Genomic DNA, 112,920 nt, shown 5'->3' with positions numbered 1-112,920 from the left:
GACGCCCCCGCGGCCCAGCGAGATCCTGCCGTCATCGATACCGTGAGCAGGATGCTGCGCGAGATCGAGACCAGGGGACTCGACGCGGTACGCGATTACAGCCGCACACTCGACGACGACGACCGTCTCGACTTCGAACTCTCCTCGCAGGACGTCGCGACGAGTGGTGAGCGTCTCCCGCGGGATCTCCGTGAGGCGATCGAACTGGGTTCCGAGCGCACTCGAGCCTTCGCGCGCGAACAACGTTCCCACATAACCGGATTCGAGACCGAGCTGTGCCCAGGTCTCGTCACGGGCATTCGCTACGTTCCGGTGGCCCGAGTGGGGGCGTACCTACCCGCTGGGCGCTTCCCGCTGACGGCATCGGCGTTCATGACAGTGGGCGTAGCGAAGGCTGCCGGTGTGTCGACGGTCGTGGCCTGCACGCCGCCCCAGCCAAGCGGAGGCGCGAACGACGCCGTCCTGTATGCAGCTCACCTGTCGGGTGTCGACCGCGTCTTCGTGCTCGGGGGCGTTCAGGCCCTCGCCGCCATGGCATTCGGACTCCTGGGGGAACTTCCCGTCGACATGCTCGTCGGAGCGGGGAATGCCTACGTCGCCGAGGCGAAACGCCAACTGTTCGGCACAGTGGCCATCGACCTGCTCGCCGGCCCCTCGGAAGTGGCCGTGCTCTCCGACGAGACCGCCGACCCCGAGATCGTCGCCGCGGACCTGCTCGGCCAAGCCGAGCACGGCACGAACTCGCCAGCGGCGCTCGTCACCACCTCCGAGGAACATGGGCGCGCCGTCTTGGCTGCGGTGGAGCGTCAGCTGAAGAGTCTGGCGACCGAGCCGATCGCCGGCCCCGCGTGGCGTGACTACGGCGTCGTGACGGTCGCCGACGACAGGGAGACCGCCGCCCTGCTGATGGACGATCTCGCTCCGGAGCACCTGGAGATCATCACCGCCGACGACGATTGGTATCACGATCGATTGCAGAACTACGGCTCGGTATTCCTCGGTCCGTGGAGCACCGTCGCCTACTCCGACAAGGGCATGGCGGGCACCAATCACGTGCTCCCCACTGCCGGGGGTGCGAAGCACAGCGCCGGTCTGTCGGTGTCGCGGTACCTGAAGCCGCTCACCTACCAGCGCATCGGTCGAGAAGCCACACCCGACTTGGCGCATGCCGTTCAGGTCATCTCGGATTCCGAGGGCATGGCGGCACACAGCGCCACTGCCACGCGCCGACTCGCCCTGTACGGCACCGGAACCGCGGCCGCCGAATGACGCCTCAACCATGGGCTGCGGACGACTGATCGGAAGATGACACCATGATCGATTCGATACAAACGAAAGTCGTTGGCGCGGTGCAGATGGCTCCCGTGTACCTCGACCGAGAGGCGACGCTGGCCAAGGTCGAGGGGTACGTCGACGAGGCGGGGGCGAAGGAGTGCGACCTCGTCGCCTTCGGTGAGACGGTGGTACCCGGCTATCCGTTCTGGCTGGGCCGCACGGACGGGGCGACGTTCAACTCCGACCTGCAGAGGGACATCCATGCGCTCTACCTGAGGGAAGCCGTCGACATCGAGGCCGGTCACCTGGACGGGGTGCGTGACGCCGCGCGACGGAACGAGGTCTCGGTCGTGCTCGGTGTCGCCGAGCGCCCGGGGGACCGTGGGGGACACAGCATTTACTGCTCTGCCGTGACCATCGACGCGTCCGGCGAGATCGCCTCCGTCCATCGGAAGCTGACACCAACCTACGAGGAGCGGCTGAGTTGGGCCAACGGTGACGGGCATGGGCTGGTCACACACGAGCTGGGACCGTTCACCTACGGCACACTGAACTGCTGGGAGAACTGGATGCCGCTGTCGCGCACCGCGTTGTACGCCCAAGGCGAAGATCTGCACGTGGCGCTCTGGCCCGGAGACGTCTACGACACCGCGGACATAACCCGCTTCATCGCACTCGAGTCGCGTTCCTACGTGATCTCGGTGTCGGGACTGCTCCGCCGCGACGACATCCCGGACTCCATGCCGGGGTCGGAGATCATGAAGAGGGCCAGTGACGAGCAGATCAGCACCGGCGGAACGTGTATCGCCGCACCCGACGGAACGTGGGTCGTCGAACCGATCGACTCGGAGGAAGGCCTCACGGTCGCGACGATCGATCACGGTGAGGTTCGTCGTGAGCGTCAGAACTTCGACCCGGCTGGTCACTACGGTCGCCCCGACGTCACGAGGCTGGTCGTCGACCGCCGTCGGCAGGCTATCGCCACCTTCACCGACTGAGGATGTCGCGACCCCGCCGCGTCGGGTGTACGGGAGTCGGTCGGTGCTCAATCACCCGGCGAGTCGGTCCCGTTAGGGACCGCAGCCACGACGGCCGCTGACGTACGACGGCTTCGCGTATGCCACGCGACCCGTAGCGCGTAGGCCGTGGCGCTCGCGGCGAACATCGCGCCGACGAGGAGCAGCCATCGGCCGAGGAACGGTTCCTGCGTCAGCCCGGTGGCGTTGACGTAGAACTCGGCGCCCTGCTCGATGATGCCGGGGAAGAAGATAAGGAACGTCAATCCGGTGCCGAGCACGGGCAGACGGACGTAGTTGATCACCGGAACGTCCGAGACGTGGAAGTGACTCGAGCCCGCGCTGGCAGCGAGCCCGGTGCGCAGTGACCAGTCGGCGATCGCGTAGAGCGGGAAGAGCACCAGATCGTGCAAGATTGCGCCGCCGACGAACCAGACGACGATCGACTGCCACCAGACCGCGGTGTTCACGAACGTCATCGGGCCGGCGACGAGGACCACGCTTCCCCACAGGGCGAAGCAGGCCGCCATGGCCAACAGGTGCAGCGGGTGAGCCCCGTAGATCCGTCTGAACCGTTGCACGTCATGCCTCCCGGAAGTCGATCGTGGACACCCATTTGGTGGCGTGGACCCCAGGGATCGCTGGCATGATGATCCGTGCCGGGTAGCCGTGGTCGGGGCTCAGGTCGGCTCCATTGACCTGCAGCGCCAGCAGTGAATCCGGGTGCAGCGTCTGATCGGCGGTGAACTGGGCCGACCGGAAGGCGCCGAAGCGTTCGAACGAGTCGACCCGAGCCGAGGTCAGGCGCCGAACGCCGGCCGAGTCTGCGAGATCTCTCAGCCGGACGCCCGTCCACGTCTGCACGGTGGACCAGCCCTCGACACAGGCGATGGGGAGGTCGACCGTGTGTTGCGGCATGGCCAGGAGCTCCGCACGGCTCAGGGTGACGCCGCCGGCCGTCCCGGTGAGCGTCAAGCGCCAAGCGTCGCCGTATTGATGTGGGTCGATGGCGGCTGCCCGTGCCGTCCGGTTGATCTGGAAGTCGTTCGGGCCGTTGCCATATGAGCGTCCACGCGGCAGCAGCAGCGCAGCGTGGCGGAGGAAGCCACCCGTCGTCTGTCCCACGGTCAACACGGCGACGAAGGCGGAACCCGCGCCCACCAGTGCCAGCGCACCGCGTCGGCTGAGGGTGGCCGGAGCCGGGTCGGGCGCGACGAGCCCGGTGTCGTCGAGCGGCTCGGGAACCGTGCGTGCGCGGCTCGTCGTCAACACCGAACGCATCGATCGTGATCGCAGCGATCGCCACATGGTCGGCGACTTCACCGCGACGTGGACGACGAACCCGGCGATGAAGACCCATGCACCCCAGTAATGCGCGGTGTAGAAACTGAACCCGAAGACGTAGTCGTACTGGATGTTCAGGACGCCAGTGATGATCTCGAAGAGGATGCCGCCGACGAGGGCAAACAGCGAGATGCGCTCCAGCGCCTGGGCAATCGACGTCACCGGGGGCAACTGGAAGAACTTGGGGATCACCGACCAGAGCTTCGCCAGCACCCACGGGATCAGGATCAGCCCCAGCCCGACGTGGAGGCCTTGATTGAGCCGATACAGCCATGACGGTCGGGCAGGCCAGTCGAAGGCTGGTAGGTGAAGCCACCCGACGTCGGCCGGGATCGCCTGTCCGAAGTTCGGCCCGTAGGCAACCCAGGACAGCAGTCCGGTGATCGTGACGATCGGCAGGGAGGCCAGCAACACCGCACCCAGGATCGAGGTCAACCATGGACCGCGAAGCGGACTTCGAAACGGCAACTTGGGCCAGTCGCGGCCCCGCCACCGCCTTGCCGGCCCGGTGCTGCTCGAACGGCCGGTCACGCGCTGCCGCCGCGCCGGGCCCGGGGGGAGGTCGAGCCAGGGGGCACGTCCACGGCGGCAGTGAACGACTGGACGATTCGCTGCGATGGCTCGTTCGAAGTAGGCACGGTCAATGGTGCCGCGCGGCGGAGAAAGCGTTACACGGATCCCTAGAACGCACGGACGCTCGTCAACGCACGGACGCGGTGGACCGCCTCGGCCGTGCTGCGAAGCAGAGGGTGATTCGTGTCGACGTCGTGGGCGAGACTCGTCGGGGCAGAGCCGATCAGCGTCCGGTGTAGGTGGCGTTTCCCGGGCCGGCCTCGAGGAAGCTGACCACGGCGCGCTGCAGGTCATCGGTGTCGAACAGGGCGCCGGACACCTCTGGCGTCACCGAGTCGGCGTGCTGAACGCCACCGGAGCGCCACGCGCCGATGATCGCCTTGGTGGCGGCGTGAGCCTTCGTCGGCCCGTCCGCGAGACGGTGGGTCAACGCTCGGGCGGCGTCGTCGAGGTCGTCGTGCACGGCGTTGACGACGCCCCACTGGTGCAGTGTCGCGGCGTCGTACAGGTCACCGGTCATCACCAGTTCGCGTGCGCGGCCCGAGCCGGCACGCTCGGCGAGTCGCTGCGGCCCGCCCATGGACGGGGTGAGTCCGACGACGGTCTCCACCAGGCCGAACTTCGCCTTCGGCGCGGCGAGGATGACGTCGCACGCCAGCGAGATCTCGAACGCCGCGGTGAGCGTCAGCCCGTGTGCCGCGAACACCACCGGGCACGGTAGCGCCTCGAGCGGGTCGATGATCTCGGTGAACAGCCTGCGCCAGAGGTCGGCGCCCTGGGCGGCGGTGAGTCCCTGGAAGACGTGGACGTCGACGCCGGCGGAGACCACCTTGCCCTCGGCCCGCAGCAGCAGCGCGCGCGGCGGATTGGCGGCCAAGTTGGCGACGTCGTCGATCAGGGAGTCGAACATCGCCTGGTCGAAGAGGTTCAGGGGCCCGTTGTGAAAGGTGAGGACGGCGACGTCGGCTCCGGCTTCGGTGGTGGAATGCTCGACGGTGGTCGGTTCGGCTGGCACGAATCTCAGGGTGCCATAGCCCTCGACCGGCCGCGCCGGCCGTTGTTACCGGCCGGTATATATGCTGGGCGGTGAGCACGCCGGCATGGAGGAAGACGATGAAGCGCACCCTGTACGAAGCCGACCACGAGGCATTTCGCGAGTCGGTCCGCGAGTTCGTCACCCGCACGATCGAACCGGCCGAAGAGAAGATGATCGAGCAGCGGTTCGTCGACCGGGACAGCTGGCTCGAGGCAGGCCGCAACGGCTTCCTCGGTCTCGAGGTTCCCGAGGAGTACGGCGGCAGCGAAGCCGGGGACTATCGGTTCAACGCAATCTTCAACGAGGAGCTGTCCCGCTCCAGCGCCGCGATCGCCTCGGCGTTCAGCATCCAGTTCGACATCGTCGCCCCCTACCTGGTGAAGCTGACCACCGAGGAGCAGCGGCAACGGTGGTTGCCGAAATTCTGTGCGGGCGAACTGATCACGGCAATCGCGATGACCGAGCCGTCCGGTGGTTCCGATCTGGCAGCGCTGAAGACCACTGCGGTCAAGGACGGCGACGACTACGTCATCAACGGCTCGAAGACCTTCATCACCAACGGAACGCAGGCCGACCTGATCGTCGTCGCCACCCGGACGTCGCCGGAGAAGAAGGCCAGGGGCATCACGCTGTTCGCCGTGGAGGCCACCGACGAGGGATTCTCGCGCGGACGCAAGCTCGACAAGGTGGGGCAGCCCGAGGCCGACACGGCCGAGCTGTTCTTCGAGGACCTGCGGGTGCCGTCGTCGCGGATGATCGGTGAACTCGATGGTGGGTTCATCCACATGATGCAGCTGCTGCCGCAGGAACGGATCAGCGGTGCGGTGCAGAACATCGCCCACGCCCGCCGCAATCTCGAAGACACCCTGCAGTACGTCCAGGAGCGCAAGGCATTCGGCCAGCAGATCGGGTCGCTGCAGTACAACAAGTTCCTACTCGCCGAGCTGGTCACGAAACTCGATGTGGCACAGGCCTTCATCGACAACTGCGTGGTGGCGCACACCCACGGTGAGCTGTCCGCGATCGATGCCGCCAAGGCCAAGTGGTGGAGTTCGCAGGTGCAGAACGAGATCCTGGACCACTGCGTGCAGCTCTACGGCGGCTACGGGTTCATGAACGAGTACCGGGTGGCCCGGGCGTGGAAGGATGCCCGCGTCACCAAGATCTGGGCCGGCTCCAACGAGATCATGAAGGAACTGATCGGCCGCGATCTCGGCCTCTGACCGAGGCGCTCAGGCGGACGCGTCGCCCGAGCGTTCGTGGGCGTTCATGAAGCACCGGTCGTAGACCTCACGGGGCAGGGGTGCCGCGGCGCTCAGCCGCCGGAACTCCGCCACGACCTGCTCGGCGAGCACGCGCAGTTTGACGTTGCGATCCTGCGACCGCCAGCGCAGCAACTCGAACGCGGCGTCGGCATCGAGGTCGTGCAGCAGCATCAACATGCCCTTGGCCTGTTCGATCACGGCCCGGTGGTTCGAAACCGCTTGCACTGCTTCGGATAACTGATCTTGAAAGTCGCGATCGGCGGCGCGGTCCTCACCCCGAATGTCATCGCGCGCTTGCAGCATGACCCAGAAGTATACGAACCAACTGAACATTCTGTCCAACACTGGCATACTCGGCCAGCAAGGCACGTGTCTCGTTGTTGGGATCGGTAGCCGCCGCCACGCACTTTCATGAACGCATGCCGGTGCCGCAGGGGCAGCGCATCACGAGAGGAAGACCACGCATGAAGATCCTGCCGACCCCCGTCGAGGAATTCGTCAACCGCACCGACCGCAACCGCAGCCTGGCGTTCGGCATCTCGGGAGCCACGATCGCGTTCTGGAGCCTGTACCGGGTGTTCTGGGCGCTGTACGTCTCCGCGACGTTCTCGGGCATCGGCGGGTGGTCGCCGGTATCCCTGGTGGTTCCGATCGTCCTGTGGGGCGCCATCGGCGTGGTGTCGGCGGTCGCGGCGTTCGCCTTCCTCACGCGGTACGCCAAGCAGACCTGACCCCATGCGACGAACGGCTCCCGGAGTGTCTCCGGGAGCCGTTCGGTCGTCTGTCAGCCCTCCTTGCGGATCAACCGCTGCAGCGCCCTGCCATCGGAGGCCAGCAGCTCGTCGATCCGCTCGTGGTTCACGTCGGCCACGACGATCTCGCCCACGTCCTGGTGGACGTCGCGGAAGATGCCGTGGGACTTCATCTTCTGCGTTTGGTAGACGTTGTCCTCGGTCGGCGTCACGTAGTACACGGCGTCGGCCTTGAACCGGTGGATCAACCACAGGTGGATCAACGTCATGAGGCGCTTCTGGCGCAGCCGCTCGTCGAAGGTGTTCTGGTCGCGCACCGTGAGGATGCTGCGGCCGTTGCGATCCTTGATCGGGTCGACGAGCACGTTGGCGAGCTTCTCCTCGTCATCGCCCCGCTTGCCGTAGATGCCGAGTTCGAGCACCTCGCCGCCCGGCCGCAGCGGCCGGAACTGGATGCGGAACTTCTCGCCCAACTCGTAGTATTCGCCCCACATCGCCAGCCAATCCTGCAGCAGCTTCTTGGGCACCTCGGTCTGCACCAGGTGCTGATGCTGCGTCGACCCCTTGCCCATCGACTTCGTGGTCGCCGTCCGTCCCGACGACGCAGCCAGCGCCGCATCGCTGCGTGGGCCGCCGACGAGGGTCTGCGGCGTCCGGTAAGGCGATTCGACCAGCCGCATCTTGCGCTGCAGCCGGGCCAGGGCGAGCATGCCGTCCTGGCGCAGTGCGCCGGCGAACTCCTCGGCGGCGACGCCGTCGATTTGGTGCCCGCCGTAGGTCATGAAGTTGAAGACGAACCCCATCTTCCCGATCTCCTCGGGGAAGGCGCGCATCTGATCGTCGGTCATGCCGGTGGTGTCCCAGTTGAACGAGGGGGACAGGTTGTAGGCCAGCATCTTGTCGGGGTAGACGCTGTGGATGGCATCGGCGAACTGACGTGCGTCCTCGAGGTCTGCGGTCTTGGTCTCCATCCACAGGATGTCGGCGAAGGGCGCAGCCGCAAGCGATTTCGCGATGGCGTAGGGGATGCCGCCGCGGACCTGGTAGTAGCCCTCCGGCGTCTTCGCCCGTTCGCAGTCCCACGGGGCGTCGACGCCGAGCTCCCTTGCCTTCTCCCGGGCTGCGTACAGCGAGGCCCGCTCGGCGAACCGGCGCCACTCCTTCGCGGTCATGTCGTGTGGTTCGCCCTCGCGCTCACGGAACTCGAGGAGTTCGCCGACCGCCTCGCCGTAGGTCTGCAGCCCGGCGTCGACCTGCCACACGTCGACGAATTGCGACTCCACGTCGTCGAACAATTCGTCGACCGACCGCGCCGTTGGGTCGTTGCGCCACGACGCCACCGCGTCGGACACCGTCTGCGCGACACCGTGCCGCTGCAGCCACGCGTCCGCCGCGGCGTACTCGCCGTCGGGCAGCGCGTAGAGCAGGTGCCCGTTCAGCTCGGTGAGACCCGCGTCGTAGAAGGTGCGCACCATGGCCAGGAAGCACGACTTGTAGGGCGGGATCTTCAGATTGGTGACGCCCAGCAGGAAGGGCTGATCCCGCTCGTCGGCCCGGCTGTCGATCAGGCTGGCGGCCTCGGCATCGGTGCGCGCCACGATGATGCCGGGCACGCGCATGATGTCGAGCTGGAACCGGGCGGTGTTGAGCCGCTTGATCTGTTCGTCGGACGGCACCAGGACCTTGCCGCCCTGATGGCCGCACTTCTTGGTGCCCGGACGCTGGTCCTCGATGTGATAACCCGGCACGCCGGCCTCGACGAATCGTCGAATGAGGTTGCGCACGTGCGGATCTCCACCATGGCCGGTATCGGCGTCGGCGATGATGAACGGCCGGTAGTCGACTGCCGGGGTGACGGCCCGTTCGGCTTCGGTCATCTTCAGGCGCAGGTACTGCTGATTGCGGTCGGCGGTGAGCAGGGCGCGCACCAGACCTGCGGCCTCGTCGGGCACCTGGCTGAGTGGGTAGCTGGCCAGGTCGGGGCCGGGGTCCTCGTCGAGCGATCCCTTCGCCGACGTCGCCCAGCCGCCGAGGTAGATCCCCTCGATGCCCATGCGCTTGATCGTGACCGCCTGGCCCGGCGAGTACGGCCCGAACGTCGTGATGCTCTTCTTCGCGGCGAACAGCTCCCGGAGGCGGTCATAGAACGCCGCGGCCGCTTCGCGTGCCACGGTGTAGTCGACCGGGATGGTGCCGCGCTGCTCGGCGACCTGGCGTGCGGAGTACAGCCGGATGATGCCGTCGAAACGTGGTCCGTCGAAGTACTGCTGGGTGTCGTTCACGTCCTGCTCGATGGGGCCGTGAACCGGGGCGTCCGCTTCGGTGATCGACATGGTGCGCTCCTCGCTGAGCATGGTCGTCGCTGATGTGCCAAGTGGTTCGAGTGTATGACCGCAGCGGTGGGCGGAGGTTCGGATTGCCCCAAGGGTCGTGGTGGCGCGCTACCGCTCGCCGAGGCCCATCATCTCGGTGACGTGGTGGTCGCGGCCTGCGAGGTAGCCGCCGTCGACCGCGATGGCCTGACCGCTGACGAACGAGGCGTCCCCCGAGACGAGGAAGGCCGCGACGGCGGCGACCTCCTCGGCGCGGCCGAACCGGCGCAGCTTGTGTTCGTGACGCAGACCCTCTCGGGCCTGCTCCATCCCCGGCAGCCCGACCACCGAGTCGAACAGCGGGGTCTCGATGAACCCGGGACAGATGGCGTTGGCGCGGATGCCGCTGGGCCCGTAGTCGATGGCGGTGTTCTTGGTGAGCAGCACGACACCGCCCTTGGACGCGTTGTACGAGCTGCCACCCGCCGTGCCCTCGAGCCCTTCGATGCTCGAGAGGTTCACGATGGCGCCACGTTCGCCGTCGACGCGATCCTGCTCGAGCATCTGGAGCAGCGCGGCGCGGGTCACGACGAACGTGCCCTTGAGGTTGACGTCGACCACCCGGTCCCACTCCTCGTCGGGCAGCAGGTGTACGGGTCCGCCGCCGGCGACGCCCGCGGAGTGCACCACGCCGTCGAGTCGGCCTGCTGCGGCGACGACGTCGGCCACCGCGGCGGCGATGGCCGCGGCATCGAGCACGTCGGCACGCCGGTAGCCGAATCCCGCGCCGCCGAGTCCGGCGGGTGGGTCGTCGGCGAGGTCCACCCCGACGACCTTCGCTCCCTCGGTCAGTAGCCGCTGGACGGTGGCGGCGCCGATGCCCGAGGCCGCTCCGGTGACCAGGACGCCCTTGTCCCTCAACCCATTCATGTTCTGCTTCTCTCAGCCGCGATTTCGCGGAATCTAACACTGGCTATCGTCGATCCGTGCACCTCGAGGAACTGCAGTGGTTCGTCGTGCTCGCCGAGACCGAGCACGTCACCGACGCCGCTGCCGTGCTGGGCGTCAGTCAGCCGACGCTGTCGCGGGCGCTCGCCCGGTTCGAGGACGAGGCAGGCACGGAACTGTTCGACCGCGTCAACCGCCGGTTGCGGCTCAACGCCTACGGCCGGATCATGCTCGAGCACGCGCGGCGCAGCATCGCCGAGATGGATCTCGCGACGGAGCGCATCGGGTCGTTGCGCGACCCCGACTCAGGCCGGGTTCGTCTGGCGTTCCTGCACTCGCTCGCGAACTGGTATGTGCCAGAACAACTCCGACGCTTCCGCCAAGCCGCTCCCGCCATCGGCTTCGACCTCTTCCAGGGCCCGGCGCACGAGATCGCCGAGCGGGTGCGCACGGGCGGCTTCGACATCGGCGTCACCTCGCCGCGCCCCGACCCGGCGGACTTCTCCTGGCACCGGCTGTACGTCGAGCGACTGTGCCTGGCGGTGCCGCGCGGGCACCGCCTTGCCACGCGGGCGCGCATCCGCCTGTCCGCAGCGGCCGAGGAGCCGTTCGTGGCGCTCGAGGACCCGTTCGGGCTGCGGCAACTGACCAACGACCTGTGGGCCGAGGACGACATCGACCCCGACATCGTCTTCGAGGCCACCGAGATCCCCACGATGGAGGGCCTCGTCGCCGCGGGTTTCGGCGTCGCGGTGGTTCCGGTTCCGCGCGAGGGCACCGACGCGAAGGTGGTGCACGTCCCGCTGACGAACGGCCGGGCCAAGCGCGAGGTCGGTCTGATCTGGGACCGTCACCGGCCGCTGCCACCGCCGGCGCAGCGGTTCGCCGACTTCCTCGCCGATGGCGGCAATCTCATGCGCTAGACGAATGACGCAGCAGAACTTCATGCATTGGACACATTGAACTGACGCTCCTAGCGTCGTCGGGGTGTCGATCGACCAGTCCCATGCCGCCCCCTGGACGGGCCACGCGCGCGGGACGGCGGCCTATCGCAGGCTGCTCGCGGCCCTGTTCTGCGCCGGCGTCGCCACGTTCGCCCAGCTCTACTCACCGCAGGCGGTGCTGCCGCTGATCTCGGCCGACCTCGGCGTCGGCGCGGCGAGTGCGGCGCTTACGATCTCCGCGTCCACGGTCGGCCTGGCCATCGGCGTCATCCCGTGGTCGATGCTCGCCGACCGAATCGGCCGTGTGCAGGCCATCTCGCTGTCGGTCACCATCGCCACCTCCGTCGGACTGCTCGTCCCGTTCGCACCCACCTACGACGTCCTGCTGCTCGGGCGTTTCGTCGAAGGGCTGATGGTGGGCGGAGTGCCCGCGATCGCCGTCGCCTACCTGACCGAGGAGGTCGAGCCCACCCACGCTGCACGCGCAGCGGGGACGTTCGTTGCGGGCACGACAATCGGCGGTCTGCTCGGCAGGTTGGTCGCCAGCCCCGTCGCCGAGGCCGTCGGATGGCGGATCGGCGTCTTCACCGTCGCAGCAGTGTGCGGTATGGCTGCGCTGGCCTTCGTCAAACTGGCGCCTCGGCCCCGGGGCTTCACGCCGTCACGCCACCGCGGTGCCAACCCCGAGGGCAGCGTGGCCCACCGACTGGCGGCCAACCTGCGGTCACCCCGTCAGCTGACCCTGTTCGCCCAGGCATTCCTGCTCATGGGTGGCTTCGTCGCGCTCTACAACTTCCTGGGCTTCCGGCTCACGGGTGCGCCGTTCGACCTGGCGCCCTCGGTGGTCAGCCTGGTGTTCCTCGCCTACCTCGCCGGGACGTGGGCGTCATCGCGTGCGGGCGCGGAGACCACCCGCTTCGGCCGCAAGCCGGTGCTGCTGGCCGCGATCGTCGTGATGGCGGTCGGCGTCGCGATCACGTTGAGCGACAACGTCATCGCGGTGCTCGCCGGACTGGTGATTGCGACAGCAGGCTTCTTCGGTGCGCACTCCGTCGCGTCGGGGTGGACCGGGCAGTCCGCGCCGGCGGGCAAGGCCCAGGCGTCCTCGCTGTACAACCTCTTCTACTACGGGGGATCCAGCGCCGTCGGATGGTTCGGCGGCGTCGCGTTCGACGCCCACGGGTGGACGGCCGTCGCGGTGACGATCCTGTCGCTGACCGCGGTAGCCGCGGTGCTCGCGGCGCTGTTCCTGCGCAACGACCGCCGATCGGCTCGGGGTCAGCGGATCTTGACGACGACCTTGCCGCGCGCGGAGCGGTCCTCCAGCGAGGCGATCGCGTCCCCGGCCCGCTCCAGCGGGTAGACCACCGGCTCGGGCGGGACCACCAGGCCTGACGCGAGCAGCGGTTCCAGTTCGGCCCACTGCTCCTGCAGGTAGCCGGGATGGGTGGCCGCCCAGGCGCCCCAGCCGACGCCCACGGCGTCGACGTTGTTGAGCAGCAGGCGGTTCACCTTCACGGTCGGGATGTCGCCTCCGGTGAACCCGATGACGAGCAGGCGCCCCCCGGGTGCCAGCGAGCGTAGCGAGTCGGTGAAGCGGTCACCGCCGACGGGGTCGACGACGACGTCGACGCCCCGGCCGCCGGTCAGTTCCTTCACCGCGTCCTTGAAGCCCGCGGCGAGCACCACGTCGGTGGCCCCGGCGGCGCGCGCGACGGCGGCCTTGTCCTCGGTGCTCACGACGGCGATCGCGCGCGATGCTCCCCAGGCGGCGGCCAGGCGCAGGGTCGAGGTGCCAATACCGCCTGCGGCGCCGTGGACGAGCAACGTCTCGCCGGGGGCGAGCCTGCCGCGGGTCCGCAGCGCGCAGTGCACCGTCAGGTCGTTGAACAGCAGTCCCGCCCCGGCCTCGAACGACACGGAGTCGGGCAGGGTGAACACCCGATCAGCGGGCAGCGCAACGACTTCGGCCATCGCGCCGGACAGCATGGTCAGAGCGGCAACCCGGTCGCCCGTCTTCACGTGGGCGCCGGCGGGCGCGCTGCGCACCACGCCTGCCACCTCGGCACCGGGCACGTAGGGCAACTCCGGCTTGTGCTGGTACAGCCCGCGGGTCTGCAGGGCGTCGGGGAACGCCACGCCCGCGGCGTGGACGTCGATCACGACGCCGCCGTCGGTGGGCTCGTCGATCTCCACCAACTCCGCGGACTGCGGACCGTCGAGCCGGGCTACGTGAATGGCGCGCATCCGAACCATTTAACATCCCCGCGTGATCGATGCCCGTGCCGCGGTGCTGCTCGACGAGGGCTCCGCCCCCCGAGTGGTCGACGTCCAGATTCGGCCGCCGGTCGACGACGAGGTGCTGGTCCGCATCGAGGCGGTCGGCATCTGCCACACCGACGTGAGCGTCTCGCGGCGCTGGCGCGCCGCTCGGCTGCCGATGACGTTCGGGCACGAGGGCGTCGGGACGGTCGTCGCCGCCGGGCCCGCCGCCCGCGCCCGAGAGGGCGAACAGGTGGTGCTGACGTTCGACAGCTGCGAACGGTGCGCCGAGTGCGCGGCGGGCGCTCCGGCGTACTGCGTCCGCTCGACGGCGCTCAACCTGCGCGGTGACCGCGGTGACGACGCCAGCGCGCTGCGCCTCGACGGCCGACCGGTGGTCGGCGGATTCTTCGGCCAGTCCAGTTTCGCCACCCATGCGCTCGCCGGCTCGGCGAACGCCGTAGTGCTGCGTGAGCCGATCGACCCGGCGCTGGCCGCGCCACTCGGGTGCAGCGTGCAGACCGGGGTGGGCACGGTGCTCAACGCGCTGGCCGCCGGGCCCGGCGATGCACTCGTGGTGTTCGGCGTGGGCGGCGTCGGCTGCTCGGCGGTGATGGGCGGTCGGGTGGCCGGCTGCCGAGCCATCGTCGCCGTCGACCCGGTGCCCGAACGTCGTGCGCTGGCAACGGAACTGGGTGCCACCGCCGTGATCGACCCTGCCGACGGCGACGTCGCGGCGGCCGTCGTCGAGGCCACGGCCGGGGGAGCGACGATCGGCATCGACACCACCGCGGTCGCCGAGGTCATCGCTACGGCGCTCGCGTCGCTGCGCGCGCGGGGTACGCTCGCCCTGGTCGGGCTGGGCGCGATGACCGCCGACCTGCCCGTCGGTCTGATCATGGGCCGCGGCCTTCGCGTGGTGGGAGTGGTCGAGGGCGACAGCGACCCGCACGTGTTCATTCCACGCCTGGCCGAGCTGTACCGGCGGGGCGACCTAGCGCTCGAGAAACTCGTCACCCGCTTCGACTTCGAGGCCTTCGACGTGGCGTGGACGGCTGCGACGTCCGGCACGGCGATCAAACCCGTCGTGACGATGTTGACAGGCGTCAACCCCACCTAGTTAGATTTCTCCCGCTGCGGCAAGGGTGCCGTGGCGGATCGGAGTTGCCGTGCCCAGGCGTCTGCTGCCCTACGCGCCGGTCGAGACGCTGCCCAAGGGCATGCCCGTGCTGGTCCGCTCCTCGGACGGCACCCGGCTGCACACCGAGGTGTTCGGTCCCGCCGACGGCTACCCGATCGTGCTCGCCCACGGCATCACCTGCGCAATGCGCGTGTGGGCCAACCAGATCGCGGACCTGTCGACCGACTACCGCGTGATCGCCTACGACCACCGCGGCCACGGCCGCAGCGCCGTCCCGAAGCGCGGGCGGTACAGCCTCGACTTCCTCGCCGCCGACCTCGACGCCGTGCTCGACGCGACGCTGGCGCCGGGGGAGCGCGCGACCATCGCCGGCCATTCCATGGGCGGCATCGCCATCCAGGCGTGGTCGCAGCGCTATCCGGCCCGGGTGCGCCGCTGTGCCGATGCGGTCGCACTGATCAACACGACATCCGGCGAGATCCTGCACCACGTCAACTTCCTGCCCGTCCCCCGCGCACTCGCCGCCGGCCGCGTCAAGGCGGGCGGTCAGCTGCTCAAGCGGCTGGGATCCGCGCCGCTGCTCCCTGGTTCGGTCCAGCAGAGCCGACGGCTCGTCTCGACGCTGGCGGTCGGACCGAACGCCGATCCGGCCATCGCCGACTTCGTCTTCGACCTGTTCGCCAAGACGCCTCCCGCAGGCCGCGGTGCATGGGCCCGTGTGCTGGTCGACTCGATGAGTTCGCGACACCTGCGGCTGACCAACCTGACCGTGCCGACACTGGTCATCGGTAGCCGCCAGGACAGGCTGTTGCCGATTCGCGCGTCGCGCCGGATCGCCGCCGACGTCCCGAACCTGGCGTCCTTCGTCGAACTCGACGGCGGCCACTGTGCGATCCTCGAGCGCCCGGACGAGGTGAACGCCCACCTGCGCAACCTCATCGAAACGGCGCGTGAGACGCGCTTGAGTTCCTAGCCGGTTGAGTTCCTAGCCGGCCGCCAGGAAGTCGCCGACCTCGCTCGCCGCGCGGCGCCCCGAGCGCACCGCGCCGTCGAGGAAGCCGGTCCAGGTGTCGGCTGTCTCGGTGCCCGCCCAAAATACGCCGTCGACGGGTCTGCGCAGCCACTGCCCGAACTCGGTCCACGATCCCGGTGGCACCGCGGCCGTCGGTCCGCCCGGCGCGAATTCCTCGCTGCCCCAGCGGTAGTCGAGGTAATCGATCGGATGCAGCGCCTTGGCGCCGAACAGTTCGGCGAAGCAGGCCAGGACCCGTTCGCGGCGCTCCGCGGCGGGCAGCGGGTCGAAGGTGCGCGCGTCGGTGAAGCCGAGGAGCACGCCGGGGCCCTGCGCGGACCCCGACTCCGAAGGGCTCGTGTCGAAGGTGATGAACACCGGTCCCTCGTCGGACAGCGCCTCACCCGAATAGCCGTCCGCCCGCCAGAACGGCGTCTCGTAGGCGGCGTAGGCCTTGCTCAACCTGCCCTGGGGCCAGCGCTTGGTCAGCGCGGCGCAACCGGGCGGCAACGCGGGCTCGAACTCGATCGCGTCCCGGTGCTGCGGGGGGATCGCGACCACGGCCGCACGGGCCTGCATGGACGCGTCGCCGGCGTGGACCACGACGCCGTCCGCGGAGCGTTCGATGCGGGTGACCACCGTGCCCAGGCGCACTCTGTCGCCCAGATCGGCGGCCATCCGCTCGGCGATCTGCTGGGTGCCGCCGGGGAAGCGGTCCTGCTGGGCACCGCCCTCGACGTCGAGCATCGGGCCGATCCCACCCGCGGCCTTGACGTACCGCACGGCATGCAGCATCGACACCTCGTCGGGTTCACAACCCCACGTCACCCGCGACATGATCGCCATGAGATTCCGGGTCGACGCACCCGCATGCACCGAGCGCAGCCATCCGTCGAGCGACTGTGCGTCGAGTTGGTACGCGCCCGGCGCGGTCCACGGCTCGGCCAGCGGGACCTGCTTGGCGAGCCTCTCGAACCGCCACTGGATCCGCGACACGTCGACCAGTTCCAGCAGTGACAGCTTCGGGATCGTGCTGCGGTAGGACCGCACCCGTCCGCGCCACTGGATCAGGTTCTTGCCCTGGCTGTACGTCGGCACGGTCGGGCAACCCAGCTCGGCGGCCAGCGCGTTGACCTCGGTCTGGGTCGGGCCGACGAACGTGCCGCCCAGGTCGACCGGCACCCCGGCGATCGTGTCGGTCAGGGACCGCCCGCCCACCCGGTCGCGGCCCTCGAGCACCACCACGTCGAGGCCGCGCTGGGTCAGCAGCCGCGCCGTCGTCAAGCCCGAGAAGCCCGCCCCCACCACCACCACGTCCGTCATGCACTCAGTGTGGCGATTCGTGCACGCGCAGGAGCGTCTACCGCACCTTTTCGTGCACGAGTCGCGCCCGGGCCCCTAGGGTGTTGGTACGCGACAGGACCATGAAGCTCGACGCATGGTCATTGACAGCCAATGGAGGTTCGCCATGAGTGTCACCGAGCACGACGCCACCGGAGAAGACACCGAGATCACCGAGACCGTCGACGTCCTGATCATCGGCGCGGGGATCTCCGGCATCGGGGCGGCCTACCGGATCGCCGAACGCAACCCGCAGCTGCGCTACACCATCCTTGAGCGACGGTCCCGCATCGGCGGCACCTGGGACCTGTTCCGCTACCCCGGCATCCGCAGTGACAGCGACATCTTCACGCTGAGCTTCCCCTTCGAGCCGTGGACGCGGCGGGAGAACGTGGCCGACGGCGGCGACATCCGCGACTACCTCGACACCACGGCTCGCAAGCACGGCATCGACCAGCACATCCGGTTCGACACCCACGTCACCTCCGCCGAGTGGGACCCGGCCACCGACACCTGGACGGTTCGCGCCGAGCAGGACGGTCCCGACGGCCCGCGGGCCACGACCTACCGGGGCCGGTTCGTGTTCTTCGGCACCGGCTACTACAGCTACGACGAGCCGCACCGCCCCGACTTCCCGGGCATCGACCAGTTCGGCGGCGACGTCGTGCACCCGCAGTTCTGGCCCGAGGATCTCGACCACTCCGGCAAGCGCGTCGTGGTCATCGGCAGTGGCGCCACCGCCATCAGCCTCATCCCCGCGCTGGCGCGCACCGCGGCGCACGTGACGATGCTGCAACGCTCACCCACCTACATGATGTCGATGGCGCGCATCGACCCGATGGTCGAGGCCATCCGAAAGGTGCTGCCGCCCAAGCCATCGCATGCGGTCGTCCGGCTGCGCAACGCACTGTTCCACGTGCTGTCCTACTTCATGTTCCGCAAGGCGCCGCGGTTCGGGCGGTGGCTCATCCGCAATCGGACCATGGCCGCGCTTCCCAAGGGCTACGACGTGGACACCCACTTCAAGCCGCGCTACGACCCGTGGGATCAGCGCATGTGCCTGATCCTCGACCGGGACCTGTTCAACGAGATCGGTGCGGGGCGGGCGGCGGTGGTCACCGACCACGTCGACCACTTCGACGCCACCGGCATCGTGCTGAAGTCCGGCAAGCACCTCGACGCCGACGTCGTCGTCACCGCGACGGGGCTGCAACTGCAGGCGCTCGGCGGCATCCGAATCCTCATCGACGGTCAAGAGGTAAACCCCGCCGACCGGTTCGTCTACAAGGAGTACCTGCTGGAGGACGTCCCGAACATGGCGTGGTGCATCGGCTACACCAACGCGTCGTGGACGCTGCGCGCCGACATGACCGCCCGCGCCTTCGCGAAGTTGCTCGCCTACATGGACTCACACGGCTACACGCACGCCTACCCGCATCTCGGCGACGCCCCCATCGACGAGAAGCCGACCTTCGACCTGCAGGCCAACTACATCAAGCGCTCACCTCACGCACTGCCCCGATCCGGCACGAAGCGGCCGTGGCACGTCCGGCACAACTACCTGCTCGACGTCATCGACCACCGCTTCGACCGCATCGAGGAGTCGATGGTCTTCGGCCGGACGCACGGTCGAGCCGCCGCGCCGACCCCAGCCAACCGGGCGGCGCAGACGGCCTAGCCGCTCACTCGGTGAGTGGGATCCTGGCCACCTCGACCAGATCGCCCGCCTTGGAGGGTTGTTCGAACACGACCTCGGCCTTCCTGCCCGCGGTGTTGAGCGCCGCGATCGTGTTGCCGAACAACGGCCCGCTGAGGTTGCGCCACTCGATCGGCAGGTCCGGCGAGCCACTGTGACGCGCCAGCCGCCGGGTGATTCGAGCCGCCCTCGGTGACCAACTGAGCTTGAACACCGGTTTCACCGCCAGCGGCACGTAGTTGTGCACCGGTGAACACACCAACTGGTGCACCCGCGCCGAGGTCGACCCGGGCACCACTGCGCGTGCGGCGTAGCTGTGGTGGACGTCGCCGGAGAGCACCGACACGGTGGCGGGCCCGCCCTCGTCGGCCGACGCCCGCGACGCGGCCGCGACGATCAGGTTGGTGAGACGCAGGAACGACTGCAGGAACGCCGCCCAATGCTCCAAGTCCGCTGTCTGGCGGATCTTCTCGGCGAGTCGCCCGCGAATGCCCTTGCGGTTGGCGCCAATCTCGTTGATGGTCTGAATATCTCCGAGCGCCGGCGGCAACAGCCATGGCAGCGACGAGCCCAGCATCAGGTGGTCGAGGTCGTCGAGCCCCTCGTCGACCTGATCCTCCAGCCACGTGAACTCGCGGTCGCCCAGCATCTTCCGGTCCCCGCTGTCGAGGATCCGGGCGTTGCGGGAGTCCACCATGATGAGTCGGCTGCGGCCCAGATCCCACCGATAGCTGAACCGCAGGCCCTTGTCGCCGTCGACTTCGCTGTCCGCACGATCGGCGAGGTCGGACAGATGCGGCCACGTGTCGGACTCCGCGGTCAGCACCTTGCGGTAGTCGTCGTCGGCCGACAGTTCGGCCGGGCTCAGGTTGCCCAGGTGCTGATACACCCAGTAGGACGCCAGGCCGGCCCGGATGCGGTCGCGCCACCAGGGTTTGGCGTTCATCTCCTTGCGCCACACCGCGGAGGTGTTCCAGTCGTCGCGAATGTCGTGGTCGTCGAAGATCATCGCGGTCGGCAGCGTCGAGAGAATCCACCGGATCTCCGGGTCGCCCCAGGTGTGCCGGTAGAGCGACTCGTACTCGCCGAAGCTGACGACCTCGTCGGGCGGACGCTGACCCGACGTGCGGCGGCCGGACCGGCGGCCGGCGAGGTTGCGGCGCGCGTCGGGCGTCAGCTCGTCGGCGTAGACCTGATCGCCGAGCAGGATGAGCGCGTCCGGCCACTGGTCGACGGGCAGTTCGGTCAACCGCTGGGCGTAGCAGTCCAGTGCGTCGTGGCCCAGCTTGTCGTCGAGCTTCTCGTCGCCGGTCTTGGGATACCGGCAGGAACCGAACACTGCGCGCAGCCGGTAGGCGGACTCCGGCCCGCGGGTGCGGATGACGCTGGGCGGGAAGGCGGAGTCGGGTTCCGGCCACACCTTGACGCCGTCGATCCGGACCTCGTACTCGGTGGTCGAGTCCGGGGTGAGGCCCTGCACCGGGACGACGGCGTAGTGGAAGCCCTGCACCTCGAACGTCGGAGCGGAGCATCCGAGTATCTCGACGATCGCCGAATGCTCCGTCTGCACCCACACCTGGGCTGTGGTCGCGCCGACGTGGCGCAGGACGGGACCGAGTAAGAGGCTCACCAACCCAGCCTAGGGGTAGTGGATTCCTGCCACTCGGCGATCAATTGCTGCCACCGGAATTAAACCCCTGAGCTGCAGGTTCTACGTATCAGCCCGGCCGGAGAAGTTCCCAACGGCCACTGAGGACCAGAGCAGAAGAGGGATCTTCATGAAGAAGTTTGGATTCGCCAGCGTCATCGCGACCGGTTTCGCCGCTGCGTTGCTGGGCTTGGCAGGGCCTGCCGCCGCCGACAGCACCCACCACGGATGGATTCAGGACATCCAGCAGCAGGCCACCGTCGGCGTCGTCTCCTCGACCATCGGCAACGGCCGCTAGTAGTCCGACGAAGAGGGGCACCCGAGTGATCGGGTGCCCCTCTTCGCGTTCGGCCCTAGTCGGCGACGGTGAGCCAGTCGGCGAAGCCGGAGGGGTCGTGGCGACCGAGCGCGCCGTGTTCGAACAGACCCCACCCCTCGACCGGTGGCGCGTCGCCCTCGGTGCAGAGACCACGCCCGACGTGGTCGATGACGCCGAATCCGGCCCGCCCGACGATCGCCGGATCGGTCATGTCGTAGGTGAGTCGTTCGGTGAACTTCTCGCCCTTCCACAGCCCGTGCACCCAATCGGAGTCGCCGCCGTACCCGCCGCCGACGTGGATCGGCACCGGAAGCTTGCTCTCCACCTCGAACCGGACCGGGGAGCCGTCGTTTGCGGTCGCGTCGATGGTCGCCCCGGTGGGGATCCGGGTCCCCGAGCGGTAGTGGATCCTGATCCGCGGCCAGCCCAACTGCTCGATGCGGCCGTCCTTCCAGATGCGCGTGCAGTCGTTGAGCGACCGGAACCCCGTCGGCTCCTCCTGGATGATCAGCACGATCGAGAAGTCGTCGAACGCCATCGGCACGTACAACCACCACATGCCCTCGAACGGTGGATCGGCCGGTCGGCCCGCAGGCTCCGGCTCGCCGATCGGGCGGATGCCCCAGGATCGGTCCCGCGACCCGATCCACGTCTGCGGGTCGACGGCGACCTCCTGACCGTCGATCGCGAAATGACCGCTCCACGAACCCAGTTGAGCGAACCGCTGGGCGTCGAGCGTGACGCGGTTGCCCGCGCGCAGGACGTGACGTTGCTCCTGCACGACCGGGAACAAGCCGGTCCAGGTGAGGTCGGCAGCGACGCCCTCGGTCTCCTCGAGCACGATGCGCAGTCGGTGCAGGGGCTCGTCGACCTCGACGCGGTAGTTCACCACGTTCTGGTTGAGCCGGTCACCGTCGATCGCATCCGACAGGTGCACCGCCGTCTGTTCGTCGCCGCGTCTCAAGAGCACGAACGCGTCCTTGACGCCCAGGTTCGGGTAGTAGCCGATCCCGCTTATGAGGAAGACGTCGCCGGTGCGGTCGTGGGCGTTGAAGTACGACCGGTCGTAGAAGTTCCGGTCCGACGACCCGGGTGACGCAATCGGCTGCGGGAGTTGGTGAACGGGGAACTCGTCCATGGGGCCGAGCATCAGGCGTCTCCAATCAATCGCTTCAGCAGCGACAGGTGATAGAAGGTCGACTCGACGTCGTCGGGTGCGTCCATCTCGCCGAAGCGCACGCGCCGGGCGCTGGTGCGCATGAACACGCAGCACCAGATCACCCCGGAGTAGACGTAGAACCATCGCAGGTCGCCGAGCGTGACGCCGGTCAGTGCCTCGTAGGTGGCGCGCACGTCGTCCTCGCGCATCACCTCCGGCAGGCCCGGGAGCCCCGCCATGCCTGCCAGCTCTTGAAACACGTCGTGCGCGAACACCATCCACGCGACGTCGAGTTCGCGCGGCCCGACGGTGGCCATCTCCCAGTCGAGCACCGCGACGGGGCGGAAGTCCTCGTAGAGCACGTTGCCGATCCGCGAGTCGCCCCACGCCAGCACGGGCGGCTGCGCGGCCACGTCGTCGGGAAAGTTCTCGTCGAGCCAGGCCAGCGCCCGCTCGACGGTGGGGGAGCGGCCGATGTCGGGGACGGCGAACTCGTACCAATCCTTCAGCCAGCCGAAGTGCCTGCGCAGCGGGTTGTCGCCGGGCGGATCCAGTTCGGCGAGGAACCCGAAGCGCTGCTGCGGATCGGGGATCGAATGCAGGTCGGCCAGCACCCGAACGGTTGCGTCCTGTAGCTCGCGCTGGCGCTCCAACGGCGCGTCGGAGAACCAGTTGTCGCCGAACGTGTAGGGCATCACGTCGGGCGGCACCAGGCCGTCGACGTGGTCCATCAGGAAGAACGGGGTGCCGAGCACGGTGCCCTGGTCGTCGATCCAGCGGACGCGAGGGACCGGGACGTCGGTCAGTTCCCCGACCTGGCGGATCACCTCGAACTGGTGGTCCATCCGGTAGACCGGGAACACCGGCACGTCCTCGGCGGTCGGTGCCACCCGGGCCACCCACTTCTGCTCGACGGGTCGACCGTCCTGCTCCCATCGTCCGGTGAGGATGATCGTCTCCGACGACATGCCGTTGGAGTCGATGCCGCTCTCGACGGTGACGTCCGGCGCGATCCCGCCCGGCATGACCGTCGAGAGCCATTCCGACAGCACGGCGGGAAGGGTCGTGGTGTCGCGGGATGAGTGCTGCAGGCGGCTGACGTCTTCGACAGCCGGTTCGTTGGCCACGGTTCACCTTTCCGGAGAATAACGCTACGGTGAGTAGCGTTATGAAAGCAGACTCGGATGCCGATGTCGATACCCGCGATGATCAGGGGCGGAATTCGGGCGCCGGTCGGCCACGCGATCCGCGGATCGACGCTGCCATACTCGAGGCCACCGCGGACCTTCTCGTCGAAATCGGTTATGCCAACCTGACGATGGCCGCGGTCGCCGAGAAGGCGGGCACCACCAAGACCGCGCTCTACCGCCGCTGGTCCAGCAAGGCCGAACTCGTCCACGAAGCCGCGTTCCCTGCTGCGCCGACGGCGTTGAGCGCGCCCGAGGGAGACATCGCAGGCGACGTGCGGGCGATGATCGCCGCGACGCGCGACGTCTTCGTGACCCCGGTGGTGCGGTCGGCGCTACCCGGCCTGATCGCCGACATGGCCGGCGACCCCGAGTTGAACGCCCGCGTCCTGAACCGTTTCGTCGGACTGTTCGATCTGGTCCGCGAACGGCTCGAACACGCAATCTCCCAGGGTGCGGTGCACCCCGAGGTCGTCCCGGCGCGTCTCATCGAGATCGTCGGCGGCGCAACCCTTCTTCGCCTCCTGCTCGACCCCGGTGGCGGACTCGACGACACCTGGGTCGAGCAGACCGCTGCCATCGTCAGCCACGGCGTCAAGGTCTGACCAGTACCGTTTACGGCATGTACGTGCAGCTGACCGTGAACGACGAGGACGGGGTGCCCGAGGTGTACTCCACTCCGCCCTGGACAGACGATGCGGATGGTCGCGCCGAGACCGCCAGGGTGGTCGTCGACCCCGTCGGCAGGCCCGACGGTGACCGCGCCGGGGTGTTGTTGACCATGACCATCGGCGAAGCCCTCGTCCTGGGTCGCAGGATCACCGAGATCGCCGAGCTGGCCGCCGAGGGCCAGTTCTCCAGACGCGGCACCCAGTGGCGCAAGGAGGTCCAGGACCGCAAGCGGCGGGAGGCCTGGAACGTCCTGATGGCGGGCTCCGAGGACGAGACGCCCGACTAGGTGTACTGACCTGAGAGGTTAGGTACACGGTTGGCTGGTGGTTGACCGCCGAGTGCGGTGTGGCCGCGGTGATGATTGTAGGTATGCAGCCAGCGCGGGTACTCCTCGCAGCGCTCCGCGTCACTGGTGTAGAGCCGCGCGTAGGCCCATTCGTCGGCCAGGGTGCGGTGGAAGCGCTCGACCTTGCCGTTGGTCTGCGGCCGGTACGGACGGGTTCGCCGGTGCTCGATATCGCCCAATGCGTCGCGGAACGCGTGCGATCGATAACAAGATCCGTTGTCAGTCAATACCTTCCGCACATCTATGCCGTGCGTGACGAACCAGGCGTTGGCGCGCACCCAGAAGTCGGCTGCAGTGTCCTTGCGTTCATCGGTCAGCAGTTCGGAGTACGCCAGCCGTGAGTGCGCATCGATGGCGGTGTGGATGAAGTGATAACCGCGCACCGGATTGTGATACTTGGTCTGCACCCCCGAACTCTTGTCGGCCTGCTTGTTGCGTTTCCCGGCGGCCAGACCAAGCATCCGCCAGCCTCCGCCGGCGGGGATCTTGCCCAGCTTCTTGACGTCGACGTGCACGAGATCTCCACACGATGCGGATTCCATGCGGCGCACGACTCGGCCGGTAGCGCGGTCGAGCCACCGCAACCTCGCGATGCCGTAACGGCGCAGCACGTTGTGCACCGTGGAGACGTTGAGCCCCAGCAGGTAGGCGATCCTGGCCGGTCCCCAACGGCGGGTGACACGCACTCCGATGATGCGCCGCTCGGTGCGCGTCGGCGTGCGATTCGGGCTGTGATGCGGCCGCGAGCTGCGGTCGGACATTCCGGCCTCACCCTGCTCGCAGTAGCGGTCCCTCCAGCGTGCGGCGGTCGTCGCCGACACCTGGAAACGTTCGGCCGCACGTCGCAGCGGCCACCCGTCATCAACGACGCAACGAGCCAACCGCAGACGGCCGGTTTCGGACAAAGGGGCATTACGGTGAACCACGAAGACCTCCGAGATCGGTGAGCGTTCCTAGACAGCTCGCACTCCACTCGGAGGTCTTCGTCTTGTCACCTCACCACGCCGTCACCAACGTCCGTGGTCAGTACAACTAGGCCAGGGCGCCCAGCAGCTGGTTGAACGCCTCGGTCATCGAGGGGTGGGTGTAGATCTCGTCGCGCAGCGTCGAGGCCGTGATGCCGTGGCGCATGGCCAGGGCGACGGTGTTGATCACCTCGTGTGAGTCGTAGCTCAGCAGCGCGGCGCCGAGGATCTCGTCGGTGTCGGCGTCCACGACGGCCTTCATCATTCCCTTGGCCTGGTGCACGATGCGCGCCCGAGGCACGGTCGCCATCTTCGCCACCGGCAGCGCCGCGACCTTGACGCGGTGACCCGCGGCCTTCGCTTCGCGCTCGGTCAGACCCACCCGGGACAGCGGCGGCGTCATGAACAGCGAGAACGGCACCGCCCTGCGATCGGTGGTGCTGCGCGACCCGGCGCCGGTGAGTTGATCGGCGACGATGCGGTAGTCGTCGAGCGAGACGTAGGTGAACTGCGGGCCACCGTTGACGTCACCGACCGCGAACACGTGCGCCACGTTGGTGCGCAGGTGCTCGTCGACCTCGATCGAGCCGTCGGGACGGGTGGCCACGCCGGCGTTGGCCAGACCGAGATCCGCGGTGACGGGATGCCGACCCAGCGCCACCAGGATCAGGTCGGCGTCGACGCTCGTCGGCGCACCGCCCACCTCGTAGTGCACGGTCCCGCCATCGACCGCCGTCACCTGCGCCGACGTCACGACGTGGACACCGGCCTCGGCGAGTAGTTCGGTTGCGCACGAGGCGATGTCGTCGTCCTCGCGAGTCAGGACCGCGTCGTGACGTTCCAGCACGGTCACCTCGGCGCCGTATGCCGCGTACATCGCCGCGAACTCCAGACCCACGTAGCCGCCGCCGAGCACCACCAGGCGTGCGGGCAGGTCCTCGGTCGACAGCAGGTCGGTGCTCGTCACGGCACGCGGGTTGTCGCGCAGGCCGGGGACGTCGGGCCAGGTCGGCTCCGATCCCGTCCCGATCACGATGGTGCGACCGATTACGGTCACGATGCCGTCGGCGGTGTCGACGGTCACGGTGTGCGGATCGACGAACGATGCGGTGCCCGTGAGCACGTCGACGCTGGGAATGGTGTCCAGCATCGCGAAGTTCTCGCCGCGCATCCCGGAGGTCAGGTCGGCGGTGGCGCGGATCGCGTTGGTGTACACCGAGGGTTCCGGTGGGTGCACCGACACTTCCTCGGCCTGGAAGACCATCGACTTGGTGGGAACGCAGCCGATGTTGATGCACGTGCCGCCGTACATCGCGGCGGAGCGTTCGATCATCACGACGCGCTTGCCCTGCTTGCCGAGCGTGGCCGCGAGCGTCTTGCCGCCCTTGCCGAATCCGATGACGACGAGGTCTGCGTCGATGGTCACGGTGCCGCCTTCGGGTCGATCTGGGCCTTGTTGTTGGCGACGACGTCGCGGCGGCGTTGATCCAGTCCCGCGAGGTCGTAGTCGTGTGCACCGGCGATGTCGTCTTCGGCGGCCAGTGCGGGTTGCGTGACGGTGGCGGCGCCGCGGACGTAGATCTCCTTGAGCCCCAGCATGGTCGGACGTGGCACCTCGGCGATCCGGTTCGCGAGTTCGATCGCTCGAGCGAGCAATCGATCGTGCGGAACCACCTCGGTGACGAGCCCGATGTGCTCGGCGCGTGCGGCGTCGACCACCTCGCCGGTCATGGACAGCCGGCGTGCCATCGCCGCGCCGACCACCTGCGGGAGCCGGGCCGTCATGCCGCCACCGGGCAGGATGCCCACCCGCGCGTGGGTGTCGGCGAACACTGCGCGGTCGGAGGCGATCAGGAAGTCGCAGCCCAGCGCCAGCTCCAGGCCACCGGTGAAGGTCGCGCCGTTGACCGCACCGACGATGGGCGTCGTCATCTGGGCCACGGCCGCGATGCAACTCTGGGTCTTGAACTCCTCGAAGTACTCGAGGCCGTCGCGCGCGGCCTCCTTCAAGTCGATGCCCGCGCAGAATGCCGGATCGGTGCCGGTGAGCACGACGGCCCGCACGGCGTCGTCGGCGTCGGCGGTCCGAAGTGCGGCGTACAGCGCGCGAATCAGAGCGCGGTTCAGCGCGTTTCGCGACTCGGGCCGGTTGAGCGTCAGTACCCGGACGTGCTCGTGGTCGGCGACGAGCACCAGTTCGCTCATGGCGGGCACGCTAGCGCACGAACTGACTCGCGTCGTTGGCCAGGTCGAGCAGCGGCTGGGGGAGCGCGCCGAGGGCCAGGGTGATCGCCGCTGATACGACGACCGCGGCCATGCTCAGCGAACTCGGCACCACCACCGTCGGCGCGTCGTCGGGCGGGTCGGTGAAGAACATCAGCACGATCACGCGGACGTAGAAGTACGCGGCGACCGCGCTGGCGCACACGCCGACGATCACGAGTGCCGACGCGCCGCCCTCGGCCGCCGCCTTGAACACCGCGAACTTGCTGACGAAGCCACTGGTCAACGGGATGCCCGCGAACGCGAGCAGGAACAGTGCGAAGACCACGCCCACCAGCGGATGCCTGCGCCCCAGACCCGCCCACCGGGACATGTCGGTCTCCTCCTCACCGGCCGCGTTGCGCACCACGCTCACCACGGCGAATGCCCCCAGCGTGCTGAAACCGTATGCGGCGAGGTAGAACAGCGTCGCCGACAGCCCGCTCTCGTTGAGCGCGACGACGCCGGTGAGGATGAAGCCGGCGTGCGCGACCGACGAGTACGCCAGCATGCGCTTGACGTTGCTCTGCGACACCGCGGTGATGGTGCCCACCACCATCGTCAGGATCGCGACCGCCCACATCAGGGGGCGCCAGTCGTCGGCCAGCCCGGGCAGCGCCACGTAGAAGATGCGCAGCGTCGCGCCGAACGCGGCGATCTTGGTGGCCGCGGCCATGAAGGCGGTGACCGGCGTCGGCGCTCCCTGGTAGACGTCGGGGATCCACGAATGGAAGGGCACCGCACCGACTTTGAACAGGACGCCGACCGCAAGCAGCGCGACGCCGACGAGGGCCATCGTGGTGTCGCCCGTACCTGCCTCGACCGCGTCGCCGATCCCGGCGAGGCTCAGCTCGCCGGAGTAGCCGTAGAGCATGGCGATGCCGTACAGGAAGAACGCCGACGAGAATGCGCCGAGCAGGAAGTACTTGAGGGCGGCCTCCTGCGACAGCAGCCTGCGGTGCCGGGCCAGACCGCACATCAGGTAGAGCGGCAGCGACAGCACCTCGAGCGCGACGAACATGGTGAGGAGGTCTTCTGAGGCGCCGAAGAGCAGCATGCCGCCGAGGGCGAACATGGTCAGCGGGAAGATCTCGGTCTGTGCGACACCGGCTTTGGTGGCCTGAATCTCGGCGACGCTGCCCGGCACCGCCGATGCCTGCGGGGTGAACGCGTCGAGCCCGGCCGCGCCGTCGTCCGCGTCGACCTCGGAGGCGATGCGGCGCTCGGCGATCAGCAGCGTGCCGAGGATTCCGATCACCAGGAGGGTGCCCTGCAGGAACAGTGCGGGCCTGTCGATCGCGACCGAGCCCATCACCGCGGTCCTGCCGACCGAGTCGCCGAGGTCCAGCCACACCTTGACCACGGCGGCCAGTGCCGCCGCCTGGGCGGCCACCGCGACCGTCAGCTGCGCCGGGTAGCGGCCCCGGCGCGGTACGAAGGCTTCGATCAACACGCCGACGATCGCCGCGCCCAGCACGATCAGTAGCGGCGAGAGCAGTTCGTATTCGACCGTCGGCGGCACGAGGTTCATCGAGCGGGTCCTTCCTGCGCCACGCGCGGTGCCGGATCCTGCTGGCCGATGGTGGTCAGCGTATGGCCCACGGCCGGGTCGATCACGTCCAGCGCGGGCTTCGGATAGACCCCCAGCACCAACAGGATCGCGATCAAGGGCGTGATCACCAGCAGTTCCCGCGGCACCAGGTCGGGTATGGCCTCGTTGCCGACGGTGACCGGCCCCGTCATCATCCGCTGATAGGCCCACAGCACGTAGATCGCGGAGAGCACCAGGGCCAGTGCGGCGAACACCGCGAATACCGGGTAGACCGTGAACGTCCCGATCAGCACCAGGAATTCGCTGACGAACGGGGCGAGACCCGGTAGCGACAGCGTTGCGAGACCGGCGACGAGGAACGTGCCGGCCAGCACCGGCGCCACTTTCTGGACGCCGCCGTACGCCGCGATGGCGCGAGTGCCCCTGCGTGACACCAGGAAACCGGCGATGAGGAACAGCGCCGCGGTCGAGATGCCGTGGTTGACCATGTAGAGCGTCGAGCCCGACTGCCCCTGGCTGGTCATCACGAAGATGCCCAGGATGATGAACCCGAAGTGGGATATCGACGTGTACGCGATCAGCCGCATGACGTCGGTCTGCCCGATCGCCACGATCGCGCCGTAGACGATGCCGATCACCGCGAGCGTGATCACCAATGGACGGAACGTCATCGACGCGTCGGGGAACAACTGCAGGCAGTACCGCAGCATGCCGAATGTCCCGACCTTGTCGACCACCGCCATCATGAGCACCGCGGTCGCGGGTGTCGACTCCACCGCCGCGTCGGGCAGCCACCGGTGGAACGGCCACAGCGGCGCCTTGATCGCGAACGCGAACATGAACCCGAGGAACAGGGCGTTGAGCACCGCCGGATCGACGTCGAGCGCACCGCTGGACATCGCGTCGACGATGGCGCGGAAGTCGAACGTGCCAGAGGCGAACGCGTCGCTGCCCGCGGTGGCCACGTACAGCCCGATGACGGCGGCCAGCATGATCAGACCGCCGAAGAGGTTGTACAGCAGGAACTTCACCGCGGCCTTGCTCTTCTCCTGCCCGCCGAAGCCGCCGATGAGGAAGTACATCGGAATCAGCATCGCCTCGAAGAAGACGTAGAACAGCAGCACGTCCAGCGCCGTCAGCGAGATCAGCACCATGCCCTCGACCGCCAGCGTCAAGGCCATGTAGGCGTGTACCGAACGGGCGTGGTCGGTCGCGTCATTCCAGCCGGCGACGATCAGCACCGGGACCAGGACCGCGGTCAGCACCACCAGGGCCAGCGCGATGCCGTCGATGCCAAGGATGTACCCCGTGCCGAACGACGGGATCCAGTCGTGGTCCTCGACGAACTGGTACCGCGGGCCGCCGGGCTGGAAACTCATGGCCAGCAGCACGGTCACGGCCAGCACCACCAGTGACACCGCCAGCGCAGCGTACTTCGCGAGATGGCGTGCGCCCGACGGCAGCAGCATCACCAGGGCGGCACCGACCATCGGCACCGCCCACAGGATCGTCAACCACGGCATAGTCGTCACCAGACCCTCGCCGCCAGGACGGCCGCGACCACGACGGCAGCCCCGCCCAGCATGGACAGCGCGTAACTGCGGGCGAAGCCCGTCTGCAGTCGCCCGAGGCCCAGCGAGGAACCGCCGACGACGGCGCCCACGCCGCGGGACACCCCGTCGATGCCCTCGTCGTCGATCTCGACGAGACCGGCGGTGAGCATCTGGCCGGGCCGCATCAGGAATTCCTCGTTGGCGGCGTCGCCGTACAGATCCCGACGGGCGGCCACGGTCAGGGCGGAGACGTCGTCGGGGGCTGTCTCGAGCACCGGTCGCCTGCCGTACATCCGGTAGGCGACGAGGACCCCGACGGCGATGACCGACATGGTGATCACCGTCATCACCCATGCGGGGACGACGTGGTGCGCCTCGTGCGCGCCGACGACCGGCTCGAGCCAGTGCTCGAGCGTGCCGCCGATCGCCAGCAGCGCGCCGGCGCCGACCGAGCCCACCGCGAGCACGATCATCGGCAACGTCATCGTGGCCGGCGACTCGTGGGGGTGACTGTTGGGTTGCCAACGCCTTTCGCCGAAGAACGTCATCAGCATGACCCGCGTCATGTAGAACGCCGTGATGCCCGCGCCGAGTAGCGCGGCACCGCCGAGCAGGATGCCCTTGAGACCGCCTCCACCGAAGGCGGTCTCGATGATGGGGTCCTTGGAGAAGAAGCCCGACAGCGGTGGCACTCCGATGATCGCGAGGTAGCCGAGTCCGAACGTCACGAACGTGATTGGCATGTACTTGCGGAGCCCGCCATAGCGGCGCATGTCGGTCTCGTCGTTCATGCCGTGCATGACCGAGCCCGCGCCGAGGAACAGCCCGGCCTTGAAGAAGCCGTGGGTGAGCAGGTGCATGATCGCGATCGCATAGCCGGCCGGGCCGAGGCCCGCGGCGAGCACCATGTACCCGATCTGCGACATCGTCGACGCGGCGAGCGCCTTCTTGATGTCGTCCTTCGCGCACCCGATGATCGCACCGAACAGCAGTGTGACCGCGCCGACCACCACGACGCCGGTGCGGGCCGCGGGCGCCAGGTCGTACACCGGCCCGGACCGCACGATCAGGTACACGCCCGCCGTGACCATGGTGGCGGCGTGGATCAGCGCGGAGACGGGTGTCGGGCCCTCCATCGCGTCGCCCAGCCACGACTGCAGCGGCACCTGCGCGGACTTGCCGCATGCCGCGAGCAGCAGGAGCAGTCCGATGGCATTGAGTGCGCCCGGGGACAACTGCCCGGCGGCGTCGAACACGCCTGCGTAGGAAACGGTTCCGAGTTGGGCGAACATCACCATGAGCGCCAGCGCGAGGCCGATGTCGCCGACGCGGTTGACCACGAACGCCTTCTTGGCGGCAGTCGCCGCCGATGGCTTGTGCGACCAGAACCCGATCAGCAGGTACGACGCCAGGCCGACGCCCTCCCACCCGACGTAGAGGCCGAGGTAGTTGTCGGCGAGCACGAGCAGCAACATGGCCGCCACGAACAGGTTCAGGTAGGCGAAGAAGCGCCTGCGCTCCGGGTCGTGGGCCATGTAGCCGATGGAGTACACGTGGATGAGCGAGCCGACGCCGGTGATCAGCAACACGAAGCAGATCGACAGCTGATCCAGTTGCAGCCCGAAGTCCACCCGGAGTTCGCCGACCGGGAGCCAGGAGAACAGGGTCTGGTGCATCGCGCGGTCCTCGGCGCCGCGGCCCAGCAGGTCGACGAACAGCACCACCCCCACCGCGAACGACGCGACGGCGGTGGCCGTGCCCAGCAGATGCCCCCAGGCGTTGGTCGCCCGCCCGCCGAGCAACAACACCACCGCACCGGCCAGCGGTAGCGCGATCAGCAGCCACACCGGAAGTGTCACTAGTGCCTCAACAGGTTCGCGGAGTCGACCTCGGCCGACCGTCTGGCGCGGAAGATGGCCATGATGATCGCCAGCCCGACGACGACCTCGCAGGCGGCGACCACCATCGTGAAGAACGCGACCACCTGGCCGTCGAGGTGGCCGTGCATGCGGCTGAACGTCACGAACGCCAGGTTCGCGGCGTTCAGCATCAGCTCGACGCACATGAACATGACGATCGCGTTGCGGCGCAACAGCACTCCGGCCGCCCCGATGGTGAACAACAGCACCGACAGGTACAGGTAGTTGGTGGGATTCACGTCCCGCTCCTGGGCGTCAGGATGGCGCTGACGGACAGTTCGGAGTCGGACCCGTCGGGCAGCCGGGCCGAGATGTCGACGGCGTTGTGCCTGGCGTAGACCCCCGGGTTGGGCATGGGCGTCGGGTGACTGCCCGCGGAGAACCGTTCGATGGCCATCTCGCGCTGCGTCTTCCGGCGGCCGATCCGTTCCCGGTGCGCGAGCACCATCGCGCCGAGTGCCGCCGTGATGAGCAGCGCGCTAGTGAGTTCGAACGCCCACAGGTAGCGGACGAAGATCAGCGCGGCGAGGCCCTCGACGTTCCCGCCGGCATTGGCCTCGGCCAGGCCGGTGAATCCGCCCGCCGACGCGTTGCCGACACCGGCGATCAGCAGCAGTCCGAACGCGACGCCCGAGACGATCGCGGCCACCCGCTGGCCGCGGATGGTCTCGGCGAGTGAGTCCGCCGAGTCGACCCCGATGAGCATGAGGACGAACAGGAACAGCATCATCACCGCGCCGGTGTACACCACGATCTGCACCACGCCGAGGAAGATCGCGCCCTGGGCGATGTACAGCACTGCCAGGATGATCATGGTGCACGCGAGGAAGATCGCCGAGTACACGGCCCGCGGCGCGGCGACCATCGCGACCGCGGCTATGACGGCCAGTGTGCCGAAGGCGTAGAACAGCACCGCCTCACCGGTGGACGTGCGGAACGCGGCGTCGGCGGCGAGGACGAGTTCCGCCGTCACAGCACGGGTTCCCTCGGTGTGGCGAGCCCGTCGGCGGTGACGTTGCCGCGGTAGTAGTCCTCGTCGGTGCTGCCCTCGGCCATCCCGTGCGGCGGTGGTGTCATGTCCGGCTGCAGCGGGGCCAGCAGCTTGTCCTTGCCGTAGATGAGGTCGGACCGGTTGTCGTCGGCCATCTCGTAGTCGTTGGTCATCGTCAGCGCCCGGGTGGGGCAGGCCTCGATGCACAGGCCGCAGCCGATGCACCGCAGGTAGTTGATCTGATAGACGCGGCCGTACCGCTCACCCGGGGAGAAGCGTTCCGCCTCGGTGTTGTCGGCGCCCTCGACGAAGATCGCGTCGGCCGGGCAGGCCCAAGCACACAGCTCGCAGCCGATGCACTTCTCCAACCCGTCCTCGTATCGGTTGAGTTGGTGGCGACCGTGATAGTGCGTTGCGGTCGGACCCGGCTTCTCCGGATACTCCTCGGTGATCGGCTTTTGGAACATCGCCTTGAACGTGACGCCGAAACCGGCGACCGCGTCGATGAAGTTCGGTTTGCTAGGCACGGGTGACCTCCTTGCTGGGGATCGGGGGAGTCGGGAACGAACCCGAGTCGGGAGCGGGGCCGGGGTCGAGCCGGATCCGCCTGCGGCGCATGCGCTTTCCGAGGTAGGCGAGCAGGCCGACGCCCACCACCGCGCTCGCGATGACGAGGAAGACCGCGAGCCCGTCGTACCCCTCGGCGCGCAACGTGCGCACGATCGCGACGGTCATGATCCACACCAGCGAGATGGGGATCAGGACCTTCCAGCCCAGATTCATGAACTGGTCGTAGCGCATCCGTGGCAGCGTGGCCCGCAGCCACATGAAGAAGAACAGGAACATCCAGACCTTCGCCACGAACCACAGCAGCGGCCACCAGCCGGTGTTCGCGCCGTCGATCAGGCTGATCGGCCACGGTGCCTGCCATCCGCCGAGGAACAACGTGGCGGCCAGCGCCGACACCGTCGTCATGTTGACGTACTCGGCCAGCATGAACATCGCGAACTTCAGCGACGAGTACTCGGTGTGGAAGCCGCCGACCAGCTCGCCCTCGGCCTCGGGCAGGTCGAACGGCGCGCGGTTCGTCTCGCCGACCATCGAAGTCACGTAGATCAGGAACGACGGCAGCAGCAGGAAGACGTACCACAGGTCGCGCTGCCCGGCGACGATCTCCGAGGTCGACATCGTGCCTGAGTAGAGGAACACCGCGGCGAACGACAGCGCCATGGCGATCTCGTAGGACACCACCTGAGCGCTGGAGCGGAGCCCGCCGAGCAGGGGGTAGGTCGAACCGGATGCCCATCCGGCCAACACGATTCCGTAGACCCCGATCGACGTGACCGCCAGCACGTAGAGCACGGCGACGGGCAGGTCCGTCAGCTGCAGTGGGGTCTGGTGACCGAAGACGCTGACCATGCCGCCCATCGGGATGACCGCGAACGCCATGATCGCCGGGACCACCGAGATGACGGGTGCCAGCAGGTAGATCGGCTTGTCGACGCCGGCTGGGACCAGCCCCTCCTTGAGGGCGAGCTTGACCCCGTCGGCAAGGCTCTGCAGCAGGCCGAACGGACCGACGCGGTTCGGTCCGTACCGCATCTGCATGCGGCCCAGAACTTTTCGCTCGACGAGGATCGCGACCAGCACCGTCAGCACGCAGAAAACGAAGATGCCCAGCGCCTTGGCGAGCACCAGCCACCAGGGGTCGCGTCCGAACGACGAGAGGTCGGGGTAGGTCACGACGGGTCACCTGCCCGGGTGATGCCGACGACCGAACCGGGTTGCGCTGCAACGAGTCCAAGCGGCGCCCACACGACGCCGTCGGGCATCGCGGTGATCTCCAGGGGGAGCGTGACTGCGCCCGCCACGACCACCGGATCGCCATCGAGCGCACCGATGGCTTCGGCGCTGGCCGGTGACAGCCGCGCGACGGCCGGCCGGGCCGTTCCGGCCAGATGCGGCTCGCCGTCCTGGAGCCGACCGTGGACGGCCCCGGTACCGAGCAGCATGCGCCATCCGGTGAGCACCGCGGTGCCCACCGGTGGCAGCACTGGCGCCTGCGGCGCGACGTCGGGAGCCTCCGCCGTCGATCCGTCCCAGGCGCCGAGTCGCATGATCTCGGCGCGGGTGCCCGCGGCGTCGCGCAGGGTCAGGTCGATGCCCACCTCGTCGGCGAGTGCCGCCAGGACGCGCATGTCGGCGGTGGCCTCGGGCGGCAGCGCGGGCTCGAAGGGCCGCAGCCTGCCCTCCCAGTTGACAAACGAACCGGCCTTCTCGGCGACGGGTGCCACGGGGAACACGACGTCGGCGCGCTCGGTTACGTCGCTGTGCCGCAGTTCCAGGCTGACGACGAACCGTGCGGCGTCCAACGCGAGGCGCGCTGCCTCCGGATCGGGCAGGTCGGCGAGTTCGACGCCGCCGACGAGCAGTGCGTCGAGGGACCCATCGAGTGCAGCGGCCAGTATCGCCGACGTGTCTCGCCCGGCCTCTGAGGGCAATTCGTCGACGTGCCATGCCGCGGCCACCTCGGCGCGGGCGCGGGCGTCTTCGACCGGGCGGCCGCCAGGCAGGAGATTGGGCATCGCCCCGGCCTCCAGTGCGCCGCGGTCACCCGCGCGACGTGGCACCCACCCCACCCGGGCGTCCGCGGCTTGAGCGAGTCGAAGCACCGCGGAGTAGGCGCCGGGCGAGCATGCGAGCCGCTCGCCGACCAGCACGATCGTTCCGGGCGCGACGTCGGCGGCCAGCGCGTCGAGCGCGTCGGCCTCCCCGCCGGGCGGGGTGCTGACGAGCGTTCCGCCCAGCTTGGCCAAACCCCGGCTGGCGAACGGCGCGACGGCGGTGACGGCAAGGCCACGCTTGCGCACGGCCTTGCGCAACCGCAGGAAGACGATCGGCGACTCCTCCTCGGGCTCGAACCCGACGAGCAGCACGGCGGGCGCGGCCTCCAGATCGGCGTACGTCACCGCCATCGAGCGGCCCGCCACGGCCGCGGCCAGGAAGCGCGCCTCCTCCTCCGAATGGGCGCGGCTGCGGAAGTCGACGTCGTTGGTGCCGAGCACGATTCGCGCGAACTTGGCGTAGGCGTAGGCGTCCTCGAGCGTCGCGCGGCCCCCGACCAGGACGCCGGTGCGGACGGCCGCCGACGTCAGACCACGAACCGCAACAGCGACGGCCTCCGACCACGACGCCGGGCGGTGGGTGCCGTCGGGCGTGCGGATCAACGGGGTGGTGATCCGGTCGCCCTGCCTGGCGTAAGTGAACGCCCAGCGACCCTTGTCGCAGTTCCACTCCTCGTTGACCTCGGGGTCGTCACCAGCGAGGCGGCGCAACACCTTTCCGCGCCGGTGATCGGTGCGCTGGGCGCATCCAGAAGCGCAGTGCTCGCACACGCTGGCCGACGACACCAGGTCGAACGGTCGGGCCCGGAAGCGGTAGGCGGTCCCGGTCAGCGCGCCAACGGGACAGATCTGCACGGTGTTGCCGGAGAAGTACGAATCGAACGGCTCTCCGGCCGCGATCCCGACCTGCTGCAACGCGCCGCGCTCGATCAGTTCGATGAACGGATCGCCCGCGATCTGATTGGAGAACCGGGTGCACCTCGCGCACAGCACGCACCGTTCGCGGTCGAGCAGCACCTGCGACGACAGATTGATGGGTTTCGGGTAGGTCCGCTTGACGTCGGTGAAGCGGGAGTCGGCCCGGCCGTTGGACATCGCCTGGTTCTGCAATGGGCACTCGCCGCCCTTGTCGCACACCGGGCAGTCCAGCGGATGATTGATCAGCAGCAGTTCCATCACGCCGTGCTGCGCCTTGTCGGCGACCTCCGAGGTGAGCTGTGTGCGCACCACCATGTCGGGCGTGGCGGTGGTGGTGCAGGACGCGAGCGGTTTGCGCTGTCCCTCCACCTCGACCAGGCACTGACGGCAGGCGCCGACGGGGTCGAGCAGCGGGTGGTCGCAGAACCGGGGGATCTGGATGCCCATCAGCTCCGCGGCACGGATCACCAGAGTGCCCTTCGGCACGCTGATCCGATGGTCGTCGATGGTGAGCGAGACCATCTCGACCTCGGCCGGGGCCGGCGTCGTGCGGGACTCGTTCCCGGTCTTGTCCTCGGCAGTCGTCATACGCCAACCCCTTCCGGCGCTGCGAGCATGGATGCAAGAGGGTCGAACGGGCACCCGCCGTCGAGGTGTGCGAGGTACTCGTCGCGGAAGTACTTGACGGACGACAGGATCGGGCTCGCCGCGCCGTCGCCGAGCGCGCAGAACGACTTACCGAGGATGGCGTCGGAGACGTCGAGCAGTTTGTCGATGTCCGCCTCGCTGCCTTGCCCAGCCTCGAGCCGCGCGTATATCTGCGCCAGCCAGTACGTGCCCTCGCGGCACGGCGTGCACTTGCCGCACGACTCGTGGGCGTAGAACTGCGTCCACCGCCGCACCGCACGCACCACGCACGTCGTCTCGTCGAAGATCTGCAACGCCTTGGTGCCAAGCATGGAACCCGCCTTGGCCACGTTCTCGTAATCCAGTGGCACGTCCAGGTGTTCGGCCGTCAGCAACGGCGTGGAGGATCCGCCTGGGGTCCAGAACTTCAGCTCGTGCCCGGCCCGCACCCCGCCGGCGTACTCGAGCAGCTCGCGCAGCGTGATGCCCAGCGGCGCCTCGTACTGACCGGGACGGGTGACGTGACCGGACAGCGAGTAGAGCGTGAAGCCCGGTGACTTCTCCGACCCCATCGACTTGAACCAGTCGACGCCGCCGGACACCACCGCTGGGACGCTGGCGATCGACTCGACGTTGTTGACCACCGTCGGGCACGCGTAGAGGCCTGCGACGGCAGGGAACGGCGGCCGCAGCCGAGGCTGACCGCGCCGGCCCTCCAGGGAGTCGAGCAGCGCGGTCTCCTCACCGCAGATGTAGGCGCCGGCCCCCGCGTGCACGATCAGGTCGAGCCCGAAGCCCGAACCCATGACGTCGCTGCCCAGATACCCCGCCGCGTAGGCCTCCGCGACGGCGGACTGCAGCCTGCGCAGCACCGGCACCACCTCGCCGCGCAGGTAGATGAACGCATGCCGCGCCCGGATCGCATACGCGGCGATGATCGCGCCCTCGACGAGGACGTGCGGGTTGGCCATCATCAACGGCATGTCCTTGCACGTACCGGGTTCCGACTCGTCGGCGTTGATCACCAGGTACTTCGGCTTGGCCCCCGGCCCGTCGTCACCCTGGGGGATGAATGACCACTTCTGGCCCGTCGGGAAACCCGCGCCGCCGCGGCCGCGCAGTCCGGACTCCTTCACCAAGGCGATGACCTCGTCGGGAGTCATCGCCAACGCCTTGCCGAGACCCTGATAGCCGTTGTGGCGACGGTAGGACTCCAGGGTCCACGACGACGGCTCGTCCCAGTAGCGGCTCAACACGGGTGCGAGGGTCATGGCTGGCGACCGTTCGTCGGTGGCGCCTCGGGTGCGGGCGCCGGTTCGTTGCGCGCCGTCTCCGCCGCGATGTGCTCCTCGTCGGGTGCCTCTGCCGCTTGGGGCTTCTCGCCCGGCGACGGCGCGCTCATGCCGCGTTCCCGGGCCACCTCGAGACCGACCAGCGTCGCCGCACCCGGCATGCCGTCGTTGGCGCCGGGACGGTCGTCGGGGAAGCCCGCCAGGATGCGCGCCGTCTGGCGGAACGTGCACAGCGTTGCCCCGCGGGTGGGGGTCACCGCCTGGCCTGACCGTAGGTCGTCGACGAGATCGCGTGCCGACGAGGGGGTTTGGTTGTCGAAGAACTCCCAGTTCACCATCACCACCGGCGCGTAGTCGCAGGCGGCGTTGCACTCGACGTGCTCGAGGGTGACCCGGCCATCGGGTGTGGTCTCGCCCGCGTGCACCCCGAGGTGCTCCTCGAGGACCTCGAGGATGGCGTCACCTCCCATGACGGCGCACAGCGTGTTGGTGCACACGCCGACCAGGTACTCACCGGTCGGCGTGCGTCGGTACATCGAGTAGAAGGTGGCCACGGCGGTGACCTCGGCGGGGCTCAGCGCCAACCGGTCCGCGCAGAACGCGATGCCCGCGGGAGTCAGGTAGCCGTCCTGCGATTGCACCAGGTGCAGCAGTGGCAGCAGGGCCGATCGCGGGTGCGGGTACTTGGCGATGATCACCGCTGCGTCGTCGGCGAGTCGGGCGGTGACGTCGGCGGGATAGGCCTGCGGGCCGGCCGTGATCGGCGGCCCGGCTTCGTCGGGCCGCTGTCCCAACTGGAGTTCTACGAGTGTCACCTGTCCACCCCGCCCATCACCGGATCGATCGACGCCACCGCCGCAATCGCGTCGGCCACCATGCCGCCCTCGCACATCACCGCCACCGCTTGCAGATTCGTGAACGACGGGTCGCGGTAGTGCACGCGGTACGGGCGCGTGCCGCCATCGCTGACCATGTGCACGCCCAGCTCGCCGCGCGGCGATTCGACCGCGGCGTACACCTGCCCGGCAGGCACGCGAATGCCCTCGGTCACCAGCTTGAAGTGATGGATCAGCGCCTCCATCGAGCTGCCCATGATCTTCGCGATGTGCTCGGGGGAGTTGCCAAGGCCATCGGGGCCGATCTTCAGGTCCGCGGGCCAGGCCAGCTTCTTGTCGGTGATCATCACCGGCCCGGGCCGCAGGCGATCGAGGCACTGCTCGACGATCTTGATCGACTCCCGCATCTCATTGACGCGAATCATGTATCGGCCGTAGGCGTCGCACTCATCGGTGGTGACGACGTCGAACTCGTAGTCCTCGTAGCCGCAGTACGGCTGCGCCCGGCGCAGATCGTGGGGCAGCCCGGTGGAGCGCAGCACGGGACCCGTGATCCCGAGCGCCATGCAGCCGGTCAGGTCGAGGTAGCCGACGCCGACGGTGCGCGCCTTCCAGATGTAGTTCTCGTTGAGCAGGTTCTCCATGTCGTACAACCGCTTCGGCAGCAGTACCAGGAGTTCCTGCAACTGCGGGATGGCCTCGTCGGGCAGGTCGGCGGCCAACCCCCCAGGCCGGATGAAGGCGTGGTTCATCCGCAGACCGGTGATGGTCTCGAACATCGACAGGATAAGCTCCCGTTCGCGGAACCCGAAGAACATCGCCGACATCGAACCCAGCTCCATGCCGCCGGTGGCCAGCGCGACGAGGTGGCTCGAGATGCGGTTGAGTTCCATCAGCAGCACGCGAATGACGCTGGCGCGCTCAGGAATATCGTCGGTGACGCCGAGCAGCTTCTCGACGCCGAGGCAGTACACCGTCTCGTTGAAGAACGGGGACAGGTAGTCCATCCGGGTGACGAACGTGACGCCCTGGGTCCAGGTGCGGTATTCGAGGTTCTTCTCGATGCCGGTGTGCAGATAGCCGATGCCGCAGCGCGCCTCGGTGATCGTCTCGCCGTCGATCTCGAGGATCAGCCGGAGCACGCCGTGCGTCGACGGGTGCTGCGGCCCCATGTTGACGACGATGCGGTCGCCCGCCGACGACGCATCGCGTGCCGCCGCGACGACGTCCTGCCAGTCTTGCCCGCCGACGGTGACGAGTGTCTCGCGGCGGTCGGTGTCGTGATCGGTCACTAGTTGTAGGCCCTCCGCTGGTCGGGCGGAGGAATCTTGGCCCCGTGGTATTCCACAGGGATGCCGCCCAACGGGTAGTCCTTGCGTTGCGGATGCCCGACCCAGTCGTCCGGCATCTCGATCCTGGTCAGTGCGGGATGGCCGTCGAAGACGAGCCCGAAGAAGTCGTAGGTCTCCCGTTCGTGCCAATCGGTGGTGGGATACACCGAATACAGCGATGGCACATGGGGATCGGCGTCCGGTACGGCCACCTCCAACCTGATCCTGCGATTGTGCGTGATCGACATCAGCGGATAGACGGCGTGCAACTCCCGTCCGACGTCACCGGGATAGTGCACGCCCGACACCCCCAGGCAGAGTTCGAATCGCAGCGCAGGCTCGTCGAGCAGCGTGCGGGCGACGGCCACCAGGTGCTCGCGGCGCACGTCGAGGGTCAGCTCGTCGCGGAACACCACCACGCGCTCGATCGCGGCATCGAAGGCGTCGTCACCGAGGCTGGCCACGAGCGTGTCGACCACCTCGTCGAAGTAGCCGCCGTAGGGCCGAGGTGAACTGGCAGGCAGCGCCACCTCCCGGATCAGCCCGCCGTAACCGGACGTGTCGCCGCTACCGTGGACGCCGAACATGCCCCGGCGGGCGCCGATCACCTCGCGGCTCTCCTCGGCGCCGGTGGCGCTGCCGTTCTCGACGTCGGTCATGGCCGCAACAACCCGGTGAACTCGATGGTCGGCCGCGATGCCAGTGCCGCCTGCTCGGCGGCCGCGATCGCCTCGGCGCGGTTGACGCCGAGCGGCATCTCCTGAATCTTCGCGTGTAGCTTCAAGATCGCGTTCATCAGCATCTCCGGCCGGGGCGGGCACCCGGGCAAATAGATGTCTACCGGCACTATGTGGTCGACGCCCTGCACCACGGCGTAGTTGTTGAACATCCCGCCGGAGGAGGCGCAGACACCCATCGCCAGAACCCATTTCGGTTCGGCCATCTGGTCGTACACCTGGCGCAGCACTGGCGCCATCTTCTGGCTGACGCGGCCGGCGACGATCATCAGGTCCGCCTGGCGCGGCGTTGCCGAGAACCGCTCCATGCCGAACCTGGCGATGTCGAAGCGCGGTCCGGCCGTGGCCATCATCTCGATGGCGCAGCAGGCCAGCCCGAACGTCGCGGGCCACAGCGAGCCCTTGCGGACGTAGCCCGCCACCTTCTCGACGGTGGACAGCAGGATGCCGCCCGGCAGGCGTTCTTCGAGTCCCATTCGTCCTCAATCCCAGGAGAGTCCGCCGCGACGCCACACGTAGGCGTAGGCGACGAACACGGTCAGCATGAACAGCAGCATCTCGACCACGGCGAACAGTCCGAGCGAGTCGAACGACACGGCCCACGGGTAGAGGAAGACGATCTCGATGTCGAAGACGATGAACAGCATCGCCGTCAGGTAGTACTTCACCGGGAACCGCTGACCCGTCGCCAAGCCGTTGACCGACCCGCGTTCGATCGGCTCGATGCCGCACTCGTAGGCCTCGAGCTTGGCGCGGTTGTACCGCCTCGGTCCGATCAGCAGCGCGATGCCCACCGAGCCGACCGCGAAGAGCGTCGCGATCGCGCCGATGACCAGGATGGGTATGTATGCGTTCATACCGCCGCCGCTCCCTCGTTGGGCTGTCGATGTGAGCTACGACACAGCTTAGTCACGTTAACGGATGCCACGACGGGTTTTGGATAGGATCGAAATCAGCTGATCGACGGCTGAGTCACTCGCCGGTCCGCCGCGATGAGCGGCGCGAAGATCACACGGCCACAGGCCATTTCGTGCTGGTCAGTTGACCAGCGTGCGCAGCAGAGCCGCGACTGCCTCCCCGAGTGCGATCGGGTCGATGGGGTGCGAGACGGCGGCCTCCGCGCGGGACCAGGAAGCCAGCCAGGCGTCGTCGGGGCGGCCGGTCAGCACCAGGATCGGCGGGCAGTCGGCGACCTCGTCCTTGAGCTGCTTGGCCAGCCCCATACCGCCTGCCGGTGCCGCTTCGCCGTCCAGAATCGCCAGGTCGATGCCACCTCCGTCGATGGTCGAGACCACCACGGGCGCGGTCGCGACGTCGAGGTAGGTCAACTCCGGGAGATCGGGATGCACCCGCGTGCCGAGCGCGGACCGGATCTGGTCGCGGACGTGTGCGTTGTCGCTGTACACGAGGATCCGGACGTGGCCCGAGGAACTGGCGGCCGACTCTTGCGCTGAGGGCACGTCGCCGATGCTACGACAGCAGCGGTGCCATGTCCGCGGGGTCGAAGTACTCGTCGATCCGAGTGATCAGGCCGTCGGTGCCCACCTTGATCACGATGCACACCCGCAGGGCGATCGACGCGCCCGTCGTCGCGTCGGCGTGCAACACGTGCTGCTGGACGAAACCGCCGTCGAACGTCTGGCGGTCGAGGATCTCGTAGCGCCGCGACACGGTGGCGTCGATGAACCACCGGATCACCTTCAGTGCGCGGACCCGGTCGTTGTCGGCCCGGTCGCCGCTGTGCCATACCGTGACGTCGTCGGCCCACATCGACTCGACGTCGGCGTAGGCGCCGCGTTCGATGGCGTCGAACAGGCGACGGGCGACTGCCTCGGTCATCGGTCCTCCTCTGCTCTTGACCTTGAGTTTGGTTGAGGTATGACACTGGCGCCATGACTACACCAGCAATGCAACGCTTCGACGACGCCTACAAGACCCATACCGCCCCCTGGGTGATCGGCGAGCCGCAACCTGCGATCGTCGCCTCGGAGCAGACCGGCCGGATCCGCGGCAAGGTGCTCGACCCGGGATGCGGACTCGGCGAGCACACCATCCTGCTCACCGCGCTCGACTACGACGTCCTCGGCATCGACTTCGCCCCCAGCGCGGTGGCGCAGGCCCGGGCCAACGCGGAGGCGAAGGGAGTCCCGGCGCGCTTCGAGGTGGCCGACGCGACCGACCTGGGCGACGAACCCGCCTACGACGCGGTGGTGGACAGCGCGCTGTTCCACCTCTTCGGCGACGACGACCGCGAGCGATACGTTCGGAGCCTGCACGCGGTCGTGCGCAGCGGCGGACTGGTTCACGTGCTGGCGCTGTCGGACGCGGGTCGCGGTTTCGGCCCGCAGGTCAGCGAGGCGACGATTCGCGAGGCGTTCGGGACCGGCTGGGAGATCGAGGCCCTCGACGTCACGACCTACCGCGGCGTCGTGACCGAGGCACATGCCGAGGCGCTCGGACTCGCGGTCGGCACCACGGTCGATGAGCCGGCGTGGCTGGCGCGAGTCCGCCGGATCTGAACGAGTCACTCCTCCTCGTACCCGGGGTGCGCGACGGCGAGGCGCCGGGTGACCAGTGTGCGCAGCAGGGGCAGGACGTCGGCTGCCCGGTCGTCGAGTTCACCCGAGCGGATCGCCGACGCGAGCGCGCGTTCGTCGCCGAAGCCGAGGAAGTCCGGATCGGGTGCGGTGTCGAGCAGTTCGCGCTCGACGATCCGCAGTGCGTTGGCGGCGACACGGGTATGGAAGTCGACCGCCCCCGTGGGTCGACCATCGGGTCCGGTCGACTGCCCACGCACCTCGGTGTCGAGGAACTCGGCCACCGCCGCGACGAGTTCGGCGGCCGTGGGCCTGCCGTGGAGGGTCATGCGTGCTCCTCGAGAAGGGTGAGCAGGTCGAACTCGGTCTCGCACACCCGGCGCCCGATCGCCGCCAACTCGACCGACCGGGTCTGGCCCGAGAGGTGCCGCTCGGCTTGGTACCGGCAGATGACGCCCCACCGCAGGGTCGCCAGCACCAGCCACCAGTGCACGGCAGCGCGATCCAAATAGACGCCCGACGCCGCCTCGTAGGCGCGCAGGAAGTCCTCGACGCTGCCCAGCCCCCCGGCGCCGAGTGACCGGGGTGCCCCGAAGCGCCACGCTCTGATGCAGAACCACGCGATGTCCTCGTAGATCTCGCCGGCGTGGGTGAGTTCCCAGTCCAGTACCGCCGCCAGCCGGGCAGGCGAGGCCTCGGTGTCGATGATGAGATTGCCCATCCGGAAGTCGCCGTGGACGAGCACCGTCGGTGACACCGGGGGCCGGTTTGCGGCCAGCCAGCGGAATGCCCACTCGAATGTGGCGGTAGTGTCGCCCATCTCGTCGAGCTGGCCGTGCCACTCCTCGAGTTGGTCGGTGGCCGGGAGGCCGATGCCGTCGGCGTCGGCGCAGTGGATCGTCGCGAGCGCACCCGCACACTGGGTGAGCAGCTCGGCCCGGGAGGCGTCGTCGAGCGCACGCTGGATGCGCCGCACGATGGTCTCGCCGCCGACGAAGTCGCACACCAGGAACGGACTGCCCAGCGACGTCGTGGCGTCCTCGGCGACCAGGACGTGGGGGACCGGCGCACCGGCGGCCGCCGCCCGGGTCAGTGCCGCCGCCTCGAGCGTCATGCCGGCGTGCACCTCGTCGGGTGGGCCGATGCGCAGGATCAGCGGCCGCTCGCCCTGGCCACCGGTCACTGCATTGAACGCCCACGTCGCCCGGCTCGCGCCACCGGTCAGGACGCGCAGGTCTTCCACCCGGACGTCGCCGAGCGAGGGTGCCAGCACCGCGGCCAGTGCGGGCCCGAGGTCCTCGGAGTTCACGGCGCCTTCGGCTCTTCGCGCCGCGAGCCGAACTTGAACATCCGCTGCGCGACCCGGCGGATCTGGATCTCCTCGGCGCCCTCGGTGATCCGGTAGCGCCGGTGATGGCGGTAGATGTGCTCGAACGGTTCGTGGCGGCTGTAGCCGATTCCGCCGTGCACCTGCATCGCGCGGTCGGCGGCCTCGCAGACCAGCCGGTTGGCGCGGTAGTTGGCCATCGACACCTTGTCGCTGACCTCCATGTGGTGATTGCGGTCGAGGTGCCACGCGGCGTAGTACACCAGCAGCCGCACCATCTGCGCCTCGGTCTGCAGTTCGACGAGCGGCCACTGCACGGCCTGGTTCACCGACAGCGGCTTGCCGAACACCACTCGCTCACTGGCGTATTCCGCGGCGCGGTCGATGCAGAACTGCGCTGCACCGAGGCTGCTCGCGGCCTGCCGAATCCTGTTCTCGTGCAGAAAGGTTTGCCCGACCTCGAGTCCGCGGTCCACTTCTCCGAGTACGGCGTCGGCGGGCACCCGCACGTCCTCGAGTTCCACCTCGCCGTGGTCGGTGGGCATGTTGAACGTCCACCAGTAGAACGGCACGGTGAATCCAGGGGTGTCGGTCGGGACCAGGAACGCGGTGATGCCGCGCGCCTGGCCTGCCTCGCCGGAGGTGCGGGCGAAGACCAGGTCGTGGGTGGCGCGGTGGACGCCGGTGTTCCACCGCTTGGTCCCGTTGATCACCCACCCGTCCCCGTCGGCGACGGCCGTGGTCTCCAGCCAGGTGGCGTCGGATCCGTGGCCGGGTTCGGAGAGACCGAAGGCCATCGACCGCGTGCCGGTCAGCAGGGCCTCGATCCAGTCGCGCTTCTGCTCCTCGGTACCGAACCGGTCCATCATGATGACCTGGGGGAAGTTGCCGACGATCGACGACTCGTCCTGCAGGTCGTTGTGCAGACCGAGTCCTTTGTGAGCCAGATGTTCCCGGATGACGGCCATGTCGAGGTTGGTGCCGTCACGCCCGCCGAACCGCGACGGCAGCCCGTACCGCAGCCAGCCCGCGGCGTCGGCGCGCCTGCGCATCTCGTCGAGCAGGTCCTCCCACTCCCGGCGGGGGATGCCGTCGTTCTCCCAGTCGGTGCGCGCGTATTCGCGGCGCCTGTCGAAGTACTGCATGTGCTCGGCCTCGAGCGGCTTGATCTCCGCGTCGATGAAGGCGTCCATCTCGGCCAGCAGGCCGGGAAGGTGTTCGGGCAGTGCGAAATCCACGTTGATTCCTTTCGGCGACCGAGTCGCTAATAGCCGTACAGCGTCTTCTTCCAGATCGTCGAGAGCGTGGTGATGGCATCGGCGTCGCTGATGTTCAAGCCCAGACCCGACGGGCGCAGCGAGACCACGGTGAAGTTCTCGAACAGCAGCGCGATCGCCGCACCCGTGTGCTCGGGATCGACGTCGGAGGCATGGCCCTGCTCATGGGCGCGGCGTACCGACGCCGCGACCATGTCGATGCCGAAGCGCCGGAACTCGTTCTGCACGTGGGCGAAGCGCGGCTTGGTGTCCGCGAGTTGGTTGACCGCGACCATGATGCCGAAGTTCTGCTTGAACATGTTCCAGTACCCCGTGACCACCGCGGTGAAGAACGCGGTGTCGTCCGGTGACTCGGGTAGGTGCACCGTCAGCCCCGACGGCATCACGACGTCGTGCAGGAACGATTCCGCCAGCGCGTACAGCAGGTCTTCCTTGTCGGTGTAGTACCGGTAGAACGCAGCCGACGACTTGCCTGCCGCAGACGTGATGTCCGCCAGGGTGGTGCCGTGAAAGCCGCGCTCGGCGAACAGCTTCCGCGCCGCGCGTTCGATCGACTCACGGGTCTGCCTGCCCTTGGCGGTGAGGACGTCCTGTTTCACGGCGTGCTCAACTCAGGATGCGGTCACCGGCGCGCAGCAGCGCGCTCGGCAGATCGTGGCCGACCACCCGGCGGGCGACGTCGGCAGCGCGGATGGCAGCAGGGAGATCCACGTCGACGCCGATGTCGCTGTCACGCAGCATGTACACCAGATCCTCGGTGGCGATATTGCCGCTCGCGCCGGGTGCGAACGGGCAGCCGCCGAGCCCACCGACGGATGCGTCGAGCCGAGTGACGCCCGCGCACACCGCGGCGTACGCACTTGCCAGGCCGGCACCGCGGGTGTTGTGGAAGTGCGCGCCGAGCGGGAGGTCGCCCACCACGGGTGCGAGTGCCTCGACCAGCGTGGTGACGCGCCGCGGCGTGGTGGTGCCGATGGTGTCCGCGATGGCCAGCCGGTCGACGCCGATCTCCATTGCCGCCGTTGCGATGTCGAGCACGCGGCGGGGGTCGGTGGGCCCGTCGAACGGGCAGTCCCACGCCGTCGCGATGATCACCTCGATGGTGGCGTCGTGTTCGTGCGCGATCCTCGCGATGTCGGCGATCAGGTGGGTCGAGTCGGCGGTCGAGCGGCCGACGTTGGCCTGACTGTGGCCGTCGGCTGCGGAGACCACATACTCGATGGAACCGATGCCGGCCGCGACGGCGCGCCCGGCGCCGCCCGCCCCGGCGACCAGTGCGGAGAACTCCACGTCGTACTGCTGACGCAGCCGGGGCAGTTCGGCCGCCAGCGCGGCAGCATCGGCCAGTGCCGGCACCTTCGACGGTGAGACGAACGCGGTGGCCTCGACCTCGCGCACCCCGGTGGCGAGCACGGCGTCGAGCAGTTCGAGCTTGGCCGACAACGGAATCGGTGCCTCGATCTGCAGGCCGTCGCGCAGGCAGACTTCGCGGATGGTGACGTGACCCGGCGGGCAGGAGCGAAGCGACTCGGGGGGTGTATCCGGCGGGTTCATACGACTCCCTCCGCTCGCAGCTCGTCGAGGTCCTCGGCCGACCGGCCCAGCAGGTCGCGGTACACCTCGTCGTTGTGCTGCCCCGGCGTGGCGGAGCCGGCGTTGCGGATGGTGCCCGGCGTATCGGAGAGCACCGGCACGACGCCGGGGCCCTTGACGTTGCGACCGATCCGTTCGTCGAAGTGGTCGGCGATCATGCCGCGCGCCTGCAGCTGAGGGTCCGCCACCACCTCGGCGACGGTGTTGATGGGGCCGCTGATCACGCCGGCGGCCGACAGCGTCGCGATGATGTCGGCGGGCTGGCGTTCGGCGGCCCACACGCCGATGATCGCGTCGATCTCGTCCTGGTTGCGGCCCCGGCTGACGTGATCGGCGAACCGCTCGTCGGTGGCCAGTTCGGGGCGGTCCATCGCGCTGCACAGTCGGCGGAACACCGTGTCCTGGTTGGCGGCGATCACCACCCAGCTCCCGTCGGCGCTCTGGTAGATGTTCGACGGCGCGATGCCTTCGAGCCGGGTGCCCGACGGCCCGCGAACGACGCCGCCCACGTCGTAGTCGGGGATCGTCGATTCCTGTACCGCCAGGCAGGCCTCGGTGAGGGCGGCGTCCACCACCTGACCCTCGCCGGTCACGCTGCGCCGGTACAGCGCAGCCAGTGCGCCTTGGGCGGCGAACATGCCCGCCAGGCTGTCGCCGAGGGACAGGGCCAGACGTGGCGGCGGGCCGCCGGGGAAGCCGTTCATGTGTCGCAGGCCGCTGGCGGCCTCGGCGACGGAAGCGTAGCCGGCCTTGTGCGAGTCGGGTCCGGTCTGGCCGTAGCCCGATACCCGTACCAGGATGATGCCGCGATTGCGTTGTCGCAGAACGTCATAGCTCAGACCCCACTTCTCCAGCGTGCCGGGCCGGAAGTTCTCGACGATGACGTCGGACTGCTCGACCAGGTCCAGGAACAGGTCCCGGCCCTTGGCTTCGCGGAGGTTGAGGGTGACGGCCTTCTTGTTGCGGGCGTGCACGGTCCAGAAGAAGTGGTGTCCGTCGAGTTCGGCTTGGCCCCAGGTGCGGAGCGGGTCGGGCGCACCGGGCGGCTCGATCTTGACGACCTCGGCGCCCATGTCACCGAGCAATCTTCCGGCGAACGGCCCCGAGATCAGCGTGCCGACCTCGATGACCCGGATGCCGTCGAGCGGGCCGGATACATTTCCCGGGTCGCTGCGCTCCTGCCCGCCGGTTGGGGTGGCCGTCACTCCGAGAACCCGTGCCGCCGAAGCCAATCCGTGCACATCCCGACGGCCTGTCGCAGGGTGTCGCGCTGGTCCGGACCCGCGTAGTAGTGGTTGGCGCCCGGGATCTCGTGCATCTCCTTGTCGGGATGCCCGATGGCCTCGAACAACCGGCGGGTGTGGCTCGGCGTGCAGGCGTCGTCGGCGAGGTTGCCGATGACCAGTGCGGGTACCGCGATGTCGGGTCCGGCCTTCACGGCGTCACCGTTGGCGTCGTCATAGCTCCATTGTGAGAGCCAGCTGCGCAATGTGCAGAACCGCGCGAGGCCGACGGGTGAGTTGTTCACCACCCGAGGATCGCCCAGATAGCAGGTGCCCGGGGTGCGTTCGTTGGGATCCACGGTCGGATCGAGCCAGCGCGGGTCGGCCATGGTGCCGTGCACGACGAACGCGAACTCGTCATCCGGGCGGCCCGCGGCCCGCAGGGCGGCCAGCTTGTCCTTGACCCAGGCGGTGATCCGGCGGTTGCGGGCGATCTGCGCCGCGCGGTAGCGCTCGAGGAACTCGGCCGTGTACGGCGGCTGGTTCGGGTTCGCCGGGTCGTAGAGGTCCAGCTCGGGGTCGCGGCGTGACGGGTCGGACTCGTCGAGGATCGACGCGTCGAGCCATTCGGTCATGGTGCCGTGCCTGCTGACGTGGGCTGCCAGCAGCATGATGCCGTCTGCCGGGATCAGGCCGAGCTTCGTCAGATCGGGGCCGTCGCCGGATGGGCTCGCGGTGACGGTCGGGTGTTGCGCCTGCTGCTGGTAGAACGCCGACAGCGAGCCGCCGCCGCTCCAGCCGGCCAGCACGACCTTGGCGTAGCCCAGCCGGTTCTTGGCGTCCTTGATGCACTCGCCGAGGTCCTCGACGACCTTCTCCATCAGCAGCGCCGAGTCGGTGCCGCGGAACCGACTGTTGCAGTAGATGACGTGGTGACCGGCGCGGGCCAGGGCGTTGATCATCGGTAGATACGCACCCCCACCGATCGGGTGCATGAACACCAGCACGGTATCGCTCGGAGTGTCCGGCTTGAGCAGATAGCTCTCCAGCACGACGAGTTCGGCAACCCCGCCGTAGACGTCGCGCACACCCGAGGTGTTCTGGTAGGCAACGAGATACGGGATGCGATCGTAGGCGTGCTTCGTCGGGGCGCTCACTAATGCTGCCCGAGGTCGTTGGCGAGGATCTCCTGCGACGGGATGAGTCGGCGCCGGGTGTCCACGGCGATCACCGACCAGTCGACGCGGTCGTAGTCGCCGAATTTACGGCGCGCACGTTCCCGCGCCTTCTCCGGCGCTCCGTGGTGAACCCCCTGCGGCGCATGGGAGATCAGACCCGGCGGCATCGGGATGCCGTAGAGCGAGCCGCTGTGGAAGAACGCGATCTCGTCGAAGTCGACGTTGCGGTGGTACCACGGCGTGCGCTCGGTGCCGGGCCTGCTCTCGGCGGGCTTGGGCAGGAAGTTCATGACGTAGACGCCGGTCGCCTCCATGAACAGGTGCACCGTCGGCGGCAGGTGGACGCTGTCGGAGGTGACGACGTTGTAGTCGGCGATGTTGAACGTGAACGCGAAGTTGTCGCCGCGCCAACCCTCCACGTCGAGCGGATGGTGTTGGTAGAACAGCGACGTCGGGCCACCGTCATGGATGAGCCGGACCTCGTACTCGCCGTCGACCAAGGGTCCGTCGCCGTCGTCGATGGGCTGCGGGTCTGGAATCCCGGTCTGGGACGGATCGAAGGGGAAGTGCCTGCCGAGTGTTCCCGGCGGCGGCACCCGGAACTCATCGGTGGCCTGCACCATGAGCCACGTGGACGCACTCGTGCCTTCCCCCGAGTCGCTGCGCTCCTGCCCCCCGGGTGAGTCAGGCACCTGGCGCCACGTGCACGCCTTCGGGATGTAGACCCAGTCGCCGGCGCGGTAGCGCAGCGGACCGAACTCGGTCTCCAGCAGTCCGGAGCCCTCGTGCACGAACGACAGCAGGTCGCCGTCGACGTAGCGGACGAAGAACGGCATCGGCTCGCTGCGTCGCGAGAGCAGCACCTGGCAGTCGGCGTTGGAGAACATCAGCATCGGGCCGCCGTGCGCGTCGGTGGCATCGCTGGGCTTCAGTTCGCTCGACAGCACGTCGACCGGGCGCAGGGGGCCGACCGACCGGTACGCCGTTGGGTCGTTGCGGCGGTACATGTTCGCGGTGCGACCGACGAAGCCACTGCGGCCGAGTTCGTCGTCTTTCAGCCCGTCGAGATCCGCGTGCAGCCGCTTGGGCGTGGTGCCCTTGCGGAGGTGGACGAACGATTCCATGGCGACTCCTTCGGCGCAGTGAACTAAAAGTGACATTAGTTTTACTTCTGCCGCGGGTCAACACCCGTCAATTGTCGAGATCGACCCGAATCGTCAAGAGATTGGTGCCGAATGTGCGCACGCCGAAACTGTTGAACGAGGGGAGCGACTGGAGCCGACGCCGGGGGTCGTCGTCGGGCACGAGGTGCGCCACCCCGGAATGCCAACGTCCCCGCAGGCGCACCCGCACCCGGGGATTCGCCTGGATGTTCTTGACGTACTGCGACTGGTCGCCGAACTCGGAGACGAACCAGAACTCGTTCCCGACCCGGCTCCCGCCAAGCGGAGTTCGCCGCGGCTGACCGGACTTGCGCCCCGTCGTCTCCAGCAGCGTCTGCAGGGGATTCCGACGCATCACCGGGTTGGCGACGTTCTTCTGGAAGAAGGCGGTGAAGCGGTCACGCAGGTGGTCGGCCATGCATCGCAGCCTTCCTCACACCATCGCCGTGCGTGGGATCTTCATGCCGAGCGTCAAGGCGCCTGCCAATTCGCGGCTGGTGTCGTAGTCGAACACCACGTGGCCGGACAGGACGTCGACGTCGCGCTTGAAGCGCTGCAGTGGGTTGTCGAGGAAGTGCACGCTGGCGCCCGACGCCTCGAACAGCATGGCGATGACCGCCCGAGATTCGTGCACGACGTGCGCGGCCGCCATCCGCGCATCGCCACGCACCTGACGCTCCACGACCTCGCCCGCGGTCACCGTCGCCTCGATCTGGTCGACGGTGGACCGAAGCAGCCCGTGCAGTGCGCGCAGTCGCACCCTGGCCTCCGCAAGCCGAGCCTGAGCGATGGGCTTGTCTTTTTGCCTCACGCCCTCGTAGGCCAGTACGCGTTGCCCCACCCGGTCGGCGTACATCTGCGCGACGCGCTCGGCACTGCCCAGTGCGGGCATGGCGGCGAGGAGGGCGAGCGCGGGCACCAGCGGCCACCGATAGGTCGGGCTGTCGTGCAGCTGGGCACCGGGAGCCGTGCCGCCGTAGACGTCGGCGACCCGCACCATCCGATGGTCGGGCACGAAGACGTCGGTGACGACGGCGTCGTTGGACCCGGTCGCGCACATGCCGTCGGTGTGCCAGACGTCCTCGATCGTCACGTCGCCGATGGGGAGCAGTGCCAGAGCGGGGTAGAGGGCCGCGGGGTCGTCGGGGCCGCAGATGCAGGCCACGATCATCCAGTTGCCGCCCATCGCGCCGGTGGCCCACGACCATCTGCCGGTCAGCCGGATGCCGCCGTCGGTGGGCAGGCCGCGGCCGGTGGGCGCCAGCGGGGCCGGCGCCAGAAAGGGCCGCGCGCGGAACGCCTCCTCCTGGGCCTGCTCGCCGAACAACGCGAGCATCCAGTTGTGCAGGGCGTAGAAGCCGATGGTCCACGCACTCGACGTGCAGCCGTGGGCCATGCGCCGCACGGGGTCGAGCACCTCTGGGAACGCCGCCTGGTCGCCACCAAAGCGCTTGGGCACCAGCAGTTCGGTGAAGCCGGTCGTCGCGAGGTCGTCGAGTGTCTCGTCTGGCAGACGCCGCATCTGCTCGGCGCCGCGCGCGCGATCGGCGAGCCGTGCGACGAAGTCGTCGGTGATGGAGGTTGCCATCGCCGAAACCTAACATACTTTTTAGTATGGAAGCTGCCTGCGTGGTGTCAGTGGGCGAGCATCAGGTCGAGGAAGCGTTCCGCCTGGGCGGCGTCGCGGGGCGCGCTTCCGGACAGATGGAGCAGGCCGATGCCCGCGGCGAACGTCGCGTTGGCGCGCACGTCCGCTTCCTCGTCGTCGAACCCGAAGTCGACGAACGCCGCGCGCACCGCCCGCAGCACCCTGCGATCGGCCGCCCGCACGCCCACGGCGACCGACTCGTCGGTGCGGGCCCACTCGCGCATGGCCCGCTCGAGCGTCCAGTGCGCCGGGCTGACGAGCGAGGCCATCATCCGCGTTAGACGTTCGCGGGGAGGCAACACGCCGAGCTCCTCGAAATCGCGTCTATCCCCGTCGCGAAGTTCGCCCCAGGACGTGACGAGCGCCGATCGGTAGGCGGGCATCCCGGTGAAGTGCCAATAGAAACTGCCCTTGGTGACCCCGAGGCGGGCGCACAGCGAGTCGACCTTCAAAGCCTTGATGCCCTGCTCAGCGAGGATGGCGAAGCCGGCCTGCAGCCAGTCTTCGATGCCGAGGCGCGCCGCCGGGCCGTCGTCCGAGCGAGCCCGCGAAGTTGCCATGGCGGCACTCTACGGGCGGCCTAGAAGCCGTTTCTGACGACGCCGTCACCGGCCCTGGACTTTCTAGAGGCGACGGCTACATGTTTTACTGCCTTCACCACAACTGAATGCTTACGGTCTACTCGACTGTGCCCGTGGCGTGGTTGAGTGGGCATATCGCGGGGCATTGGCGCCGCCGCGGTGCTAGAAGCGGTCATCCGGCCGCAGGATGCACGGCCTCATGCCGTAAACGGAACTGAATGGGAAACTCTTTGATGTTTGACAGAATTGGCGGCCGCTGGGCGCGCCGGTTGTTTGTGTCGGTCATGGCGGCGGTCATGCTGCCCGCGGTGATCGGCCTCACGGGCGGTAGCGCGACCGCGGGGGCGTTCTCACGCCCCGGTCTGCCGGTGGAGTATCTGATGGTGCCGTCGCCGAGCATGGGCCGCGACATCAAGGTGCAGTTCCAGAGCGGTGGCCCGAACTCGCCGGCCATCTACATGCTCGACGGCCTGCGCGCACGCGATGACTTCAACGGCTGGGACATCGAGACCGCAGCCTTCGAGTGGTACGTCGACTCGGGCATGTCCATGGTCATGCCGGTCGGTGGCCAGTCCAGCTTCTACGCCAACTGGTACAAGCCCGCCTGCGGCAAGGCAGGTTGCTTGACCTACAACTGGGAGACCTTCCTGACCCAGGAACTTCCCGCCTACCTGGCCGCCGAGAAGGGCGTCCGGAGCGACGGCAGTGCAGCCGTCGGGCTGTCCATGGCGGGTAGCGCGGCGCTGACGCTGGCTGCGCACCACCCCGGCCAGTTCATCTACGCCAGCTCGATGTCCGGGTTCCTGAACCCGTCCGAGGGCTGGTGGCCCTTCCTGATCAACATCTCGATGGGCGACGCCGGTGGCTACAAGGCCAACGACATGTGGGGCCCGGCCGAGACCGATCCCGCCTGGAAGTACAACGACCCGATGGTGCAGCTCCCGACCCTGGTCGCGAACAACACCCGCCTCTGGATCTACTGCGGTAACGGACAGCCCAACGAGCTCGGCGGCGGCAACCTGCCCGCCAAGTTCCTCGAGGGTCTGACCGTGCGTACCAACCGCACCTTCCAGGACAACTACATCGCTGCCGGTGGCAAGAACGGGGTCTTCAACTTCCCCGATGCCGGTACCCACGCCTGGGCGTACTGGGGTCAGCAGCTTCAGCAGATGAAGCCCGACCTCCAGCGCGTGCTGGTCGCCTGATGTGAGTGGGGTGGCGGGCGCTTAGAAACCGCCCGCCACCCGCACCACACCCCGGCCGGAGTAACGGCCGGCCCGCACCTCGTCGATCACGGACACCACGTCCTTGACATCGACGGGGTGTTTTACGTTGTCGAGGTGCTGAGGTCGCATCGAGTCGCCCAGCCGCTGCCACAGCTCCCGCCGCGGCTCGATGGGTAGCAGGACCGAGTCGATGCCCAGCAGCGCCACTCCGCGCAGGATGAACGGCATCACGGTGGTGTTGAGTGCCGGGCCGCCCGTCAGCCCGCTCGCGGCCACGGCGCCGCCGTACGCGACGGTGCTCAGGACGTGGGCCAGCGTGGCGCCGCCGACGCAGTCCACGGCGCCGGCCCATCGCGTCTTGTTCAGGGGCCGGGGCTTGGCGTCGGGGTCCTCGGGCAGCCGGGGGATCACCTCGCTGGCGCCCAGCGCCCTGAGGTGGTCGGAGGCGTCCTGCTTGCCGGTCGACGCCACGACCGTGTAGCCCGCGGATGCCAGGAGGTCGATCGAGAGCGATCCCACGCCGCCCGTGGCGCCGGTGACGACGATCTCGCCGTCGTCCGGTGTGATGCCACGGTCGACGAGTGCTTGGACGCTCAGCGCGGCGGTGAAGCCTGCCGTGCCGATGGCCATGGCGTCGTCTGCGCTCAGTGCGCCGAGATGGACCACCTGGTCGGCGGGCAGCCGGGCGTACTCGGCGTAGCCGCCGTGCTTCGCGGTACCGATGTCGTAGCCGTGCGCCAGCACCTGGTCGCCGACGTTGAAGTCCGGGGACTGCGAGTCGACGACCTCGCCCGCGAGATCGATGCCCGGAACGATGGGGTAGTCGCGCACGACGCCACCCTTGGGAGTGACGGCGAGCGCGTCCTTGAAGTTCACGCTGGAGTAGGCAACCCGGATCGTGACGTCACCCGGCGGCAGGTCGTCGTGGCTCAGTGTCTCGATGGCCGTGGTGATCCGATCGCCGTCCTGCCGGGCGACGAGAGCGTTGAAGGAATCCATGTCCCGACGCTAGCGCGTCGGGACAGCGGGTCTGGGTTACTTCAGCTCTGCAGAAGACAGGCCGAGCAGCCGGCGAGCGACGACGAGCTGCTGGATCTGCTGGGTGCCCTCGAAGATGTCGAGGATCTTGGAGTCGCGGGCCCACTTCTCCAGCAGCATTTCCTCGGAGTAGCCGGTGGTGCCGGCCAGTTCCACGGTCTTCAGCGTGACGTCGGAGGCGACGCGTGCGGCCTTCGCCTTGCCCATCGACGCCTCCTTGGAGTTCGGGATCTTGTTGTCCGCCTGCCACGCCGAGCGCAGCGTCAGCAGGTAACCGGACTCCCACTCGGCCTCCATGCGGAGGAACTCCGCGGCCGCGGCATTCTGCGCGTGTGCCGGCTTGTCGTAGGAGATCTCGACCCCGGCCTCGGTGAGGATCTTGCGGAGTTCCTCGAGCGACGCCCGTGCGACGCCGACGGCCATCGCCGCCACGATGGGCCGGGTGTTGTCGAACGTCTCCATGACGCCCGCAAACCCCTTGTCCACCTGGATGTCCGGGTTGCCGAGCAGGTTCTCCTTGGGAATCCGCGCGTTGTCGAAGCGGATGGCGGCGGTGTCGGACGCCTTGATGCCCAGCTTGTGCTCGAGCCGCTCGACCGAGACGCCGGGGTGGTCGCGCGGCACGATGAACGACTTGATCGCGGCACGGCCCTTGGACTTGTCCAGCGTCGCCCACACGACGATGTGGCTCGCGCGGGCGCCCGCGGTGACGTAGATCTTCTCGCCGTTGATGACGTACTCGTCGCCGTCGAGCTTCGCGGTGGTGGAGACGGCGGCCGAGTCCGACCCGAAGCTGGGCTCGGTGATGGCCATTGCGGCCCATACCTTGCCGAGGCGTTCGAGTTGTTCGTCGGTGGCGACACCCGACAGGGCGGCATTGCCCAAGCCCTGGAAGGGCACCGACAGCAGCAGGGCGACGTCGCCCCAGCTGATCTCGAGCGCGTTCACGAGCGCAGACATGTTGGCGCCGTTCACGTTTTCCTTCGGCCCGTCGACGCCGCGAAAGGCATCGGTGCCCGCGAAGGAGATGGTGTTGGCCTCGGTGATTCCCTCGAACAGGTCGGCGAGGGTGTCCAGCTCGACGGGATAGGCGTGTTCGGCCAGGTCGTACTTGCGCGAGATCGGCCGCAGCATCTCCGCGGCGCCCTCGTGGGCCATGTCGATGACGGCCTGCAACTTCTTCGGCATTTCGAGATTGATTGCCATGACTGGTTTTCCGTTCCTGGTGTGTTGCGTGGCCGTTAGAGGACGACGACACCCTCGGCGACGCCGAGAGCCCGCAGGTCGCGATACCAACGCTCCACCGGGTGCTCCTTGGTGAAGCCGTGGCCGCCGAGCAGCTGGACGCCGTCGAGGCCGATCTGCATGCCCTTGTCGGTGGCGATGCGCTTGGCCAGCGCTGCTTCTCGCGCGAACGACAGGCCTTGCTCGGCGCGCGCGGCGCCTCGCCAGGTGATCAGGCGGAGGCCGTCGAGTTCGATGGCGATGTTGGCGCACATGAAGGCGACGGCCTGCCTGCGCGCGATGGGTTCGCCGAACGCCTCGCGTTCCTTGACGTAGGGCACGACGTAGTCGAGCACCGCGTGCGAGGTGCCGACTGCCAGTGCGGCCCAACCCAATCGGGCCAGCGCAATCGCCTCGGAGTAGTCCGAGTCGCTGGCGTCGTCCTCACCTAGCCGATTGTGCAGCGGCACGGCCACGTCGTTCAATTCGACGCGGCCCAGCGCGGCGGCGCGGATGCCCATGCTGGGGTCGGCCTTGACCGTGAGGCCCTCGGAGGCCGACTCGACGATGAACAGTGCAGGCTTGCCGTTGAGCTGCGCGGCGACGATGAACAGTTCGGCGTCGGCGGCTGCGGGTACCAGCGACTTCACGCCCGAGAGGCGGTAGCCGCTGGGGGTCCGTACCGCGGTGGTCTTCAGTGCGGTCGGATCGAACAGTGCATGCGGCTCGGCGATGGCGACGCATGCCTGCGGCACGCTCTCGCCTGCGAACTCGTTGAGGTAGGTGGCCTGCTGATCCGCGCTACCCCAGTGGGTCAGGGCCGACGCCACACCGCCGGGGGCCAGGATCGGCAATGCCTGACCCATGTCCCCGTATGCGAGCGCCTCGGCGACCAGGGCGTTGGTGACGGTGCTGCGGTGCTCGGCGATGCCGTCGAAGTCCTCGGGGACGTTAATCGCGGTGATGCCGAGTTCGGCGGCCTTGGCGATGAGGCCCTGCGGGTACGTCGCGGCCGCGTCGGCGTCGTGGGCGGCGGGCCGCAGGATCTCCTCGGCGAACTCGGAGACCGTCTCGACGATCATCTTCTGGTCGTCGTCGGGGGTGAGGTCGAAGTAGTCCGCGCCGCTCGGCTTCAACCGGGTCGGGGGCTTGCCGCCGCCCTGCACCCGCTTGAACTGGCGGGTGGACGCGCCGAGTGCCGAGAACGCCGTCTTCACGCCGTAGCGCAGACCGCGGTTGAGCGGGTCGCGCAGGCCGTAGCGGTCGAGGAACTCCTGACCGACCAGGGGAGTGACGAGGGCGAGCCCGATGGACGTCGCCGTGCGCTTGGGCCGTTGCAGGCCGATGCCGCTCTCGGATCCGGCGCGTCGGGGGCGCTGGTTGGTTCCGCTCTTGGACGGCAGGGTGTTGGTCATGTCGCAGCCTCGCGTCGTTGGGGCAATGCAATCTGACCGTATCTTACTCCCGAGTAAGATAGACGCGCTCTGTTAGAGCCGTCACACGGTGGTCAGGACGCCGACAGCCTGGCGAGCACCGCGTCGTGCAACAGACCGTTCGTGGCGACGGCACTGCCACCGTGGGGGCCCGGAGCACCGTCGAGGTTGGTGAACCGCCCGCCTGCCTCGCGCACCAGCACGTCGATGGCGGCGAGGTCCCACAACTTCACCTCGGGTTCGGCGACGACGTCCACCGCGCCCTCTGCCAGCAGGCAGTACGACCAGAAGTCGCCGTAGCCGCGGACCCGCCAGACGGCTTCGGTCAGGTCGAGGAAGCGCGAGCGCTTGCCTTCCCAGCCGACGAGGTCCGAATACGACAGGCTGGCCGACTCGATGTCGCCGACCTTCGAGACCGAGATGGGGCGCGTCCTGCCGGCGAACGACGTGAAGGCGCCCTCGCCCGTGCCGGCCCACCACCGGCGTCCCAGTGCCGGTGCGCTGACGACGCCCACGGTCGGTACGCCATCCTCGAGCAGCGAGATCAGCGTCGACCAGACGGGGACGCCGCGGACGAAGTTCTTCGTGCCGTCGATCGGGTCGAGCACCCACTGGCGGCCCTCGAAAACCGCTGTGCCGCCGAACTCTTCGCCGAGTAGCGCGTCGCCGGGGCGCTCGCGCGAGATCACCTCGCGCAACGCCTCCTCGGCGCCGCGGTCGGCGTCGGTGACCGGAGTGAGGTCGGGCTTGGTCTCGATCTGCAGATCCAGTGCGCCGAACCGGTCCATCGTCATGGCGTCGGCCTCGTCGGCCATTCGGAGGGCGAGCGTGATGTCATCGGAAACGGTGCTCATGGCAAGAGTCCTACCATGGGCGGTGTGTTCGAATTCCTCGCGATAGTGGTCATCCTCGGCGTGCTGGCGATGATCGTGGTGCCTCGACTCCGCAATCGCGGGCCCGGGGGAGGTGGATTCGGGGGCGGCGGGGCCCGCGGCGCCGGATTGGCGCACGGAACGCTGCTGGTGACGGGGCTCAGTCCGCGACCTGCCAATGCCGAAGGCGAGCAGTTCGTCACGATCACCGGCGTCATCAACGGCCCGACGGTCAACGAGCACGTCGTGTATCAGCAGATGGCCGTCGACGTGAACGCCTGGCCGACCATGGGTCAGCTCATCCCCGTCGTGTACTCGCCGAAGAACCCCGACAAGTGGGGCTTCGCTCCGCCCGAACAACCCGATGTGCCGTATCCGGACGGGCCGCCGCCACCGCCGCCGTATCAGCCGCCGCCACCGCCCCCTTCACAGCAGCCGCCTCCGTACCCGCCACCGCCGTACCAGCCGCCGCCCCCCTCGCCGAACTAGGCCGCGCGGCGCACCACCACTCGGAAGCGTGCGACGTCGATTTCGGTGACGTGTTCGGTGTTGCGGCCGGGTAGTGGTGGGGCCTTGCCGGTGTAGGTGGTGCCGGTGGGTGTGGTGACGTCGGTTGTGTGACAGCCATGTTGGTCGCGGGTGCGGACGCGCCAGCCGGGTGCTTCCTTGGCGTAGTTGCACGCTTCGCACAGTCCGTTGCCGTTGAGTCCGGTGGTGGGCCCGCCACGGGAGTCGGGAACGGCGTGGTCGGTGTGGCGGATGGGTGCGTTGCAGTACGGGGTGCGACAGGTGTCGTCGCGCAGCGCGATGAACGCCGCCAACGCCTTCGGGAACAGCCGGGCGCGGGACTCCATCGTCACCAGCGCCCCGGTCTTCGGGTGGCGGTAGAGCCGGCGCAGCGTCGCCCGCGACCGCTCGTCGCCCACTGCGTTGGAGATCAGGTGTCGTGCCACGGTGGCGGGGATCGGTCCGTACCCGGGAACGCGGGCGGGTTCGGTGTCCCCACCGAGCAGGGTCTCGTCGGTGATCACCACGTCGACGGTCACCGGGACCGGGACGTCGGCGGGGCGGCCAGTAATGCGTTCCACGGCCGTGTCGGCCATGACCTGGCCGCGGCTGCGGCCGTCACTGGTGGTGTCGGCGGCGCGTTTGAGGGTGGCGTAGATCGACACGCCGTGGGCCACGGGCAGCAGGATGCTGACCCAGGCCATGGTGTCGGCGGCGGGCCGGATGCTGACGCACCGGTCCTCTCGCGCCAGGCGAGCCTTGTCGACCACGGCGTGGGGGTCGAGGCGGTAGGCGATGGCCTTGGCGTCGGCTTCGATGCGCTTGTCGCCCTTGCCCACCAAGGTGGTGGGGTCGGCGCACATCTCGGCGTCCAGGGTCCGGCGGTCCTCGACCTCGAGGCACGCCGATTCCCGGACGAGCAGCGTGGCCCGCCATTCGGAGAGGATCCCGGATTCCAGGGCGGCCAGGGTGTGGGGCATTTCGTGGACCAGGGCGCGGGCGAACCCGAGGTGGCGGCTGCCCTGCTTCGGTGACTCACGCCGTGCCAGCCCGACTTCGGAGGCGAGGCCCTGGCCGCGTTTGCGCATCGGGACCCCGGCGTCGGCTTCGGCGGTGCGGCGTTTCAGGTCCAGGGCGGCGGTCATGCGGGCTTGGGCTGCGGCGGCGGTGGCCTTGAGCCGCTCCAACTGGGCGATGCGGTCGATCAGGCCGGCCTCGTCCACCGTGGTGGGGTCGAAGTCCAGCATGTCGAACATGTGTCCGATTCTACGACCACGCACCGACAAAACGGGTATGACGGAGGCATGCCAACGACACTGCCGTCCGACCTCATCGATCTCATGCGCAAGCCCAGCCCGTGCTTCGTCGCCACGCTGATGCCAGATGGCTCGCCGCAACTCACCGAGACGTGGGTGACCACCGACGGTGCGAACGTCGTCCTCAACATCGTCGGCGGCATGCAGAAGCAGAAGAACTTCGAGCGCGACCCGCGGGTCGCGATCAACGTCGTCGACCCCGAGAACGTCTACCGCTTCTATGCAATCCGGGGACGCGTCGTCTCGATGACGAGCGACGGGGGCAAGGAGAGCATCGACGAGATCTCCCAGAAGTACCTCGGCACGCCGTACCCCTACTTCAGTGGGAATCCGGACGAGACCCGCGTCATCGTGACGATCGAGGCCGACAAGGTGACCCCGCCGGCACGCTAGCCGTGCGTGATGCGGAGCAACTCCGCGAGGCTGGTCACCTTCACCCGCGGCCTGCCGAGTTTCTCGCCCGCCGACCGCTCGAAGTCGTCGATCAGCTTCCAGTGGTCGCCGGTCACCACCTTGGGTTGCCGCTCCACCAGCCATTCGGCGATCCGCCGGTCGTGGTCCGGCTCGAGATCGGCCAGGTCTGCCGACGCGAGGTCCGCCAGCAGGGTGTTGACGGTCGACTGGGAGTCCTTCTTGTTGCTGCCGATCACGCCCGACGGGCCGCGCTTGATCCAGCCGACGACGTAGGCGTTGCGGGTGCCCTCCACGCGGCCGTCGCTGTGCGGGATGGTGCCCGACCGTTCGTCGAACGGCAGCCCAGGGGTGGCGACGCCGCGGTAACCGACCGCGCGCACCACCAATTGAGCGGGCAGTTCCTCGCGGATGCCGGTGTCCTTCGCGACCACGCGGCCGCCCTCGTCGACCAACTCGTTGCGGCCCAGCACGATCGACTCGACCTTGCCGTCGCCCTTGATCTCGATGGGGGAGGTGTGGAACCGGAAGACGATGCGCCGCTTGGCGCCCTTGGACGGCCGCTCGGCGAAACCGCGCAGGACCTTGACGTTCTGCTTGACGGTCTTGCCCGCGGCTTCGAGATCCTCGTCGGTGATACCCGCGAAGTCCTCGGGATCGACGACGACGTCCACGTCGGCCATCGCTTCCAGATCGCCGAGTTCGCGTAGTTCGAGGGTGGTGAACGGCGCCTGCAGCGGCCCGCGCCGCCCGACCACGACCACCTCTTCGACGCCACGTGCGTGCAGGGAGTCCAGAGCGTGGTCTGCGATGTCGGTCGCCGCCAGCAGATCGGGGTCGCTGACGAGGATGCGAGCGACGTCCAGGGCGACGTTGCCGTTGCCGATCACGACGGCGCGACCGGAGGTGAGGTCGGGCAGCATCTCGCCGAAGTGCGGGTGGGCGTTGTACCAACCCACGAAGTCGACCGCGGGCACGCTGCCGACCAGATCTTCGCCGGGGATGTCCAGCGCGCGGTCGGATTGCGCGCCCACGGCGTACACGACCGCGTCGTAGCGCTCGGCGAGCTCGTCGGCGGTGACGTGATTGCCGACCTCGATGTTGCCGAAGAACCGGAACCGCGGGTCGGACGACGTCTTCTCGAACTGCGCGCTGATCGACTTGATCTTGGGATGGTCGGGCGCGACGCCGGAGCGGACCAGGCCCCACGGCGTCGGCAGCATCTCCAACATGTCGACGCGAACGTCGCGGGGTTCGACCCCGTCGAAGGGCTCCTTCGAGTCCGCGTACTTGAGCAGGGACGCTGCGGCGAAGTAACCCGAAGGTCCCGAGCCGACTATCGCCACGTGATACGGCCGCATACCTCCGCCTTCTCTGCAGACATCTGCTCGAGCCCCGGGCCAGGCGGCGCGCACGGGGGCTGTCGCGTCGTCGCCAAGGGCGGTTGCACGCCGACTCTAACTCCGCATCGTCCGTCGCGTGGGCAGGAGCGAGGGGTTTCGATGAGCCTGTCGGTACGCTGAACCACCGTGGAACCCGACCGTCAATCAGACATCGCTGCACTGGACACCACGCTGACCACGGTGGAGCGGGTGCTCGACGTCGACGGACTCCGGGAACGCATCACCACCCTGGAGCAGGAAGCGTCCGACCCCAAGCTGTGGGACGACCAGACCCGGGCACAGAAGGTGACCAGCGCGCTGTCCCACGCCCAGGGCGAACTTCGTCGCGTCGAAGCGTTGCGTCAGCGGCTCGACGACCTCCCCGTGCTCTACGAGATGGCCGCCGAGGAGGAAGGTGCCGGCGCGACCGAAGCCCTCGCCGACGCCGACGCCGAACTCGCGTCGCTCCGCGAGGACATCGAGGCGATGGAAGTGCGGACGCTGCTGTCCGGCGAGTACGACGAGCGCGAGGCCGTCGTGACCATCCGGTCGGGGGCAGGTGGCATCGATGCCGCCGACTGGGCCGAGATGTTGATGCGCATGTACATCCGGTGGGCGGAGAAGCACGACTACGGCGTCGAGGTCTTCGACACCTCCTACGCCGAAGAGGCCGGCATCAAGAGCGCGACGTTCGCGGTGCACGCGCCGTACGCGTACGGGACGCTCTCGGTCGAGCAGGGCACCCACCGGCTGGTGCGGATCAGTCCGTTCGACAATCAGAGTCGACGGCAGACGTCGTTCGCCGAAGTCGAGGTGCTGCCCGTCGTGGAAACCACCGACCACATCGAGATACCCGAGGGCGACCTGCGCGTCGACGTGTACCGGTCCAGTGGACCGGGTGGGCAGTCGGTGAACACCACCGACTCGGCCGTTCGCCTGACCCACATCCCCACGGGTATCGTCGTGACCTGTCAGAACGAGAAATCGCAATTGCAGAACAAGGTTTCGGCGATGCGCGTTCTGCAGGCGAAGCTGCTCGAACGCAAGCGTCTAGAGGAACGCGCCGAGATGGACGCCCTCAAGAGCGACGGCGGCAGTTCCTGGGGTTCGCAGATGCGGTCCTACGTTCTGCACCCCTATCAGATGGTCAAGGATCTGCGCAACGACTACGAAGTCGGCAATCCGGCCGCAGTGCTCGACGGCGACATCGACGGTTTCCTCGAAGCGGGAATCCGTTGGCGCAATAGGAAAGATGACGACTAACACGAACTACCTCGCATTCTCGGTCGCGCAACGCTGGCAGGACTTCTGGCGAGGCGAGATCGGCGAGTGGATCATCACGCGCGGTCTGAAGATCACGTTGTTGGTGATCTTCGCCGTGCTCGCCGCCCGCTTCATCAACTGGGCCGCGCAGAAGATCACCCGCCGCATCGACGCGGACTTCCAGGAGACCGATCAGCTGGTGCGCACCGAGAGTGCCAAGCACCGGCAGGCGGTCGCCTCGGTCATCTCCTGGGTGTCGATCGCGGTGCTCTTCGTCGTCGTCCTGGTAGAGGTCACCGACGCGCTGGCGATCCCCGTCGGATCGCTGGTCGCACCCGCGGCCGTGCTTGGTGCGGCGCTGGGCTTCGGTGCCCAGCGCATCGTGCAGGACCTGCTGGCGGGCTTCTTCGTCATCACCGAGAAGCAGTACGGCTTCGGCGACCTCGTTGCACTGACGGTCACGGGTGTCTCGACGCCCGCCGAGGGCACGGTCGAGGACGTCACGCTGCGCGTCACCAAGCTGCGGTCGGCCGAGGGTGAGGTGTTCACCATCCCCAATGGCCAGATCGTCAAGACCATGAACCTGTCGAAGGACTGGGCGCGCGCGGTCATCGACATTCCCGTCCCGACGACCGCGGACCTCACCAGGGTCGACGAACTGCTGCACGGCGTCAGCGAGACCGCGATGAAGGACGAGAGTCTGCGAAAGCTGCTCCTCGACGCTCCCCAGGTCATGGGCGTGGAGAGCATCGAGGTCGACACCGTCAACCTGCGAATGGTCGCGCGCACGCTGCCCGGCAAGCAGTTCGAGGTGGGTCGACGTCTGCGACTTCTCGTCGTGGCCGCGCTCATGCGCGCCGGAATCGTCACTGCCGCGGACACCTCGCCGGTGGTGAACACGATCCCGAGTCCGGCCAACGTCGGCCCGGTGTCGAAGACCGAGGACGCGTCATGACCTTCCGCAGGTGGTTGACCAGGAGGCGCACCGACCGCGGCTGGCCCGGGTACATCATCAACGGGCGAATCCGCACGTCCACGGCCGCCTTGATCGTGGCGTACTTCGTGGTCCTATGGGTCTACAACACCTATCAGCCGGAGCCAGCCCCGCCGCCCGCAGCGCCCGAGACCGCGATCGTGCCGCCGGGCTTCGTCCCCGACCCCGCGTACACGTGGGTGCCGCGGACCAACGTCCAGGAACGGCCGAGGACCACGACGCCGCGGACCACCACGACGACCACGACGACGCCCACCCCGACGACGACCACTCCCACGACGACGTCGCCGACCACTCCGACGTCACCGACGACGACGGGTCCGCCGGCACCGTCCTCCGTCGTCGACCCCGACGGCCCGGGACCGCTGCCGCCGACCACCGTGGTGCAGACGACACAGCCGGGGCTGCCATTCCAGCTCCCCACGCTGCCCGGACCGGCTCCGTCTCCGACGCCGCCCCCGCAGTAGCGGGGGCAGGAAAAGGTGTCCCGCTACACTGGCGTGCCGTGATGATCACCCTCGACCACGTGAGCAAGCAGTACAAGTCTTCTGGCCGTCCGGCCTTGGACGACGTGTCGCTCAACATCGACAAGGGTGAGTTCGTCTTCCTCATCGGTCCGTCGGGTTCGGGCAAGTCGACGTTCATGAGACTGCTGCTCGCCGAAGAACACCCGACGCACGGCGACATTCGTGTCTCCAAGTTTCACGTCAACAAGTTGTCGAATCGCCACATCCCGAGTCTGCGGCAGGTGCTGGGGTGCGTCTTCCAGGACTTCCGGCTGCTGCAGCAGAAGACGGTCTTCGAGAACGTCGCCTTCGCGCTGGAGGTGATCGGCAAGCGCAGTGACGTCATCAACCGGGTAGTGCCCGACGTCCTGGAGATGGTCGGCCTGTCCGGCAAGGCGACCCGACTGCCCAACGAACTGTCCGGTGGCGAGCAGCAACGCGTCGCGATCGCGCGCGCCTTCGTCAACCGACCCCTGGTGTTGTTGGCCGACGAGCCGACGGGCAACCTGGACCCGGAAACCAGCAAGGACATCATGGATCTGCTCGAGCGGATCAACCGCACCGGTACGACGGTGCTGATGGCGACACACGACCATCACATCGTCGACTCCATGCGCCAGCGCGTCATCGAACTCGAGCTGGGACGCCTGATCCGCGACGAACAACGCGGTGTCTACGGAATGGATCGCTAAGTGCGCTTCGGCTTCCTCATCAACGAAGTCCTCACGGGACTTCGCCGCAACGTCACCATGACGGTGGCGATGATCTTGACCACCGCCATCTCCATCGGCCTGTTCGGCGGCGGGCTGCTGGTGGTGCGACTGGCCGACAGCTCGCGCACCATCTACCTGGACCGGGTCGAGAGCCAGGTCTTCCTCAACAACGACGTGTCGGCCAACGATCCGTCCTGCGACGCCGACCCGTGTGCGGCGCTGCGCAAGCAGATCGAGGACCGCGACGACGTCCGGTCGGTCCGCTTCCTCAATCGTGATCAGGCCTACGACGATGCGATCGCGAAGTTCCCGCAGTACAAGGACGTCGCAGGCAAGGACGCGTTCCCGGCGTCGTTCATCGTCAAGTTGAACAACCCCGAGGAACACGAGGACTTCGACAGATCACTCGTCGGGCAACCCGGCGTGTTGAACGTGTTGAACCAGAAGGACCTGATCGACCGGCTGTTCGCGGTACTCGACGGGTTGAGCAGCGTCGCCTTCGCCGTCGCTCTCGTGCAGGCCGTCGGCGCGGTCCTGTTGATCGCGAACATGGTTCAAGTCGCGGCGTACACCCGAAGAACCGAGGTGGGGATCATGCGGCTGGTCGGTGCCAGTCGTTGGTACACCCAACTGCCGTTCCTGCTGGAGGCGATGCTTGCGGCCCTCCTCGGCGTGGTGATATCGATCCTCGGTCTCATCACGGTGCGCGCGTTGTTCCTCGACCAGGCGCTCAACCAGTTCTACGAGGCCAACCTGATAGCCAGGATCGACTACGCCGACATCCTCTACATCTCACCGCTGCTGTTGTTCGTGGCGCTGGCCATGGCCGGTGTGACCGCGTACGCGACATTGCGCCTGTACGTACGGCGTTAGCGTGGTCAACAAGAAGAAGGTCGACGAGGCCACGCGGCGCAACAACCAAGTGGTCGCGACCAATCGCAAGGCGCGGCACAACTACGCGATCCTCGACACCTTCGAAGCGGGTGTGGCGCTGATGGGCACCGAGGTGAAGGCGCTGCGCGACGGAACCGCGTCGCTGGCCGACGCGTTCGCGACCGTGGACGACGGCGAGATCTGGCTGCGCAACCTGCACATCCCGGAGTATCACCACGGCAGCTGGACGAACCACGCTCCGCGGCGCAACCGGAAACTGCTGCTGCACCGCAGCGAGATCGACAACCTGATCGGCAAGATCAGGGACGGCAATCTCACGCTGGTGCCGCTGTCGCTGTACTTCACCAACGGCAAGGTCAAGGTGGAGCTGGCGCTGGCCCGAGGCAAGCAGGCGCACGACAAGCGGCAGGACATGGCCAAGCGGGACGCCGAGCGTGAGGTGACCCGCGAGTTGGGCCGTCGCATCAAGGGCATGCGCTGATGTCGCCGCCGGAGCGGCTCCGACGCTGACCGGAATCCTGTTCGCCCTGCTGTCGGCCGCGGGCTACGGGGTGAGCGACTTCGTCGGCGGCATCGCGTCCCGCCGGGTCGCCGCGCTGCGCGTCGTCCTCGTCTCCTAACCGATCGCGATGGTGCTGCTGACGGTGCTGGCCGTCGTGTTCGGCGGGACGGTCACGACGCCCGCCGTGGTGTGGGGCGCGCTGTGTGGGATCAGCCAGGCGTTCGGCGTCTGGTGGTTCTACGCGGCGCTCGCCGCGGGACCGATATCGGTGGTGTCGCCGCTGACCGCGATCCTGGTGGCCGGGGTACCGGTCGGGGTTGGCGTGGCGCTGGGGGAGCGGCCGAGCGTCGTGGCCTACGCCGGGATCGTGGTGGCCCTGCTCGCGGTCGTCCTCGTCAGCCGCGAGGCCGAGGGCGAGGCGGACCGACCGCATCGCTTCACCAAGCAGGTCGCGTGGATGACGGTCGGTTCCGGGCTGGCGTTCGGGCTGAACTTCGTGCTGATCGATCAGGCACCGGTCGAGGCGCGGCTGTGGCCGCTGGTCTTCGCTCGGGTGTCGGCGAGCGTGCTGGTCGTTCTCATCGCGCTGGCGAGCGCCAACCTCGTGGTGCCGCGCGGCGTCCCGCTGAAGCTGGCGCTCGCCGCGGGCGTACTCGACACCATCGCCAACGTCGCGATGCTTCTGGCTCTGCAGGTGTCGCTGCTCTCGCTGACCGGGGTGCTCATCTCGCTCTATCCCGCGGGCACGGTGGCGCTGGCGATGCTGGTGCTCAAGGAACACGTGACGCGTTGGCAAGCGGTTGGCATGGTGCTGGCGCTGGCCGCGGTCGCAATGATCGCAGCGGGCTGAGGCTCACGCGCTACGGTCGTCGGGTGAACAGCCCTTCACGACCCCTGACCCTTCTCGACAAGACCGAGGTGCTCGACGGCCTCTTCACGTCGTGGGACGACATCGACCGTCTGCTCGCCAACGTCCCTGCCGAGGCCTGGTCGACGCCCACGTCGCTGCCTGGATGGTGTGTCAGTGACGTCGTCGCCCACGTCATCGGTACCGAATCGATGCTGCTCGGCGAACCGACGCCGGAGCACGACGTCTCGTCCCTCGACCACGTGCGCAACCCGATCGGCGAACTCAACGAATGCTGGGTCCGCCACCTCAGCGGCGAGCCGGGTGCGCGGGTGATCGAGCGCTTCCGCAGCGTGACCGGTCGACGCCGCGAGGTCCTGTCCGCGATGAGCGACGACGAGTGGAACGCTCCGACGGCCACCCCCGCCGGACCCGACACGTACGGGCGGTTCATGCGCATCCGGGTGTTCGACTGCTGGATGCACGAGCACGACATCCGCGACGCGCTGTCGAGTGCGGCTGCCGACGCTGAACTCGAAGGACCGACGGCCCGGCTGGCGCTCGACGAGATGACCGTCAGCATGGGGTTCGTGGTGGGCAAGCGCGGCAAGGCGCCGGACGGGTCACGGGTGGAGATCCGCCTCACCGGACCGCTGTCGCGCACGATCCGGGTAGCGGTCGACGGTCGGGCGGCGCTCGTCGACGACTTCGGCGGAGCCGAACCGACGACCACCATTGCGGTGGACGGCTTGCAGTTCACCAGACTGTGTGGCGGGCGGCCGCTGGTCGCCGGCCGCCCGGAGGAGATCGAGTACGGCGGTGACGTCGAGGTGGGCCAGCGCATCGTGGCCAACCTGAACTACGTGATCTAGATGGAATGAAAGGCCGTTGGCGTTTGTCATACCTGCCGGTAAGATGAAAGATCCTGCTGAAGTTGGCAGGGGTGCGAGGGGCTGAACGGTTTCGACTTCGCGCATCGAATCAAGGGAAGCGTGCCGGTGCAGGCAAATGACCACCGTAAGCGTCGTTGCAACCAATTAAGCGCCGATTCAAATCAGCGCGACTACGCCCTCGCTGCCTAAGCGACGGTGTGTCTGTCAGACCGGGAGCGCCCTCGGCCCGGACCCTGGCATCAGCTAGAGGGACCCACCCATGGGTTCGGTCGCGGGACCCATGGGGACATCAAACAGCGACTGGGATCGTCATCTCGTCTTGTTCGCGTGAACGGGAGATCCGAGTAGAGACATAGCGAACTGCGCACGGAGAAGCCTCGAGGGAATGCCGTAGGACCCGGGTTCGATTCCCGGCAGCTCCACCGAAAATACCAGGTCAGGCCCCCAGAAATGGGGGCCTTTCCTTTTGTCAAAGGCTTGTCAAGTCACAGGGCGCTGCTACCGTCGCGCTATGGCGTCACTCCGAAGGCGAGACCGGGCCGACGGGCACAGAGGGCTGGCGCATCGCCCTCACGAAGCTGCCGCCGCGAATTAGACGGGCATTCCCATCGCCGAGTGGCTGTCAACCAGAGCGTTTTCAGCCTCGGTGTCTGGATCCAGCAGAACGGCGTGCTCCACTCACTGTCCAGTGGTGCCCGACGACGGACGATGATCCCGGACGGCCCCGATGGATTGCATTCAGCGGTGAGCCGAGACGTCGACGTCATCGAATTGGAGCTGCTGTTAACAGCCAACGTTCGCCAGGCGTAAGGGGAGCACGGCTGGCCGACGCCGACGAACGGTCGCACGCGGTCGAGGCCGTCGTTCTCACGACGTGCCGACGAGTTGCTCGACGAACGAGTAGCACCGGCGCGAACATGCCGCTGACACCAGGCATTCAGCGCATGACGTTAACCCGGTCAGTCGAGCCAACGCACCGCGAGAACATCACGGCGTATCCCGGCACGAAGGTGGGGTGGGTCGGATGGAAGTGTGGTTGCGGGCAAGGAGTATGTCCACCGGCATTCGCATCACACGGATGGGGCGGCGCGCCGGCACGTCGACGGCCTGCTGCAGCGACGGCCCGCCGGTTTGGTTGTTGCGGATGTTTTTGCGATGAGGTCGGAGGCGTTACCGAGACCACGGGACGGTGCGAGAGCCGTCTTTCTCTCCGGAACAACACAGGCTGGATGTCGACTCGGGACGAGTACCCACCAGTGCCGCGGCGACGCTTAGGCGTCCGTCGGCGTCGCCTCTGCCGCGGCTTCGATCAGGCTCTCTCTTGCTGAGGTACGGTAGAAGCGGAATCAATTCCGTTTACACGATTCATGGTTAAGAGAGAACCTTATGTCCGCACCACCCCGCCGACCGCGGCGAGACGCTTTGGAGAATCGAGATCGATTGCTGGAGGTAGCGGCGCGCATGTTCGCCGAGGGGTCGGATCACACGCCGGCACGCATCGCCCACGAGGCCGGCGTCGGGGTTGGCACCTTGTATCGCCACTTTCCGACCCAAGAGTCTTTAGTCGTTGCCGCCCATCGACGCCAGCTCGCCCTTGTGTGTGATCTGGCTACGGACCTCGCGTCACAACATCCGGGGAATGTGGCAACCCGGTTGTGGCTGGAGCAGTTCCTCAATCATGCCAAGGCCAACAGCAACATGTGCAGCGCCCTGAATGCTGTAATAGCTTCCGGCGCAAATCCGTACGGCGACGCTCACGAATTGCTCGAGGACGCAGTTAGTGTCCTCCTAGAAATGGGCGCGAAAGACGCAACTCTGCGCGCAGATGTTTCCGCCGATGTTGCCCTGCTGCTTGTGGGTGGTGTCACCCACGCTGCACAACACAGTAGTGATCAGCAGCTTCAACGACTGGTCGACCTGTTCATGGATGCGCTGGCGGTTTAGCACGACCCGACGGTGCATCGGCATCAGCGCCGCCACAAGTTGGGCCATGATCACAGACGAAAACTAATTCTTTGGGTCAATCTCCCGAAATCGCAGGATAGAAAGGTGCTTACAATGGCAACAGCTTTAATCATCGGCGCATCTGGAACAGTCGGATCGCAAGTTGTCCAGGAACTCGACCGAAATCATGACGGCATCGATGTACGGCTGGCCACCAGCCGCAACGACGTAGCCGCCGCGTGGCGTGCGGAGGGCCGCGATGCCATTATTCTTGATCTGAACGTCCCCGAGCACTTCGCCGAAGCCCTGCAGGGCGTTGACCGAGTATTTCTCCTCACTGGTTACACCGCCGAGATGCTCTACCAAAGCAAGATGTTCGTCGATGCCGCGGTCACGGCTGGCGTCAGGCACCTCGTCCACCTCGGAGTGTTCAGCTCCCGCCGCGACAACATTCCCCATTTTTCCTGGCACGATTTGATCGAGACCTACATCGAGGCCAGCGGCATCGCTTGGACGCATCTACACCCCAACGTGATCGGTGACAGCACGCTTGACGTCGACCCACCGATCACCGAGACCGGTTCATTCGGCGTCGCGTGGCGCGACGCCCTCCAGGGGTGGACGTTCGCCTCAGACATTGCCGCCGTCGCCGCCGCCGTGTTGCGCGAGGGTCCAGATAAACACGCCCGCGCGGACTACTTCCTCAGTACCGAGGTCGTCACAGGCCCCGAGGTCGCCGAAATCCTAACCGAAGCACTTGGTATGACAATCACCTGCAATATGACAGGCCCTGAACATTTGGCCGCCGACGTGCCAGCAATCCCCGATGCCGGCACTCGCCTCTACATGCAGAGCGCCGTACAGACGATGCGGCAGGCCGTGGCCGGCAATATGGGCCCCCAAACCGTCGTCCGCGACGATGTACAAACGGTCTTGGGCCGACCTGGGATCACGATTAAAGAATGGGCGCTGAAGAACCTCAAACACACGTCTTCGGCATGATCGGCCTTCGTCTGATCCTGCAGCCCCGGCTGCCATTCACACCCGAGACCGGTTGCACTACAAGCCAACTAGTAGTCCGTTGGGTGTTGAAAGAGCAGCGCCATGCCATGGCGACGGCCCGACTGACCCCGGGTCGCGAGCTACCAGAACAACTGCTTCTCATCGCCACCGTCGTGGTTCAGATGCGACCGACGTGCCGCGTCGAACATGATCCGCGCCCGCCGTTGCGACTCGGGCGGAATGGAAATGCGGGCGCTCAGAACCTTGGTCACGCCTCCATGCTGTCGATGAACGCCCCGCAGTCGATTCGCACCAGCCTGAGCGCGGCCCGGCAGTCCTTTCACTCCTGGCGGAGATCCAACACCAGATCCTTGATGCGCTCGAACACCGGGTTCCACGCAGCGGACACCTTCGTGGCGATCTCTGCGTCGTCGCCATCGAGCAGCCCGTTGCGTTCGAGACTATCGGTGGCACCGACAAGATCACCGCGGGACCTTGCCCAAACACGCCCGGGTTTGATTCCCGGCAGCTCCACCGTTCTCATTGGGTTAGAAGCTCTCATCCCAAGCACGGCATCGCTTCGCGCAGACCTTGGCTAGGGCGGCCGCGGCTAGGGGACTCTAGACATCGCTGCCGATCACTCGCCGCGATAGTCGCGTGCGGCCGAAGCCGGGATGCAACGCGTTCCCTGGGTCTTCACCGCCGACAGCCCAGATTGCTGGCCGTTCTAGGGGCAGGTCTCGACGTCGATGCGCACAACGCCGAACTCGACTGACGACGCAGACGTCAGCACGCTCCCAGGAGCTGGCGTCGACGTGCACACCTGCCAATTGCGGTCCATCATTTGGTTGCGGCTTTGCCCGGTGAGGTCGGTAGATCCGCTGAAGAACACCTTGCCGCCGGTCAGCGCTTGGATCGCATCCTGGGCGGCCTGCAGATTTTGACCGGTCAGATCGGGCATCACCCATGACTCCGCCGGCACCGCCGGCGCAGGGGACAACGCGGCCGACGGTTCAGACGGAGCGGGTGCAGCTGCTATAGGAGTCTCTCGAACAGTGACTGTGGAAGGTGACGCGGTGACGGTTGCGGGTGCATTCTCTGACGAACCGCACGCGGTCAACAGGATGGCACCGAGAATTAGAGCAGCAGTACGGATTCCCCTCATTTCGGGGAGGCTATAGCACGCCCGTCATGATCAGTGTCGATTTGCTGCAACGGGCCCCGCGGGTGCAGGCCATCAATAGCTGGGCGTAGGTGATCAGCCCATCAGTCCATCGGTCCGAACGTGCGCATTGCCCGTTTCACCTGGTCGATGTACTCGGGGCAGCGTCCCTCGACCGACTCCCATGTGATGTCACCTGCCGATTCCACATCCCATCCTTCGTTGCGCAGCGAGTTCACCACCGCCAATGCATCTTCAGTCGTGACGGGCGGGTGGTCATCAGCGGCGTCGTCGAGCATCACGCAATAGCGCCAGCCGTTCTGGAAGATGGCCTGCCGCTCGTCAGGGGTAACTAACCCGTATATGTTCTCCGGCTCGGCGTTCGCTGGCGCCCCCGTTGCCATCGCTGCCGACAGCATGACGGCGACGGCCGTTAAGACTGCCTTCATTCCCCGCCCTTCGACGCCCTAACGCCCAGTGTGCGCTCCACTCCCCAATTGCTGCAGGCAGTTGTCGTTACCGTCGCGACCATAGCCCAGGGGCACACGATGGATACGAGACCCTCCTCACGGATTCTGCGGAACCCGCTCCACGTTCCGTCCGAACCGCTCCAGCGGCTCGAGCGACGACGCGACCGGCAGGCCTGACGCACCGATGACCGTCGTCTCCGACACCGTCGCTATCACGAAGGGCTTGTCCCACCGGCTGCCCGACCAGTAGTAGGTGTAGCCGCGGTCGCGTAGGTCGGCCTGCATCAGTTGATCGCTGGGGTAGTAGGCGATCATCAAGTAGTCGACGTCTCCGCCCAGCTTGACCCGGGAGGTACACGTTGCGATCCGCGTCGCATGCGGCATCTCCTCGGACCCTCTGACCGGGTAGACCGGACGGTCGCACACCGCATCCACCCACACCTCGGGCCACGGCGACTCCCGATCGGCATTCCTGATCACCTGGTGCAACGGGATCGCGTCGCGCACCGACAGGGCCGCGCGCGGTCGGGGGGCGACCGACACGGCCGTCTCGACCACGATCGCCATCTGGATCACGACGGCCACCGCTGCTGCGCCGGCGACCAGCAGTCGTGTTGCGGTCGACATCATGGCGGCCCGGGGCCGCTATAGACGTTGAAGCCGAAGCGTTCGAGTGGTTGCAGATAGGGCGATACGCCTAGGCCGCGGGTGCTGATCACCGACGTTCGGGAGACGGTGGCGATCGCGATGAGCGCTCCGCTCTCCCGCGCGAAGACGTAGAACGGATACCGCTCGTTGCCCAGGTCGACCTGCATCGGCAGTTCACTCGGGAACCGCGCGATCACCAGGTAGGACCCCTCGCCCGCGTACTCCGTCAGCGACCGGCACGACGCGGTGCTGGTCGCGTTGGGCAGCCGTTGGTAATCGCGAAGCTGATGGATCGGTGGCGCACACACTGCTTCCAGCCACTGTCGCGGCCAGCCGGAGACGCGGTTGACGTTCTCGTACTCCGGGTCCAAAGGGACGGCGCTCCGCAACGACACGGCGGCGCGGGACTTCGGCGTGGATGACGCGAGTGTCATCGAACCGACCACGATCTCGACGATCACGACGGTCACCGCGCTGAAGACGAGCAACCACGTGACGTCGAGCCCCAAGAGACGCCTCCCCATGAACTCATGATGGCCCACGACCGCACGATTCGTTATCAAGAAGCGCCGCACATCGTTATCACGAATCACCGGCCGACATTTCGCGCCTTCGGGTGGGTTTGCTGGACGATTCTCCGTGTGCGCTAGAGCGAATTGGTGCCATTAGAAAACGTTCGGTCCCGGCTCGAAGGGAGAGCTACATGCGCCGATCAACGGCAGCGATCGCAACGGCTGCCATCTGCATTCTCGTCAGCGGCTGCACGCGGACGGGTCACGCCGAGGTGGTCACGCCGACCCCGAGCCTGGTTCCGCGACCCCTCGTCGAGCGGGAGCTGGCGAGCTTGTTGCTCACGCCTGAAGAGGTCAACGCGGCGATGGGGACGACGGGGATGGCGCTCACAGGCAGCCAGTCCGCGATGAGTGACAACAGCGCCACCATGGCGCCCATGGAATGCCTCGCCATCGACGGCGCGGCGGAGGCGCCGGTCTACGCCAACAGCGGTTTCTGGGCAGAGCGCGACGAGAGCCTCAACAACGGCGACCGCTTCACGCACTATCTGAAGCAGGCAGTGGTGCTGTTCCCGACTCCGGAGCTGGCCGGCGCATTCTTCGACGCCTCCGTCGCGCAGTGGCCGGCCTGTCATGAGTACACCCACACCCAGAGTGGGTCGATGTGGTACCCGGGCGAGATCTCGAACGTCGACGCGACCCTCAGCGTGATCGCGACGCAGAAGGATGCCGCGGCTCCCGGCTGGGCATGCGGACGCAGTCTGTCGTTGCGCAACAACATCATCGTCGACGTCAACACGTGCAGTGCCGATCCCGCCGACTCGGCGCCGAGGATCGCGCGCCTGATCGCGGACGACGTGAGTTCTCGGTGGTAGGTCAGAGCCATCCCCAGATCTCTGTTAACGTGCAGGAGTTGACGCACCAACGCCGTCGGAGGCGTGGCCGGCCGCTCTAAGCCGCTAGCTCGCAACGGCATTCGCCGGGTCCGATGTAATCCCTCGGTAGCTACCGATCGCCCTCGAACGCCCGCCCCTTACTTCGTCGCCGCCTGTTCGGCCGCGTGGTCCTCGATCGCCTTGCCGATGGCATGCGACGCCCGGTCCACGAACTCCGTACCGCTCGCGGTGACCCAGTCGCGCGACGCCTGCGGTGCGGTGAGGTGACCGGTGAAGTGCGGCATCACGTACTGGGCGAACAGCTCGTAGCTCCGTAGCTTGGCGGCGGGCGGGGCCCAGTCGTGGTCGAAGAGGAGGAACGCCCCGAAGCCGCCGTTGCTCGCCTCGACGAGTTCCTCGATCTTCGCCACCGCGTCGGCAGGGGTACCGATCACGGCGAAACCCGATGCGTGATTGTTGGCGATGATCTCGGCGGTCGTCTCGCCCTGCACCGGTCCCGCGGGCAGGATGTGCGAAAAGTATTGCGAGAACTCGGCTATGCCGTACTCGACGTCGCGCTCGGCCTGCTCCCTGGTCTCCGCGAGATGCATCGGTCCGACGAGCCGCCACTTCGATCGGTCCGCGACGTGACCGTGGGCATGCGCGACCTCCTCCCATGTCGTCCAGTGCTGGGCCAGCAGATCCATGCCCTGTTTCGCGGTGGCCGCAATCGACAACATGCCGATGCCGTGCTTGCCTGCACCGCGCGGGCCCGTCGGCGAGAAAGATGCCGCGACGGCGACGTCGAAACACGGATCGCTGTACGGCTTCAGCTGCAGTCGCGCGTCCTGCAGCGTGAAGCCCTCGGTGTGCATGGTGACGGTCTCGCCGCGCACCAGTCGCATGATCGCGTCGAGGCACTGCTCCATGCGCGGACGCTGTTCGTCGGCGGGGATGCCGAGCATGTGCGCATCCGACGTGAGCTGCCCTGGGCCGCACCCGAGCATCACCCGGCCGCGGGTGAGGTGGTCGAGCAGGACCATGCGGTCGGCCAGCATCAGCGGATGGTGATACGGCAGCGAACTCACGCCTGTCCCGAGTTTGATGTGCTTGGTCCGCTCCGCTGCGACGCCGATGAACACCTCGGGTGACGCGATGATCTCGAACCCCGCCGAATGGTGCTCGCCCACCCACGCTTCGTCGAAACCGAGGCGATCCATGGCCACGATCAGGTCGAGGTCACGTTCGATCGCAAGCGTCGGGTTCTGACCGACGGGGTGAAACGGTGCCATGAAGTTTCCGAAGCGCATGCCGCGATTGTGGTCTGGAGTCGGTCGCTGGTGGTGCACTTCGGGTCGATGGGACGTGATGCGTTGTTGAACCACTCGTTCAACATGTCCCGGCGCGCCGGTTGCCTGCGTTATTTGCGTTTGACTACAAGCACTTACGGCGATCCACCCCGTAGGGCACGGCTCCGAGGGGTCGGCCCAGCGAAGCCCCGCCGTCTTGTGTTCAGCAGAGTGCACATTCTCGCGGCGGGGCAACGTGCTTCAGGGCCGTACTCTTCCCACGTGAACGCGATCGACCCCGACAAACTCAACACGTGCCTGCAGGTGCTGGCCGACATCGAGTCGTTGCCACCGGAGCACCCCGATGCAGTCACGATTCGTCGGGCCACCGCAAGCATCTTCAAGTCGGTCAAGAAGGCCCGCCGCGACGCCAAGCGCGACGCCGTGGCAGTCGCCGACCACGCCGTGACAGCCGCCACCGCCACCGGCGCCCCCGGCCGCGTCGACGACGAGACACGGGGCCTGCCCCTGATCTCCACCGCTGTCGGCGCCAGCGCGGGCACGTTGCTCCGGTCACGCGCCTGCTACGTGTGCAAGGACCGCTACACGATCGTCGACGCCTTCTACCACCAGCTCTGCCCGGATTGCGCGACGATCAACCACGCGAAGCGCAACGCCCGCACCGACTTGACCGGCAAGAACGCCCTGCTCACCGGGGGTCGCGCGAAGATCGGCATGTACATCGCGCTGCGTCTGCTGCGCGACGGGGCCCGCACGACGATCACCACCCGCTTTCCGAACGACGCCGTGCGCCGCTTCGCTGCGATGCCCGACAGCGCCGACTGGCTGCACCGGCTGCACGTCGTGGGCATCGACCTGCGCGACCCCGCTCAGGTGGTCGCGCTTGCGGACACCGTGGCCGCGCGGGGTCCACTCGACATCCTGGTCAACAACGCCGCCCAGACCGTGCGCCGCTCACCGGGTTCGTATGCAGCACTCGTCGAGGCCGAGCGGATCCCGGCACCGGAACTCGTCGACGTGGTCACGTTCGACCGCGTCAGCGAGGCCCATCCCGCCGCACTCGCCGGCAGTCTGGCGCAGACTCGAGCACCGCATGCGCTCACGGAGTTGGCCCTGACGGCGCGTAGCGCCTCTCCCGATCGGATCGCGGCGGGTACGGCCATCGACGCGGGCGGTCTGCTGCCCGACACGGCCTCGGTCAACAGTTGGACTCAACGCGTGCACGAGGTCGACGCCCTGGAGCTGCTCGAGGTGCAGCTGTGCAACCAGACCGCCCCGTTCATCCTGATCAGTCGACTGCGTCCGGCACTGGCCGCGTCGTCATCCCGCCGGACGTACGTGGTGAACGTGTCGGCGATGGAGGGGCAGTTCAGCCGGGCGTACAAGGGGCCTGGGCACCCGCACACCAACATGGCGAAGGCGGCGCTCAACATGCTGACGCGTACCAGCGCCGCCGAGATGCTGGAGCAAGACGGCATCCTGATGACCGCCGTCGATACGGGATGGATCACCGACGAGCGGCCGCATCCGACGAAATTGCGGCTCGCCGAAGAGGGTTTCCACGCTCCGCTCGACCTCGTCGACGGTGCCGCTCGCGTCTACGACCCGATCGTGCGCGGCGAGTCAGGGGAGGATCTGTACGGGTGCTTCCTGAAGGACTACGCCCCGAGCAGCTGGTAGCTACGGGTTAGACCCGTCGGCCGCCCGCGATCGACGTGGGCTTCGAGTAGCACTGCGCGAACCGCATGCAGATCGTGGTGCCGTCGTCCCGACCGTCGATCGTGATGTCGTCCGCAAGGGCCTTCATCAGTAGCAGACCCCGGCCACGGGCCGTCGGGGTCTCGTGCGCCGCGGGCTCGGTCCAGGCACCTTCGTCTTGGACGCACACCGTCACCACGCTCTGGGCGTGGTCGAGCGTCACGCCGAGTGACATCGGACCGCACGTTTCGGCACCCCGGTAGGCGTGCTCGGCGCAATTGGAGAGCGCTTCGTCCGTCGCCAGAATGATGTCGGCCCGCCGTTCGGGGGAGACGGTCACGGCGCCGTGAATCCATTCGTCGACCTTCATGCGGAACGCCGCCGCCGTCCGTCCGTCCGCCCGCCCCCGCTCCTTGAGTTGCTTGCCGCGGCTCACGTGGGCACTCGGCGTCGTCACCATGAACGTCCGGCTACCCATTGCGGGCGATTGCTACCCGCTCCTCTGCGTTACGACATGATTCCGGAGTCTCGAGTCGGCAGGCGCACGAGGCTCGGACGTTCACGTCCGCCCGTGCCGCTGCCAGTGCCAGCTGGTTGCCGATGATGGTGGCCTCGTCGTCGCGACCCAGCCGCAAGAGGCACTCGTGATATCCGTGCAGGCTCCACACGTTCGTCGGATGCTGGCAGGACCTCCCCAGTGTTTCGTCGAGCCCCAGGTCTGCCGCATACACGCGGGCGGCCTCTTCGACGCGGTCCTGCTCGAGCAACAGGGCACCCAGGGCGTGTCGGGCCGGCTGCATCCACCCCCACGGCTCGTCGTAGGGCAGCGTGTCGTCCAACTCGACCGCCACGCGCAGGTGGCGGAAGGCGACGTCGTATTCGCGTTCGCGGTAGGCGATTTCGCCGTCCAGCATGGCGGCGGCAATGGCCATGGTGTCGACGCTTCGGACCTTGAACAACGACCGCGACGTCGGTATGCGGCGGCGGGCAGCCTGGAATTCCTCGCGGACGGCCCGTGCCTCGGACACGCGACCGGTCGCGGCGAGCGCCACGCCGCGGCCGTAGAGGATGGTCGCTGCGGTCGTGCAGTACAGGTCGGTGTCCTCGGGCAGCGGCTCGTCGATCAGTTCCGTCCATCTGCCGAATCGGATGAGCACGTGTACGCGGATCGGGGTGAACGCCTCCAGCCAATCGGCCATCGGCAACGACGAGTCGCTCAGCAATTCGGGCGTGAACTGACGGGAGAGTTCGTCGGCGGCGTCGATGGCCGTCTGGTACGAGCCCTGGAACATCGCCGCGTACACGACGAAGTGCAGGTTGTGCGCGCGGTAGCGCGAGTAGGTGTTTGCAGCGCCGCGCCGGTGCACGAACGCTCGGTCGGCGTCCACCGCGATCTGGTTGGCGACCACGGCATTCCGGTAGTCGCCGCACAGCACGTCGATGTGCGACGGCATGTGCAGCAGGTGACCGCATCCGGGGACGAGCCCACGGAGCCAGTCCGCCGCGGGCAACGCCGCCTCGGGGGTGCCCGACATCTCCATGGCATGGAGGTAGAAGTGCAGCAGCCCCGGGTGTCGACGGCCTGCGGGGGTACCGAGCGCGGATTCCATCAGCCGGCGGGCTTCGACGACCCGGGACCCTGGCGCCGGTTCGCCGGTCTTGACGTCCCACAGCTTCCACACCGTCAGGTTGATCAACGCGTCGGCGGCGAGCGTCTGCACGTCGACGTCATCGGGGTGTTCGAGCGCCAGTTCCAGCATCGCGTCGGCGTAAGCGGCGTGCCCCGTCTCGAGTGTCTCGATGTCTTCCGCGTCGTCGGTGGGGAAGCGGGCGGAGAGCGCCGCGATCAGGCCCTTCGCCACGGGTCCGCCGCCGTGTTCGGCGGCGAGGGTCAGCTCGGTCAGTGCCCGTTCGAGGGCTGCTGCGCGCCCCACGGTGTCGAACGATTCCCAGGCCCGGTTGTAGTTCGGGCCGACTGCGTACGCGATCGCGCAGCGTGCCAGTGACAGCGTCGGGTCCAACGCCAGTGCCTGCTCGAAGCACCAGACCGCTTCGTCGTGGTTGAAGCCGAATGCCCACACCATTCCGCGGTCGAACCAGCGTTGGGCGGCAGGCGAGTCGGTGTCGACGGGTCGGTGGTAGCTGCCGAGGTCGAAGTACGAGTCATCGTCGAGCACGTTCGGTCGATCCATGTACGGGCTACGACAACGGTGCGGTCAGTTCGACGTTGATGCCGTCGGGATCTTGAAACGACAGGATGGCGATGCCGGCGTCGGTTAGGTCGATGATCTCACCGCGCTCGATGCCCGCCTCGCTCATCGAGCGCGCTGCCGTCTCGAGGTCGTCACGGCTGGAGACGGCGAAACTGATGTGGTCGAGACCGGTTCGAGTGGAGTCGAACTGGTCACTGCCGACGGGTCGCAGACCGAACAACGTGCCTTGAGGCGTCTGATACACGACGCCGCCGTAGAACTTCTCCGGTGAGTCCTCGACGCCGGGGTCGTTCGCCGACTCCGATGCGTCGATGGCCCTCGGCCAGCCGAACACCTGGTCGTAGAAGCTCGCAGAGCGGCCGATGTCGGTGACCGTGAGACGGACGTGGGCGTACCCGGAGCTGTTGACCAATGCCATGCAGCGGTATTACCCCGCAAGACAGGGGCTCACGCAGTCAGGGCGGACGATCGAGCGTCACGTCACGGACGCGAAAGATCGGAGGACGTCAGACCCGCTCGTCGGCCGATTCGTCGAGCCACTCGTGCGGCCGCGGGCCGAAGGCCGCGACCGCGACCCGGACGGCAGCGAGTAGAGCGCGGTCTCGGTCGATCGCATCGTGCTCGCCGTTCATTTCCCCGCCCCGTTCCTGATCCGTCACTCTGATGAACACCTCCCACCATAGGGTCTGAGATTGCTAAAAGCTAGGTTCAATGCACAAAAATTGCGCTGTACGAGAAGTCATAGCAGTTCAAAGGGCGACTTAGCCGGTTTTCGCAATGTTGAACGGCGTGAGTTAGACCTTTGCCAAATCTTCACAGTGATGCATAGTTCGGCGTCCGGACGCGAGCCCCCTTGACCGACGGGCGGCTTTTCGATAGGCATTATCAAAATCATTGTGGCGGTGGCGCGCGGTGCGAGGGGTCGACGTGGACGAACGCAAGATCACCTGCCCGCTGTGCGAGGCCATGTGCGGGCTTCGCGTCCATGTCGAGCAGGGCCGCGTCACGGACATTCGTGGCAATGCCGACGACGTCTGGTCGCGTGGACATCTGTGCCCCAAGGGCGTGTCCCTGGCGCACCTACACGACGATCCCGATCGACTGCGCCGTCCCATGGTGCGTCGCCAAGGCGGCGGGCACGAGGAAGTGTCCTGGGACGATGCGTTCGCCGAAGCAGAGCGGGTGCTGCGGCCCGTCCTCGACACCGACGGTGCCAGGGCACTGACCGTCTACGTCGGCAACCCGGTGGCGCACAATCACGCCCTGGCGACACACATCGGAGCGCTGATCGGCTTCGCCCAGGCGGTCGGCATGCAGGCGTACTACTCACCGGGGACCGTCGACCAGTGGCCGCTCAACGTCGTCGGATCACTGCTCTTCGGCGCGATGTGGAACGCCCCGATCCCGGACCTGTCGCGTACCGACTACCTGATGATGTTGGGCGCCAACCCGTCTGCGTCGCAGGGTTCGATGCTCTCGGCGCCGGACGTCATGGGCCTGCTCTCGGCGATCGCCGATCGCGGTCGGGTGGTGGTGGTCGACCCGCGCCGCACGGGCACGGCCAGGCAGGCGAGCGAATGGGTGCCGGTTCAGCCCGGCACCGACGCCCTACTTCTGTTCGCCCTGCTGCGCACGCTCGGTGAGCAGGGATGGGTTCGGCGGCCGGCGCATCTCGCGGGCCGCGTCGACGGTCTGGACGAGGCGATCGCGCTCGCCGAACCGTTCACCCCGGAGCGTATCGGACCCGTCACCGGGATACCGGCGGAGACCATCCGGCGGCTCGCCCACGAACTCGCCCACGCTTCGAAGCCGGTGCTGTACAGCCGAATCGGCGCATCCACACAGGAATTCGGGACCCTGGCCACCTGGCTGGTGTTCGTCGTCAACACCGCTCTGGGCGCCCTCGACAGACCAGGCGGAGCGGTGTTCCCCAAGCCCCCGGTGTGGACGCCGATGTTCGCGAAGCCACCCGATCAGACGGGCGTGGGCTGGCAGTTCGGGCGGTTCCACAGCCGGGTGCGCGGGGCTCCGGAAGTGTTGGGGCAGTTCCCGGTCGGCTGTCTCGCCGAGGAGATCGACACCCCGGGTGACGGCCGCCTCCGTGCGTTGATCACGGTCGCGGGCAACCCTGCGGTCTCCGCGCCCGGAGCGGGTCGGCTGGCGGAGGCCTTGCCCCGGCTGGACGCCATGATCGCCGTCGACAACTGGCTCAACGAGACGACCCGACACGCCCATGTGATCCTGCCGGGGCTCTCCCCGCTGGAACGGCCCCACGTCGATGACTTGTACTGGATGCACTCGACGGCGTCATGCGTGAAGTGGTCCGATGCCGTGTTCGAGCCCGACCCCGGACGCCCTCTGGAGTGGGAACTGCTGCTGCGCCTCGGCGGCGCCATGTTCGGCACACCGGTGCCCGACGTCGACGTCGCCGGGCTCGACGATCTGTACGTCGGCGGCATGATCGCCACGATGTCGGCGCTGCCCGACAACCCGCTCAGTGGCCTGGATGCGCCGACGGTCATGGCTCGGCTCGCTGGCTCTGGACCAGAGCGCCTGGCAGATCTCGGCATTCGGGTCGGGCCGTGGGGCGATCGCTTCGGCGAACGGCCGGATGGATTGACGCTCGCGGAGGTCCGGCGTCACCCCGACGGCCTGCGCCTGGCCGAACTCGAGGGCGGCCGGCTCGACGACGCCGTGACCACGCCGTCGGGACGGGTCGAGCTGATCCATTCCCATATCGTCGGCGACATACCGCGCCTCGTGCGACGGATGGAACGGGACACCCCCGAGCTGGTGCTGATCAGTCGACGGCACCTGCGGTCGAACAACTCTTGGCTGCACAACGTGCCCGCCCTGATGCGTGGCAGGGAGCGGTGCACGCTGTTGATCAACCCCCTCGATGCCGCCCGCACAGGTGTGCTGCACGACCACGACGTGTGCGTCCGTACGACCGAGGGTGCGGTCACCGTCGTCGCCGAGGTCAGTGACGAGGTGATGCCGGGTGTGGTGTCGCTACCGCACGGCTGGGGGCACGGTGTCCCTGGCACCCAGATGGCAACGGCCAACGCGCATCCCGGGGTGAACAATAATCTACTCAACCCCACCGACGTCATCGACGTCCCCAGCAACACCCACGCACTCAACGGCGTGCCGTGTCAGGTCGGTCGGGTGTGACGATGCCGCCCGAGGATCCGACGCCGCGACGCGGCCGACCGCGGCGCATCAGCTCGGAGGCCATCGCGCAGGCCGTGCTCGACGTGGGCGCCGAACGCGCGACCATGCGGCGGGTGGCCGAGCGGCTGGGCGTCAGCGTGCCGGGTCTCTACCACCACGTGAAGAACAAGGACGAGCTACTCCGGCTGGCGGCACGACGGGCACTGGGGGACGCGCCGCCGCCGCGTTACGCGGGCGAACACTGGGCGGCCTTCCTGCGGACCTACGCCAACTACGTACGTGGCGCACTGTCGTCGGAGCCCGCACTGGTGGAGAAGTTCGTCGGCGGCCAGGTCGCCGACGACGGGCAGATGGAGTACGTCGCGCACGCCCTCGATGCACTTGGCGCGCAAGGGCTCGAGCCCGATCAGGCCATCGAAGCGTGGGCCGCCGTCACCGCCCTGGCGATGGGCAGCGTCACCGAGGCGCACAGGGAGCGGATCCTCGCCGACACCGGTCGACCGTGGACGTCGCGCATCTTCGCGCTCACGGCACGCAGCGGGCCGGGTGCCCATCCGACGCTGAGGGCAGTCGCGGCCTCGGGGCACGACCCGTTCGGCGACGAGGCGTTCGACCGCCGTATCACGTTGTTGCTGAACGGGATAGCGGCTCAGTACTCGCTCGACCCCGACGGCTGACGACGATCTCGCAGCGGGGCAACCAACGCGTCGAGCCCGTAGTCGAAGACCGCGTCGTAGTCGGTGGGCGACTGCAGGGCCCTGACGAGTTCGCGGTCGGGCCAGTCGTCAGTCCACAGCGACGGGTCCTCCTCGTCGTGCTTGGCGCCGCGGACCGCCGAGAACTGCATCACCGCCGAGGAGATGACGTGCACCTGGATCGCGCGCAGCACGAGCGCGGCATCGGTTCCAGTGACGCCCAGTTCGGCGAGCTGCGCGGCCAGCGTCTGCTGAATGGGCAGGAACAGCATCGGCGTCCTATCCCGCTCGTGGGCGATCGCCAGGAGGTGTTGGCGATCGATGAGTACGCGGCGCTGGTTGCGGGCCAGCGATGCGATGCGCTCGACCGGGGAGCTGCCGTCGGCAGGCAGGTTCGCCAGCTCGCCGAGCAATCGTTCGACCAGCCGGTCGAAGAGGGCGTCCTTGCCGCCGACGTGCCAGTAGATGGACGTCACGGCGACGCCGAGGCGGTCGGCGAGGCCGCGCATGGTGAACGCTTCGACGCCGTCGCGCTCGATCAGGTGGGCGGCGGCGTCCATGATGGATTCGGCGCTCGTGGAAGTCATGACTTACCTCCTCATTTCGGCGCCACGGTCTCTGTAGCGGTGTTACATTCCGCCGTGTAACGACGTTACAACCACAAGCGGCCTGCGAGGGAGTATTCGTGTTCGACGTCAAGATCACGGGCGGAACCGTCGTCGACGGAACGGGCGCGGCACGGTTCGCCGCCGACGTCGCGATCAAGGACGGCAAGATCGTCGAAGTCCGTCGCCGGGGGCCCGGCGACGAGCCGCTCGGTGGCGAGGCGGCCGAGACGATCGACGCGACGGGACGGATCGTCGCCCCTGGCTTCGTCGACATCCACACCCACTACGACGGGCAGGTCAGCTGGGACAGTCTGCTCGAACCGTCCAGCAACCACGGCGTGACCACGGTCGTCGCAGGCAACTGCGGCGTCGGGTTCGCGCCGGTACGCCCCGGTCAGGAGCAGTGGCTGATCGAGCTGATGGAAGGCGTCGAGGACATCCCGGGCACCGCGCTCACCGAGGGCATCACCTGGGGCTGGGAGACCTATGCCGAGTACCTCGACGTCATCGAACGCCGGGAGCTGGCCGTCGACGTCGGGAGCCAAGTCGCGCACGGCACGGTGCGCGCCTACGCGATGGGGGAGCGCGGCGCCCGCAACGAACCCGCGACCGACGACGACATCGCGGCGATGAGCCGACTGGTGCGCGAGGCGGCCGAAGCCGGCGCGCTGGGATTCTCGTCGTCGCGGACGCTTGCGCACCGCGCCATGGACGGCGAACCCGTGCCCGGCACGTTCGCCGCCGAGGAGGAGTTGTTCGCGCTCGGACGAGCGATGGCGGCCGGGGGTGCAGGCGTCTTCGAACTCGCGCCCCAAGGCGCCGCCGGTGAGGACATCATCGCCCCGAAGAAGGAACTCGAGTGGATGCAGCGCCTGGGCTCCGAGATCGACTGTGCGCTGAGCTTCGCGCTGATCCAGGTCGACGCCGACCCCAACCTGTGGCGGGAGCAACTCGACATCTCCGCCGCGGCACACGAAGCGGGTAGCCGCCTGCACCCGCAGGTCGCCGCGCGCCCCTTCGGGATGCTGCTCGGCTTCCCGGGCCACCATGCCTTCACGCACCGCCCGACGTACCGAAGGCTGAAGGCGCAGTGCAGCCGTGAGGAACTCGCGGCCCGCCTGGCGGAGCCCGCGGTGCGCGCCGCGATCCTCGCCGAGGAGGACCTGCCGATCGACCCGAACGTCCTCTTCGACGGAATGTTCGCGCTGGCACAGTATTCGGGTGACCGGCTCTACCACCTCGGCGAGCCGCCGGACTACGAGCCGACCGCGGACCGCACCGTCGCGTCGATCGCCCGCGACCGCGGCGAGGAACTGCTGCCGACGATGTACGACCTGATGCTCGAGGCGAACGCCGCCGCAATGCTGATGCTGCCGATGTTCAACTACTCCGACGGCAACCACGACGCGATCCGCGAGATGATGACCCACCCCGCCGGCGTCCTGGGTCTCTCCGACGGCGGCGCGCACTGCAGCATGATCTGCGATGCGTCGTATCCGACCTTCCTGCTGACCCATTGGGCGCGCGACCGGCACCGCGGCGACAAGCTCCCGCTGGAGTACGTGGTGCGCAAGCAGTCTCACGACACCGCGCAGCTGTTCGGTCTCTCGGACCGGGGCGTCATCGCCGTGGGGAAGAAGGCCGACGTCAACGTGATCGACATGGAAGCCCTGACGTTGCACGCGCCGCGGATGGCGTACGACCTGCCCGCAGGCGGTCACCGTCTGGTGCAGGGCGCCTCGGGGTACGACGCGACGATCGTGAGCGGAGTCGTCACGCGGCGCCACGGTGTCGACACGGGCGCGCGGCCGGGCCGATTGGTTCGCGGCGCGCGCTGATGACCCTCCCGTAGGGTCGAGTCACCGGGCACCCGCGCGGCTGACGAGAGTAGGCACATGACCGTCGTCCTTGCCATCAAGTGCGCCAACGGAATCGCCATGGCGTCGGATTCGCAGATCACCGATCCGGGCCGCGGGCTCACCTATCCGGCGCAGAAGTTGCACGCGATGGGCAAGCACGCGGCATGGGGCGGCAGCGGATCCCGCGCGGTGCTCTACGACCTCGAGCAGATCTTCGATGCCGAGGGTGAGGCCGTCGTGGAGTCGAACGACGTCGGCCACTCACTGCAGGCCCGGGTGGTCCCGGTGCTCAAGCATCACTACGCGAACTTCATCGAACACGTACCGGGACAGGGGGAGGCGGGTACGCCCGCCACGTACGTCCTGACTGCCGGATACGCCGACGGCAAACCCTTCATCGTCGACCTCGACCCGAACGGGCTCATCGGGCATCACGAGGAGACCGGCTTCCAGTCGATCGGCAGCGGCGCCCCGATGGCTCAGCAGGCCCATGCTCTGCTCGCCCACTTCCAGATGACCGAACGCGACGTCGAATACGGCATGGTGGCGGCGATCCGGGTGCTCGACGCACTGGATGCGTCGTCGCCGAGCGTCGGTGGCCCGATGGACTTGTGCCGCATCACGCCGGACGGGGCCGAGCATCTCACCGATGACGAGGTGAAGGAGGTTCGGGGACAACGGGATCGGTGGATTGCACTCGAACACGATGCGCTCGACCGGCTCTTCGACTGACGTCGGACGCTCAGTCCCGCGGCTTGACGTGCTTGGTCACCCACTCGGCGGCGAGCTTCACGAGGCCGGACTGCTGATACCGGACGTGGGCGTCGAAGTCCCTGCCCGGTGAGCAGATCGGGTCGTTGGTGTTGCACAGGTCCGCCGTGCGGGCGCCGAAGTCGGGACTCATGAGGGTAAGTGGGCGGCCGAGGCGCGCTGCCGGGTTGCCGAAGACGGTGACGGCCGCGACGTGTGGCACGACCGCGGCCGGCAGTGGCGCGGTGTACCCGAGCCCGGCGATCGGCGAGGTCGTGACGACGTCGATGACGGCCGCGCCCTGGGAGTACCCGCCGAGCACGATCTTGGTGTCGGGGCACTTCGCGGCGGTCGCCTGCAGCCGCTTGCTGGCGTCGTTGGCACCGGCGGCCACCTGAAGGAAGTCGTACGACGCGGGGTACTTGACCGCGTACGACTCGACCTTCTGGCCCTTGACCATCGGTCGCAGGGCGTCGACCAGCGCCTTGCCGACCTTTCCGATGCCAGGGGGTTCGTCGGTGCCGCGGGCGAAGATCACTTCGACGTCGGGGCACTTCGAGGCGGCGGCAGCCGCCGGCATCCCGATGCCGGTCGACATCGTGAGCACGCCAAGGGCCGCCGCGACCATCGCGGTCATGCGTGCGCGTTGCGTGCTACCGACGGACACGGGATCTCCTCGACATGGGCGTGCTGGGCATATACCCATGCGCCACAGGGATCACTCTAGTAACAGGGTCACGAATTGGCTACCGATGAACTACCGTCCAAAGATGCTGCGGATCCAGCTCACTCCCCGCATGGTGACGGTCCACCTCGCAATCCTGGTGCTCGTGCTCGCCGGCTGCGGTGACGACTCTGCACCGACCGCCGTGGCCCCCACGCCATGCGAGATCGTCTCGAACGGCACGCCCGCGCCCAAGACGTCGGCGAAGCCGTCGCCCGCCGCGTCGCCGACGACCACGCAGAACCTGTCGACGAACCCAGAGGTGGCGACCGGTTACCGGACCGACATGACCCCGGTTCGGACCTCGACCTACGGCGTCGTGACGGCCAACCCGCTCGCCACGCAGGCCGCATGCGAGGTGCTCGGCGAAGGCGGAACCGCCGCCGACGCCCTCGTGGTCGCGCAGACGGTGCTCGGGCTCGTCGAGCCGCAGTCGTCCGGGATCGGTGGCGGCGGGTTTCTGGTGTACTACGACGCCGCGTCGAAGTCGGTGCAGGCCTACGACGGCCGCGAAGTGGCTCCCGCCGCGGCCACCGAGAACTACCTGCGCTGGATCGACGACGTCGACCGCACCGCGCCCAAGCCGGACGCCCGCGCGTCGGGCCGGTCGATCGGAGTACCGGGCGCGGTGCGCATGCTCGGGGACGTCCATGCCGAGCACGGCAAGACGCCGTGGCGCGACCTGTTCGCTCCGGCGGTCGACCTCGCCGACGGTGGTTTCGACGTCAGCCCGCGATTGGCCAGCGCCATCGCCGATTCCGCGGCGAAGCTGAAGATCGACCCCGAGGCCGCCGCGTACTTCCTCGGGCCCGACGGCAGCCCGAAGGTGGCAGGCACGCGTCTGACCAACCCGGCGTACTCGAAGACGTTGGGCGCCATCGCATCCGAGGGTCCGCAGGGCTTCTACACCGGGGCGGTCGCCGAGGCGGTGGTGGCGGAAGCCGCGGACACCTCGGGGGGCCGTACCCCGAGTCTCATGACAGTGGCCGATCTCGAGCGCTACACCGCGAAGAAGCGTGAGCCGCTGTGCGTTCCGTACCGCAACCACGAGGTGTGCGGCATGCCGCCACCGTCGTCGGGCGGCATCGCGGTGGCCGCGGTACTCGGCATGATCGAGCGCTTCGACATGAGCGAGCACCGGCCCACCGACATGGACCTCAACGGCGGCAAGCCCACCGTGATGGGCGTCCACCTCATCTCCGAAGCCGAGCGACTGGCCTACGCCGATCGAGACCGGTACGTCGCCGACACCGAGTTCGTGCCGCTTCCCGGCGGCACGCCCGACACCTTGCTCAACCCGGCATACCTCGCTCAGCGGTCCGCCGGGATCGACGAACGGCGGAGCATGGGCACCGCCAAGCCCGGCGAGTTCGGCCCACCGAAGGCCCCCACCCCGGCGGTTCCGGAACATGGCACCAGCCACATCAGCATCGTCGACGGGCAGGGCAATGCCGCATCGTTCACCACCACGGTGGAATCGGCGTTCGGGTCGTTCCACATGGTCGACGGCTTCATCCTCAACAACCAGCTGACCGACTTCTCCGCCGAGCCCGTGGGCCCAGACGGGGCGCCGGTGGCCAATCGCATCGAGCCCGGCAAGCGGCCGCGCAGCACGATGGCCCCCACCCTGGTGTTCGACCGAACGGAGCAGGGCCGCGGGCCGCTGTACGCCGCGCTCGGCTCACCGGGCGGGTCGGTGATCATCCAGTTCGTGGTCAAGACCCTGGTCGGAATGCTGGATTGGGGCATGGACCCGCAGCAGGCCGTGTCGATGGTGGACTTCGGGGCCGCCAACTCGCCGAAGACCAACGTCGGCGGAGAACACCCCAACGTCGACGTCACCGACAATGGCGACCACGACGCCCTGGTACGAGGCCTACGGGCGTTGGGCCACCAGGTCGACCTGGCCGACCAGTCCAGCGGCTTGTCCGCCATCGTGCGCAGCGACCCCGGCTGGACCGGCGGTGCGGATCCCCGCCGCGAGGGTTTGGTGATGGGTGATGCCACCTGACGTCGGTATCCGTCGGGCAACCGTTGCGATGAGGCATCATGGCGCAGGTGACGACGCCGCCACCGCAACGTCCGGGAGAGCCAGGTTGGCGCGGCCGGCGGCCTCCACCGCCGCCGCCGTCTGACCCGGCCACGCGGCGCATCCCGCACGCGCCCGAACCGCCCACCGAGCAGTTCCGTTCACCCCGCCGACCCGGTCCGCCCGGCCGGGGAGCACCGCCACCGCCGCCGCGGGTGCCACCCCCGCCCCGCCAGCCGCCGCCACCGCGGATGCCACCTCCGCCGCGCGCTGCGCCGCCAACTCCGCCGCGCACGGTCGAGCGCCCGCTGCCCCCGCCGCAGGCACCACCGCGCCAGCCGCCTCCGCCGCCGCCACTTCCGCCGTCGGAACCGGCGGTCGCCGCCGAACCCGATCAACCCGCTCCGCGTGCACGCCGCGGGCTCGTCCTCAACCGGCAGACCGTCGCACTGCTGGCCCTCATCGTCGTCGCGGTACTCGCCGGCGGCCTTGCGGGTGGCGAACTATATGCCCGCAACCGGGCCGACGGCATCCTGGTCGACGTCGCCGAATGCGTCGTGCAGGACGGAGCCACGATCTCCTTCGGCGTGAACCCGCCGTTCCTGTGGCAGCACATCACCGGGCACTACACGAACATCTCGGTGGTCACTGCGGGAGATCGCGTGCAGTCCGCCGATGGCATGACGGCCGACGTGACGCTGGAGGACGTGCGGTTGCAGGAGACCGACGACTCCAAGGGAACCATCGGCTCGCTGCAGGCGACTCTGACCTGGAAGTCGGCAGGCATCAAGGACACCGTGGCCGCCGAGCTTCCCGGGGTCGGCAACCTGATCACCGGGGTGGGTACGAACACCGGGCAGGGCACCATCGTCCTCGAAGCCGGGGAGAACAGCGTCGTCGCCAAACCCGTTGTCGTAGACGGTGATCTGGACCTCCAGGTACTCGAGGTCACGGGTCCGATCCCGAAGGACACCATCCAGAAGGCGCTCGACGACCTGACCACGAAGCTCAACGACAACTATCCGCTGGGCATCCACGCCGACAGTGTCGAGGTCACCGACGCAGGCGTGGTCGGAAAGTTCTCCAGCCAGGACGCGACGATCCCCAAGGAGGACGCCGACCCCTGCTTCGCGCGCCTCTAGGCGCGACATCCTCGTAGCACGAAGGCGGGCCAGGACTTTCGTCCTGGCCCGCCTTCGCCTTCGATGAGCTTCGGTTACCTACTACCGCCGACGCATCCCACGTTCGCGATGCAGAACTCCGCTCCGCCGGGTCCCGCCTCGGCGTTCGCTCCTGGGACATTCGCCTGCGCTCCGTCCGGGCCGGCCACTGCTCCAGCGCCGGGGACCCCGACGGCCGCACCGCCACGGTCGGCCTCGGCGTTGGCGCCTGGGACGACGGCCTGTGCGCCGTCCGGACCTGCGGTGGCGCCTGCGCCGGGCACGACGGCTTGAGCGCCTTCAGGACCTGCGGTCGCACCCGCGCCGGGGACAGTGGCACCCGCACCACCCGGTCCGGCTTCGGCGCCTGCGCCGGGCACTACGGCCTGCGCACCATCGGGGCCTGCCACGGCACCCGCACCCGGAACCGTTGCCTGGGCGCCACCCGGGCCTGCCGTGGCGCAACCCGGCGCGTTGACGTCGGAGCACGGCGGCGGAGGCGGTGCGGGCTCGGCGAGCGCGGTCGGAACACCGAGCGGGGTGATGGCGAGCGCGGCAGCGGCCGCACCTGCGATGACGATCCGTTTCGTGAAGTCAGTGTTCAGCAACATGACAGGTGTCTACCCACGTCGTTGCGCGAGTGAAACATCCGAGCGCGGACGCGCTCAGAGGATCTCGGTGATGTCGTTCTTCAGCGCCTCGGCCTGGGTGCCGAACACGGCTTGAACGCTGTTGCCGACCTCGACGACGCCCGCCGCGCCCAGGGTCTTCAGCCGCACCTGATCGACTTTGCCCTTATCGACGACCTCCATGCGCAGCCGCGTGATGCAGGCGTCGACGTTGACCAGGTTGTCCCGGCCGCCGAACGCCGAGATCACCTGCTCGGCCTTGCTCTCGACGGCGGTCTCCGTGGCGGTCGCCGTACCAGTACCGGTGCCGGTGGCGACGGTGGTGGGGGCGTCGGTGCCCTCGCCCAGGTTGGCACGCTCCTCGGCCTCGAACTCCTCCTCGGGCTCGCGGCCCGGGGTGCGCATGTTCCACTTCGTGATCGCGAACCGGAAGAGCAGGTAGTAGATGGCGAAGAACACCACGCCCATGCCGATGAGCAGTGGGATGTTCTTGGCCGCAGGCGCCGTGCCGTAGAGCAGGAGGTCGATGAGACCGGCCGAGAACGAGAAGCCGAGGTGGATGTCGAGGAGGTACGCGATGGCCAGCGAGAGGCCGGTCAGCACGGCGTGGACCACGTAGAGCGGGAACGCGACGAACATGAAGGCGAACTCGAGCGGTTCGGTGATGCCGGTGACGAATGCGGTCAGGCCGGCGGCCGACAGGATGCCGACCGCGACCTTGCGCTGCTTCTTGTTGGCCACGTGGATCATTGCCAGAGCGGCTGCCGGCAAACCGAACATCAGGATGGGGAAGAAGCCCGACGTGAGCAGACCGGCCGTGGTGTCGCCGGCAGCGAACCGGGTCAATTCTCCCGTGACGACGTTGCCGTCCGGGGTCTGGTAGTCGCCGTAGATGAACCACACGTAGGAGTTCGGAATGTGGTGCAGGCCCAGCGGAATCAACATGCGGTTGGCGAAGCCGTAGACGAAGGCGCCCAGCGCTCCGGCGCCGCCGATGAACTGGCCAAGGCTCGTCAGACCGGCGTCGAAGATCGGGTAGAAGTAGCTCATCGCGAACGCGAGGAAGAGGCAGGCCAGGGAGACGACGATGGGCACGAACCGTCGTCCACCGAAGAAGCCGAGGTACGAGGGCAATTCGATGGTGTGATAGCGGTCGAACAGCCACGCCGTGAGCAATCCGACCACGATGCCCGCGAATACGCTGTAGTTGATCTGCGCCTGGTCACCGGCCTTGTCCAGTTCGCCGGCCAGGACGATCGGCGACATGGTCTTGAAGACCGCCTCGACGACGACGTAGCCGACCACGGCTGCCAGCGCCGTGGATCCGTCGGCCTTCTTCGCGAATCCGATCGCGACGCCGACGGCGAACAGCAGTGGCAGGTTGGCGAACAGCGCGTCCCCGGCCGCGCTCATCGCAAGGAAGAAGGGGCCGATGACCGGGGCGTCGATGCGGCCGAGCAGGTCCGGTTGTCCCAGGCGGAGCAGGATGCCCGCGGCCGGCAGCACCGCGATCGGCAGCATCAGGCTCTTGCCCAGCCGCTGCAGCTGGGCGAAGCCCGGTATCCTGAGCCCGGACTTCGACTGTGCCTTCGGGGTTTTCGTCGCTTCACCCATGGTCGTGCTCCTCCCGCGCCGCATACGTCACCCGCTGGGGTGAAGCCATGCGGAAGCTTAGACGAGAACCCATGAACGCGAGACCCTCTTGCGCGCGCGCTCGTATTGTTGAGTCAATCGAAGACGAAGGAGCCATCACTGTGAGCACCACGCCAGTTCTCGCGCCGGTCACCGGACGTGCCGTTGCGTTACAGGACGTGCCGGACCCCGTCTTCAGTCAGGGCATGGTGGGCTACGGCGCGGCGATCGACCCGCCCCGCGAGGTGGTCGAGGCGGTCGCGCCGGTCAGCGGCAAGCTGCTCAAGCTGATGCCGCATGCCTTCGTCGTCCTGACCCCCGACAACGTGGGCGTGCTCGTGCACCTCGGTCTGGACACCGTCGCACTCGAGGGCGAGGGGTTCACCGCACACGTCAGCCAGGGCGACGACGTCACCGCCGGGCAGTTGATCATCACCTACGACGTGCCGGCGGTGGTCGCGAAGGGGCTGAACCCGATCGTGCCGGTCGTCGTGATGGACGAACGCGAGGCGGCCAACGTGGTGCCAACCGAATCCGTCTTCGAGGGGGCCGACATCGCTTCTGGTGCAGCGTTGTTCACGGCGCACCGGTAGATGGAGGTCGTCATCCTGGCCGACGCCGGTGATATCGCCTCGCTCGCATCGGACGCGATCGGGGCGCTGCTGCACCGCAAGCCCACGGCGGTGCTCGGCTTGGCCACCGGGTCGTCGCCGCTCGCGATCTACGACGAACTGGCGACGCGCTGCGAGGCCGGGGACGTCTCGTTCGCCCATGCCCAGGGCTTCACCCTCGACGAGTACGTCGGTCTGCCCGCAGACCACCCCGAGCGCTACCGCACGGTCATCGACGAGGTGTTCGTCTCCCGCGTCGACTTCGGTCCGGACGCCGTGCAGAGCCCGGACGGCCTGGCGGCCGACATACCCGTTGCGTGCGCAGCGTACGAGGCGGCGATCCGCAACGCGGGCGGGGTCGACCTGCAGATCCTCGGGATCGGCACCGACGGCCACATCGCATTCAACGAACCCGGCTCGTCGCTGGCCTCGCGCACCAGGATCAAGACGCTGACCCGGCAGACCCGCATCGACAACGCCCGGTTCTTCGGCGACGACGTCGACGCCGTGCCGACGCACTGCCTGACCCAGGGATTGGCGACGATCATGGAGGCCCGGCACGTCGTCATGGTGGCGACGGGCCGCGGCAAGGCCGAAGCCGTGCACCAACTGGTGGAGGGCGCGGTCAGTGCGATGTGGCCGGCGACGATCCTGCAGCACCACCCGCACGTGACGGTGCTGCTCGACGACGCTGCCGCCCGGCGGCTGCAGCTCATCGACTACTACCGCGAGACCTACCTGTCCAAACCGGATTGGCAGGGCATCTGAGTGCTGCTCACCGCAGGCACCGTCGTCACGGGCTCGAACCTGTTACGGCCCGGGTGGATCGAGGTCTCGGAAGGTTCCGTCGTCGGTGTCGGTGAGGGCGCGCCGGATCGTGCGCCGGACCGCGACCTCGGCGACGCCACCGTCGTGCCGGGATTCGTCGACACCCACGTCCACGGCGGGGGTGGCGCTGACTTCTCCGCAGCGGCGCCCGACGAGACGGCCAAGGCCGTGGCACTGCACCGCGGTTACGGGACCACCACGCTGGTCGCATCACTGGTCACGGCGGCGCCGGGGGACCTGCTGCGCCAAGTTGGGGCACTCGCGCTCGACGTGCGGGCCGGCCACCTCGACGGCATCCACCTCGAGGGGCCGTGGCTGTCGACCCGACGCTGCGGCGCGCATCAGCCGTCGTTGATGCGCGACCCCGACCCGGCCGAGATCGACCGCATCCTGGAAGCGGCTGGGGGAGCGGTCCGCATGGTGACGATCGCACCGGAGCGCGAGGGCGCGATCGCAGCGATCCGCCAGCTGACGGACGCGAGAGTCGTTGCGGCGGTAGGACACACCGAGGCCAGCTTCGACCAGACCCGCGCGGCGATCGAGGCGGGTGCGCGCGTCGGCACGCATCTGTTCAACGCCATGCGTCCGATCGACCGTCGCGAGCCGGGCCCGGTGATCGCCCTGCTCGACGACCCCCGTGTGACGGTGGAACTGATCACCGACGGCGTGCACGTCGACCCGGCGATCTACCGGCACGTCACGCGGGCTGCCGGTCCCGAGCGGGTCTCGCTGATCACCGATGCCATGGCCGCCACCGGGATGGCCGACGGGGTCTATCACCTGGGGCCGCTGGCGGTCGACGTCGTCGAGGGAGTGGCACGGGTGGCAGGCACCGACACCATCGCAGGCAGTACCGCCACCATGGACGTCGTGTTCCGGTACGCCGTCGCCCACGGCGGGTTGGACCGCGACGACGCGCTGCTGTCCGCGGTGCGGCAAGCGTCGATCAATCCCGCTCGCGCACTTGGCCTCCCCGCATCGGGTCTCGTTCCGGGGGCGCCTGCCGACCTCGTCGTGCTCGGTGCCCAACTCGACGTCGGGGGCGTGCTCCGCCGCGGCGTTTGGGCCGTCGAGCCGCACCCCAGGTAGTCAGAGGGTCGCGGGAAGCCTGGCGCCCGTGGCCAACTGGGCATAGTCGCGCATCAGGCGGAGCGCGGTGGCCCGGTCCATCTCGGGATCACGCGCCACGATGCGGTAGCCCAGGTAGTCCTCCATCGACATCAGCGTCATCGCGACGTCGCGGGCGGGTGTCGGGAGCCGGAAGCATCCGGCGTCGACGCCTTCGGTGAGGATCTGGGCGTACAGACCGACCTGACGGTGATAGATGCCCTGCACGTCGCGGCGCTCGTCGAGTTCGAAGCCCGCAGCCAGCACGGCTCGCCAGATCGCGCGCCACTCGGCGTCCTCGGGACCGGACGGCAGGCCCGCTGCGATGGTGAGGGCCAGGCGCTGGCGGACGTCGTCGGCACTGCGGGCGATCGCCAGGCGATCGTCGTAGAACCGTACGTCGGATCGCAGCGCCAACTCCGACAGCAGGTGGTCCATGTCGCGGTAGTAGTAGCGCACCGCGTTCGCCGTCAGGCCGAGTTCAGCGGCGATGTCGGCGATGCGCAGGGTGGCCAGATCATGGCGTTCGATCAGCCCGACTGCAGCCGCGAGAATCTCCTCGCGGCGCTCGGCTTGCCGGTTGGGTCGGGCCACGGGTCCATGATCCACGCGGGGGATCGGGTGGCGAGGGCGAACCCGACTTTCGGCGTTCCGTTGCGGTACACCGGCCGGACCCGCATTATTTTCGCGATAGGAAAAGAACTCTGAAACCGGAGCTGCCATGCGCGCACGAGACCTCGGCGTGGTGGTCGGAACACACCCGACCGGACCGCACAACGCCATCACCGACGTCAGCGGCGTGCGCGTCGGGCACGTCACCCTGCACGCCGACGGGCCACCCGCCGTCCACACCGGGGTGACGGTCGTCGTACCCCATCCGGGCATCTGGGGTGAGCCGGTGTTCGCCGGCGCACACCGGCTCAACGGCAGCGGGGAGTTGACCGGCCTCGAGTGGATCCGGGAGTCGGGCGAGTTGACGACGGCGATCGGGCTGACCAACACCCACAGCGTCGGCGTGGTCCGAGATGCGCTCGTCGATGCCCAGATCGAAGCGCGCGGCGACGGCGTGTACTGGTCGCTGCCCGTGGTGGGCGAGACCTACGACGGCCTGCTCAACGACATCAACGGCCACCACGTCCGCGCCGAACACGTCCGCGAGGCGCTGGCCGCCGCGAGCGACGGGGCGGTGGCCGAAGGCGGCGTCGGCGGCGGCACGGGGATGATCTGCCACGAGTTCAAGGGCGGCATCGGTACCGCCTCTCGGGTCACCCGCACCACGGCCGGTGAGTACACCGTCGGCGTGCTGGTGCAGGCTAACCACGGGCGGCGGGAGCACCTGCGGATCAACGGCGTGCCCGTCGGCGAGGTGATCGGACCGGACCAGGTTCCGCTGCCCGGCGTCCCGCCGCGCTACGAACGCGGTTCGGGATCCATCATCGTGATCGTCGCGACCGACGCCCCGCTCCTGCCGCACCAGTGCGCCCGGCTCGCGCAACGCGCCGCACTCGGGGTGGCGAACGTCGGCGGCAGGGGCGAGCAGTACAGCGGTGACCTGATGCTGGCGTTCGCCACGGGCAACCGCGGCATCCCGGCCTACGCGTGGGACGAGGACGTCGATGCCGGGACACCCGAGATCCCGCTGCGAATGGTTGCGCCGCAACTGATGACGCGGTTGTTCGATCTGACCATCGAGGCCACGGAGGAGGCGATCGTCAACGCCATGGTCGCCGCCACCACGCTCACCGGGCGCAACGGGATGACGGTGCACGCGTTGCCGCACGACCCGCTGCGGCACGCTTTCGCGAACTAGGGCGGGTCTTTCATCCGACGATAGTGACCTGGTAAACCAAACGGTATACTTCGGGCATGACAACCCAAGCCGGGCCGGCGCGCGGGGGTCGGGGCGCCCGGCAACGGATCATCGACGCCGCCGTCAAACTCTTCTACCAGGAGGGCATCAACGCCACCGGCGTGGAACGGCTGGCGGCGGAAGCGTCGGTATCGAAGCGCACGCTGTACCAACACTTCCCGAGCAAGACGGCCGTGGTCGAAGAGTATCTACGCCACGTTCGGCGAACCATCGGCGATCCGGCGCATCCCAGCGAGAAGGCGCGGAGGCGCAGTCCCAGGTCGCGCATCTTGGCGTCGTTCGAGACGCCGTCAGCAGGAGGGCTGATGCGTGGGTGCCCCTTCCACAATGCCGCCGTCGAGGCCGCCGACGGCATGCCGGAGGTGCACGAGATCGTCGAGGCACACAAGCGCGGTTTCATCGATGCCATGACCGACCTGGCACGGCAGGCTGGTGCTGCCAACCCCAAACTGGTTGGCCACCAGCTGGCAATCCTGTTCGAGGGCGCGGCCGCGATGTCGACGTCGCTCAACGATCCCGCTCCCTGGACGTACGCCAGGAAGGCCGTTGCGACCCTCCTCGACGATGCGGTCGGCCGAGCGTCGGCCTAACGGCCACGACGACCGGGACACTAGCCGCCGACGAACGCGATCAGCCGGGGATCGTCGGAGGTGAACCGGTCGACCTCCTCGCCGCCGTCGCATCGCAGCAGCGCGACCGTCACGCCGTGCCGGGTGCGGGCGACCACCTGCCAGGTGGCGCCCGCGTCCACCCAGCGCTGGAGTTCGGCCACTCGGTCCCGGTCTGCGGACATGTCCCCACGATCGCACACCCTCACGCGTCACCCGCTGTAATAGGCTGCCGCCGTGGACGTCAGCTCGCGGGTGGGCATCGGTGCCGTGTTCGTATGGCTGGGCATGGTGCTGGCCATATCGTTTCTCGAGGCGCCGCTGAAGTTCCGCGCGCCGGGCGTGACGCTGCAGTTGGGGCTGGGGATCGGCCGGTTGGTGTTCCGCGCGCTCAACGTGTGCGAACTCCTGCTCGCGGTCGTCATCGCGGTCACCCTGTTCACCCACGACACCTCGACGAGCATCGACGCCGCGGTGACGGTGGCGGTGGGGTCGCTGGTGGTGCAGACCGTGCTGATCCGGCCGATGCTGTCGCGGCGGACGGCGGCGGTGCTCGAGGGCGAGGAGCGGGCGAGGTCCGTCGCGCACTACGCCTACATAGCGTTCGAGGTGCTCAAGGTGGTGGCGCTCATCGTCAGCGGCGTCCTCCTGCTCGGGAGCTAGCCCGACTCCCGCACCCACTGCTCGAAGGACTGCCATCCGATGTCGGGGTAGCGCTCGTGCAAGGGGGGAATGTCGGCGCTGTAGCCGGTCGTGGAGAGGAAGCCGAACATCGCGCGCATGTCCGGCGACTCGATCTCGGCCGGGTCGTGGGAGTGCGGCACCACCTCGCGGTCCCACGTCGCGGACAGGACGGCCGCCATCTGCCGCGGTGTCGGCGCATCGGACGCGACGTCGATGCGCACGCCCAAATGCGTTGCGGCGTTCTCGAACACGTGCACCACGAAGCGGCCGAGGTCGCGTCTGGACAGCTGCTGCAGCGGAGTGTCCAGTCCCACGGCGAGGTCCAGGCGACCGGCCTTCACGTCGTCGATGCCCCCAAGGAGGTTGTCGTAGAAGTACGTCGGGCCGACGATGGTGTACGGCACTCCGGAGTCGGCGAGCAGACGCTCGGTCGCGGCCTTCGTCTCGAAGTGCGGAATGCCGGTGCCGCGGTCTGCGCTGGCGACCGACGAGAAGACCAGATGCGGTACGGCGGCGATTCCGGCGGCAGCCACGACGGCGCGGCCCTGGGCCAGTTCGGCCTCCTCGCCGTCCTCGAACGGCGTGGTCATCGCGAAGACGCCGGCCGAGTCGCGCATCGCCGCGGCGAGGGCGTGGGCATCACTGATGTCGGCCTCGGCGAGTTCGGCCCCGCGGTCCTGCAACGATCGCGACCGCGCCGAGGACGCCGAGCGCACCACGGCCCGCACGGACCGCCCGTCGTCGAGCAGCGCGTCGAGCACGGCGCCACCCTGGCCACCGGTTGCTCCCAACACGACGTACGGGTCGTTCATGATCAAGGCCTCCACGTTGGTGCAAGCAAGACGTGACACGCTACCCGAGTAGGGTTGTGCCATCTTCAGCGATGACCAGCCCTCGGATGCACCGTGGTGGCGTACCGCCGTGGTCTATCAGATCTATCCGCGGAGCTTCGCCGACTCCGACGGCGACGGCATCGGCGACCTCGGCGGCATCGCGCAGCGGCTCGGCCATATCCACGCGCTCGGGGTCGACGTGATCTGGCTGTCGCCGGTCTACCGCTCGCCGCAGGTCGACAACGGTTACGACATCAGCGATTACCGCGACATCGATCCCTTGTTCGGCACCTTGGCGCAGTTCGACGAACTCCTCACCGAGGTGCACCGACTCGGGATGAAGCTGGTGATGGACCTCGTCGTCAACCACACCTCCGACGAGCACCCGTGGTTCGTCGAGTCGCGGTCGTCGCGCGAGCACCCCAAGCGCGACTGGTACGTCTGGCGCGACGCCCGGGAGGGCGCCGAGCCGAACAACTGGGCCTCGTTCTTCTCGGGCTCGGCGTGGACGTGGGACGACACCACCGGCCAGTACTACCTGCACCTGTTCGACCGGAGACAACCAGACCTCAACTGGGAGAACCCCGAGGTACGAAAGGCCGTTCACGACACCATGTCGTGGTGGCTCGACCGCGGCGTCGACGGCTTTCGCATGGACGTCATCAACTTCATCTCGAAGGTCGACGGGCTGCCCGACGCCCGCCCGGTCCCCGGGCAGCGGTTCGTCAGCGCCCTCGATCGATTCGCCGACGGGCCGCGCGTACACGACTATCTCGCGGAGATGCGCCGCGAGGTGTTCGGCAGCAGGGACGCCGAATTCATCACCGTCGGCGAGATGCCCGGTGTGACGACCGAGCAGGCCCGGCTCTACACCGACCCCGCTCGCGGCGAACTCGACATGGTGTTCCAGTTCGAGCACATGTCGATCGAACAGGCGCCGAACGACAAGTACGTCTTCGCGGGCCTCGACCTCGTCGCACTGAAGAAGTCCCTGCACCGATGGCAGGCGGCGCTGGCCGACGCCGGATGGAACAGCCTGTACTGGAACAACCACGACCAACCTCGCGTGGTGTCCCGGTTCGGCGACGACTCGCCGGAGTACTGGGCGGCTTCGGCGAAGGCTCTCGGCACCGTTTTGCACGGTATGCGCGGCACGCCGTTCGTCTATCAGGGCGAGGAACTGGGGATGACGAACTTCCCGTTTCGGTCGGCGCAGGACTTCGTCGACCTGGAAGCCGTGAACTATCACCGGGGCGTGCTCGACGGCGGCGGCGATGCGGCCGCTGCACTGGCCGGTCTGGCGCACTTCAGCCGGGACAACGCACGCACGCCGATGCAGTGGGAACCGGGCCCCAATGCCGGCTTCACGACCGGGGAGCCCTGGCTCGCGGTGAATCCCAACCACTCCTGGCTGAACGCCGCGGCGCAGGTCGACGATGGCGACTCGGTGTTCGCCCACTATCGGGCACTGATCCGGCTCCGCCACGAGCTGCCGGTTCTTGTCGACGGTGACTTGACGCCGCTGTGGGAGGAGGACCCGCAGATCTGGGCCTACGTCAGGCGCACGGCCGGGACCGCGCTGCTGGTGGTCGCCAACTGCGGACGGGATCGCCGGACGGTGGACGTGGGCCCGGAATGGCTGACGGCCGAACTGGTGCTCGGCAACCTCGCGGGCACCCCGGCCGCAATCGAGTCGACGGGCCTCCACCTGGGCGGTTGGGATGCGCGAATCTACGTCAAAGGTAGGCAAAGCTACCCTAACCAGGTCCGGTAGGCTCTGCGGTCGAGATGACTGAGATCGATGAAGCGTTGCCGGTCCTCCCGCGCGAGCTGACGTCCATCACCGACGAGGTGCGCGCCGTTCCCGCGCCACCGACACCGGTGCTGGCCGAGCCGTACCACTTCCGCCTCGTCGATGCCCGCGCCGACGCCGAGATGATCTCCGAGTGGATGAACCGGCCACACCTCGTCGAGGCGTGGGAATACCCCCACCCACCGGGCTGGTGGCGCGGTTACCTCGGTGCGCAACTGGCCGGCGACTACTCGCGGCCGTTCATCGCCAGCTTCAAGGGCAAGGAGATCGCCTACCTCGAGATATACCGCGCCGCAAGGGATTCGATTGCTCCGCGGTATGCGTCGGATCCGCACGACCTGGGGGTGCACGCGGCGATCGCGGACCTGCGCTTCGTGAACAAGGGCATCGCCCCGATCCTGCTGCCGCGGGTGATGGCCAGCCTGTTCGAACTCGAACCCCAGTGCCGCCGCATCATGTTCGATCCCGACCATCGCAACACCGGCGCGCGGGCGGTCTGCGAGTGGGCGGGTTGCGCGTTCCTCGGCGAGCACGACATGGCGAATCGCCGGATGGCGCTCTATGCGCTGCCGCGCACCCCGGAGGACGTGCCCAAGTGACCCTGGGTGTCTAGGGCAGCTGGTTGAACTCCGCGTAGCCGTCGTAGTCGGGCTTCATCGCCGCCGCTACCAGCTCCCACAGCACCTCGTCGGTACCGCCGCCCACGCGCGCCAACTTCATGTCACGCCACCATCTTCCGAGCGGTGTCTCGTCGACCAGGTAGCCCGAGCCGCCGAAGACGTGCATGCACTCGTTGACCACCTCTTCGCCGAGGCGGGCGGCGTTGACCTTCATCGCGGCTGCGGTGCGCAAATCCAGCTTGTTGGTCGCGGCGATGCCGTCGAGCGCGTAGCGCAGCATGTCCACGCGCGCCTGCAGGTCGGCCATCCGCAGCCGGAGTGCCTGGTGATCGTAGAGGGTTTGGCCGAACTGGCGGCGAGTCATCATGCGCGCCAACGTGATCCCGAGGACGCGCTGGGCCGACGACGACACCAGCCCGGCCACCGACATCCGCTCCTGAGCGAGGCCCCACGAGATCGCGGCCAGTCCGATGCCAGCACGGGCGACGAGTGCGTCGGCGGGCACCCACGTGTCGATGTGCACGGCGGCGGTGTCGAGCGGTCCGGCGCCGACCTTGCGGTAGGGCGTCTGCACCTCGCACTGCGCCAGTGGGACGGCGATGACGACGACGCTGCCGTGCTTGCTGTTCGGGTCGTGGTCGACGCTGCGGGCCACGGCCATGATGTGGTCGGCGATGGGGGACAGTGACACGTACTTCTTGATGCCGGTGACGCGGAACCCGTCGCCCTCGGTGCGGACCTCCGTGCCGACGATCTGCAGGTCGGATCCGCCGGATTGCTCGGAGGCACCGATGCACAGCACGGCCTCGCCGCGGATGGCCTGCTCGGCGATGTCCTTGAGGTAGTCGGACTTGCCGAAGCGGCGCAGGATCGCGATCGCCGAGTCATGCAGGCCCACACCGACTCCGATGCCCGCCGATCCCAGCTGGCCCAGCTTCCTCGCCAGCGCAATGACCTTGGCCACGTCGGATTGCTGCTGCCCGGCGGGCCACTTCGCCGCGAACACGCCGCTCTCACAGAGGTATTCGATGAGTTCGCGTGGGAAGCGCTCGGTGTCCTCGGCCTCGGCGGTCCACTTGGTCACTCGGTCGTCGAAGACGCGGTCGAGCAGTTCGGTGTAACTCTCGCTCGGCGTCATGGGTTCGCGCCCTCCAGGTTTCGCTTGACTTCCAGCCGGCGCAGCTTGCCCGACGAGGTTCTGGGCAGTGCTCCGGGCTTCATGAACACGACGTCGGCGGGTACCACCCCGCACTCGGACGCGATGCGCGCGACCAGCTCACTGCGCGCGGCGGGTTCGTCGGCACCCTTGAACTCCGCGGCGATCACCAGGCCGGGGCGTGCGGACGACTCACCGGTGCCCACCGCGACGACCGCGCCTTCGCGCACGCCGTCGACCTGCCCGGCGATGCGTTCGATCTCGGTGGGGAAGACGTTGCGGCCGGCGACGGTGATGAGTTCCTTTGCCCGGCCGCAGACGACGAGTCCGCCGTCGACGAAGTAGCCGATGTCGCCCGTCGGCAGCCAGGCGTCGCGGTCGATGGGTTCGTCGTCGACGTATCCGCTCATCAGTGACGTACCGCGGACCTCGACGTCGCCCACCTCGCGGCCGATGACCTCGGTGCCCCGCTGCGCGTCGGTGTTGATCCGGACCTCCATGCCCGGGATCGCGTCGCCGAGCACGGCGAACCGCCGGGTCGACTCACCGGCGTCGGTCGCGACGGTGGGCTCGTCGACCGCGAGGCCGGAGAACGGAATGGGAACGGTGACGGCACAGGTGGATTCGGCCAGACCGTAGGAGGGCGCGAGGGCAGTCGGGTCGAAGCCGAAGCGGGCCATCTCGGTCGCGAACCGCTCGGTGCCCGAGCAGTCGACCGGCTCGCCGCCGTTGAGTGCGAAGCCGAGGTTGCTCAGGTCCACGTCGTCGCCGACGATGCGCGCGTACTTGCCGACGATGTTGTAGGCCATGTTGGGCGCCGCGGTCATGGTGGCGCGACTCTCGGTGAGCCACTTGAGCCACCCGAACGGGTTGCCCGCGAACGACGTCGTGGGTGCCTGCCAGAGATCGGCGCCGCCGAGGGCCGAGGTGAGCATGAAGGCCAGGCCCATGTCGTGGTAGATCGGCAGCCAGCTGTGGGCACGGCTGTTGTGGTCGACGACTACGCGGTCGACGAGACCGCGATAGTTCGCGAGCGCCGCGGCGGGGGAGATGCGCGCTGCCTTGGGCGTTCCGGTGGATCCTGCCGTCCCCTGCAGGATCGCGATCTCGCCGTCGGACGACGCCGTGAACGTGGTGGACCGGCGGTCGTGCGCCACCTCGGTCACGTCGTGCAGCGCGACGGCGTCGTCGCGACCACGCAGCCGCTCGAGCTGCGTGCCGTGGCTGAACACGGTGGTGACGCCGATGGAGCGGAACCGGGTCAGGGTGGCCTGGGCCCACTGGTCGAGATCGGCACCGCGAATGGGTCCCGGCAGAATCGACAGCGCCGCGCCTGCGAGGAACGTGCCGGGAATGGCGGCGAGGAACTCGACGCTGGGCTCGCCGACGAGGCCGACCGCGGTGGCGCCGTCGATGCGCTCGGCGACGTTCTGGGCGCGGGTGTGCACCTCGTCCCACGGATGGCGCTGCCACTCGCCGCTGTCGGCGTCCAGGACGTGCAGCGCGTTCGGCGACCTCGTCATCGCCTCCGACAGTGCGGACGCGAGGACGTTCACGAGTTGCTGGGCGCCGCAGGCGTCTTGGCCAGGATGGCGTCTTCGAGTTCGCCGACGGTGTCGCAGCTCAGCAGGTCCTCTTCGGTCAGCGCGACGCCGAGCTTGTCCTCGATCGCCACCATGCCGACTGCGAACGCGACCGAGTCCAGGCCGACGTCGTCGATGAGGCGCGAATCGCGTGTGACCCGGCTGATGTCGACGTTCATGTCGTCGCGCAGGATCTCGCTGAGGGCAGCGTTGACCGAGTCCGAAGTCGAGTTCTCCATGGCCGGGGACAGTACACCGCCACCTAAGGCAAGGCTATGCTTACGTACCCGTGACGAGGTCGCCGACGGCGAAGCCCGCGAACGCCGCGGCGAGGCCCACCGACAGGCTCGCTACGCCGTAGACCAGCGCCACGCGCCGGCGGGTACGCAGCTGCAGGACCCACTCGAGGCCGAACGTCGAATACGTGGTCAGCGCACCGCAGAAACCGACTCCCAGGATCTGCGACGCGACGGGCCCGACGGGGATGCTGACCAGAACGGCGAGCAGGAACGAACCCACGACGTTCACCCCGAACGTGCCCCACGGGTATGTCCGTCCGGCGTTGAACGCGCGGTCGGCGAGGTACCGCAGCGGTGCCCCGATCGCCGCGCCGAGGGCCACCCACAGCAGCGTCATCGTGCGATCCGCTGCTCGAACACCCACAGCCCCAGGGCCGCGGCGAGGATGCCGGAGACGAGCTGCAGCCCGAGGTAGGTCATTCCGAGCCCGATACGACCGTTGGCGATCAGCTGATGCACTTCGACGATGTGCGTCGAGAACGTGGTGTATCCGCCGAGGAACCCGGTGCCCAGGAAGGGCCGCAGCAGGGGGTGCGGCGCGAAGCGCTCGACGCCGGCCACCAGGACGCCGATGAGGAAGCAGCCGGTGACGTTGATGGTGAACGTCGCCCAGCCGATCGACGTCACGGGATGCGGCCACGTTTGCTCGATCACGGCCCGCAAGACGGCGCCCAGCACGCCGCCGAGCGAGACGACCGCCAGTGTCCGCCACATCGTGGGAAGCATAGGAGTCACGGGGAGCTGAATTCTCGTCGACGGGCGGGTGCACGGCGGTCGGGGAGAGCAGAATCGTCACCATGGCGGCCAATCCCCGCGCGGGGCAACCAGCGCAAGCAGACGACCTCCTCGACGTGGCCCACGTGGTCACCGCCTACTACACGGTGGCGCCCGATCCCGACGACGTCGCGCAGCAGGTGACGTTCGGCACCTCGGGGCACCGGGGTTCCAGCTTGGACGCGGCGTTCAACGAGGCCCACATCCTGGCGACCACGCAGGCCATCGCGGAGTACCGCGCGGCGCAGGGCACCACCGGGCCGTTGTTCATTGGACGCGACACCCATGCGCTGTCGGAGCCGGCGTGGGCGTCCGCGCTCGAGGTCCTGGCCGCCAACGACGTGGTGGCGATGATCGACGCCGCCGACCGCTACACGCCCACCCCCGCGGTCAGTCACGCGATCCTGACCTTCAACCGCGGCCGGGACAGTGATCTGGCCGACGGGATCGTCGTGACGCCGTCGCACAACCCGCCACGCGACGGCGGGTTCAAGTACAACCTGCCCAACGGCGGACCGGCCGACACCGATGCGACGAGTGCTATCGCCAAGCGCGCCAACGAGATCCTGCGGGGCGGACTGGCCGAGGTGAAGCGCATCCCGCTGGCGCGCGCACTCAACACCGCCGAGCGGCACGACTACATGAACGCCTACGTGGAGGATCTACCGAACGTCGTCGACCTGCACGCGATCCGCGCCGAGGGAGTGCGAATCGGCGCCGATCCGCTGGGCGGGGCCAGCGTCGACTACTGGGCGGCCATCGCCGAGACGCACGGGCTGGACCTCACCGTCGTCAACCCGCTCGTCGACGCGACGTGGCGGTTCATGACGCTCGACACCGACGGCAAGATCCGGATGGACTGCAGCTCGCCGAATGCGATGGCCAGCCTCATCGGCAAGATCGGCGACTACCAGATCGCCACCGGCAACGACGCCGACTCCGACCGGCACGGCATCGTCACGCCCGACGGCGGGCTGATGAACCCGAACCACTACCTCGCCGTAGCCATCGACTACCTGTACGGCAACCGGCCGGGCTGGCCCGGGTCGACGGCCGTGGGCAAGACCGCGGTGAGTAGCTCCATCATCGACCGGGTGGTCGACGGACTGGGCCGCAAGCTCGTCGAGGTGCCCGTCGGGTTCAAGTGGTTCGTCGACGGGTTGATCGGTGGCTCCATCGGGTTCGGCGGCGAGGAGAGCGCGGGCGCATCGTTCCTGCGCACCGACGGGTCGGTGTGGACCACCGACAAGGACGGCATCATCCTGGCGCTGCTGGCGTCGGAGATCCTCGCCAAGACGGGGTCGACGCCGTCGCAGCGCTACGCCGAGCTGGCCGAGAAGTACGGCGCGCCGACCTACGCACGGGTCGATGCGCCGGCCAACCGCGAGCAGAAGGCACGGCTGGCCAAGCTGTCGGCCGAGCAGGTCACCGCGACCGAACTCGCAGGCGAGCCGATCACCGCGAAGTTGACCGCGGCGCCAGGCAACGGCGCTCCGCTGGGCGGGCTCAAGGTGACCACCGAGAACGCCTGGTTCGCGGCGCGCCCGTCGGGCACCGAGGACGTCTACAAGATCTACGCCGAGTCCTTCCTGGGGCCCGAGCATCTCGCGCAGGTGCAGGAGGCGGCCCGGTCCGTCGTCAGCTCGGTGATCGGGTGAATACAGTCATGGCGTGAGTTCCGACGCCGAAGCCGACTGTCCGGCTGCCACGGAGGGGAAGGGCAAGGCGACGCGCGAGTCGGCTCCCAAGGACAAGCTGCCCAGCGAGGTCTGGGTCCTGATCTTCTGCAACGCGGTCGTCGCACTCGGGTACGGCGTCGTGGCGCCGGTGCTGCCGCAGTACGCGCGCAACTTCGGGGTCAGCATCAGCGCGGCGACGTTCGTCATCACCGCCTTTGCGCTGATGCGCCTGGTGGGCGCACCGCCCGCAGGCATGCTGGTGCAGCGGTGGGGGGAGCGGCGGGTCTACGTCTCGGGCCTGCTCATCGTCGCGCTGTCCACCGGCGCGTGCGCGTTCGCGCAGACCTATTGGCAGCTGCTGGTGTTCCGGTCCCTCGGCGGGCTGGGCTCGGCCATGTTCACCGTGTCGTCGCTAGGCCTGATGATCAGGATCTCGCCGCCCAATGCGCGTGGCCGGGTGGCGGGCATGTTCACGTCGGCGTTCCTCGTCGGGTCGGTGGGCGGCCCCGTTCTGGGCAGCCTGACCGCGGGGCTCGGACTGTCGATGCCGTTCGTCATCTACGGGTGCGCGCTGCTGGTCGCGGCGGGCGTCGTGCTGGTGGTGCTGCGCAAGTCGTCGCTCGCGACGCCCGACGAGCAGACCGAGCGGGCGCTGAGCGTGCGCGAGGCGCTGCGCAACAGCGCCTACCGTGCCGCCCTGGCGTCGAACTTCGCGACGGGGTGGTCGGCGTTCGGGCTGCGGGTCGCGCTGGTGCCGCTGTTCGTGGTGGAGGTGCTGCACCGGGGAACGGGTGTGGCGGGCCTGGCGCTGGCGACGTTCGCGATAGGCAACGTGTCGGTGGTGATCGTCAGCGGGTACCTGTCCGATCGGGTGGGCAGACGGATACCTCTGCTCGTCGGGCTGCCGGTGGCCGCAGCGATGACCGTGCTGGTCGGGTTCACGACGTCGCTGCCGGTGTTCCTGGTCGCGGCGTTCATCACGGGCGCGGCAACGGGCATCTTCATCTCGCCGCAGCAAGCGGCGGTGGCCGACATCGTCGGCAGCAAGGCGCGCGGCGGAACGGCCGTCGCGACGTTCCAGATGATGTCGGACTTCGGGGCGATCCTGGGCTCTCTGGCGGTGGGTCAGATCGCCGAGCACCTGTCCTATGGGACGGCGTTCACGATCAGCGGCGCCATCCTGCTCTCGGCCGCGATCTTCTGGATATTCGCCCCAGAAACCCGCCCACAGCCGTGTCCGGAGCACACACCAGCCCGGCCACTCGGTCCGGACGCCGGTGGAGAGGTGCCCTGACCAGTGCTTTTGAACCGCGGGTTACCAGTGGTGTAACTTCGACTGGCAGGACTCGAGGGGCTATGGCGCAGTTGGTAGCGCACCACACTGGCAGTGTGGGGGTCAGGGGTTCGAATCCCCTTAGCTCCACCCTTTGACCGCAGCTCAGGGCGGTGGCCCGGATGCTCGTCAACTTCTTCTCAATCTGCCTGCGTGCAGTCGCCATCGACGCGATTGACGGTTCTCGCGTCACGCCGTGGTGATCAAGCGGGGATGCGCGGGCCATCTCCTGTCTGCCGCTGCTCGAGAGTGCGGCCCGGCATGCGCCGCTTCCTGCTCAGCCGAGCACCGGCAGGCGTAGGCGTTTGAGGCCCTTGGGTGGTGCTGCGGCTGCTCGTGCGGACACTGGCGTGGCGGAAGTTCACGATCGCCGGTACGGCAGGGTCTCGGTGAGACCCGAACTCCTGTCGCAGTTGCGTTGAACCGCGATCTCAGGCGTGATCGCCGGTAGTGGATTTCGGCCCGGGGTCGTAATCGTGGGCTCGCTGTCCGCCCCGACCAGGATCTTCGGCCGCGTGACGTTCGAGGTCCGCTTCCGCTGAGCGCAGTCGGCGGCGCCGGACCACGACGAATCGCAACGCCCAGACCGCGATAGCGGCCGCAATCACGTACTGCAGGGTCGCCATATAGGGATCGATGACATGCCAATTGGCGCCCAGCGCGTAGCCAGCCGATATGAGCGCGCTGTTCCACACCAAGCTCCCCAGCAAGGTCAGGACCGTGAAGGCCGCGGGGCTCATCCGTTCAGTTCCTGCTGGGATCGAGACAAAGCTGCGAAACAGCGGCACCATCCGTCCAAAGAACACCGCCTTGGTGCCGTGGCGCGCGAACCACGCGGTCGTCTTGTCCACGTCATCGGCGGCCAGCAGCGGCATACGCAGTGCGAGCTTGCGAATTCGTTCGTGCCCGAGCCAGGCGCCGAGCCCGTAGAGCACCCAAGCCCCGACCACCGAGCCGATCGTGGCGCCGACGATCGCCTCGGCCAGCGACAGGTCGCCGAGACGCGCGGCGAAACCGGCCATCGGCAATATGACCTCACTGGGCACGGGGGGGAACAAGTTCTCGGCGGCGATCGCCAAGCCCGCGCCCAGGCCCCCCCAGCGCTCCATTACTTCGACCGTCCAGCCAGCGACACCGCCGACATCGGTAGCCAAGTGCGTCGCCAACAAGGCGCCTTTCGTCGGGGGCGTTCTGTTCGAGGGTACCGGTGTTGGCGGGGCGCAAGAGTCGGGCTCAGCCCGGGCAACCCGGCGCTAGCGGGGCGTCGGAGCTCGCAAGCAGGTGCGCTACTACGGCATGAAATGTGGGATCCGAATTGCCCTGGCTCCACTTCACGACCGCCGACTACGACACGTGTCGGCCGTTCACCAGATCGTCCAGCGCGGCTTCGGCGTCGCGCCACGTCGGCACATAGGTCGCCATCGGCGCATCGCTGGTCCAGGCTTCCCACAGCGCACGGACCTTGCCGTGACGATCGTTGACGACGATGTGCTCGATTCCGCAGAGCGTCGCGATCACGTGTCCGTGCAGGCGGTCCGTGACCAGGACGCGCCCCCTTGACAGGGTTTGGATGCCCCACTGCAGATTCTGTCGTGCGAAGCCGTTCGCCACCGCGGCGGACAGCG

115 protein-coding genes, 1 tRNA gene and 1 other RNA gene (2 of these 117 cut by a window edge) are annotated in these 112,920 nt (G+C 68.0%); 46 read left to right on the top strand and 71 right to left on the bottom strand.

Annotation, left to right across the window (positions count from 1 at the left end; genetic code table 11):
• On the top strand, positions 1-1,269 hold the 3' portion of the coding sequence (gene hisD / locus G6N61_RS11110; RefSeq protein WP_163918577.1) for a histidinol dehydrogenase. The gene continues 69 nt to the left of window position 1, outside the view; 1,269 of the gene's 1,338 nt are visible here — the last part of the coding sequence; its start codon lies off the left edge, out of view; its stop codon occupies positions 1,267-1,269.
• Positions 1,270-1,313: 44 nt separating this feature from the next.
• The gene (locus G6N61_RS11105) at positions 1,314-2,273 is read left to right on the top strand and encodes a carbon-nitrogen hydrolase family protein (RefSeq protein WP_163918576.1); all 960 of its coding nucleotides are present in this window, start codon (positions 1,314-1,316) and stop codon (positions 2,271-2,273) included.
• 47 nt (positions 2,274-2,320) lie between these two features.
• Here the strand turns inward: G6N61_RS11105 and G6N61_RS11100 are convergent, their stop codons facing one another.
• From G6N61_RS11100 to G6N61_RS11090, 3 genes are all read right to left on the bottom strand, one after another.
• The gene (locus G6N61_RS11100) at positions 2,321-2,821 is read right to left on the bottom strand and encodes a hypothetical protein (protein ID WP_276078387.1); all 501 of its coding nucleotides are present in this window, start codon (positions 2,819-2,821) and stop codon (positions 2,321-2,323) included.
• Between the two features lie 52 nt (positions 2,822-2,873).
• A complete protein-coding gene (locus G6N61_RS11095) occupies positions 2,874-4,103 on the bottom strand; it encodes a molybdopterin-dependent oxidoreductase (protein ID WP_235887486.1) in 1,230 nt (409 codons plus the stop codon).
• A gap of 328 nt (positions 4,104-4,431) precedes the next feature.
• Positions 4,432-5,223 carry an enoyl-CoA hydratase/isomerase family protein gene (locus tag G6N61_RS11090; RefSeq protein ID WP_163918573.1) on the bottom strand — a complete coding sequence of 264 codons (792 nt, stop codon included), beginning with the start codon at positions 5,221-5,223 and terminating at the stop codon, positions 4,432-4,434.
• Positions 5,224-5,321: 98 nt separating this feature from the next.
• On the opposite strand from G6N61_RS11090, the gene G6N61_RS11085 reads away from it, so the two are divergent.
• Entirely contained in the window at positions 5,322-6,467 is a 1,146-nt protein-coding gene (locus tag G6N61_RS11085; RefSeq protein ID WP_163918572.1) for an acyl-CoA dehydrogenase family protein, read from the top strand.
• Positions 6,468-6,476: 9 nt separating this feature from the next.
• On the opposite strand, the gene G6N61_RS11080 is transcribed toward G6N61_RS11085, so the two are convergent.
• Positions 6,477-6,812, bottom strand: coding sequence for an ANTAR domain-containing protein (locus G6N61_RS11080; RefSeq protein ID WP_235887485.1), 336 nt, complete (start codon positions 6,810-6,812; stop codon positions 6,477-6,479).
• A gap of 161 nt (positions 6,813-6,973) precedes the next feature.
• Between G6N61_RS11080 and G6N61_RS11075 the strand changes: the two genes are divergently transcribed.
• Positions 6,974-7,240 (top strand): hypothetical protein, encoded by a 267-nt coding sequence (locus tag G6N61_RS11075; protein ID WP_163918570.1) that lies wholly within the window; start codon positions 6,974-6,976, stop codon positions 7,238-7,240.
• Positions 7,241-7,293: 53 nt separating this feature from the next.
• On the opposite strand, the gene aceA is transcribed toward G6N61_RS11075, so the two are convergent.
• Positions 7,294-9,594: an isocitrate lyase ICL2 gene (aceA, locus tag G6N61_RS11070; protein WP_163918569.1), complete on the bottom strand. Its 2,301-nt coding sequence runs from the start codon at positions 9,592-9,594 to the stop codon at positions 7,294-7,296.
• Between the two features lie 108 nt (positions 9,595-9,702).
• Positions 9,703-10,503 carry an SDR family NAD(P)-dependent oxidoreductase gene (locus G6N61_RS11065; protein ID WP_163918568.1) on the bottom strand — a complete coding sequence of 267 codons (801 nt, stop codon included), beginning with the start codon at positions 10,501-10,503 and terminating at the stop codon, positions 9,703-9,705.
• Between the two features lie 56 nt (positions 10,504-10,559).
• Here G6N61_RS11065 and G6N61_RS11060 point away from each other — a divergent pair, with 56 nt between their 5' ends.
• Positions 10,560-11,444 carry a LysR family transcriptional regulator gene (locus G6N61_RS11060; protein ID WP_163918567.1) on the top strand — a complete coding sequence of 295 codons (885 nt, stop codon included), beginning with the start codon at positions 10,560-10,562 and terminating at the stop codon, positions 11,442-11,444.
• Between the two features lie 64 nt (positions 11,445-11,508).
• A complete protein-coding gene (locus tag G6N61_RS11055) occupies positions 11,509-12,828 on the top strand; it encodes an MFS transporter (RefSeq protein ID WP_163918566.1) in 1,320 nt (439 codons plus the stop codon).
• On the opposite strand, the gene G6N61_RS11050 is transcribed toward G6N61_RS11055, so the two are convergent.
• Entirely contained in the window at positions 12,744-13,712 is a 969-nt protein-coding gene (locus tag G6N61_RS11050; protein ID WP_163924748.1) for an NADPH:quinone oxidoreductase family protein, read from the bottom strand. The genes G6N61_RS11055 and G6N61_RS11050 overlap by 85 nt on opposite strands.
• 22 nt (positions 13,713-13,734) lie before the next feature.
• Between G6N61_RS11050 and G6N61_RS11045 the strand changes: the two genes are divergently transcribed.
• Positions 13,735-14,847, top strand: coding sequence for a zinc-binding dehydrogenase (locus tag G6N61_RS11045; protein WP_163918565.1), 1,113 nt, complete (start codon positions 13,735-13,737; stop codon positions 14,845-14,847).
• Between the two features lie 100 nt (positions 14,848-14,947).
• Positions 14,948-15,841: an alpha/beta fold hydrolase gene (locus G6N61_RS11040; protein WP_163924747.1), complete on the top strand. Its 894-nt coding sequence runs from the start codon at positions 14,948-14,950 to the stop codon at positions 15,839-15,841.
• 12 nt (positions 15,842-15,853) lie between these two features.
• Here G6N61_RS11040 and G6N61_RS11035 read toward each other — a convergent pair whose 3' ends face one another.
• Complete coding sequence (locus G6N61_RS11035) at positions 15,854-17,203, bottom strand: flavin monoamine oxidase family protein (RefSeq protein ID WP_163918564.1); 1,350 nt, start codon at positions 17,201-17,203, stop codon at positions 15,854-15,856.
• 145 nt (positions 17,204-17,348) lie between these two features.
• On the opposite strand from G6N61_RS11035, the gene G6N61_RS11030 reads away from it, so the two are divergent.
• Positions 17,349-18,899 carry a flavin-containing monooxygenase gene (locus tag G6N61_RS11030; RefSeq protein ID WP_163918563.1) on the top strand — a complete coding sequence of 517 codons (1,551 nt, stop codon included), beginning with the start codon at positions 17,349-17,351 and terminating at the stop codon, positions 18,897-18,899.
• Positions 18,900-18,903: 4 nt separating this feature from the next.
• Here the strand turns inward: G6N61_RS11030 and G6N61_RS11025 are convergent, their stop codons facing one another.
• Positions 18,904-20,547 carry an alkaline phosphatase D family protein gene (locus G6N61_RS11025; protein WP_163918562.1) on the bottom strand — a complete coding sequence of 548 codons (1,644 nt, stop codon included), beginning with the start codon at positions 20,545-20,547 and terminating at the stop codon, positions 18,904-18,906.
• Positions 20,548-20,695: 148 nt separating this feature from the next.
• Here G6N61_RS11025 and G6N61_RS11020 point away from each other — a divergent pair, with 148 nt between their 5' ends.
• A complete protein-coding gene (locus tag G6N61_RS11020; RefSeq protein WP_170314462.1) occupies positions 20,696-20,863 on the top strand; it encodes a hypothetical protein in 168 nt (55 codons plus the stop codon).
• Positions 20,864-20,918: 55 nt separating this feature from the next.
• On the opposite strand, the gene G6N61_RS11015 is transcribed toward G6N61_RS11020, so the two are convergent.
• Both G6N61_RS11015 and G6N61_RS11010 read right to left on the bottom strand, forming a co-directional pair.
• Positions 20,919-22,034 (bottom strand): Rv3169 family protein, encoded by a 1,116-nt coding sequence (locus G6N61_RS11015; RefSeq protein ID WP_163918561.1) that lies wholly within the window; start codon positions 22,032-22,034, stop codon positions 20,919-20,921.
• A complete protein-coding gene (locus tag G6N61_RS11010) occupies positions 22,034-23,170 on the bottom strand; it encodes a phosphotransferase family protein (RefSeq protein ID WP_163918560.1) in 1,137 nt (378 codons plus the stop codon). The genes G6N61_RS11015 and G6N61_RS11010 overlap by 1 nt, the downstream gene beginning before the upstream one ends.
• A gap of 41 nt (positions 23,171-23,211) precedes the next feature.
• Here G6N61_RS11010 and G6N61_RS11005 point away from each other — a divergent pair, with 41 nt between their 5' ends.
• Together G6N61_RS11005 and G6N61_RS11000 are read left to right on the top strand one after the other, a co-directional pair.
• A complete protein-coding gene (locus G6N61_RS11005; RefSeq protein WP_163918559.1) occupies positions 23,212-23,835 on the top strand; it encodes a TetR/AcrR family transcriptional regulator in 624 nt (207 codons plus the stop codon).
• 17 nt (positions 23,836-23,852) lie between these two features.
• Positions 23,853-24,188, top strand: a complete 336-nt coding sequence (locus tag G6N61_RS11000) for a hypothetical protein (protein WP_163918558.1) — start codon at positions 23,853-23,855, stop codon at positions 24,186-24,188.
• Here the strand turns inward: G6N61_RS11000 and G6N61_RS10995 are convergent.
• From G6N61_RS10995 to G6N61_RS10905, 19 genes are all read right to left on the bottom strand, one after another.
• Positions 24,185-25,174, bottom strand: coding sequence for an IS481 family transposase (locus tag G6N61_RS10995; protein WP_163918557.1), 990 nt, complete (start codon positions 25,172-25,174; stop codon positions 24,185-24,187). The two genes, G6N61_RS11000 and G6N61_RS10995, sit on opposite strands and share 4 nt — an antisense overlap.
• Before the next feature lie 106 nt (positions 25,175-25,280).
• Positions 25,281-26,639: an FAD-dependent oxidoreductase gene (locus G6N61_RS10990; RefSeq protein ID WP_308215021.1), complete on the bottom strand. Its 1,359-nt coding sequence runs from the start codon at positions 26,637-26,639 to the stop codon at positions 25,281-25,283.
• Positions 26,636-27,418 carry an enoyl-CoA hydratase gene (locus G6N61_RS10985; RefSeq protein WP_163918556.1) on the bottom strand — a complete coding sequence of 261 codons (783 nt, stop codon included), beginning with the start codon at positions 27,416-27,418 and terminating at the stop codon, positions 26,636-26,638. The genes G6N61_RS10990 and G6N61_RS10985 overlap by 4 nt, the downstream gene beginning before the upstream one ends.
• Before the next feature lie 10 nt (positions 27,419-27,428).
• A complete protein-coding gene (gene nuoN, locus G6N61_RS10980) occupies positions 27,429-29,006 on the bottom strand; it encodes an NADH-quinone oxidoreductase subunit NuoN (protein WP_163918555.1) in 1,578 nt (525 codons plus the stop codon).
• Entirely contained in the window at positions 29,003-30,550 is a 1,548-nt protein-coding gene (locus G6N61_RS10975; RefSeq protein WP_179973659.1) for an NADH-quinone oxidoreductase subunit M, read from the bottom strand. Before G6N61_RS10975 ends, nuoN begins: the two co-directional genes overlap by 4 nt.
• A 5-nt stretch (positions 30,551-30,555) precedes the next feature.
• A complete protein-coding gene (gene nuoL, locus G6N61_RS10970; RefSeq protein WP_163918554.1) occupies positions 30,556-32,439 on the bottom strand; it encodes an NADH-quinone oxidoreductase subunit L in 1,884 nt (627 codons plus the stop codon).
• Positions 32,439-32,738 carry an NADH-quinone oxidoreductase subunit NuoK gene (gene nuoK / locus G6N61_RS10965; RefSeq protein ID WP_163918553.1) on the bottom strand — a complete coding sequence of 100 codons (300 nt, stop codon included), beginning with the start codon at positions 32,736-32,738 and terminating at the stop codon, positions 32,439-32,441. The genes nuoL and nuoK overlap by 1 nt, the downstream gene beginning before the upstream one ends.
• Positions 32,735-33,472, bottom strand: a complete 738-nt coding sequence (locus G6N61_RS10960) for an NADH-quinone oxidoreductase subunit J (RefSeq protein WP_163918552.1) — start codon at positions 33,470-33,472, stop codon at positions 32,735-32,737. Before G6N61_RS10960 ends, nuoK begins: the two co-directional genes overlap by 4 nt.
• The gene (gene nuoI / locus G6N61_RS10955; RefSeq protein ID WP_163918551.1) at positions 33,469-34,017 is read right to left on the bottom strand and encodes an NADH-quinone oxidoreductase subunit NuoI; all 549 of its coding nucleotides are present in this window, start codon (positions 34,015-34,017) and stop codon (positions 33,469-33,471) included. Before nuoI ends, G6N61_RS10960 begins: the two co-directional genes overlap by 4 nt.
• The gene (gene nuoH / locus G6N61_RS10950) at positions 34,010-35,233 is read right to left on the bottom strand and encodes an NADH-quinone oxidoreductase subunit NuoH (protein WP_163918550.1); all 1,224 of its coding nucleotides are present in this window, start codon (positions 35,231-35,233) and stop codon (positions 34,010-34,012) included. The genes nuoI and nuoH overlap by 8 nt, the downstream gene beginning before the upstream one ends.
• Entirely contained in the window at positions 35,230-37,620 is a 2,391-nt protein-coding gene (locus G6N61_RS10945) for an NADH-quinone oxidoreductase subunit G (protein WP_163918549.1), read from the bottom strand. Before G6N61_RS10945 ends, nuoH begins: the two co-directional genes overlap by 4 nt.
• A complete protein-coding gene (gene nuoF, locus G6N61_RS10940) occupies positions 37,617-38,930 on the bottom strand; it encodes an NADH-quinone oxidoreductase subunit NuoF (protein WP_163918548.1) in 1,314 nt (437 codons plus the stop codon). Before nuoF ends, G6N61_RS10945 begins: the two co-directional genes overlap by 4 nt.
• On the bottom strand, positions 38,927-39,766 hold the full coding sequence (gene nuoE / locus G6N61_RS10935) for an NADH-quinone oxidoreductase subunit NuoE (RefSeq protein WP_163918547.1): 840 nt from the start codon (positions 39,764-39,766) through the stop codon (positions 38,927-38,929). The genes nuoF and nuoE overlap by 4 nt, the downstream gene beginning before the upstream one ends.
• Entirely contained in the window at positions 39,763-41,079 is a 1,317-nt protein-coding gene (nuoD, locus tag G6N61_RS10930) for an NADH dehydrogenase (quinone) subunit D (RefSeq protein WP_163918546.1), read from the bottom strand. Before nuoD ends, nuoE begins: the two co-directional genes overlap by 4 nt.
• The gene (locus G6N61_RS10925; protein WP_163918545.1) at positions 41,079-41,777 is read right to left on the bottom strand and encodes an NADH-quinone oxidoreductase subunit C; all 699 of its coding nucleotides are present in this window, start codon (positions 41,775-41,777) and stop codon (positions 41,079-41,081) included. The genes nuoD and G6N61_RS10925 overlap by 1 nt, the downstream gene beginning before the upstream one ends.
• Positions 41,774-42,331, bottom strand: coding sequence for a NuoB/complex I 20 kDa subunit family protein (locus G6N61_RS10920; protein ID WP_163918544.1), 558 nt, complete (start codon positions 42,329-42,331; stop codon positions 41,774-41,776). Before G6N61_RS10920 ends, G6N61_RS10925 begins: the two co-directional genes overlap by 4 nt.
• 6 nt (positions 42,332-42,337) lie before the next feature.
• Positions 42,338-42,712, bottom strand: coding sequence for an NADH-quinone oxidoreductase subunit A (locus G6N61_RS10915; protein WP_163918543.1), 375 nt, complete (start codon positions 42,710-42,712; stop codon positions 42,338-42,340).
• Positions 42,713-42,892: 180 nt separating this feature from the next.
• Complete coding sequence (locus tag G6N61_RS10910; RefSeq protein ID WP_163918542.1) at positions 42,893-43,315, bottom strand: Rv3143 family two-component system response regulator; 423 nt, start codon at positions 43,313-43,315, stop codon at positions 42,893-42,895.
• Positions 43,316-43,325: 10 nt separating this feature from the next.
• Positions 43,326-43,694 carry a nuclear transport factor 2 family protein gene (locus tag G6N61_RS10905; RefSeq protein WP_163918541.1) on the bottom strand — a complete coding sequence of 123 codons (369 nt, stop codon included), beginning with the start codon at positions 43,692-43,694 and terminating at the stop codon, positions 43,326-43,328.
• Between the two features lie 53 nt (positions 43,695-43,747).
• Here G6N61_RS10905 and G6N61_RS10900 point away from each other — a divergent pair, with 53 nt between their 5' ends.
• Entirely contained in the window at positions 43,748-44,374 is a 627-nt protein-coding gene (locus G6N61_RS10900; RefSeq protein ID WP_163918540.1) for a class I SAM-dependent methyltransferase, read from the top strand.
• Between the two features lie 5 nt (positions 44,375-44,379).
• On the opposite strand, the gene G6N61_RS10895 is transcribed toward G6N61_RS10900, so the two are convergent.
• From G6N61_RS10895 to G6N61_RS10845, 11 genes are all read right to left on the bottom strand, one after another.
• Positions 44,380-44,721, bottom strand: a complete 342-nt coding sequence (locus tag G6N61_RS10895) for a DUF6285 domain-containing protein (protein WP_163918539.1) — start codon at positions 44,719-44,721, stop codon at positions 44,380-44,382.
• On the bottom strand, positions 44,718-45,701 hold the full coding sequence (locus G6N61_RS10890) for a phosphotransferase family protein (protein ID WP_163918538.1): 984 nt from the start codon (positions 45,699-45,701) through the stop codon (positions 44,718-44,720). Before G6N61_RS10890 ends, G6N61_RS10895 begins: the two co-directional genes overlap by 4 nt.
• Positions 45,698-46,957: an acyl-CoA dehydrogenase family protein gene (locus tag G6N61_RS10885; RefSeq protein WP_163918537.1), complete on the bottom strand. Its 1,260-nt coding sequence runs from the start codon at positions 46,955-46,957 to the stop codon at positions 45,698-45,700. Before G6N61_RS10885 ends, G6N61_RS10890 begins: the two co-directional genes overlap by 4 nt.
• Positions 46,958-46,983: 26 nt before the next feature.
• A complete protein-coding gene (locus tag G6N61_RS10880) occupies positions 46,984-47,595 on the bottom strand; it encodes a TetR/AcrR family transcriptional regulator (RefSeq protein WP_163918536.1) in 612 nt (203 codons plus the stop codon).
• A gap of 7 nt (positions 47,596-47,602) precedes the next feature.
• Positions 47,603-48,550 carry a hydroxymethylglutaryl-CoA lyase gene (locus tag G6N61_RS10875; RefSeq protein ID WP_163918535.1) on the bottom strand — a complete coding sequence of 316 codons (948 nt, stop codon included), beginning with the start codon at positions 48,548-48,550 and terminating at the stop codon, positions 47,603-47,605.
• Entirely contained in the window at positions 48,547-49,794 is a 1,248-nt protein-coding gene (locus G6N61_RS10870) for a CaiB/BaiF CoA transferase family protein (RefSeq protein WP_163918534.1), read from the bottom strand. Before G6N61_RS10870 ends, G6N61_RS10875 begins: the two co-directional genes overlap by 4 nt.
• Positions 49,791-50,969 carry an alpha/beta hydrolase family protein gene (locus G6N61_RS10865; RefSeq protein ID WP_163918533.1) on the bottom strand — a complete coding sequence of 393 codons (1,179 nt, stop codon included), beginning with the start codon at positions 50,967-50,969 and terminating at the stop codon, positions 49,791-49,793. Before G6N61_RS10865 ends, G6N61_RS10870 begins: the two co-directional genes overlap by 4 nt.
• A complete protein-coding gene (locus tag G6N61_RS10860) occupies positions 50,969-52,114 on the bottom strand; it encodes a homogentisate 1,2-dioxygenase (RefSeq protein ID WP_163918532.1) in 1,146 nt (381 codons plus the stop codon). The genes G6N61_RS10865 and G6N61_RS10860 overlap by 1 nt, the downstream gene beginning before the upstream one ends.
• Positions 52,115-52,181: 67 nt before the next feature.
• On the bottom strand, positions 52,182-52,571 hold the full coding sequence (locus G6N61_RS10855) for a nitroreductase/quinone reductase family protein (protein ID WP_163918531.1): 390 nt from the start codon (positions 52,569-52,571) through the stop codon (positions 52,182-52,184).
• Between the two features lie 15 nt (positions 52,572-52,586).
• Positions 52,587-53,741, bottom strand: a complete 1,155-nt coding sequence (locus G6N61_RS10850; protein ID WP_163918530.1) for an acyl-CoA dehydrogenase family protein — start codon at positions 53,739-53,741, stop codon at positions 52,587-52,589.
• Positions 53,742-53,788: 47 nt separating this feature from the next.
• Positions 53,789-54,361 (bottom strand): TetR/AcrR family transcriptional regulator, encoded by a 573-nt coding sequence (locus G6N61_RS10845; RefSeq protein ID WP_163918529.1) that lies wholly within the window; start codon positions 54,359-54,361, stop codon positions 53,789-53,791.
• A gap of 254 nt (positions 54,362-54,615) precedes the next feature.
• On the opposite strand from G6N61_RS10845, the gene G6N61_RS10840 reads away from it, so the two are divergent.
• Positions 54,616-55,587 (top strand): esterase family protein, encoded by a 972-nt coding sequence (locus G6N61_RS10840; RefSeq protein ID WP_179973603.1) that lies wholly within the window; start codon positions 54,616-54,618, stop codon positions 55,585-55,587.
• Between the two features lie 21 nt (positions 55,588-55,608).
• Here the strand turns inward: G6N61_RS10840 and G6N61_RS10835 are convergent, their stop codons facing one another.
• The 4 genes from G6N61_RS10835 to hisN form a co-directional block, all read right to left on the bottom strand.
• Positions 55,609-56,607 carry an oxidoreductase gene (locus G6N61_RS10835; RefSeq protein ID WP_163918527.1) on the bottom strand — a complete coding sequence of 333 codons (999 nt, stop codon included), beginning with the start codon at positions 56,605-56,607 and terminating at the stop codon, positions 55,609-55,611.
• 36 nt (positions 56,608-56,643) lie between these two features.
• On the bottom strand, positions 56,644-57,852 hold the full coding sequence (locus G6N61_RS10830) for an acyl-CoA dehydrogenase family protein (RefSeq protein ID WP_163918526.1): 1,209 nt from the start codon (positions 57,850-57,852) through the stop codon (positions 56,644-56,646).
• A gap of 35 nt (positions 57,853-57,887) precedes the next feature.
• Complete coding sequence (locus tag G6N61_RS10825) at positions 57,888-59,285, bottom strand: acyl-CoA dehydrogenase family protein (protein ID WP_163918525.1); 1,398 nt, start codon at positions 59,283-59,285, stop codon at positions 57,888-57,890.
• Between the two features lie 92 nt (positions 59,286-59,377).
• A complete protein-coding gene (gene hisN, locus G6N61_RS10820) occupies positions 59,378-60,157 on the bottom strand; it encodes a histidinol-phosphatase (protein WP_163918524.1) in 780 nt (259 codons plus the stop codon).
• A gap of 24 nt (positions 60,158-60,181) precedes the next feature.
• Here hisN and G6N61_RS10815 point away from each other — a divergent pair, with 24 nt between their 5' ends.
• Positions 60,182-60,664 carry a hypothetical protein gene (locus G6N61_RS10815; protein ID WP_163918523.1) on the top strand — a complete coding sequence of 161 codons (483 nt, stop codon included), beginning with the start codon at positions 60,182-60,184 and terminating at the stop codon, positions 60,662-60,664.
• Here G6N61_RS10815 and G6N61_RS10810 read toward each other — a convergent pair.
• Positions 60,661-61,938 carry an HNH endonuclease gene (locus G6N61_RS10810; RefSeq protein WP_163918522.1) on the bottom strand — a complete coding sequence of 426 codons (1,278 nt, stop codon included), beginning with the start codon at positions 61,936-61,938 and terminating at the stop codon, positions 60,661-60,663. The two genes, G6N61_RS10815 and G6N61_RS10810, sit on opposite strands and share 4 nt — an antisense overlap.
• Before the next feature lie 48 nt (positions 61,939-61,986).
• Between G6N61_RS10810 and G6N61_RS10805 the strand changes: the two genes are divergently transcribed.
• Positions 61,987-62,391 (top strand): PPOX class F420-dependent oxidoreductase, encoded by a 405-nt coding sequence (locus G6N61_RS10805; protein ID WP_163918521.1) that lies wholly within the window; start codon positions 61,987-61,989, stop codon positions 62,389-62,391.
• Here G6N61_RS10805 and G6N61_RS10800 read toward each other — a convergent pair.
• Positions 62,388-63,770: an FAD-dependent oxidoreductase gene (locus G6N61_RS10800; RefSeq protein ID WP_163918520.1), complete on the bottom strand. Its 1,383-nt coding sequence runs from the start codon at positions 63,768-63,770 to the stop codon at positions 62,388-62,390. The genes G6N61_RS10805 and G6N61_RS10800 overlap by 4 nt on opposite strands.
• Before the next feature lie 168 nt (positions 63,771-63,938).
• On the opposite strand from G6N61_RS10800, the gene prfB reads away from it, so the two are divergent.
• From prfB to G6N61_RS10745, 11 genes are all read left to right on the top strand, one after another.
• Entirely contained in the window at positions 63,939-65,054 is a 1,116-nt protein-coding gene (gene prfB / locus G6N61_RS10795; RefSeq protein ID WP_163918519.1) for a peptide chain release factor 2, read from the top strand.
• Positions 65,044-66,009, top strand: a complete 966-nt coding sequence (locus tag G6N61_RS10790) for a mechanosensitive ion channel family protein (protein ID WP_163918518.1) — start codon at positions 65,044-65,046, stop codon at positions 66,007-66,009. The genes prfB and G6N61_RS10790 overlap by 11 nt, the downstream gene beginning before the upstream one ends.
• Positions 66,006-66,515 (top strand): Rv3103c family proline-rich protein, encoded by a 510-nt coding sequence (locus G6N61_RS10785; protein WP_163918517.1) that lies wholly within the window; start codon positions 66,006-66,008, stop codon positions 66,513-66,515. The genes G6N61_RS10790 and G6N61_RS10785 overlap by 4 nt, the downstream gene beginning before the upstream one ends.
• Before the next feature lie 41 nt (positions 66,516-66,556).
• Entirely contained in the window at positions 66,557-67,246 is a 690-nt protein-coding gene (gene ftsE, locus G6N61_RS10780) for a cell division ATP-binding protein FtsE (protein ID WP_163924744.1), read from the top strand.
• Positions 67,247-68,140 carry a permease-like cell division protein FtsX gene (gene ftsX / locus G6N61_RS10775; protein WP_163918516.1) on the top strand — a complete coding sequence of 298 codons (894 nt, stop codon included), beginning with the start codon at positions 67,247-67,249 and terminating at the stop codon, positions 68,138-68,140.
• A 1-nt stretch (position 68,141) separates the two neighbouring features.
• Positions 68,142-68,642 (top strand): SsrA-binding protein SmpB, encoded by a 501-nt coding sequence (smpB, locus tag G6N61_RS10770; RefSeq protein WP_163918515.1) that lies wholly within the window; start codon positions 68,142-68,144, stop codon positions 68,640-68,642.
• 148 nt (positions 68,643-68,790) lie between these two features.
• A complete protein-coding gene (locus G6N61_RS10765; protein WP_163918514.1) occupies positions 68,791-69,513 on the top strand; it encodes an EamA family transporter in 723 nt (240 codons plus the stop codon).
• Between the two features lie 23 nt (positions 69,514-69,536).
• Complete coding sequence (locus G6N61_RS10760) at positions 69,537-70,382, top strand: maleylpyruvate isomerase family mycothiol-dependent enzyme (RefSeq protein WP_163918513.1); 846 nt, start codon at positions 69,537-69,539, stop codon at positions 70,380-70,382.
• A gap of 77 nt (positions 70,383-70,459) precedes the next feature.
• Positions 70,460-70,828: a transfer-messenger RNA gene (ssrA, locus tag G6N61_RS10755) on the top strand.
• A 961-nt stretch (positions 70,829-71,789) separates the two neighbouring features.
• A complete protein-coding gene (locus G6N61_RS10750; RefSeq protein WP_163918512.1) occupies positions 71,790-72,347 on the top strand; it encodes a TetR/AcrR family transcriptional regulator in 558 nt (185 codons plus the stop codon).
• 114 nt (positions 72,348-72,461) lie between these two features.
• On the top strand, positions 72,462-73,349 hold the full coding sequence (locus G6N61_RS10745) for an NmrA family NAD(P)-binding protein (RefSeq protein WP_163918511.1): 888 nt from the start codon (positions 72,462-72,464) through the stop codon (positions 73,347-73,349).
• Positions 73,350-73,489: 140 nt separating this feature from the next.
• Here the strand turns inward: G6N61_RS10745 and G6N61_RS31115 are convergent, their stop codons facing one another.
• From G6N61_RS31115 to G6N61_RS10720, 6 genes are all read right to left on the bottom strand, one after another.
• Positions 73,490-73,621, bottom strand: coding sequence for a hypothetical protein (locus tag G6N61_RS31115; RefSeq protein WP_264077272.1), 132 nt, complete (start codon positions 73,619-73,621; stop codon positions 73,490-73,492).
• A 68-nt stretch (positions 73,622-73,689) separates the two neighbouring features.
• Complete coding sequence (locus G6N61_RS10740; protein ID WP_163918510.1) at positions 73,690-73,884, bottom strand: hypothetical protein; 195 nt, start codon at positions 73,882-73,884, stop codon at positions 73,690-73,692.
• 192 nt (positions 73,885-74,076) lie between these two features.
• Positions 74,077-74,310: a hypothetical protein gene (locus G6N61_RS10735; protein WP_163918509.1), complete on the bottom strand. Its 234-nt coding sequence runs from the start codon at positions 74,308-74,310 to the stop codon at positions 74,077-74,079.
• Positions 74,311-74,615: 305 nt separating this feature from the next.
• Entirely contained in the window at positions 74,616-74,930 is a 315-nt protein-coding gene (locus tag G6N61_RS10730; RefSeq protein ID WP_163918508.1) for a hypothetical protein, read from the bottom strand.
• 147 nt (positions 74,931-75,077) lie between these two features.
• Positions 75,078-75,608 (bottom strand): hypothetical protein, encoded by a 531-nt coding sequence (locus G6N61_RS10725; protein ID WP_163918507.1) that lies wholly within the window; start codon positions 75,606-75,608, stop codon positions 75,078-75,080.
• Complete coding sequence (locus tag G6N61_RS10720; RefSeq protein ID WP_163918506.1) at positions 75,608-76,153, bottom strand: hypothetical protein; 546 nt, start codon at positions 76,151-76,153, stop codon at positions 75,608-75,610. The genes G6N61_RS10725 and G6N61_RS10720 overlap by 1 nt, the downstream gene beginning before the upstream one ends.
• Before the next feature lie 179 nt (positions 76,154-76,332).
• Between G6N61_RS10720 and G6N61_RS10715 the strand changes: the two genes are divergently transcribed.
• Entirely contained in the window at positions 76,333-77,016 is a 684-nt protein-coding gene (locus G6N61_RS10715; RefSeq protein ID WP_163918505.1) for a sensor domain-containing protein, read from the top strand.
• A gap of 158 nt (positions 77,017-77,174) precedes the next feature.
• Here the strand turns inward: G6N61_RS10715 and G6N61_RS10710 are convergent, their stop codons facing one another.
• The gene (locus G6N61_RS10710; protein WP_163918504.1) at positions 77,175-78,326 is read right to left on the bottom strand and encodes an LLM class flavin-dependent oxidoreductase; all 1,152 of its coding nucleotides are present in this window, start codon (positions 78,324-78,326) and stop codon (positions 77,175-77,177) included.
• 261 nt (positions 78,327-78,587) lie between these two features.
• Here G6N61_RS10710 and G6N61_RS10705 point away from each other — a divergent pair, with 261 nt between their 5' ends.
• Positions 78,588-80,006 (top strand): SDR family NAD(P)-dependent oxidoreductase, encoded by a 1,419-nt coding sequence (locus tag G6N61_RS10705; protein WP_163918503.1) that lies wholly within the window; start codon positions 78,588-78,590, stop codon positions 80,004-80,006.
• Between the two features lie 7 nt (positions 80,007-80,013).
• Here the strand turns inward: G6N61_RS10705 and G6N61_RS10700 are convergent, their stop codons facing one another.
• The 4 genes from G6N61_RS10700 to G6N61_RS31110 form a co-directional block, all read right to left on the bottom strand.
• Complete coding sequence (locus G6N61_RS10700) at positions 80,014-80,502, bottom strand: ATP-binding protein (RefSeq protein ID WP_163918502.1); 489 nt, start codon at positions 80,500-80,502, stop codon at positions 80,014-80,016.
• Positions 80,495-82,216 carry a hypothetical protein gene (locus G6N61_RS10695; RefSeq protein ID WP_235887483.1) on the bottom strand — a complete coding sequence of 574 codons (1,722 nt, stop codon included), beginning with the start codon at positions 82,214-82,216 and terminating at the stop codon, positions 80,495-80,497. The genes G6N61_RS10700 and G6N61_RS10695 overlap by 8 nt, the downstream gene beginning before the upstream one ends.
• A gap of 7 nt (positions 82,217-82,223) precedes the next feature.
• A complete protein-coding gene (locus G6N61_RS10690) occupies positions 82,224-82,655 on the bottom strand; it encodes a VOC family protein (RefSeq protein ID WP_163918501.1) in 432 nt (143 codons plus the stop codon).
• Positions 82,656-82,743: 88 nt separating this feature from the next.
• The gene (locus G6N61_RS31110; protein ID WP_268968363.1) at positions 82,744-82,869 is read right to left on the bottom strand and encodes a hypothetical protein; all 126 of its coding nucleotides are present in this window, start codon (positions 82,867-82,869) and stop codon (positions 82,744-82,746) included.
• Between the two features lie 295 nt (positions 82,870-83,164).
• On the opposite strand from G6N61_RS31110, the gene G6N61_RS10680 reads away from it, so the two are divergent.
• Positions 83,165-85,411, top strand: coding sequence for a molybdopterin-dependent oxidoreductase (locus G6N61_RS10680; protein WP_163918499.1), 2,247 nt, complete (start codon positions 83,165-83,167; stop codon positions 85,409-85,411).
• 2 nt (positions 85,412-85,413) lie between these two features.
• On the top strand, positions 85,414-86,088 hold the full coding sequence (locus tag G6N61_RS10675; RefSeq protein WP_163924742.1) for a TetR family transcriptional regulator: 675 nt from the start codon (positions 85,414-85,416) through the stop codon (positions 86,086-86,088).
• On the opposite strand, the gene G6N61_RS10670 is transcribed toward G6N61_RS10675, so the two are convergent.
• Positions 86,061-86,693: a TetR/AcrR family transcriptional regulator gene (locus G6N61_RS10670; protein ID WP_163918498.1), complete on the bottom strand. Its 633-nt coding sequence runs from the start codon at positions 86,691-86,693 to the stop codon at positions 86,061-86,063. The two genes, G6N61_RS10675 and G6N61_RS10670, sit on opposite strands and share 28 nt — an antisense overlap.
• Before the next feature lie 98 nt (positions 86,694-86,791).
• Between G6N61_RS10670 and G6N61_RS10665 the strand changes: the two genes are divergently transcribed.
• Both G6N61_RS10665 and G6N61_RS10660 read left to right on the top strand, forming a co-directional pair.
• Positions 86,792-88,552 carry an N-acyl-D-amino-acid deacylase family protein gene (locus G6N61_RS10665; RefSeq protein ID WP_163918497.1) on the top strand — a complete coding sequence of 587 codons (1,761 nt, stop codon included), beginning with the start codon at positions 86,792-86,794 and terminating at the stop codon, positions 88,550-88,552.
• Between the two features lie 57 nt (positions 88,553-88,609).
• Complete coding sequence (locus G6N61_RS10660) at positions 88,610-89,305, top strand: Ntn hydrolase family protein (RefSeq protein WP_163918496.1); 696 nt, start codon at positions 88,610-88,612, stop codon at positions 89,303-89,305.
• 10 nt (positions 89,306-89,315) lie between these two features.
• On the opposite strand, the gene G6N61_RS10655 is transcribed toward G6N61_RS10660, so the two are convergent.
• Complete coding sequence (locus tag G6N61_RS10655) at positions 89,316-89,960, bottom strand: cutinase family protein (protein WP_407666482.1); 645 nt, start codon at positions 89,958-89,960, stop codon at positions 89,316-89,318.
• 133 nt (positions 89,961-90,093) lie between these two features.
• Here G6N61_RS10655 and G6N61_RS10650 point away from each other — a divergent pair, with 133 nt between their 5' ends.
• Positions 90,094-92,058, top strand: a complete 1,965-nt coding sequence (locus G6N61_RS10650; protein ID WP_235887482.1) for a gamma-glutamyltransferase family protein — start codon at positions 90,094-90,096, stop codon at positions 92,056-92,058.
• Between the two features lie 38 nt (positions 92,059-92,096).
• Positions 92,097-93,218 carry an LmeA family phospholipid-binding protein gene (locus G6N61_RS10645; protein ID WP_163918493.1) on the top strand — a complete coding sequence of 374 codons (1,122 nt, stop codon included), beginning with the start codon at positions 92,097-92,099 and terminating at the stop codon, positions 93,216-93,218.
• Positions 93,219-93,901: 683 nt separating this feature from the next.
• Here G6N61_RS10645 and G6N61_RS10640 read toward each other — a convergent pair.
• Complete coding sequence (locus tag G6N61_RS10640) at positions 93,902-95,479, bottom strand: PTS transporter subunit EIIC (protein WP_163918492.1); 1,578 nt, start codon at positions 95,477-95,479, stop codon at positions 93,902-93,904.
• A gap of 140 nt (positions 95,480-95,619) precedes the next feature.
• Between G6N61_RS10640 and G6N61_RS10635 the strand changes: the two genes are divergently transcribed.
• Genes G6N61_RS10635 through nagA form a run of 3 tightly spaced genes read left to right on the top strand, consistent with a single transcriptional unit; the run spans position 95,620 to position 98,025 of the window.
• The gene (locus G6N61_RS10635) at positions 95,620-96,090 is read left to right on the top strand and encodes a PTS sugar transporter subunit IIA (protein ID WP_163918491.1); all 471 of its coding nucleotides are present in this window, start codon (positions 95,620-95,622) and stop codon (positions 96,088-96,090) included.
• Positions 96,091-96,876: a glucosamine-6-phosphate deaminase gene (gene nagB / locus G6N61_RS10630; RefSeq protein ID WP_163918490.1), complete on the top strand. Its 786-nt coding sequence runs from the start codon at positions 96,091-96,093 to the stop codon at positions 96,874-96,876.
• Entirely contained in the window at positions 96,877-98,025 is a 1,149-nt protein-coding gene (gene nagA / locus G6N61_RS10625; protein WP_163918489.1) for an N-acetylglucosamine-6-phosphate deacetylase, read from the top strand.
• On the opposite strand, the gene G6N61_RS10620 is transcribed toward nagA, so the two are convergent.
• Positions 98,026-98,637 (bottom strand): TetR/AcrR family transcriptional regulator, encoded by a 612-nt coding sequence (locus G6N61_RS10620; protein ID WP_235887481.1) that lies wholly within the window; start codon positions 98,635-98,637, stop codon positions 98,026-98,028.
• Positions 98,638-98,764: 127 nt separating this feature from the next.
• Here G6N61_RS10620 and G6N61_RS10615 point away from each other — a divergent pair, with 127 nt between their 5' ends.
• A complete protein-coding gene (locus tag G6N61_RS10615) occupies positions 98,765-99,853 on the top strand; it encodes a DmpA family aminopeptidase (protein WP_163918487.1) in 1,089 nt (362 codons plus the stop codon).
• Positions 99,854-99,909: 56 nt separating this feature from the next.
• On the top strand, positions 99,910-100,503 hold the full coding sequence (locus tag G6N61_RS10610; protein ID WP_163918486.1) for a TetR/AcrR family transcriptional regulator: 594 nt from the start codon (positions 99,910-99,912) through the stop codon (positions 100,501-100,503).
• Between the two features lie 20 nt (positions 100,504-100,523).
• Here the strand turns inward: G6N61_RS10610 and G6N61_RS10605 are convergent, their stop codons facing one another.
• Positions 100,524-100,706, bottom strand: coding sequence for a hypothetical protein (locus tag G6N61_RS10605; RefSeq protein WP_163918485.1), 183 nt, complete (start codon positions 100,704-100,706; stop codon positions 100,524-100,526).
• Between the two features lie 52 nt (positions 100,707-100,758).
• Here G6N61_RS10605 and G6N61_RS10600 point away from each other — a divergent pair, with 52 nt between their 5' ends.
• Positions 100,759-101,184: a hypothetical protein gene (locus G6N61_RS10600; protein ID WP_407666427.1), complete on the top strand. Its 426-nt coding sequence runs from the start codon at positions 100,759-100,761 to the stop codon at positions 101,182-101,184.
• Here the strand turns inward: G6N61_RS10600 and G6N61_RS10595 are convergent.
• A complete protein-coding gene (locus tag G6N61_RS10595; RefSeq protein ID WP_163918484.1) occupies positions 101,181-102,017 on the bottom strand; it encodes an NmrA family NAD(P)-binding protein in 837 nt (278 codons plus the stop codon). The genes G6N61_RS10600 and G6N61_RS10595 overlap by 4 nt on opposite strands.
• Before the next feature lie 109 nt (positions 102,018-102,126).
• Here G6N61_RS10595 and G6N61_RS10590 point away from each other — a divergent pair, with 109 nt between their 5' ends.
• Both G6N61_RS10590 and G6N61_RS10585 read left to right on the top strand, forming a co-directional pair.
• Positions 102,127-103,812, top strand: coding sequence for an alpha-glucosidase (locus G6N61_RS10590; protein ID WP_198339332.1), 1,686 nt, complete (start codon positions 102,127-102,129; stop codon positions 103,810-103,812).
• 14 nt (positions 103,813-103,826) lie between these two features.
• Positions 103,827-104,450: a GNAT family N-acetyltransferase gene (locus G6N61_RS10585; protein WP_163918483.1), complete on the top strand. Its 624-nt coding sequence runs from the start codon at positions 103,827-103,829 to the stop codon at positions 104,448-104,450.
• Between the two features lie 10 nt (positions 104,451-104,460).
• Here the strand turns inward: G6N61_RS10585 and mbtN are convergent, their stop codons facing one another.
• From mbtN to G6N61_RS10560, 5 genes are read right to left on the bottom strand one after another with little or no spacing between them, the layout of a single operon-like run.
• Positions 104,461-105,609, bottom strand: a complete 1,149-nt coding sequence (mbtN, locus tag G6N61_RS10580) for a mycobactin biosynthesis acyl-ACP dehydrogenase MbtN (RefSeq protein ID WP_163918482.1) — start codon at positions 105,607-105,609, stop codon at positions 104,461-104,463.
• A complete protein-coding gene (mbtM, locus tag G6N61_RS10575; protein WP_163918481.1) occupies positions 105,606-107,183 on the bottom strand; it encodes a long-chain-fatty acid--ACP ligase MbtM in 1,578 nt (525 codons plus the stop codon). The genes mbtN and mbtM overlap by 4 nt, the downstream gene beginning before the upstream one ends.
• Positions 107,180-107,449, bottom strand: a complete 270-nt coding sequence (locus G6N61_RS10570) for a mycobactin biosynthesis acyl carrier protein MbtL (RefSeq protein WP_163918480.1) — start codon at positions 107,447-107,449, stop codon at positions 107,180-107,182. The genes mbtM and G6N61_RS10570 overlap by 4 nt, the downstream gene beginning before the upstream one ends.
• A gap of 40 nt (positions 107,450-107,489) precedes the next feature.
• On the bottom strand, positions 107,490-107,846 hold the full coding sequence (locus G6N61_RS10565; RefSeq protein ID WP_163918479.1) for a fluoride efflux transporter FluC: 357 nt from the start codon (positions 107,844-107,846) through the stop codon (positions 107,490-107,492).
• Positions 107,843-108,223, bottom strand: coding sequence for a fluoride efflux transporter FluC (locus tag G6N61_RS10560; protein WP_198339331.1), 381 nt, complete (start codon positions 108,221-108,223; stop codon positions 107,843-107,845). The genes G6N61_RS10565 and G6N61_RS10560 overlap by 4 nt, the downstream gene beginning before the upstream one ends.
• Before the next feature lie 83 nt (positions 108,224-108,306).
• On the opposite strand from G6N61_RS10560, the gene pgm reads away from it, so the two are divergent.
• From pgm to G6N61_RS10545, 3 genes are all read left to right on the top strand, one after another.
• A complete protein-coding gene (gene pgm, locus G6N61_RS10555) occupies positions 108,307-109,941 on the top strand; it encodes a phosphoglucomutase (alpha-D-glucose-1,6-bisphosphate-dependent) (protein WP_163918478.1) in 1,635 nt (544 codons plus the stop codon).
• 13 nt (positions 109,942-109,954) lie between these two features.
• On the top strand, positions 109,955-111,256 hold the full coding sequence (locus G6N61_RS10550; protein ID WP_163918477.1) for an MFS transporter: 1,302 nt from the start codon (positions 109,955-109,957) through the stop codon (positions 111,254-111,256).
• A gap of 56 nt (positions 111,257-111,312) precedes the next feature.
• Positions 111,313-111,385 (top strand) — tRNA-Ala (locus G6N61_RS10545).
• 341 nt (positions 111,386-111,726) lie between these two features.
• On the opposite strand, the gene G6N61_RS10540 is transcribed toward G6N61_RS10545, so the two are convergent.
• Together G6N61_RS10540 and G6N61_RS10535 are read right to left on the bottom strand one after the other, a co-directional pair.
• Positions 111,727-112,461: a DedA family protein gene (locus G6N61_RS10540; protein ID WP_407666424.1), complete on the bottom strand. Its 735-nt coding sequence runs from the start codon at positions 112,459-112,461 to the stop codon at positions 111,727-111,729.
• A gap of 178 nt (positions 112,462-112,639) precedes the next feature.
• Positions 112,640-112,920, bottom strand: partial view of a polysaccharide pyruvyl transferase family protein gene (locus G6N61_RS10535; protein WP_163918476.1) — the 3' end only. Its footprint extends 682 nt past the window's final position; the window shows 281 of its 963 coding nt (coding positions 683-963); the start codon falls outside the window, past its right edge; it ends in the stop codon at positions 112,640-112,642.

Source organism: Mycolicibacterium arabiense, assembly GCF_010731815.2.
Lineage (GTDB): Bacteria > Actinomycetota > Actinomycetes > Mycobacteriales > Mycobacteriaceae > Mycobacterium > Mycobacterium arabiense.
The sequence above is the reverse complement of the archived record's forward strand: the minus strand, read 5'-3'. Positions and strand labels throughout refer to the sequence as shown.

Excerpts from the sequence above, each read along its gene's own strand:
- G6N61_RS11105 (WP_163918576.1), top strand. The coding sequence starts at position 1,314 with ATGATCGATTCGATACAAACGAAAGTCGTTGGCGCGGTGCAGATGGCT.
- G6N61_RS11100 (WP_276078387.1), bottom strand. The coding sequence starts at position 2,821 with ATGGCGGCCTGCTTCGCCCTGTGGGGAAGCGTGGTCCTCGTCGCCGGC.
- G6N61_RS11085 (WP_163918572.1), top strand. The coding sequence starts at position 5,322 with ATGAAGCGCACCCTGTACGAAGCCGACCACGAGGCATTTCGCGAGTCG.
- G6N61_RS11080 (WP_235887485.1), bottom strand. The coding sequence starts at position 6,812 with ATGCTGCAAGCGCGCGATGACATTCGGGGTGAGGACCGCGCCGCCGAT.
- G6N61_RS11075 (WP_163918570.1), top strand. The coding sequence starts at position 6,974 with ATGAAGATCCTGCCGACCCCCGTCGAGGAATTCGTCAACCGCACCGAC.
- aceA (WP_163918569.1), bottom strand. The coding sequence starts at position 9,594 with ATGTCGATCACCGAAGCGGACGCCCCGGTTCACGGCCCCATCGAGCAG.
- G6N61_RS11065 (WP_163918568.1), bottom strand. The coding sequence starts at position 10,503 with ATGAATGGGTTGAGGGACAAGGGCGTCCTGGTCACCGGAGCGGCCTCG.
- G6N61_RS11050 (WP_163924748.1), bottom strand. The coding sequence starts at position 13,712 with ATGCGCGCCATTCACGTAGCCCGGCTCGACGGTCCGCAGTCCGCGGAG.
- G6N61_RS11040 (WP_163924747.1), top strand. The coding sequence starts at position 14,948 with ATGCCCGTGCTGGTCCGCTCCTCGGACGGCACCCGGCTGCACACCGAG.
- G6N61_RS11035 (WP_163918564.1), bottom strand. The coding sequence starts at position 17,203 with ATGACGGACGTGGTGGTGGTGGGGGCGGGCTTCTCGGGCTTGACGACG.
- G6N61_RS11030 (WP_163918563.1), top strand. The coding sequence starts at position 17,349 with ATGAGTGTCACCGAGCACGACGCCACCGGAGAAGACACCGAGATCACC.
- G6N61_RS11020 (WP_170314462.1), top strand. The coding sequence starts at position 20,696 with ATGAAGAAGTTTGGATTCGCCAGCGTCATCGCGACCGGTTTCGCCGCT.
- G6N61_RS11015 (WP_163918561.1), bottom strand. The coding sequence starts at position 22,034 with ATGCTCGGCCCCATGGACGAGTTCCCCGTTCACCAACTCCCGCAGCCG.
- G6N61_RS11005 (WP_163918559.1), top strand. The coding sequence starts at position 23,212 with ATGAAAGCAGACTCGGATGCCGATGTCGATACCCGCGATGATCAGGGG.
- G6N61_RS11000 (WP_163918558.1), top strand. The coding sequence starts at position 23,853 with ATGTACGTGCAGCTGACCGTGAACGACGAGGACGGGGTGCCCGAGGTG.
- G6N61_RS10985 (WP_163918556.1), bottom strand. The coding sequence starts at position 27,418 with ATGAGCGAACTGGTGCTCGTCGCCGACCACGAGCACGTCCGGGTACTG.
- nuoN (WP_163918555.1), bottom strand. The coding sequence starts at position 29,006 with ATGAACCTCGTGCCGCCGACGGTCGAATACGAACTGCTCTCGCCGCTA.
- G6N61_RS10975 (WP_179973659.1), bottom strand. The coding sequence starts at position 30,550 with ATGCCGTGGTTGACGATCCTGTGGGCGGTGCCGATGGTCGGTGCCGCC.
- G6N61_RS10945 (WP_163918549.1), bottom strand. The coding sequence starts at position 37,620 with ATGACGACTGCCGAGGACAAGACCGGGAACGAGTCCCGCACGACGCCG.
- nuoF (WP_163918548.1), bottom strand. The coding sequence starts at position 38,930 with ATGACCCTCGCACCCGTGTTGAGCCGCTACTGGGACGAGCCGTCGTCG.
- G6N61_RS10925 (WP_163918545.1), bottom strand. The coding sequence starts at position 41,777 with ATGACCGACGTCGAGAACGGCAGCGCCACCGGCGCCGAGGAGAGCCGC.
- G6N61_RS10920 (WP_163918544.1), bottom strand. The coding sequence starts at position 42,331 with ATGGGACTCGAAGAACGCCTGCCGGGCGGCATCCTGCTGTCCACCGTC.
- G6N61_RS10915 (WP_163918543.1), bottom strand. The coding sequence starts at position 42,712 with ATGAACGCATACATACCCATCCTGGTCATCGGCGCGATCGCGACGCTC.
- G6N61_RS10905 (WP_163918541.1), bottom strand. The coding sequence starts at position 43,694 with ATGACCGAGGCAGTCGCCCGTCGCCTGTTCGACGCCATCGAACGCGGC.
- G6N61_RS10900 (WP_163918540.1), top strand. The coding sequence starts at position 43,748 with ATGACTACACCAGCAATGCAACGCTTCGACGACGCCTACAAGACCCAT.
- G6N61_RS10895 (WP_163918539.1), bottom strand. The coding sequence starts at position 44,721 with ATGACCCTCCACGGCAGGCCCACGGCCGCCGAACTCGTCGCGGCGGTG.
- G6N61_RS10875 (WP_163918535.1), bottom strand. The coding sequence starts at position 48,550 with ATGAACCCGCCGGATACACCCCCCGAGTCGCTTCGCTCCTGCCCGCCG.
- G6N61_RS10860 (WP_163918532.1), bottom strand. The coding sequence starts at position 52,114 with ATGGAATCGTTCGTCCACCTCCGCAAGGGCACCACGCCCAAGCGGCTG.
- G6N61_RS10855 (WP_163918531.1), bottom strand. The coding sequence starts at position 52,571 with ATGGCCGACCACCTGCGTGACCGCTTCACCGCCTTCTTCCAGAAGAAC.
- G6N61_RS10850 (WP_163918530.1), bottom strand. The coding sequence starts at position 53,741 with ATGGCAACCTCCATCACCGACGACTTCGTCGCACGGCTCGCCGATCGC.
- G6N61_RS10845 (WP_163918529.1), bottom strand. The coding sequence starts at position 54,361 with ATGGCAACTTCGCGGGCTCGCTCGGACGACGGCCCGGCGGCGCGCCTC.
- G6N61_RS10840 (WP_179973603.1), top strand. The coding sequence starts at position 54,616 with ATGTTTGACAGAATTGGCGGCCGCTGGGCGCGCCGGTTGTTTGTGTCG.
- G6N61_RS10835 (WP_163918527.1), bottom strand. The coding sequence starts at position 56,607 with ATGGATTCCTTCAACGCTCTCGTCGCCCGGCAGGACGGCGATCGGATC.
- G6N61_RS10830 (WP_163918526.1), bottom strand. The coding sequence starts at position 57,852 with ATGGCAATCAATCTCGAAATGCCGAAGAAGTTGCAGGCCGTCATCGAC.
- G6N61_RS10825 (WP_163918525.1), bottom strand. The coding sequence starts at position 59,285 with ATGACCAACACCCTGCCGTCCAAGAGCGGAACCAACCAGCGCCCCCGA.
- hisN (WP_163918524.1), bottom strand. The coding sequence starts at position 60,157 with ATGAGCACCGTTTCCGATGACATCACGCTCGCCCTCCGAATGGCCGAC.
- G6N61_RS10810 (WP_163918522.1), bottom strand. The coding sequence starts at position 61,938 with ATGTTCGACATGCTGGACTTCGACCCCACCACGGTGGACGAGGCCGGC.
- G6N61_RS10805 (WP_163918521.1), top strand. The coding sequence starts at position 61,987 with ATGCCAACGACACTGCCGTCCGACCTCATCGATCTCATGCGCAAGCCC.
- G6N61_RS10800 (WP_163918520.1), bottom strand. The coding sequence starts at position 63,770 with ATGCGGCCGTATCACGTGGCGATAGTCGGCTCGGGACCTTCGGGTTAC.
- G6N61_RS10790 (WP_163918518.1), top strand. The coding sequence starts at position 65,044 with ATGACGACTAACACGAACTACCTCGCATTCTCGGTCGCGCAACGCTGG.
- G6N61_RS10785 (WP_163918517.1), top strand. The coding sequence starts at position 66,006 with ATGACCTTCCGCAGGTGGTTGACCAGGAGGCGCACCGACCGCGGCTGG.
- ftsE (WP_163924744.1), top strand. The coding sequence starts at position 66,557 with ATGATCACCCTCGACCACGTGAGCAAGCAGTACAAGTCTTCTGGCCGT.
- G6N61_RS10765 (WP_163918514.1), top strand. The coding sequence starts at position 68,791 with ATGGTGCTGCTGACGGTGCTGGCCGTCGTGTTCGGCGGGACGGTCACG.
- G6N61_RS10750 (WP_163918512.1), top strand. The coding sequence starts at position 71,790 with ATGTCCGCACCACCCCGCCGACCGCGGCGAGACGCTTTGGAGAATCGA.
- G6N61_RS10745 (WP_163918511.1), top strand. The coding sequence starts at position 72,462 with ATGGCAACAGCTTTAATCATCGGCGCATCTGGAACAGTCGGATCGCAA.
- G6N61_RS10735 (WP_163918509.1), bottom strand. The coding sequence starts at position 74,310 with ATGCCCGATCTGACCGGTCAAAATCTGCAGGCCGCCCAGGATGCGATC.
- G6N61_RS10730 (WP_163918508.1), bottom strand. The coding sequence starts at position 74,930 with ATGCTGTCGGCAGCGATGGCAACGGGGGCGCCAGCGAACGCCGAGCCG.
- G6N61_RS10725 (WP_163918507.1), bottom strand. The coding sequence starts at position 75,608 with ATGTCGACCGCAACACGACTGCTGGTCGCCGGCGCAGCAGCGGTGGCC.
- G6N61_RS10720 (WP_163918506.1), bottom strand. The coding sequence starts at position 76,153 with ATGGGGAGGCGTCTCTTGGGGCTCGACGTCACGTGGTTGCTCGTCTTC.
- G6N61_RS10715 (WP_163918505.1), top strand. The coding sequence starts at position 76,333 with ATGCGCCGATCAACGGCAGCGATCGCAACGGCTGCCATCTGCATTCTC.
- G6N61_RS10710 (WP_163918504.1), bottom strand. The coding sequence starts at position 78,326 with ATGCGCTTCGGAAACTTCATGGCACCGTTTCACCCCGTCGGTCAGAAC.
- G6N61_RS10700 (WP_163918502.1), bottom strand. The coding sequence starts at position 80,502 with ATGGGTAGCCGGACGTTCATGGTGACGACGCCGAGTGCCCACGTGAGC.
- G6N61_RS10695 (WP_235887483.1), bottom strand. The coding sequence starts at position 82,216 with ATGGATCGACCGAACGTGCTCGACGATGACTCGTACTTCGACCTCGGC.
- G6N61_RS10690 (WP_163918501.1), bottom strand. The coding sequence starts at position 82,655 with ATGGCATTGGTCAACAGCTCCGGGTACGCCCACGTCCGTCTCACGGTC.
- G6N61_RS31110 (WP_268968363.1), bottom strand. The coding sequence starts at position 82,869 with ATGAACGGCGAGCACGATGCGATCGACCGAGACCGCGCTCTACTCGCT.
- G6N61_RS10675 (WP_163924742.1), top strand. The coding sequence starts at position 85,414 with ATGCCGCCCGAGGATCCGACGCCGCGACGCGGCCGACCGCGGCGCATC.
- G6N61_RS10670 (WP_163918498.1), bottom strand. The coding sequence starts at position 86,693 with ATGACTTCCACGAGCGCCGAATCCATCATGGACGCCGCCGCCCACCTG.
- G6N61_RS10660 (WP_163918496.1), top strand. The coding sequence starts at position 88,610 with ATGACCGTCGTCCTTGCCATCAAGTGCGCCAACGGAATCGCCATGGCG.
- G6N61_RS10655 (WP_407666482.1), bottom strand. The coding sequence starts at position 89,960 with ATGACCGCGATGGTCGCGGCGGCCCTTGGCGTGCTCACGATGTCGACC.
- G6N61_RS10650 (WP_235887482.1), top strand. The coding sequence starts at position 90,094 with ATGCTGCGGATCCAGCTCACTCCCCGCATGGTGACGGTCCACCTCGCA.
- G6N61_RS10645 (WP_163918493.1), top strand. The coding sequence starts at position 92,097 with ATGGCGCAGGTGACGACGCCGCCACCGCAACGTCCGGGAGAGCCAGGT.
- G6N61_RS10640 (WP_163918492.1), bottom strand. The coding sequence starts at position 95,479 with ATGGGTGAAGCGACGAAAACCCCGAAGGCACAGTCGAAGTCCGGGCTC.
- nagB (WP_163918490.1), top strand. The coding sequence starts at position 96,091 with ATGGAGGTCGTCATCCTGGCCGACGCCGGTGATATCGCCTCGCTCGCA.
- G6N61_RS10615 (WP_163918487.1), top strand. The coding sequence starts at position 98,765 with ATGCGCGCACGAGACCTCGGCGTGGTGGTCGGAACACACCCGACCGGA.
- G6N61_RS10610 (WP_163918486.1), top strand. The coding sequence starts at position 99,910 with ATGACAACCCAAGCCGGGCCGGCGCGCGGGGGTCGGGGCGCCCGGCAA.
- G6N61_RS10605 (WP_163918485.1), bottom strand. The coding sequence starts at position 100,706 with ATGTCCGCAGACCGGGACCGAGTGGCCGAACTCCAGCGCTGGGTGGAC.
- G6N61_RS10595 (WP_163918484.1), bottom strand. The coding sequence starts at position 102,017 with ATGAACGACCCGTACGTCGTGTTGGGAGCAACCGGTGGCCAGGGTGGC.
- G6N61_RS10585 (WP_163918483.1), top strand. The coding sequence starts at position 103,827 with ATGACTGAGATCGATGAAGCGTTGCCGGTCCTCCCGCGCGAGCTGACG.
- mbtN (WP_163918482.1), bottom strand. The coding sequence starts at position 105,609 with ATGACGCCGAGCGAGAGTTACACCGAACTGCTCGACCGCGTCTTCGAC.
- G6N61_RS10570 (WP_163918480.1), bottom strand. The coding sequence starts at position 107,449 with ATGGAGAACTCGACTTCGGACTCGGTCAACGCTGCCCTCAGCGAGATC.
- G6N61_RS10565 (WP_163918479.1), bottom strand. The coding sequence starts at position 107,846 with ATGACGCTGCTGTGGGTGGCCCTCGGCGCGGCGATCGGGGCACCGCTG.
- G6N61_RS10560 (WP_198339331.1), bottom strand. The coding sequence starts at position 108,223 with ATGTGGCGGACACTGGCGGTCGTCTCGCTCGGCGGCGTGCTGGGCGCC.
- pgm (WP_163918478.1), top strand. The coding sequence starts at position 108,307 with ATGGCGGCCAATCCCCGCGCGGGGCAACCAGCGCAAGCAGACGACCTC.